Source organism: Amycolatopsis sp. NPDC114484 (assembly GCF_055633755.1).
This window is the reverse complement of the sequence record NZ_JBVKDQ010000015.1, coordinates 114,564-225,223: the sequence shown is the minus strand read 5'-3', so window position 1 is coordinate 225,223 and position 110,660 is coordinate 114,564. Positions and strand designations below refer to the sequence as shown.

Below are 110,660 nucleotides of genomic sequence, written 5' to 3'. Positions count from 1 at the left end.
GTGCGGCCGCTGCGGCAGATCACCGGCGAGGCGGAGTTCAACGAGGTTTTCCTGACTGAGGTGCGGATCCCGGACTCGCAGCGGATCGGCGCGGTCGGCGAGGGCTGGAAGGTCGCGCAGACCACGCTGATGAACGAACGCGTCGCGATCGGCGGCACCGCGATGCCGCGCGAGGGCGGCATGATCGGGCTCGTCGCGAAGACCTGGCGGGACCGTCCCGAACTGCGGACGCCGGAACTGCGCGACCGGCTCGCGCAGCACTGGGTCGAAGCCGAATCGCTGCGGCTGGCCGGGGAACGGCAGCGCCAGCAGCTCGCGGCGGGCGCGCCCGGCCCGGAGGGTTCGGCGATGAAGGTGGCGTTCGCCGAGCTGAACCAGCAGCTGTCCGGCCTGGAGCTGGAACTGCTCGGCGAAGAGGGCCTGCGCTACGAGGACTGGACGATGCGCCGTCCGGAACAGGTCGACTTCTTCGGCCGCGACGCCGGGTACCGGTACTTGCGCGCCAAGGGAAACTCGATCGAAGGCGGTACCTCGGAGGTGCTGCGGAACATCATCTCCGAACGCGTGCTGGGGCTGCCGTCCGAGCCGCGGGTGGACAAGGACGTCGCTTGGAAGGACCTGCCGCGATGAGCACGCCGGACCTGCTGTACTCGGAGGTGGAAGAGGACCTGCGGTCCTCGGTGCGGGCGCTGCTGACCGACCGCGCCGGGCCGTCCGCCCTGCTGGCGCGGGTCGAGACGGACACTCCCTACGACCTCGCCCTGTGGAAGACCTTGGCCGCAGATCTCGGCGCTGCCGGGCTGATGGTGCCGGAATCCCTTGGCGGACACGGGGCTTCGCCGCGCGAGGTCGCGGTCGTGATGGAGGAACTGGGCCGGAGCGTCGCGCCGGTACCTTACCTGGGCAGCGCGGTGCTCGCGACTGCCGCGTTGCTGGCCGCGGGCTCGGAGCTGCTCCCCCAGCTCGCTTCCGGCTCGGTGATCGGTGCTCTGGCGGTGCCTTTGTCGACCGCGCCGGGTTCGCCTTTCCCCTCTGCCGTCGAGTTCGCTGACGGTGTTTTGACCGGTCGAGTGTCCACAGTGGTCGATGCCTCGGTCGCTGATCTGCTGATCGTTCCGGCTGTCGGTCCGGATGGGCCTGGACTGTATGCCGTGGACGCTTCCGCGGCGACTGTGACCGAGGCCGTGTCGCTGGACCTGACACGCCGCGTCGCCGACGTGACGCTGGATTCTGTTGCCGCGCAGGTGATTTGCACTGGTTCCGCGGCCGCGGAGGCTTTGGACAGCGCGCTGACCACTGCGGCCGGATTGCTGGCTTCGGAGCAAACGGGCATCGCCGAGTGGGCGTTGACTGAAACCGTGACGTACCTGAAGGGCCGGTACCAGTTCGGCCGCCCGGTCGGCGGTTTCCAGTCGCTGAAGCACCGGTTGGCGAATCTGTACACGGAACTGGTGAACGCACGGGCGACGGCTCGGTATGCGGCAGATGCGCTGGCAACCGGGAACGACGTGCCGATCGCCGTGGCGGTCGCACAGGCGCGGGTGTCGCCGATCGCGGTGCACGCGGCGGAGGAAGCCGTTCAGCTGCACGGCGGGATCGGGATGACGTGGGAACATCCGGCGCATCTCTATCTGAAGCGGGCCAAGAGCGACCAGATCGCTTTCGGCACGCCGGGGCGGCATCGGGCTCGGTTGGCTGACCTCGTGGATCTGCCTGCCTGAGGTTTTTTGTCGGTGGCCGGGGTTACCGTGGCTGATGTGTCCGATACCCCGGCCTGGGCCTTTGAGCGGCCCGAAATCCGTCCCCCGGATCCGACGTGGGCGCCGCGGGGCTCCGCACTGTGCGCGGAGCTTGCGCGGCTTCTCGCGCCGTGGCTTGCCCGTGAGCAGGTGGAACACATCGGCTCAACGGCGGTGCCCGGCTTGGCGGCCAAACCGGTGCTCGACGTGATGGCGGCGGTGCGGGATCTGTCGGCGGAGACGGTCTCGGCGGTGGTACCGGTGCTTTCGGAGCACGGGTGGTGTTTCGTGCCGCCGGAACTGGATGTCGCCGCACCGTGGCGACGGTTTTTCGTGCTGCCGGACGCGGAGGGGCGGCGTCGGGTAGCGCATCTGCATCTCCTGCCGGAGGGACATCCGAGGTGGCACGCACAGCTGAAGTTCCGGGACGCGCTGCGAGCGGATCCGAGGTTGGCGGCGGAGTATGCCGAGCTGAAGCGGCGGCTGGCCGGGGAGGTGACTGATCGGGAGGAGTACACGGCGGGGAAGACGGAGTTCGTGCGGCGGGTCCTGGGGGCTTCGGGAGCACGGCTGGCTTGACTGCGGGTACCCGATTGAGGCGCGAGCGGCGGCTCCGACTCGGCGAGGAGGCTGCCTGGGGAACGTCCGCGTCTGGCCCGGGAGTGCTCGCTTCGTGACATGCTGGACCGGTGGAGAAGCGTCGCCGGATCGGCCGTGCGCCCAGTGGCTCCGAGGTACGGCGGGTACTGCGCGCGATCGGCTCTCGCGGTGCCGGCGACGAGGTGATCCGAGAGCAGATCACCTGGCTGCGGTGGGAGAATGACCACGCCGAGGCAGTCTTCCTGCCGCCGGGACTGCCGCTCGGCTCCGTGTGGAACGTCAAAAAGGCCTTGCTGCGGGACCTGTGCACCGCACCGTCCCTCGCCCCGTTCGAGGACGAGCTGGCCGATCTGGTCATCGGCGTGGTCTACCGCCGCCAGGAAGCCTGCGACCGCGGCTACTCGCGACTCGCGCTTCGCCTGGACTGTCCGCGTCTGCGGTCGGCCTTGGCCGCCGCGATGACGAGCCGGAGCGAAGGCGCCCGGACGCGGGCGGCGTGGCTGCTCAATGTCCTCGACCATCCCGAGGTCCCGCCGACGCCTGCCAGCTGGCGGGCCTGGACCGCCGCCCAGGGGCTGCCGCACTCGACCGGCCGTGCCGCGCCCGAAGACCACCGCGATCAAGTCCACGCCCGCCGTCACGCGGCGATGGCCGCTCCGCGGGAGCCGGCACCACGTCGTTGACGGCCGATGCCAGGAATTCACGCTGCGTCGACCGCACCCGGTCCAGCTGATCCATCGCCGCATCGACCACCGCCACGATGATCTGCCGCATGACCGGCCGTCGCGGCGTTAGGCCGTCGCCGCCGGGTTCTCCGGGCCTCGCAGACGTGGCCGGGCCTGCCCCAGATAGGCGTCGATCGCCTCCCGGTCCTTGGCGAGCGCCTCGATGCGCCGCTGAATCCGTTCCCGTTCGTGCTCGAGTTTGGCCAGCGTTTCGGGAGCGACCACGCGCATGTGGATCGCGCCGGGACTGTTCAGGCACGGCAGGATGGCGCGGATGATCCGGGTGGGGATGCCGTGCTCGAGCAGGCCGCGGATCTTGTGCACCCGGTCCAGGGAGGCTTCGGTGTACTCGCGGTAACCGTTGTCGTCCCTGGTGGACCGGAGCAGCCCCTTCTCTTCGTAATACCGCAGCAAGCGGACGGAAACACCGGTCTGTCGCGCCAGCTCCCCGATTCGCATGTGCCCCACCTCACCACTCGTCGGCTTGACCCTGACACCAGTGTGAGACGCTGAGGATAGCCGCATGACTGTGGATGCCGCCCCTCCCTGTGACGTCCGCCCGAAGCTGCCGCTCGGTGCGCTGCTGGCTTTCGCGACGGTGGTCTTCATCGGTTGCGTGACCGAGACGCTGCCCGCCGGGGTGTTGCTCGGCATCAGCGCCGACCTGCGCATTTCCGAGGCACAGGCAGGACAACTGGTCACGGTGTATGCCATCAGCACGGCGGCGACGGCGGTGCCGCTGACCGCGTTGAGCGCTCGCCTGCCGCGTCGTGCGCTGTTGCTGTGCCTGATCCTCGCCTTCGCCGTGGTCAACGCGATCACCGCGGTCTCGTCGGTGTATGCGGTGACACTGGCGGCCAGGGTTCTCGCGGGCGCGGTGTCCGGGGTGCTGTGGGCGATGATCCCCGGCTATGCCATGCGAATGGTCCCGGCGGCCCACGCGGGGAAGGCGCTGGCGATCGCGATGGCGGGTACCCCGATCGGGTTCGCGGCCGGGGTGCCGGCCGGGACGATACTGGGCGACGTGGTCGGCTGGCGCTACGCGTTCGCCATGCTGGTCGCCATCGCGGTGCCGCTGGCATGCTGGGTCCGATGGCAGGCCCCGCCGCTGGCCGGAGAACCGGCGGGGCAGCGCACGGCCCCCTGGAAAGTCCTTGCCGTCAAGGGTTTTCCCGCCGTGCTGGTCACCACGTTCATCTTCGTCCTCGGACACAACGTCCTCTACACCTACCTCGGGCCGGTACTCGCCGCGACCGGTGAAGCGCGGCTGCTCGGCTCCGTGCTGCTGGTCTTCGGCGGCACCTCCGTGCTGGGTATCTGGCTGGTGGGCGCGGTGATCGACAAGCGGCCGCGCTCGCTGGTGCTCGCTTCGACCGCGGCGTTCGCCGTCGCGGGCGTGCTGATCGGGTCCGCCGCGGACCGGCCGGTCCTGCTTTACGCCGCCGTTGCTGTGTGGGGCTTGGCTTTCGGTGGAGCGCCCACCCTGTTCCCCGCCGCGGCGGCCAGAGTCGCCGGACGCACCGCGGACGTCGCGCAGTCACTCGCGATCACGGTCTGGAACCTCGCGATCGCGGGTGGAGCGCTCCTGGGCGGATCGGTGCTCGACCGGGCCGGAACCGCGACCCCGCTGCCCTGGATCGCGGTGACGCTGACCGCACTGGCCTTGGCCGTGGCGATCGCCGCCCGGCGCGGTTTCCCGGCCGTCCGACGGTGACCCGGTGCGACGGACGGATCCGTCCCCTGCTCGGATCCGTCCGGCCGGCGCGGGGCGACGACGAGGCCGCACCCCTCGAAACGGCGGCCTCGTCGCCAAACTTCGCCCTGCCCGGCCGGGGTTGATCAAGCTCGGCGGGATCGATCAGCCCCAGCCGACCCGGCAGCGCCCGACCCGAGCCGATCAACCTCGGCGGGACCGATCAGCCCCAGCCGACCGGCAGCGCCCGACCCGAGCCGATCAACCTCGGCAGGACCGATCAGCCCCAGCCGACCCGGGCCGGTCACCCTCAGCCAGGCTCGGCCGACCGTTGCCGCGTCCAGCCTCCATCGCGCCCGTCCGGACCAGACGTCCTCGGCCGAAGCCAGCCCGGCTCAGTCACGCCAACTGCGCCCGGCCCTGCCAGGTCAGCCGTGATACCCGGCCACAACCTTCGTGAACGCGTACTTCGGCTGCGAAATCCCGCTGCACTCGCCGCCGCCCGAGCAGTCCCGGTTGGTCGCCCAGAAGGTGAAGCGGCCCAGGTGGTGGCTGGCCGCGTAGTCGCGGATCGCGGTGAAGTCGGCCACCGAGACGACCTCGCCGGGGTTGTCCGTCTTGCCGTTCATCGACGACAGGCCCGCGTGCCGGTACGCCGTGGCGCTGTCCCAGCCGAACGTCGACTTCAGCTGTCCGGCGAGACCGTCCACCGCGGACTTCGTCTTGCCCGCCATGTCGCCGCCGCTGGAGAAGTCGAACGGCATCACCGACCACACGTCCACCGGCGCGCCGATCGCCTTCGCCTGCTTGATCAGCCGCTTGCCCCAGTCGTTCGGGCCGGACGTTTCGGTCCCGATCGTGATCACGACGCGCACCCCGGGGTTCTTCTGCTTGGTGATCTTGACCGCGTTCAGGATCCGGTCCTGCACCGTGGCGTTCTCGAACTCGTCGGTGTTCTCGATGTCGAGGTCGATCGCCTTCAGGCCGTACGCGTCGATCACCTTCTGGTACGCCCCCGCCAGCGCCGCGGCCGACGTGCACTTCGCGCCGAGTTTCGTGCCGGACCAGCCGCCGAAGGACGGGATGACGTCGCCGCCCGCGTCGCGGATGCTCTTGATCAGGGTTTTGTCCGAGCCGGTCAGCGAACGGTCGCCGTCCCACTTCGGGTTGCACGAACCGTCCGACAGCATGAACGCGAGCGTGAACGTCTTGATCCCGGTCGCGGACATCGCCGCCGACGCGCTGGTCTGCCCCGCCCACTGGTACAGGTACGGCGAAGCGAGAACCGGGTCCGGAGCGGCCGCGAGCTGCGGGCCGGGCGCGGGCGCGGCCGTGGCCACCCCGGCCGCGGTCGCGAGAGCCGCCCCTGCCGCCGCCGCGAGCGCGGCCAGCCGACGCACTGATTTCATTGTGTTCCTCCCACGAGCACCACGGAACACCTCCGGTTTGAGGCGGCGGGATCAACCCGGGAGGAGTGCACCCGGAGGGTGCCGTCACACACTGGACTAGACCAAATCAGCGTGTCAAGAGCCGCAGCCCGAACGGCGCACCGGGCCGGAAACAGTGCGCCTGTCCGGGTTTCCGGGCATCCCCCGGCCGGGTGGGGCCGGAAGTCAGGAGCGACCGGCGGGGGTCTCCTCGCCGAGCCCGTCGGAGAAGTCGTCGTCCCGGGTTTCCGGCAAGCCCAGCACGCACAGGAAGCTGAGCACCCCGAGCGCGACCAGCACCAGCGCGACCGGCACCGTCGACCCGGTCGACGCCCACAGATTCGTCGAAATCAACGGCACGACCCCGCCGCCGATCACCCCGGCGACGCTGTACGCGATCGACGCGCCGGAGTACCGGTACCGCACCCGGAACAGCTCCGGCAGATACGCGCCCATCGGCCCGTACAGCATCGCGAAACAGGCCAGGCCGCCGACGAAGCCGAGCGTCAGCAGCACCGGGTTTCCCGTCTGCAGCAAGGCGAACAGCGGAAACGCCCACACCACAACGGACACCGCGGCCGCCGCGCTCAGCCGTCGGCGGCCCCATTGGTCGGACTTCATCGCGAACACCAGCGTCGCCACGCCCATCACCGTGGCCGCGATGAGCAGGCCGATCAGGACAGTCGTGCGCGGGATGCCGAGGGTGGTCGTCGCCATCGAAAGGCAGAATGTCGTGACGGTATAGAAAAGCGCGTGCGCGAGCACGAACGACAACGTCGACAGCACCAGCACTCGCGGCTGCTTCCGGAGAAGTTCGAACAACGGAACTTTCGCCTGTTCGGCCTTGTCCAAGGCGGCCTGGAACACCGGCGTCTCGGCGATCTTGATCCGGATGTAGAACCCGACGGCCAGCAGCACCGCGGAGAACAGGAACGGCAGCCGCCACCCCCAGGACAGGAATTCCGCGGGCGGGAGCACCGCGTCCAGCACCAGGAACAGCAGGTTGCCCAGCACGAATCCGATGGCCGGGCCGAGCTGCGGGAACGCCGAGTACAGCCCCCGTTTCCCCGGCGGCGCGTATTCAGTCGCCAGCAGAACCGCGCCGCCCCATTCGCCGCCGAGGCCGATGCCCTGCACGAAACGCAGCACTACCAGCAGGATCGGCGCCCAGAGGCCGAGCGTGCCGTACCCCGGGACCAGCCCGACGGCCACTGTGGACAGTCCCATCACCAGCAGAGACGTGACCAGCATGGACTTTCGGCCGATCCGGTCGCCCCAGTGTCCGAAAAGGACCGCACCGACCGGGCGCGCGACGAATCCCACCGCGAAGGTGCCGAGCGAGGCCAGCACCCCGGCGGTCGAGGAGAACGTCGGGAAGAAAACCTTCCCGAACACCAGCGCCGCCGCGGTCCCGTAAATGTAGAAATCGTAGAACTCGATGGCGGTGCCGATGAAACTGGCGGTGGCGATGCGCGACATGTCGGCCCGCGCGGGTGCGGTCATTCCGGCTCCCTGTTCTCCCCTGCGGCCCCGTGCCGCCCGGGGAGAATATCGGGTCACGCGTCGCCGGGCAGTTCCTCCATCTTCCGCTGCAGCTTGTTCATCCCGCCGAGCCAGCGGTCGGTTTCGGTGGCGCGCAAGGCATAGAAGTCGGCGACTTCGGCGTGCGGCAGCACCAGGAACCGGTTCTCGGCCATGGCGGCGAACAGCGCGTCGGCGACTTGCGGCGGATCGATCGCGGTCGCGCCCATCAGCAGTTTGCCGCGTTCGCCGGTCTCCTCCAGCATCGCGGTGCGCACGCCCTGCGGGCAGATCGCCTGCACCTTGATCCCGCGGTGCCGGTAGGTGGCCGACAGCCATTCCGCGAACGCCAGCGCGCCGTGTTTGGTCACCGAATACGGTGCCGAGCCAAGGCTGGTGAGCACGCCCGCCGCGGACACCGTCGCGACGAACCGGCCCTCGCCGCGCTCCAGCCACGCCGGCAGCAGCAACCGGGCCGCCCGGACGTGCGCCATCACGTTCACGTCCCACGCCAACGACCACGCGTCCTCGTCCGCCTGGGCGTCGCCGAACGGCGCGACTCCCGCGTTGGCACAGAAAACGTCGATCTCACCAAGCGTTTCGCGAGCGGCCGTGATCAGCTCAGCCACACCGGATTCGCTCGCCACATCGCCGGCGAACGCCGTACCGCCGACCTCCGCCGCGACTTCCGCCGCGCGGTCACCGTCGAGGTCCGCGACGACAATGCGCGCCCCGTCCGCCGCGAACCGCCGCGCCAGGGCCGCACCGATCCCGCCACCACCTCCGGTGATGACGACCCCGGCGCTCACAGACCGCCGCCGAGCGTCACGCCGCCGTCGAGAACGACCGTCTGCCCGGTCATCCAGCCCGCCTCATTGGACAGCAGGAACGCCACCGCACCCGCGATGTCCTCCGGCACGCCGAGCCGCTTCAGCGGATACGCCGCCGCGACCTCTTCCTCGCGCCCCTCGTAAAGCGCGGTCGCGAACTGCGTCTTGACCACCGCCGGCGCCACCGCGTTCACCCGGATCTTCGGACCGAGCTCGCCGCCGAGTTCCTGGGTGAGCCGGATCAGCGCGGCCTTGCTGACGCCGTACATGCCGATGCCCGGCGAGGTGCGGATGCCCGCGATCGAGGCGACGTTGACCACCGCCCCGCCGTGCTCGCCCATCCACGCGTCCCGCGCGACGCGGATCCACGACAGCGGCGCGACCACGTTGACCGCGAAGATCTTGCTCGCCGCGGCCGGGTCGATGTCCACCATCGGACCGTAAACCGGGTTGATGCCGGTGTTGTTGACCAGCATGTCGAGACTGCCGAACTTCTCGACCGCGGCGGCGACCGCCTCCTGCTGGTGCGCGGCGTCGTCGGCCTTGCCGGGAACCGCGATCGCGACGTCCGGCCCGCCGAGCTGCTCAACGGCCTCGGCGAGCGGTTCCGGCTTGCGCGCCGTGATGCACACCTTCGCCCCGCGCTCGACCAGCCCCTTCGCGATGGCCAGCCCGATCCCCCGGCTGGCCCCGGTGACCAGGGCAACGCGATCCTTGAACGACTCCACCACACCGTCTCCTTGTCCGCCGCTGGACAGCCACCGCTAAGCGGTTGCTTAGTCGCAGAATAACGGCGATACATCCCCACGCAACCTCAGGCCGTTACCTCGACCGTCACAACACGGTGGGTCACTGGCTTCAAAACCCTGCGTGTTCGCCAAAGCTCGTCAGGAGCAGCTTGACGGGCTCGGCCGTGAATCCCGCTCGGCGCCGCAGGTGGCCGGATGCCTGAGCCACAGCTCACTCCCCTGATCCCACCCACGACCACGCACCCGAACAGGGCGAGCAGCGCCGGTTGCCCACGCTTCACCCCCGTCTCCCCGAAGTCACCTGGGGTTACCCGATCGCTCGAATCGACCGATCTGGGCGGGTTGGCGAACGGAGACTGCTGCACACACTCGGCTGGGCCGCTGGCACCAGGCGGTCCGTCACGACGTGCGACGACACAGCGGTAGCCGTCCGCCGAAATCCCGAAGGGGCGTTCGCGGACCTTGAGTGCAGGTGCCAGCCGGTTTGCGGTCGCCGGTGCGAAATACGCACCGGCGACGCTCTGCTGCTGGCCACTACGCGGACCTGCTCCTGATCTGTCCGATGCCGCTTGTCGAGCAGATTCTCGCCGACACACACCAGCACTTCTCTCCTAGAGGACCTCGCCGATGAAGGCATCCACCCGGAGGCGATGCCAACTTTCGCCCAATACGTGCCGAAGACTCTCAAAGCCGCGTCAGCCAGTTCCCGGAAGATGTGGGCTGTCTACCTGACAATGTTGACAGAGGAATGGGCAACCCGAGGCGACGACGGGACCGACCATAGGGTTCTTCGGAATGGGCTCGCCCCGCCTGGGATCGGAAGCCTCGACAAGAAAGTCTGCGCTCAGCGGAACCGTGGCCCTCGATCCTTCGTCATCTACAAGGGCTAACTGCAACGGCGCACACAACGCCTGTCCCCAAGAACGTGATGGAACCTCAGTTCTTGGGGCGGCGGCAACTGTCATGCCTCGATGCGGTGCGCCTCACACAGTTTGGGAGAGCCGCGGGCCCACGACCACAGCCGGCCGTGGAAGTGCCGTGTCAGGCGTGAAGCCGTGCGCTAGCGCGGTCCGAACCTTACAAGAAAAGAGGAAATAGCCGTGAAGAAGCTTGTTTCGCGCCTGGCTACGACGGTCACGCTCTCTGCCATGGCAGTTGCGGCGGCCGCGAGCATCGCTGTCCCTGCGCAGGCAGCTACGCGCCCTGCGCTCGTGAACACCGTCTACGCTGGCGACTCCCAATGGGGCTGCCAGGCCGTTGTCGCAGCCGAAGCGGCGCGACTGGCCGCCGCGCACAAGCAGGTGATCAGCACTTCGTGCAAGCACACGAAGTTCGCCACCCAATGGGTCGGCACCGTCACCTACTACGCAGTGTGACCTGAACCCGGTTCCAACCTCGCATCACGAAACCCGCGATGCGACCCCCCTAGTGGGCGGGGTCGCATCGCGGGTGCCCACCGTCGCGGATTCAGCACGAAGCGTGATGCAGCACCAATTCCGTCTAGGATCCTGCACACCACAAAGGACAGGCAGCAGGCATAAATGGGCGAGGACCACCGTATTCAACGTTTACTCGCCTTCGCCTCGTCCGAGACGTTCCGCGGCGCGAGTCGCGTCAGCCGGGCTCGCACCGTAGGTCTTGCGATACTGCTTGATCGCGGCGATCTCCCTGCCCGATGCCGAGGCGAGCGTAGAGGCAAGCGAGCTGCCGTTCGAGCGCTTCTGCCGAGTCCACGCCAGAGGTCATGGAGACCGCCTTGGAGCACAACACGAAACCAGCTTTTTTGATCGAACAAACATCCTCGTGCTCTTCTGCGACAAGCGGAGGAGCGGCATATTGCGCATTGCAAGATCGGCAAGGTGGGGCGATGCTGTCGCGTTGGCCGAATACGAAGCCCGGCGGGGCAGTCGCACAGGACAGGCTCCTCCGGGAGCGAAGGACCAGGATGGACTGCGTTACCGTAGCGATGGCGCGTTGCTGGCGACTCTCTGACCACCCAGATTTCCGAACACGTTGCGAATACTATGAAGCTATGAACGTCGCAGCAGACCTCCCCGTGCGGACGCACGGGCCGGGCCGTGCCGGCCTGCTCCTCAAGATCCGCGAAACCCGGGACGTGGCATGACTCCTCGCCCGCGGGGCCCGTGGGAACGCAGAGCACAGGCCGACGCCGCCGCTCGGGGGCTGACCCGCGAGGAATACGGCGTCTACAAAGGCGATTACGGTGCTGTGGTCAAGCCAGTCACTTCGGTCGGCGGGCTGCTGTTCCTCGCCATTCTGCTCACCCTCTGCGCCGGGACTCTCGTGGCGGCCACCCTGGCGGTGATCATCGCCCCAGGCAACACGTCCCAGTCCCAATTCCACCCGGCCATGCTCGGTTACGACGCCCTGACCCTCCTGCTCGCAACAGTGGGCTGGAGGTACTTCCTCAAAGAACTCAAGGCGTCCCGGCTGCGGAAAGCCCGGGGAAAGACACTGGACCTCCTCCCAGGGGGCATAGGAACTCAGCCGGCACCGCCGAGCACCGGAGCAGACCTCCCATCAGTCGAAGCGGCCCGCCGCGCAGCGCCGGGCCAGCGGAACGCTCGGCGGATCATCGGCACCATCCTGGTCATCCTCGGCACTGTCGCAGAAGTCGCCGTCATTGTCAGGGCAGTCTGGTTGCTGGTCTCCTGGGACTCGCTGGAGCTCTTGTGGACCGGCCTCTGGCTGGCTTTGCTGGCAGCGGGACTCATGTTCTGGGGGTTGCGGCTGCGGGCCTCTTCGAAGTTCCCTTCGAAACGCGACGAACACCTCCGTGCCCGGCACAAGCAACTGGCCGGTTCCCCCGTCGTCGCCCGCGGCAAGGACGGCGAGCTCCACAGTTACACGCTCGAGGAGTACGGCAACTCGACCCACGGCCTGGAAAGCCAGATCCGCAGCGTGTGGGGCATGACGGTGCTGTCACTGGCCATGCTGGCAGGCACGCTCACCTGCCTGATCGCCTTCATCTGCTCCTGCACCACCGGAAACGATCCTGCCTGGAGCGGCCTGCTGGGTGCGGTGATGTGCGGAGCCTTCACCTGGATCGGCGGACAAGCCACCCTGCGTGAAGCGAAAGCCAAAGCCCTCCGCCGCCGCCGAGGGCTCCCAGACCCGATCAAGTGACCACCACAACTCCCGGAGTAACGCCGTGAGCCGACCCATCGGCACTGCCCGCACCGTGGTCAGCACGACGTCATGACCCGACAGCGAGCAGGCGTACCTCCCTATCGCCAGGAAATCATCACCGCTCTGACCTCCTAGGCGGCCTGGACCAGCGGTCTCCACCCAGTGAGCCACTACCGCCGAAAGATCAGATGTAATAGTCGCTTCCACCCACCAAGCACCCCCGCTCGAGAACTTCGCCGAACATGGCCAGATCCACCCGAGCATCCCGATTCACAGCCACTTCCCCACCTCATGACACCACCCGGAGGACTCCTTGACGGCCGATGCACCCTCCTGCATAGTCTCCTAGACATCGGATGTCCTGGCGCTCAGGACCTGCGATGCCTGGTCAAGGAGGACCTGAATGGCCAACCGCCGCCTTCTGTGCACCGTCCTGTCCGCCGTCGCCGGGTTGGGCGGGACGCTCGCCCTCGGCCCGCCTGCTGCCGCGAGCGGGCCGCCGCCGATGGTGGTGTACGCGGCGCCCGGTGCTGATGCGCCGCCCGGAAATCTGTGCAGTCAGCCGCGGCCGTGCTCGCTTTCGCAGGCGCAGCAACGGGTTCGGCACCTTCTCGACACCGGCGTCGGCAGCCACCGGGACATCGCGGTGAAGCTCGCTGGCGGCACCTACTATCTCTCCGCTCCGCTGGCGTTGGGCCCGCAGGACTCCGGGCGCAACGGCCACACCGTGACCTGGCAACCGGCGACCGAAGCGGCCGTGACGATCAGCGGCGGCCGACAGTTGCGTCCGGCCTGGAAGCCCGCGGCGCCCGGCAGCAAGATCATGGCCGCGACCATCCCGGCCGGGCTGGGCTTCGACGGTCTGTTCGTCAACGGGCAGCGCCAGATCCTGGCCCGCTATCCGAACTACGACCCGAACGCGGCCCGGCTCCAGGGCTCGACCTCGCTCGCCGACCTCGAGCGGGAGTCGGCGAAATGGTCGAACCCGTCGACCGCGCTGGTGCGCGCGATGCACTGCGGCGATTGGGGTTCCGTCTCGTTCGCCGTCAGCGGGCGCACCGGCAACGGGCTCGATCTGCATTATGTCGGCGACAACAACCGGCCGCGGGATTGCGGGCTGACGAAGGGCAACGGGCCCGGCCGGGTCGGGCCCGCGATGGCCGAGAACGTCAAGGAGGAACTGGACGCCCCCGGCGAGTGGTACTACGACCGGGCGAGCGGCCAGCTGCTCTACTACCCGCCGGAGGGGACCGATCTTTCCGCCGCGACGGTCGAAAGCGCGGAGCAGGACCAGCTGATCACGCTGGCCGGGGCGTCGGCGGCCAACCCGGTCCACGGCATCACGCTGCGCGGGCTGCGTTTCACCGCGACTCACCGCACGCTCTTCACCAGCCCCTTCGAAGCCGACGCCAAGGGCGACTGGGCAGTTGTCCGCAAGGGCGCGGTATCTCTGAAGAACGCCGCTGACATCTCAGTCACCGGTTCCTTCTTCGATCAGCTCGGCGGCAACGGCGTCTTCCTCGACGGCTACAACCGGCACAACACGATCAGCGACAACAAGTTCGAGGCCGACGGCGCCACGGACGTCCAGATCGTCGGCTCCCCCAGCGCGGTACGCGACTACTCCGCCAACTACTACGACAACGTCGCCGTCACCGACACCGCGCCCGGGCCGAAGAGCGACGACTACCCCCGCGACATCCTCGTGCGGAACAACCTCATGCAGGACATGGGCCGGTTCGAGAAGCAGTCCTCCGGCGTCAACATCTCCATGAGCGCGGACGTGACGGTCGACGGCAACACGATCTCCGACAGCCCCCGCGCGTGCCTCAACATCGAGGACGGCACCTGGGGCGGGCACGACATCAAGAACAACGACCTCTTCAACTGCGTCGAGGAAACCGGCGACAACGGGTCGGTCAACGTGTGGGGCCGCGGCCGGTTCTGGGCCAGTTCCGGCAACAACACCCTCGCGCCGGGCACGAGCTACGAAGGCTCCACCGGCACCGCGCTGACCGACGCCCAGGCCCGGCACCTGATGAAGCTCGACGTCGTCCGGCCGATCACCATCCGGCACAACCGGTTCTGGCACGCCGGCGACTGGGCCATCGACCTCGACGACGGATCGTCCAACTTCCGTCTGCTGGACAACCTCATCCTCAAGGGCGGCATCAAACTGCGCGACGGCTACGAGCGCACCGTGGCGAACAATCTGCTCGTCGACGGTTCGATCTACGAGCAGGTCAGCCATTCCGACTGCGGCGACGTCATCGAGCACAACATCACCCTCGGCCCGCAGGCGTACAACAACGTGCTGAACAACCCGGTCACCGCCAAGTACGGCGCCGACCGCAACCTCTTCTGGAACGACCACTACCCGGTCTACGTCAATCCCGACGGCAGCGGCAACGAGGCGCTTTCCGCGGACGGCAGCACGATCAACACCCAGTCGGCCTGGGTCCGCGCCGGCATGGACCCGCATTCGCTCGTCGCCGACCCGAAGTTCCCCGCGGCCGACCCTCTCGGCAGCTATGACTTCACCGTCGCCGCAGACTCGCCCGCGACCGGCCTCGGATACGCCAACTTCCCGATGACCGGCTTCGGCTCCGCCGGCGGACCGCTTCCGCCCAAGGCTGTCTTCGCCTACGGCCCCGGCTCCGGAGGGCCCGCCAACGGGATGATCGTCCAGCCCGAAATGCTGATGGGAGCCACCGCGACCAACATCCCTTCCCTCGCCGTCCAGTCGTCCCTCGGCCTGACCAAGCCGTACGGCCTCTACCTCCCCTCGGTGCCGCAGGGCAGCTACGCCGCGCAGAACGGATTGAAGACCGGTGACGACATCACGGCCGTCAACGGCACCTCAGTCACCGACGACCGCAACACTTTTTGGCTCAGCTACAACAAACTCGCCCCGGGCGCGCCGATCACGCTGACCGTCCGGCGCGGGCAGGCCGACGTCACCGTCCGCCTCGCCAAAACGCAGGAATCCGAAGTCCTCAACAACACCTCCGGCGTCGTCTACACCAATACCGGAGCGCCGTCGTCGGGATGGATCTGGCGCGGCAGTTCGGCCGGAGGCGCGAACTCGTACCTCGACGACATCTGGGCCACCCAGAATGTCGGCGATTCGTGGAGTTTGACGTTCTACGGAACGGGAATCGACATCATCTCCGAAACCAACACCGACGAGGGCGACGTCGACCTCACCCTCGACGGAGCGCCTTACAAAACGGTCAGCTTCGTCACGCCGACGAGGCAATACCAGTCGACGGTGGCGGCTGTTTCCGGTCTGCAGCCGGGAGTGCATACCATCAGTGGCACGATGAAGAACGGCAGTTACCTGATTGTGGATGCTTTCCGGACGCATCCGTAGGCATTCCCGAAGCGGGTGCCGTGCGTGCACGGCACCCGCTTTTATGGTCCTATGCGGCGCTAGGACCGGCCTTCGTCAGAAGGTAGTCGCGAGGATCCTCGGGCACCGGCGTCGCGGTGACGTGCAACCGGGTGTAATGGCCGTCGGCCAATCCGCTGACGGTCACCGACGTCGGAACCGAAACCAGTTTTCCGGACGCGCAGTCAGGTACGCAGTCGTACTGCCAGAACCTGCCGGTGGCGTGAGCGGTCGCCGAGCCCCAGCCCGACCAGCGCATCCGATCGAGCCCCATTTTCTGGTCCGCACAAGCCAAGTTCAGCCACGAAGGCCGGGTAACAGCATTGCCCTCGCACAGATAGACAGTCGGCGACGGCTTGGCGGCAACGTCCGGACGCTTCGCGGGCGGTGCCGCGGCGGGCACGGCCGCATGGTTCGCGGCGGCAGCCGCGGCGGGCACCGCCGACGGCGCCGTCGAGGTCGCCGGTGCCGCAGTTTCGCTGGTGGCAGGCACCAGCGCGGAACTCGGAGCCCCAGCGGCCACCGGATCCGAGGCGCAGGCCGTCACCCCCGCGGCGATCAGCACCAGAGCCCCCGCGCCCAGCACAGCTCTTCGGATTCTCAACTCAGTCATGACAAACCCCTCCCCGTCCGGACCCCCGCGGTCCGGCTATGGAGAGAATGACGCGCAACCTTCCAGAAGGTTGCGCGCCACTCGATTCGCCACAAAGTCCACAAAGGACGGTTCAGCGCACCCGCAGCCGCCGCCGGGCGAACATCAGCGCGCCGAGGCTCAGCACCGCCAGCACCATCACGTAATAGCTCGGGGCCAGATTGCTCCCGGTGAGCTGAATCAGCCAAATCACCACCAACGGCGTGAAACCGCCGAAAAGCGAAGCCGTGATGTTGTAGCTGACCGACAGCCCGGTCGCGCGGGTCCGGGCCGGGAAGACGTCGGCCATCATCGTGCCCAGCGGGCCGACATACCAGACCTTGACCAGCCCGATCGCGGCCATCACCGCGGTCATCACCGCGAACGTCGGCTGGCTGTTCAGCGCGAGGAACAGCGGGAAGATCGCCAGCAGCATCACCGAGCAGGCCGTGGCCATCAGCGGGATCCGGCCGGTCCGGTCGGACAGGCGCCCGGCCACCGGCGCGAGGACGGTCAGCACGATCTGGGTGACGATCGTGGTGGTGAAGGCCAGCGATTTGGGAAGTCCGAGGTTCCGGATGGCGAAGGTCGGCATGTAGATGATCAGGTAGCTGATCGCGGTGGACACCGCCATCGCGCCCATCGCGACCAGGACGCGGGTCTTCTGCGAGCGCAGGACCTCCCGCAGCGGGGCCTCCGCGGCCTCCTCCTCGAACGCAGGCGATTCCTCCACATGCCGCCGGATGTAGTAGCCGATCGGGGCGATCAGCAGGCCGAACGCGAACGGGATCCGCCAGCCCCACGACCCGAGCTGCTGGTCGGTGAGCACCGCGCTCAGCACCGCGGCGAACACGATGCCCAGCAACGTGCTCAGCCCCTGGCTCGCCGCGCCCCAGCTGCCCATGAACCCGCGGCGTTTCCGGTTGCTCTCCACCAGATACGCCGTCGCGCTGCCGAATTCGCCGCCCGCCGAGAAACCCTGCAGCAGATTGGCGAACACCAGCCCGATCGGGGCCGCGATCCCGATCGTCGCGTAGTTCGGCATGATCGCGATCAGCAGCGAGGCCACCGCCATGATCCGGATCGACACCACCAGCGCGGCTTTGCGGCCCACCCGGTCGGCGTAGGATCCGAGGATCATCCCGCCGAACGGGCGGATCAGATACGCGACCGCGACGCTGGCGAAAGCCAGCATGAGCGAGACCGCCGGATCACTCGCGGGGAAGAACTGTTTCGCCAGTACGTCGGCGAACAACGTGTAGGCCCCGAGGCTGAACCATTCGAGGGTGTTGCCGATCGTGGCCGCCAGCACGATCCGGGACGAGCGCGGCGAGGGAGCTTGTTCGGGAGGATCGTCTTTGGTGGCAGGGGAATCCGGGGCGGGAATCGACATGGTCGCCTCCGAGGCGGTGCGTCAGCGGTTCGGCGTCATTGGTGAATCGCGGCTCCGGGCACACCGGCCCGGAGCAACCATGTGCGGGAATTCAGCGGAGCTTGCCCAGTTCGAGCAAAACGTTGGCGGCGGCCGTGATCCCGGCGTGGAAACGAGCGAGTTCGAAATTCTCGTTGGGACCGTGGTTGTGCTCGTCGACGTTCGCCAGCGGGATTCCGTAGCACGGCAGCCCGAGGCCGTCGGACAACGCGGCGATCGGCAGGCTGCCGCCCATCGCGGGCACCAGCACCGCCGGACGGCCGGCAGCCGCGCTGACCGCGTCGGTGATCACCTTGGTGTAAGGCGATTCCGGCAACGTCCGGGACGCTTCCATCAGCCCGCCCGGGACGTGCAGTTCGGCGTGCGGCAGGTGTTCGGCGAGGTGCGCGCGCAACGCCTCGATGACTGTCGAGGCGCGCTGGCCGCCGACGGTCCGGATGTCGCAGCGGGCGACCGCGACGGACGGAATGACCGTGCGGTGGTCGCCTTCGTCCAAACAGGACAGCGAGTTGATGCTGAAGGTCGGCAAGGCGAGCCGGTCGTTGAAACCGACGCCTTCGGGCACGTCCATCCGGTCCAGCCCGACTTCGGCGAGCGCGGCGGGCACGTCGACCGGCAGCGCGTCCAGCGCCTCCCGTTCCGAGCGGCTCAGCGGGACCATGCCGTCGGCGATTCCCTTGACCAGGATCTCGCCTTCCGGCGAACGCATCGTCGACAGCAGCCACACCAGTTCCCACGCCGGATTCGGGCCGACACCGCCCCAGTTTCCCGAATGCAGGGCCGCGGGCGCGCCGTGCACCCAGATCTCGAACCGGACGGCGCCGCGCACGCCGAGGCTGACCGTCGGCTCGCCGCTGTCGTGCACCGGACCGTCGCTCCACAACACGAGGTCCGCGTTCCACTCGTCGCGCAGGCTCGCGAGCGCAGGCTCCAGGTTCGGGCTGCCGATTTCTTCCTCGCCGTCGAGCAGCACGGTCACGCTGCACGGCAGCTCGCCGGTTTCGGCGAGCGCCCGCAACGCGAGCAGTTGCGCGAGATGCTGCCCCTTGTTGTCCCCCGTGCCGCGCCCGTACATCCGGCCGTCGCGGATGGTGGCCTCGAACGGCGGACTGTCCCAGGCCACCAGCGGCCCGGCCGGTTGTACGTCGTAATGGCCGTAGATGACCACGTGCGGAGCGCCCGCCGGGCCTTCCGCGCGCCCCACCACCAACGGCCAGCCGCCGGTCTCGACCTGGCGCGCTTCGAGCCCGCTGCGCCGCAGCAGCGCACAGGCGAAAGCGGCCGCGTCGGCCATGCCCTCGCCGGTGGCGCTCACGCTGGGAACGCCGATCCATTCGGCGAGCTCCGCCTCGTGCCGCTCCCGGTACTGCTCGACGTACGACTCGATGCGGCGCACCCGACCTCCAGTGATTTCACTTTCTGATATCGATACCATCGAAGCAAATCGGCTAAGCTGCTGTCAATGGACGACCGTCTCCCGCGCCAGGCGACCGCCGACGACCTGCGCGCGCTCGCCCACCCGCTGAGCTGGCGGATTCTCCGGCTCTGCCTGGACACCGCGCGGACGAACCAGCAGCTGGCGAAACGGCTCGAAGAGTCGCCGGCCACCGTGCTGCGCCGGGTGCACGCGCTCGCGGAAGCCGGATTCCTCGTCGCCGAACCGGCCCGCCGGAGCGACCTCGGCGCCTGGGAGCGGCCGTATCGGACGACGCGGCGGACCTGGCACCTCGACCTCGACCAGGCGGGCGATCCCGTCCTGACCGCACGCGTCGAACTCGCGACCCTGGACGCGCACCGCGCCGAAATGGTCGAAAGCGACCCGGCCTCGATCCAGCAGACCCGGCGCGGCGTGGTCCGGCTCAGCGATGAGGCGGCGGCCGAACTGCGCTCCCGGCTGGACGCGCTTCTGGACGAATTCGTCGCGCGCGAGGAGCCGACCGGGCGGAGGCATTCGTTCCTGTGGAGCGTGGTCGAACGGCCCGAGGAGCCCGACGTCGCGGAGGACTGACCGCACCTCGCTCGGAAATGTGACGCGCTTCACGTCTGTTTTGTCTGATTACCGGGACCTCCCGCGAAGCCATGCTTCAGCTCCGAACCCCCGAACGTGAGGAGCTCACATGACCGACGGCGAAACGTTCCCGATGGCGCGGGCGGCGGGGTGCCCCTTCGCCCCCGCGCCCGGATTGACGAGCCGCGCGCCGGTGTCGCGGGTGCGGCTGTGGGACGGCAGCGAGCCCTGGCTGATCACCCGGTACGCCGATGTCCGCGCGGTGCTGGCGGATCCGCGCGTCAGCGTCGACGTCGCGCAGCCCGGTTTTCCGCACACCAACGCGGTCAGCAAGGCGCGCGACGCGCGGATGAAAACGTTGATGCAAATGGATCCGCCGGAGCACACCGCGCAGCGGCGGATCCTGGCGCCGGAATTCACCGTGCGGAAAATGGCGGCGCTGCGGCCGCGGATCCAGCAGCTGGTCGACGATCTCCTCGACCGCATGCTCGCCGGACCGAACCCGGCCGATCTGGTCGAGGCGTTCGCGATGCCGCTCCCCTCGCTGGTGATCTGCGAACTGCTCGGCGTCCCTTACTCCGACCGCGACTTCTTCCAGGGCGTGGCGCGCACGCTCGTCATGGACGACCCCGACCCGGCGCGCGCGGTGGCCGCCAGCGAAGAGCTGAACGCCTATCTGGAAGAACTCGTCGCCGCGAAAGCCGCCGAGCCGGGCGATGATCTGCTGAGCAAGCTGGCCGTCGAACAACGCGAGGCGATGACCCCGCACGAGATCGCGGTGCTGGGTCAACTGCTGCTGGTGGCGGGCCACGACACCACCGCTGCCATGATCGCGCTGGGCACGGCTGTGCTGGTGACGCATCCGGAGCAGTTCCACGACTTGTCAGCCGATCCGGTGGAAGAACTGTTGCGCTATCTGTCGATCACGCACACCGAAGCGCGGCGCGTGGCTTTGGCGGATCTGGAGATCGGCGGGCAGCTGATCCGCGCGGGCGAGGGCATTGTCGCGGTGAAGAGCACTGCCAACCGGGATCCGCTGGCCTTCCCGGATCCCGACCGGGTCGACGTCCGCCGGTCCGCGCGCCACCACGTCGCGTTCGGCTACGGACGGCACCTCTGCCTCGGCGCGCCGCTGGCCAGGATGGAGCTGGAGATCGCGTACGCCACGTTGCGCCGCCGGGTGCCGACGCTGGCGCTGGCCGTGCCGCTGGATCGCTTGGAGTTCAAGGAGAACGCGATCTTCTACTCGGTGCGCGAACTGCCTGTCAGGTGGGCGAGCACGTTGACCACCGTGCCGCCCGGATCCTCGACGAAAAACCGTCGCACGCCCCAGGATTCGTCAGTGAGCGGATAGACGACGCGCAGCCCGCGCCGGACCGCCTCGGCGTGGGCTCGCTCGACCGCCGCCGGTTCGCCGAGGTCGATCCCCAAGCGCGGCAAGGGATCGGTGCTGCCCGGCGGAAGGACGAGCACCTGCGCGGCCGGGTCGCCGCCGCCGCGGAGGCCGAGAACGGGATCGTCCATGGCGACGTCGAGGCCGAGGACGTTGACGTAGAAATCGCGGGTCTCGGCGTCGTCGGAGCCTTCGACGTAGGCGATGATGCGTTTGATCACCCGGTCAGCGTCGCAGACCGGTGCGCTGGGGGCTTGGAGAAATGGGAGCTAGCCGCCGGCGGAGTAGGCGACGCGACGGTGCCGTCCGGGACGCTGGACCCGCCAATGGCGTCCGCGCGACGACGACCGGCCTGAGCCGCGAGCCGCCAGCGCCAGGTTCCGCGCGGCGAACTGCTCCGCGGTGATGCTCATCAGGACCGGGTACTTGATCTCCCCGCGCAGCAACTCGGCGTCACGGAGCCGGGCCGCTTCGCGGAAGCCCAGCTCGCCGTGCAGCGACAACGACGCGAAATTGCTCCCGTTGACGCTCACCTCGCACGCCCGGTACCGGCACCGCTCGAACATGAACGCCAGCAGCAGCGCGACGGCGTCGGCGGCGTAACCGCAGCGGCGGTGCTGCGGACCGACCCCGACGCCGTAGCTGAACCGGCCGGAGAACGGGTCCGTTTCGACCCAGACCGAGCCGACCAGCGTCCGGTTGTGCAGCGTCTCGATCGCGAAGTGGAACCCGTCCGGGGAGGCGTGCCCGCGATGCGTCGCCCAGTGCCGGTAGCCGCCCACCTGGGGATCCCGGACGCGCACGGAGTCCCGGTCGAATCCGGCGAGGGTGCGCTGGTCGCCGGGACGGACCTCGCGCAGCCGCACTTTGCGCCCGACCTCGTCGACCCGCCACGGGGCGACGGCGCCGGAACCGGATCGCCGAGACACATTCGTGATCATCGGGAGTGATGGTACCGGGCGGCGTCCCGGCGGCTGTCAGGAGAATCCCCGATCGGTTCCGGGCGTCGTCACTCCTCGCAGTTTCCCTTGGCCGGAACGGGTTTGTTCGGATCGAACTGGCCCGGGTCCGGAGTCAGCGAGGGCCCGGTGAAGTACGGATCGGCGAACGCGGGGGCGAGCAGGCGCTTCTTGGCGGCGACGCACGAGACGCTGGTGAAGAACCCCTTGAACTTGTCCAGCCACAGGCCGCGGCTGCCCGACCCCCAGGACGAACCGGTGCGCACGACGTAGTCGGTGTCGACCCGCACGAACGGTTCCAGGTCGCCGGGGCCCTCGACCACGTGGCTGCCGGGGTCGAAGGCGTAGGCCGCCACGTACGAGACGTGCAGGAACAGCTCTCCGGACTCGCCTGGCCGCACCGTCATCTTCCCGGACATCCTCGGCTGCACGGGCAGGAGGTGAGTGCCGTCCTCCAGGTAGATCACATAATCCTGAGGGTTGGCTTGGAGGTCCGCCCTGGCGTCCGGCGCGAAAAGCCCGACGTAGCCGTCCGGATGGTGCCCTTCCAGGACGTCCTTGTCGAACTGCGCGACCGCGACCGCGTGCTTGACCTGTTCCTGCGCGTCGCCGACCTGCTTCGCGGAGAACGAGCCGACCTTCGCCGGGGCCGGGACGGTCAGCCCGGCGATGCCCTCGGGCCAGTTCTGCGCCGGGGTGTTGTCGAACGGCCGTTTCAGGTCGACGTGCCCGGAGTAGGGAAGGTCGGCGGGCGCGGGCGCGGTGGTGGCCGGCGCGAGCGCGGCCGGACTGCTCCCGGCGATCTCCTCCGGGCTCGTCCCCCGCTTCCACAGGTAGAACCCCGCCGCCGCCACGACGAGCACCACCGCCGCCGAGATGGTCGCCAGCCTGCGCCGCCGCGCCGTCGCGCGCTGGCGGCGCAGGCCGGTCCAGGCTTCTTTCTCGGCGTGCCTCCGCCACTCCGGATCCATCAGGTCCGGGTGGCTCTCGATGTCGCGCTCGTCCACGTCCTCCGCCTCGCCTCGTCGATCTCGCATCGAAAGATCGACAACCGCGGGCAGGCGTTACGACCGGCTGACCTTCGCAATCATTTCGGAATCAGACGGGGATCAAATCAATTTGCACGGAATGTCGGCATTTTCGTCCAGATGATACGAAGCGCACACGCGGTGGTAACCGTCCGCGATGACCAGGTCGTCGGCCGTCGCGAAACCGGGGTGGCCGTGCCCGCGGACGAGCAGGACCGGCGAGAGCGCCTTGCCGTCCTTGACCTTCTCGAGGTCCTTCGCGACGTGGGCGTTGTCCTCGGGGAGAAGCTTCAGTCTGCTCGCCCGCAGGATGTCCTTCGCCTTGCGGTGCGTCAGTTTCGCCCGCTTCAGCTGATCGACCAGGCCGGTCACCGCCTCCTCGGACGCGACGAGGGTGAGATAGTCGAATGCTGCCGGATAGTCGTGGTCGTCCGGTTCGTCTTTCCAGTGTTCTTTCATGACGCCTCCCTCGATTCGAACTCTTTGACCGCACGGGATGCGGCCCAAGCGGTCACCGCGACGCTGATCAGCGCCGCGGCGAGGATCGCCCCGCCCTCGCCCGGAGCGAGCAATTGTTCGCGCGTGCCGATCGTGACTGCCGCGACCGGCACTCCCAACTGCGCGCCCGCGAGCACAGCCAGCGGCAACGGCTGGCCCAGCAGCCGCGTCGCACCGTGCACCACGACCGAACCGGCCGCGATCAACGCCGCCAGCACGAGCATCACCGGATGCTGGCCGAGCGCGCGCAAATCGAGCGAAGCGCCCAGCCACACGAAAAACACCGGCCCGAGGAAGCCGTCGGTCACCGCGAACAACTGCCGGGCAAGCCGCCGCGGCTCGCCCACTGCGGCCAGCGCGAGCCCCGCGACGAACCCGGCCAGCATCACCGACACCCCGACGAGCTGAGCCAGCCCGGCGAGTCCGAAAAGGACAATCAACGCGATCCGGAGTTCCAGGCCGAAGTGCCGGGACTTGCTGAGGTCGTGCGCTTTGTCGACGAGACCGCGGGAATGCAGCCACCGCAGTACCACGAACCACACCGCCCCGGCCGCGATGACCGCGAGCGCCCCGAGCGCCGCCCGCCCGGCCTTGTGCGGCGCGGCGGCCAGCGGAAGCGCCACGATGCACGCCGTGTCCGCGATCGCGACCTGCACGATCAAGGCCAGCGCGGGCGGAGTGTCGAGCTTCGTCTCGTCCAGCACCGGCATCACCAACGCCGCGGAACTGGACGCGAGGAGAACGGCGTAAAGCAGCCCGTGCCCGGTGCCGACGAGCGCCGCCACCCCGAACCCGGCCGGCACGGACAACACGCCCACCAACGCGGAGAGCAACGCCCCACGCCCAGCGGCGACGCGCAACGCGGAGTCCCGCAACGGCACGTGACTGCCCGCGACCAGCATCACCAGCGCGAACCCGGCGGAAGCGACGTACGAGAGGATCGGGTCGTCGGCCTTCACCCAGCCGAGCCCGGTGCGGCCGACCGCCACGCCGAGCAGGATTTCTCCCACGACGATCGGGATGCGGGCGCGTTTCGGGGTGGCCAGGAGTGGTCCGGCCAGACCCGCGAGGAGGACTACGGCCATCGCGAACAGAGTCATCGGCGCGCCTCCTCCCCGGTGGGCCCTGGGTATTGTCGCCCGGTCCGGGCGGAGCAGGCCACTCTCGTCACCCGCCTGCGGCGCGCGGGGCGGGGACGAGCGGGCGGAGTCGGTGGGGTGTCCGGCCTGGGAGACGTGGCGGGCTCGGCTTTGCCGCATGATGCGGGCGGTTCCCGGGGGGGCGGGCTGCAGGACAGGGTCGGTGCGGGGTGCCGATGAAGACCGGCCGACGACTGCGATCCGGATGCTCGTCCGCCCGGCAGCGGCGGTTCATTCGCATGGTTGCCCGCTCAGCCGTCCTTGCCTCATGCACCCGGCAAGCGGCAGGACAGGCTTGGTGTGAGAAGCCGAGGAGCCCAGTCGGCGGCTGCAGGCCAGGCGTTCGCTCACCGGGCAGCGGCGGATTGTCCGCATACTCGCCGAGCCCGTGAGTTCCGCACGCGGGTGCCGAGAACCGGGCGGTAGATCAAGCTCGAAGCCAGGAGCCGACGAAAACCAGTCGACGACCACAATCCGGGCGCTCGCCCCACAGCAACGACTCACCCGCACGCCAGCCGAACTCCGCGCACAGAGAACCGGCAACAGACCAAGCTCGACGCGAGACGCCGACCCAAACCAGTCGACGACCACAATCCGGGCGCTCGCCCCACAGCAACGACTCACCCGCCCACCAGCCGAACTCCGCGCACAGAGAACCGACAGCAGATCAAGCTCAGCGCGAGACGCCGACGGAAACCAATCGGCAAACCGCACTCCGGACGCCATCCCGCGACGACTCATCCGCATGCCACCCGTTCGGCCAGCCGAGCCAGCGCAACCCCCGCGCGCACCGCCGAAACCCCAGCCACCAACCGTCAGCGGCGGATCAGCCCCTGCTCCTTCCCCGCCGCCACCGCCGCCGTCCGGGAATCCACCCCCAGTTTCGTGTAAATGTGCACCAGATGCGATTTCACCGTCGCCTGGCTCAAAAACAGCCGCTTGCTGATCTCCAGATTCGACAACCCGTCCGCGACCAGGCCCAGCACCTCGATCTCCCGCGGCGACAGCGCCGCCGCCGGGGTGCGCATGCGGTTCATCAGCCGATGGGCGACCGCGGGGGCCAGGACGGTCTGCCCGGCGGCGGCGTTCCGCACCGCGGCGGCGAGGTCCTCCGGCGGGGCGTCCTTCAGCAGATACCCGGTCGCGCCCGCTTCGATGGCGGCCAGGATGTCGCCGTCGGTGTCGTAGGTCGTCAGGACCAGGACTTTCGGCGCGTTCGCCGCCGCGGTGATCTCCGCGGTCGCTTCGGAGCCGTGCATTCCGGAGCCGAATTGGAGGTCCATCAGGACAACATCCGCCTCGGCGGCCAACCGCACGGCTTCCTCCGCCGAGGAGGCTTCGGCGACAACCTCCAGGTCCGGCTCGGTTTCCAGGACTGCGCGCAATCCGGCGCGGACCACCGGGTGGTCGTCGGCCAGCAGGAGGCGGATCATCGCGGGTCCACGGGGAAGCTCACGGCCAGCGCGGTGCCATTCCCGGGCGAGGATTCCACCGTCCACGAGCCGCCAAGGGAGCGGGCGCGGGCGCGCATCGCGGGCAGGCCGAAGCCGCTGCCGCTGCGTACTTCCTGCGGGTCGAAGCCGATGCCGTCGTCCACGGCGTCCAGGGTGACGCTCGTGTCCATATAGCTCAAGGTCAGCTCTGCCCGGCCGGCCGCGGCGTGCCGGACGGTGTTGGCCAGCGCCGACTGGGCGATGCGCAGCAAGGCGACCTCGTACGCGGTCGGCACGTCGAACGGGGCACCGCTGAGGTGAAAGTGGACAGTCAGGCCGGAACGTTGTTGCGTCGTCGCGCAGAGGCGTTCCAGAGCCGCGGGCAAGGACGCGCCTTCAAGCTCGACCGGGGCCAGGGCGTAGACGAGGCGGCGGGCTTCGGTGAGGTTGTCCTGCGCGGCTTGCCGGGCCTGCGTGACGTGCGGGACCGCGGCCTCGGGACGGTCCGGCAGGGCGCGTTCGGCGGCGCGGAGCAGCAGATGGATGCTCGAAAGGCCCTGCGCCAGCGTGTCGTGGATCTCCCGGGCGAGGCGTTCGCGTTCGGCCAGGACTCCGGCGGAGTGTTCCATCGCGGCGAGGTCGTTGCGGGTCTCGCGCAACTCCTCGATGAGGTGCCGTCGTTGTTCGCTTTCGCGGTAGAGCACCTGGTATCCGAGCACGGTCGCGATCGCGACCGCGGCCCCCAGCGCCGGGCCGATGATCACGCCGACGCTGAATCCGCCTTGATGACGCGTGAAACCGGCGATCGCCAGGACCGTGGTCAGCGCGACGACGGCCGGGCCCCAGCGCGTCGGCAGCAGGTGCATTTGCAGGAAGTACAGCGGGAAAGCCAGCCACACCCCGTCCGGCGTGAGCCACAGCAGCACGAGCCACGCGACGCCCAGCACGGCCAGCCATCCGGCCGTCGCGCCCGGCAACCGGCCGACGCGGGGCAGCAGCGGGCCCGCGGTGTAGACGCCGCCCATCACCAGCGCGCCCGCCAGCACCGCGGGCGCGTGCGGCAGACCGTCGGCGAACGCGCGCGCGACGGCGAGCACCAGCAGCCCGGCCAGCAGGAGGTGCAGGCAGACGCGCAGCACGCGCAACGGCCGGTCGAGGGTGTGCGGGTTCACAAAAGCCTCCTCCGGTCAATTGTCCGTGCTCCGCCGGGAATCCGCATCAATCGAAAGGTTGAGCGGCGAGTGCGTCCATCGATTCCCGGGAGGCCAACCGCGGCGCGATGCCCGCGCCCGCGCCTCGGACGAGGCTGGGCAGCGAAACCGAAAAGGAAGGTACGCACATGTTCGTCGCGTGGCGGGATCTGCGCTTCGCCAAAGGGCGGTTCGCGTTGATGGGGACCGTCGTCGTGCTGATGACGTTGCTGGTCGGACTGCTGTCCGGGCTGACCGCGGGACTGGCCGCGCAGAGCACGTCCGCGATCACCGGGTTGAAGGCCGACCACCTGGTCTTCGCCGAACCCGGCAGCGGCTCCCTCTCGTTTGGACAGTCCACAGTGACCCAAGAGCAGGCCGAGCAGTACGCCCGCGTTCCGGGAGTGACCAGCGCGGAACCGATCGCGATCAGCACGGCCAGCGCGGCGGTCGGCGAGCGCACCGCGACGCTGGCGGCGTTCGGGGTCCGAAACTCGAGCCCGGGCACGGCCGTGCTGTCCACGGGTGCGGCGGACGCGTTGAAGGCCAGCGAAGGCGACCAGCTCACCCTGCAAGGCCACAAAGTCACCGTGGCCGCCGTCACCGGAGACGCGTCGTACAGCCATCTCCCGGTCGTGTGGACGCACTTCGACGGTCCAAACGCGACAGTGCTCGCGGTGACCACCGACAACTCCACCGACATCGCCGCGGCCGACGCGCGCCTCGGCACCCGCACCGTCACGAAGGACGACGCGTTGTCCGCGATCGGCTCCTACTCGGCCGAAAACGGCTCGCTCCAGCTGATGCGCGGCTTCCTGTTCGTGATCTCCGCGCTGGTGATCGGCGCGTTCTTCACCGTGTGGACGATCCAGCGCAGCCGCGACATCGCGGTGCTGAAAGCGCTCGGCGCGACCACGAAGTACCTGCTCCGGGACGCGCTCGGCCAAGCCGTCGTGCTGCTGGCCGGCGGGACGGCGCTCGGCACCGGACTCGCCGCCGCGCTCGGAGCGGCCGCGTCGGGAACGGTGCCGTTCGTGCTCAGCGCGGGCACCTTGCTCGGCCCGGCCGCGGTGCTGGTGGTCCTCGGCGTGCTCGGCGCCGCGCTGGCGGTCCGCCGCATCACCTCCGTCGACCCGCTGACCGCCCTCACCTCCGGAGCGCACTGATGAGCCTGCACCTGTCCGGCATCACCCTCACCTATCCCGACGGAGATTCCCGCCTGACCGCGCTCGACCAGGTGGACCTCCACGTGCCCGCCGGGAGTGTCGCCGCGGTGGTCGGACCGTCCGGGTCGGGCAAGTCGAGCCTGCTGGCCGTCGCCGCGACGCTCATCCGGCCCGATCGCGGACGCGTGGTCGTCGGCGGCGTCGACACCACCGACCTGGATCGGGCCGCGCTCGCGGAACTGCGCCGCACCAAGATCGGGATCGTTTTCCAGCAACCGAATCTGCTCGCGTCGCTCACCGCGATGGAACAGCTGGAAGTCATGGCGCACCTGAGCGGAACGCCGCGCGGCGAGGCGGCGAAACGAGCGCGGGAGCTGCTCGACGCGGTCGGGCTCGCCGATCGTGCGACGCACCGGCCGGGACGGCTTTCGGGCGGACAGCAGCAGCGGGTGAACATCGCGCGCGCCTTGATGAACGAGCCCGCCGTGCTGCTGGTCGACGAGCCGACGAGCGCGCTCGACTCCGACCGCGGCGCGGCGGTCCTCGATCTGCTCACTACGATCACGCACCAACAGGCGACGGCAACCGTACTGGTCACCCACGACCGCTCCCACCTCGACGGGGTCGACTCGGTGCACGAGGTCGTCGACGGACGGATCCACCAGCCGGCCACGGCCGGCGCCGAGGAGAACCGATGACGAAGAAGATCTACTGGGCCGCCGCGATCTACACGATCCTCGGCCTGCTCGCCGGGTTGTACTACCGCGAACTGACCAAGGCGAAGAACTTCACCGGCGACACCCCAGCTGTCCATTGTGCACACCCACCTGCTCGCGCTCGGGACGCTGGTGTTCCTGATCGTGCTGGTGCTGGACAAGGTGTTCACGCTGTCGGCGACGAGGTCGTTCGCGCCGTTCTTCTGGAGCTACCACGCCGGAATGCTCGTCACGGTCGGCGGGATGGTCGTGCACGGCACGCTCACCGTGCTGGGCAAGGAATCCGGCGCGGCGATCGCCGGGATCGCCGGACTGGGGCACATCCTGCTGACTGTCGCGTTCGTCCTGTTGTTCGTCGGCCTGCACGCCCGCATCTGGAAGCCCGCCGAGACCAAGGCGTGACGTGAGGGGAACCCTGAGGGAATCAGATTCCCTCAGGGTTCCCTTCACGGACTTACCGGCGGCGGAAGGTGAGAGCCGCGAGGATGGCGCCGGCGAGCGCGATCACGGCCGAGCCGACGAAAGCGACCGAGTAGCCGTTCGTCAACGCCTCCGTGTCATCGAGCGCACCCGCGCCCGAAGCGGCCGCCAGCGCGGTCATCACGGCCAGTCCCAGCGCAGAACCCACCTGATACCCGGTGTTCACGATCCCCGACGCGAGCCCGCCTTCTTCCGGCCGGGCCGCGGAAATCGCCGTGCTGAGCGACGGGATGAACGCCAGCGACATCCCCAGCGCCGCGACGAGCGACGCGGGCAGGACGTCCACCCAGAAGCTGCCGTCCGCGCGCACCAGCGCGAGCCAGCCCAGCCCGGCCGCCAGCAACAGCAGTCCGGCGACGATCGGCGGCTTCGGGCCGAACCGGCCGATCACCCTCGGGGCCAAGGCGATCATGCCCAGCATGATCAGCGCGGTCATCGGCAGCAGCGCGGCACCGGCCGGGAAAGCGCGGAAGCCGAGCACCTGCTGCAGGTAGAGGTTCAGGAAGAACCACATCGGAATCCACGCCGCGCCCAGGAAAACCTGCGCCAGGTTCGCCGCGCCGAGCCGCGGGGCTCGGAAGATCGACAGCCGCATCAGCGGAGTGCGGGCTTTCGCTTGCCGGACCACGAAACCGGCCAGCAGCACAAGACCGGCGCCGAGCGCGACCCAGGTTTCCGCGGCCGCCCAGCCCGCTTCCGGCGCACGGACGATGCCGTACACCAGCGTTCCGAGGCCGAGCGTGACAGTCAACGCGCCGAAAGCATCAACGGTGCCACGGGTTCCGGTCGCTCCCCCGGGCAGTACAGCGCGGGTGGCGAACAGTGCGAGCAAGGCGATGGGCACGTTGAGATAGAACACCCACGGCCACGACACGTACTCGGTGATCACTCCGCCCAGGAACACTCCAGCGGTACCGCCTGCCGGAGCCGCCGCGCCATACAGCGCAAGGGCTTTCGTGAGCTCCTTCGGGCTGCTGCCGAAGAGCATCATCAGCAGCGTCAGCGCGGACGGGGCGATGAGCGCGGCTCCCGCGCCCTGCACGATCCGGCCAGCGAGTTCGATCGGCACGTTCCCGGCAGCACCGGCGAGCACCGAACCGGCCAGGAGGATCGCCCACCCGGCGGCGAAAAGCTTTCTGGCGCCGAATAAATCCGATAGTCGTCCGCCTAGCAGCAGCAGGCCGCCGAAGGCGATCACGTAGGCGTTGAAGACCCAGGACAGCGTGCTGGGCGTGAATCCGAGTGCGTCGCGCATGCGCGGCAGCGCGACGCCGATGATCGAGGTATCCATGATCACCATGAACTGGGCCAGGGCGATCAGTCCGAGCGCCCACCAGCGGAGGGTGTTCGGCCGGGTTTCTTGTGCGGTGGTCATCGTTTTTCGCTTTCTCTTCAAGGGGAACGGCAGCACGGCATGCGGCGGCCGCTCAGACGGCGTCGAGAACGAACGCCGCGGTGTGCACGACGCCCTCGGCCTGGAAGTCCAGGTACAGCAGGTACCGGCCGGTCGTCGGAGCCTCGGCGTGGAAGCGGATCTCCGGTCCGGGCTTCCCGTCGTCGAGCGCGTGGATGTGCAGGTAGGCGAGGTCGCCCTGGCGCAGTGCGACCAGGTGGCCGAACGAGCCCAGATACGGCTCCAGGTCGGTGACCGGCTGTCCGTCGCGGGTTACCCGGGCGGTCAGCATCGTTCCGGCACCAGCGTTGAGCGTGCCGTCGAGGGTTACCTCATAGCCGTCGACCGCGCTCGTGGCGACCGGTTCCGCGGCCTGCGGCTGATAGTCACCGGCGACCTCGACCGTCCGCGACAGCGTGGCGCTCTCGCCGCCCGCCGGCGTCAGGTCGGTGAAGACGCGGTACGTGCCTGCCGCCGCCCAAGTCCACGGGATCGCCCAGACGCCGGTTTCCGGGTCGAGCACCGGATGGCGGTGCCGGAAATGCGCGCCGTCGTTGCGAACCACGATCAGGTGCAACTGCTTGCCGTGCGCCTCCTCGTATTCGGTTACCGGCTGTCCGCCGGCGGTGGCGACGGTGAACGAAAGCTCGCCGTCCTCCCCCGCCCGAGCGGGGGCGCGCACCACGCCGAGCTGGACCTGGCCGGTCGAAAGTGCGGTGCCGTTGACGTTCATCGGTTTCTCCTTCGTTCGCTGGCGACGCGACGAACTTTATACCCCCTGGGGGTATTTGGAAGTGTGTCCTGGGTCTCCTTTCGGGCGACGGCGGCCCTTGTCTGCGCCCGCGCCCGGCGTTACGCTTCGTCAACGGCGGTGTGCCCGCACCGCCCGTTCCGTTCGCTCTCGAGGAGGTGCGCGATGCTTCTGACTTCCGGACAGCTCGCCGACCTCCGGCAGCGCACGCGCCAGTCCGCCTGGAACAAGGGGCGCGTCGCGCACGGCTGGCCAACGCGCCCCTGAGCGGTCTTCCCGCTCGGTACGCGCTCGCGCACGGGCCGGAGTCCCGTTGCCGCGAACTTCCCCACGGTCCCCTGACCCGCGCCGATGCGACGCGTCGGCGGCCGTGGACCCAGCCGAGAAAAGACGAGAGGAATTCCGATGGTCGACCCCGAGGTGACCGTCAACGGGAAACGCACCGCGATCGGCGACGTTCCCGTGCACACCACGGCACTGGACTGGCTCCGCGGACAGGGCCTGACCGGTTGCAAGGAGGGCTGCGCCGAAGGCGAATGCGGCGCGTGCGCGATCCTGGTCGCGCGCCCCGGCGTCGAATCCCCGACAGATCTGGTCGCGATCAACGCGTGCCTCGCCCCGGTCGGTTCGCTGGACGGGCAGGAGGTGTGGACGGCCGAGGGTCTCGGGTCCACTGAGGACTTGCACCCGGTGCAGCACGAAATGGCCGTGCGCGGCGGATCCCAGTGCGGTTACTGCACTCCCGGGTTCGTCTGCAGCATGGCCGCCGAGTACTACCGCAGCGACCGCGACGCGACCGGCGACGACCACGCGCCGAACGGCTTCGACATCCACGCGCTGAGCGGAAACCTCTGCCGCTGCACCGGATACCGGCCGATCCGCGACGCCGCGCACGCGCTCGGCGCTCCCCCGGCCGAGGATCCGCTGGCGCAGCGGCGAAGCCTCGGTGCACCGGAACCCGTTGCGACGCAACTGCATGACGAGGGACGGGATTATCTCCGGCCGGCCAGCTGGACCGAAGCGCTGCGGCTGCGCCGCGACCGTCCAAACGCGACTTTCGTGGCCGGGTCGACGGACTGGGGCGTCGAGGTGAACATCCGCGGCGTCCGGGCGGACTGTGTCGTCGCCATCGACCGCGTGCCGGAACTGCAGACGCTGGACCTCGGCGCGGACGTGATCGAGATCGGGGCCGGGCTGAGCCTGACCGAAATGGACCGCCGCCTCGACGGCCGGGTGCCGCTGCTGAGCCAGCTGATCCCGCAGTTCGCGTCCCGGCTGATCCGGAACGCCGCGACACTCGGCGGAAATCTCGGCACCGGCTCGCCGATCGGCGACTCCGCCCCGGTCCTGCTCGCTCTCGGCGCGAGCGTTGTCCTGTCCTCTGTGGACGGAGACCGCGAGGTGCCGCTCGACGAGTACTTCACCGGTTACCGGCAGAGCGTCCGACGGGCCGACGAGCTGATCCGATCCGTGCGGATTCCCTTGCCGCTGGCCGGAACCACCGCGTTCCACAAGGTCGCCAAGCGGCGATTCGACGACATTTCCAGCGTCGCCGTCGCGTTCGCGCTGGACATCGAAGACGGTCTCGTGCGCACCGCGCAGATCGGTCTCGGCGGGGTCGCCGCGACGCCGATCCGCGCCAAAGACACCGAAGCCGCGCTCGTCGGACAGTCCTGGAACGAGGAAACCGTCCGCGCCGCCGCGGAAATCCTTCGCGGCGAAGGAACGCCGATGGACGACCACCGCGCGAGTGCGGCCTACCGCGCCGCGACCTTGGGCCGCAGCCTGCTGAAACTGCACGCCGACTCCTTGGAGGGGGCACGAGCATGAGCGCAGCTTGCAAGCGAATCAATGTTATTCATGCCGTCGCCTCCCCAGCGACCTGCGTGAAACTCGTTAAGGAGGCGATGGCATGAGCGCACTGTCCGACCGCCCGGAAAGCCCGTCCATCGGGATCGCCCGGCCGCACGAAGCCGCCGCGGCGCACGTCCGGGGCACCGCGCTGTACACCGACGACCTCGTCGCTCGCACGAAAGACGTCCTGCACGCATACCCCGTACAGGTAAACGAGGCGCACGCCAAGGTGCTCGCGATCCGCACCGAAGCCGCCGAAGCCGTGCCGGGCGTGGTCCGCGTCCTCACCGCCGCGGATGTCCCGGGGGTCAACGATTCCGGGGTGCACCACGACGAACCGCTGTTCCCGTCCGAGGTGATGTTCTTCGGCCACGCGGTGTGCTGGGTGCTCGGCGAGACGCTGGAAGCGGCGCGGCTGGGCGCGGCGGCCGTCGAGGTGGACACCGAAGCGCTGCCGTCGCTCGTGACGGTCGGCGAGGCGATCGCCGCGGGCAGTTTCCAGGGCGAGCCGCGAGTCGTGGCGCGCGGGGACGTCGACCCGGCGATGGCCGGTTCGGCGCACGTCTTCCGCGGCGAGTTCGACTTCGCCGGCCAGGAGCACTTCTACCTCGAAACCCAGTGCGCGCTGGCGCACGTGGACGAGTCCGACCAGGTTTTCGTGCAGAGCAGCACGCAGCATCCGTCGGAAACGCAGGACATCGTGGCGCACGTGCTGGGCAAGCACAGCCACGAGGTCACCGTGCAAAGCCTGCGGATGGGCGGCGGATTCGGCGGCAAGGAATGGCAGCCGCACGGATACGCCGCGGTCGCCGCGCTCGGCGCGACGCTCACCGGACGTCCGGTGCGGCTGCGGCTGACCCGCACCCAGGACATGACGATGACCGGCAAACGGCACGGTTTCCACGCCGAATGGAGCGTCGGATTCGACGCCGACGGCAAGCTTCAGGCGCTGGACGTCGTGCTGACCGCCGACGGCGGCTGGAGCCTCGACCTGTCCGAACCGGTGCTCGCCCGCGCGCTGTGCCACGTCGACAACGCGTACTGGATCCCGCATGTCCGCGCGATGGGACGGATCGCGAAGACGAACAAGACCTCGCAGACCGCGTTCCGCGGCTTCGGCGGCCCGCAGGGCATGCTGGTGATCGAGGACATCCTCGGCCGCTGCGCGCCGCTGCTCGGCATCGACCCGACCGAACTGCGGCGGCGCAACTTCTACTCCGAAGGCCAGGACACGCCGTACGGGATGCCGGTCCGGCACCCCGAACGCATCCACCGGATCTGGCAGCAGCTGCTGGACTCGGGGGACGCCGCAAAACGGCAGGCCGAGATCGCCGCGTACAACGCGAAACACGCGCATTCCAAGCGCGGCCTCGCGATCACGCCGGTGAAGTTCGGGATTTCGTTCAACCTCACCGCGTTCAACCAGGCCGGCGCACTGGTGCACGTGTACAAGGACGGCTCGGTCCTGATCAACCACGGCGGCACCGAAATGGGCCAGGGCCTGCACACGAAGATGCTGCAGGTGGCCGCGACCGCGCTGGGCGTGCCGCCGGAGAAGGTGCGGCTGGCCCCGACCCGGACGGACAAGGTGCCGAACACGTCGGCCACCGCGGCGAGTTCGGGCGCGGACCTCAACGGCGGCGCGGTCAAGAACGCCTGCGAGCAGATCCGCGACCGGCTTCTCACCGTCGCGGCGGGCAAGCTCGGCGTGCCGGAAAGCGAAGTCCGGATCGTCCGCGGTGCCGCGCGCACGCCGTCCGGCGAGGAGCTCGGCTGGGACGAACTCGTGCACGCGGCCTATTTCGACCGGGTGCACCTCTCCGCCGCCGGGTACTACCGGACCGAGGGCCTGAGCTGGGATTCCGCGACGATGAGCGGGACGCCGTTCAAGTATTTCGCCTACGGAGCGGCGCTGGCCGAGGTCGAGGCGGACGACTTCACCGGCGCGTACCGGACGCGGCGGGTCGACATCGTGCACGACGTCGGCGACAGCCTGTCCCCGCTGATCGACATCGGCCAGATCGAGGGCGGGTTCGTGCAGGGCATGGGCTGGCTGACCCTGGAAGACCTGCGCTGGGACGAGTCCGACCGGCCGTCTCGCGGGCGGCTCGCGACCCAGGCGGCGAGCACGTACAAGCTGCCGAGCTTTTCGGAGATGCCCGAGGTCTTCAACGTCACGCTGCTGACCGACGCCGCGGAAGAAGGCGCGGTCTACGGGTCGAAGGCGGTCGGCGAACCGCCGTTGATGCTGGCCTTCGCGGTGCGGGAAGCGCTGCGGCAGGCGGTCGCCGCGTTCGGCGAGCCCGGCCACAGCGTCGACCTGGCTTCCCCTGCGACGCCGGAGGCCGTGTTCTGGGCGATCGACCGCGCGGTCACCGCCGAGCCGGTGGTCGAGGCGCAGGTACCGGATCTGGTGGGCCAGCCGTGAATTGGATCAGCGCGGTGCAGCACCTGCGGGACGCGGGGCTGCCGGGTGTACTCGTCACCGTGACGTCCTCGCGCGGGCACACCCCGCGCGAGGGCGGCGCGAAAATGGTGGTCGGCCCGGCGGAATGCCACGGCACGATCGGCGGCGGCAACGCCGAGGCCGTCGCGATCGAGCGGGCCCGGGAACTGTTGCGGGACAACGCGACCGCGCCCGAGCTGCAGACGCTTTCGTTGTCCGACAAGGCTCCTTACCAGCACGGCGTGCAATGCTGCGGAGGGACGATGACGCTGTTGTTCGAGCCGCTGCCGGTGCGCCCGGCGGTGGCGGTCTTCGGGGTCGGCCACGTCGGCCTGGAGCTGGCGCGGGTGCTCGCCCGGCACGAGGTTTCGCTGCACCTGATCGACAGCCGTCCCGAACAGCTGGCCCCAGCACGGCTGGCGGTACTCGACGACGCGGTGGCCAGCGTGCACGTCCACCACGTTCCGCTGCTGCCGGAGACTGTGCTGTCGGAGCTGCCCGCGGGCACGCACGTGCTGATCATGACGCACGACCACGCCGAGGACATCGCACTGTGCGACGCGGCTCTGCGCAGCGGTACCTGCGGATCGATCGGGCTGATCGGGTCCGCCGGGAAGTGGTCGCGGTTCCGGAAGCGCCTCACCGGCCTCGGCCACGACGAGGCGGCACTGTCCCGGATCACGACGCCGATCGGGCTCCCCGAGCTGACCGGGAAGGAACCGGCGGTGATCGCGGTGAGCGTCGCCGCGGCGCTGCTGCAGAAGTTCCAGGTGCGCGCCCGGCCGGGAGCGCTTCAGGCGTAAATCGCTTGCCTGCCCCCGGGAGTGCGGCTGGGATACGGTGAGACACCGTCAGCTCCTGGGGGCCTCCTGCAATGGAAATCCGGCACAACAACGACTACGACCTCTTCTTCCGCACCGTCCAGGCCGCCTTCGGCCGGTATTGGCCGGACATGGCGGGCAGCGGCGTCCTGGGCGCTTTCGAGAGCGAACGGAGCCTGGTCGCCTTCGCCCCGGACGGGAAGCCAGTCGGCACCACCGGCGCGTACTCCTTCGACCTCACGCTGCCGGGCGACGTAGTCGTCCCCGCCGCTGGCGTGACCGCCGTCGGCGTGCTGCCGACGCACCGGCGGCAAGGCGTGCTCCGCGCGATGATGCAGGAACAGCTCGCCGACGTCCGCGCCCGCGGGGAGTTCCTGTCCGTCCTGCTCTGCAGCGAAGCGGTGATCTACCGGCGGTTCGGCTACGGACCGGCGACCTACACCGAACAGCTGACCGTCGAACGGCACCGCACCGATTTCGCCGCACCGCGCGGGCCTGGCGTCGCGACCGGCTCGCTCGAGCTGCTCCGGCGCGCCGACTGCGGGGAGCTTCTGGAGGAGATCTACGACCGGTACCGCCGCACGCAGCCCGGTGCGTTGTCGCGACCGCACCGCTGGTGGTCACTCGGCGCGGGACACCCGCCGACCGGCCCGGAGCCGCGGTACCTGGTCGTGCACCGGGACGCGGACGGCGTCGCGAACGGGTACGCGAGCTACCTGGTCGACGGCGACACCCTGACGGTCGACGAGGTCATCGCGGTCGACGACTCGGCCTTCACCGCGCTCACGCGCTTCCTGCTCGGGCACGACCTGGTCAAGAAGATCAAGTTCAGGCACCTCCCGCCGGGGAACCCGCTGCGCTGGCAGCTGGCGGATCTGCGCGCGGCCGAGCCGACCGGCGACGACTGGCTCTGGGTGCGGATCCTCGACGTCCCGCGCGCACTGACCGCGCGCGGCTGGTTCACCGACGGTTCGCTGGTCCTCGACGTGACCGACCCGTTCCTGGAAGAGCACGACCGGTACCAGCTGACGGTGCGGGACGGGAAGGCCGAATGCGTGCGGACGGACCTCGCGCCCGACCTGTCGCTGAACGTGAGCGATCTGGGATCCATCTATCTCGGCGGGACTTCGCCGAGCGTGCTGGTCCGGGCGGGTCACGTCCGGGCGCATCACGAGGACGCGGCCGGGCGGGCCGATCTGCTGTTCCGGTCGGATCGCGCGCCGCATTGCGTGCACTGGTTCTGAGCCGGTGGTCGCGCTGGCGGGCCGGCCGGGTTAAGCCAGAGCCTCGGCGGCCAACCGGCGGGCGTAAGCGGCGTCTAGACCGTCCGGCCGGAACAGGATCCGGTACATGATCGGCGCCACCACCCGGTCCATCACCGTTTCCGCCGACGGTGCCGCCTCGCCTCGGGCCACCGCCCTGGCCAGGACGACTTCCACCTGGTCAGCGGCATAAGCCGAGCACTGCCCGGCGTTGCTTCCGTCCGGATCGCCGAGCAGCGCGTCGCGGATGTAGGCCCGGCCCGCAGGCGAGGCCATCTCGTCCAGGAACAGCTCGGTCCACGCCGCCAAGTCCTCCGCCAGCGAACCGTGGTCCTCCGGCGGTGCCTCGGGGCGCAGTCGCTCGACCGCGACGTCGGACAGGAGTTCCTGCAGGTCTCCCCAACGCCGGTAGATCGTTGACGGCGTGACGCCCGCGCGCGCCGCGACCTGGGGCACGGTCAGCGCGTCCCGGCCCGATTCGGCGATCAGGTCGCGGACGGCGGCGTGCACCGATTCCTGGACTCGCGCACTGCGCCCGCCCGGGCGCACCATCCGCTTCTGGCTCACCGTGCCACTTTAAGCCGCGTCCGTTCCAAGGCTTGGCCGGTCCGCAGCAGCACCGGCTCGCCGTGCGGCCGGGCGATCAATTGCAGGCCGATCGGCATCCCGTCGAGGTCGTCGCCGATCGGGAGGGTCAACGCTGGTGCACCGGTGATGTTCGCTGGGGCCGACAGTCGCACGTACGCGTCCGAGACCGCTTCGACGGTGCCGTCGGACCAGGTGACCGTCTCTTGTCCGGCCGGGACTGCGGTCATCGGGACTGTCGGCGCGGCCAGGACGTCGATCTTTTCGAACAGCCGCGTCCACTCCTCGCGCATCAGGGCGCGGGCGCGTTGGGCGCGCAGGTAGTCCCCCGCGCTCATCAACTCGCCGGCTTCGAGCAGGACGCGGACGTCGGCGGCGTACTGGTCGGGCACGGTGCGCAGGCTTCGTTCGTGGTACGCCGTGGCTTCGGGGACCATCAAGCCCCAGTGTGTTGCCTGGAGGTAGCGCGTCATCGGGATTTCGACGTCGACCAGCTCGGCGCCAAGCCCGGCGAGGTGGTCGATGGCTTCGCGGACCGCGGCTTCCACCGCCGGGTCGAGGTGGTCGAAGTAGTAGTTGCCGGGTACTCCGATGCGCAGCCCGCACAGGTCGTCGCCGGTCGGGAACGATTGTCCAATGAGGACGGACAGCACCAGCGCGGCGTCCTCGACGGTGCGGGTGATCGGGCCGACGTGGTCCAGCGACCAGGACAGCGACGTCACGCCGTTCCGCGAAATGACGCCGTAGGTCGGCTTGAGGCCGACGACTCCGTTCAGCGCGGCGGGGACCCGGATCGAGCCGCCGGTGTCGGTGCCGAGGGCGAACATCGCGGCACCGGCGGCGACGGCTACTGCTGAACCGCCGCTGGATCCTCCGGCCACGCGGGACGGGTCGCGGGCGTTGTGCGTCTGCGGAGTCGTGAGCCCGTAAGCGAATTCGTGCGTGTGGGTTTTGCCGAGAAGGACCGCTCCGGCCGCTTTGAGCTGGGCGGCGACAGTGCTGTCTTTCTCGGCGCGATGTCCGGCGCGGACCCGGGAACTGGCGGTGGTCGCGATTCCGGCTACGTCGATCAGGTCCTTCAAGCCCATCGGGATGCCGTGCAATCGGCCGCGGATCTGGCCGAGTTCCGCGGCTTCGGCGCGGGCGCGCTCCGCGTCCACCGTGACGTAGGCGTGCAGGCGGGGTTCTACCTCGTCGACGCGGGTCAGGACGTCCTCGACCAGCTCGACTGGCGAGACGCTCCGGTCCCGGATCGCGGCGGAGGCTTCGGCGAGGGTGAGGTCAGCGAGCGACATGACCGTCCTCCGCGCGGTAGGTGGAAGCCGGTTCGGTGTCGCCGAACTCCAGGTCGCGCAAGACGGATACCACGGAGTGGATGTGGTTGGCCACGGCGGCGACGGTGGCATGTCTGGCGGCGTCCAGCGGCAATCCGGCTCGGGCGGCGAGCTGAGCTGCCTCGCCGGGGGTCAGGTCGGACACGATGTCTCCTAAAAGCTAAGCATTTGCTTTAAGCGACGGTAGCGGCTACTGTCGCTTAAAGCAAACATATTGCGTTAAGGAGGAGCTGCTCATGTCTTGGACCGTCGGCGAGGTCACCGTCCATCGGGTCGACGAGATCGAATTCGGTGCCGCGACCGGGCCGTGGCTGCTCCCCGGCGCGACCGCCGAAGTCGTCTCCGGCGAGGACTGGCTGCATCCGGACTTCGCCGACGGCGGTGTGATCCGCTTGCACAGCCACAGTTTCGCGTTCGAGAAGGACGGGATGAAGATCCTCGTCGACACCGGCGTCGGCAACGGGAAAACCCGCGCCAACCCGGCGTGGCACGACCTCGACACCGGATACCTGGACGCGCTGACCGCCGCCGGGTTCGCGCCGGAGGAGGTCGACCTGGTGCTGCTCACCCACCTGCACACCGACCACGTCGGCTGGAACACCCGCGAGCAGGACGGCGAATGGGTGCCGACGTTCGCCTCCGCCCGGCACGTCACGGCTCGTGCCGAACGGGAGTTCTGGGCGGGCTACGAGATGGACGGACCGCGGCGGCAGATGTTCGGGGATTCCGTGCTGCCGGTGGAGCGCGCGGGACTGCTGGACCTGGTCGACGTCCCCGCCGAGGGCACGGAAATCGTGTCCGGCGTGCGGTTGCTGCCGACGCCCGGCCACACCCCGGGGCACGTCTCGATCGAACTGACCAGCTCCGGCGAAACCGCGCTGATCACCGGGGACGCGGTGCACCATCCGGTGCAGTTCGCGCACCCGGAGATCGGCGCGTCGGTGGACATCGATCCGGCGGAATCCGAGAAGACCCGCCGCCGCCTCTTGGCCGGGCTAGCCGATTCGGGAACTCTTGTGCTGGGCACCCATTTCGCCTCTCCCACTGGCGGCCGCCTAGTCGCCCACGGTTCCGGGTATCGGCTGGAAAGGCTGTGAAGGGCCGATCAGCGTTCAGTCAACGGGTGCCCGGACCTCCTCCTTCGCTTTCCCGGCCACCAACCCAAGATCGACCGACTTCGTTTCCTTGGCCAGCAACGAAGCCACCAAGGAAATCAAGCCCATCACCGCCAGATACACCCCGATCGCATACCCGGTGCCGAACTTCGCGTACAACCCGATCGCGATGATCGGCGCGAGCGAGCCCGCCAGCACCGACGCCAGGTTGTAAGCCAGCGAAACCCCGGAGTACCGCACCTCGGTCGGGAAAAGCTCCGCGAAGAACGCGCCGATTACCGAGCTGTACGCGGCGAAGATCAGCAACCCGCCTGCCACCGCGACCATGATCAACCCCGGGCTTCGCGTGTCGACCAGGGCGAAGAACACGAAGGCCCACACGATCGTCGCCACCGAAGCCACGACGTAGATCGGTCGCCGTCCGATCCGGTCGGCCAGCAAGGCGAACAGCGGGATTGTCACCACCGCACACGCCTGCCCGATCAACACCGCGGTCAACCCGACCGAACTGTCCATTTTGAGCACAGTCGTGGCATAAGTGATCACGAACAACGAGAACAGATAGAACCCGGCATTCTCCCCGAAACGCGTCGCCGCGGCGAGAAGAACACTGCGCCAATGTTTGCGGATCACCACTCCGGCAGGCAATCCCGTGGGCTTCGGCGCGTCCTTGAACAACGGTGTTTCCGCGACATAAAGCCGCAGCCACAACCCGATCAGCACCAGCACCGCGGACAACCCGAACGCGATCCGCCAGCCCCACGACAAGAACTGCGCCGGCGGCAGCACCCCGCCGAGCACCGCCAGCACCCCAGCGGCAAGCAGATTTCCCAGCGGCGGACCGACATTCGGCCACGAAGACCAGAACGCCCGCCGAGCGCTGCCGCCGTGCTCGGACACCAGCAGCACCGCTCCGCCCCACTCGCCGCCGAGCGCGAACCCTTGCACCAAGCGGCAAACGACGAGCAGCAACGGCGCAAGAACGCCGACCGCTTCATAAGTGGGCAGCAGAGCGATCAAGAAGGTCGACGCGCCCATCAACAGCAGGCTGGCGATGAGTGTCGACCGCCGTCCCTTACGGTCGCCGAGGTGGCCGAGCACCACCGCGCCCAGCGGCCGGGCGAGGAAGCCGACCGCGTAAGTGGCAAAGGCTAGAACCGTGCCGACCAACGGGTCGTGCGACGGGAAATACAGTTTGTTGAAGACCAAGGTGGACGCGGTGCCGTACAGAAAGAAGTCGTACCATTCGACGGCGGTGCCGGCGAGGCTCGAAGCCGCCACCACCCCCAGCCGCGTGTGCGGGCGTTTTCTGTTACGTTCGCGAGAGGTATCGGCCATTTCGGCTCCTGTGGTCGGAGGGTCCGTGACGCGGATGAAGTGCTGGTACCGGAAGCCTCGGTGGCTGTTGGCGCAGCCACCGAGGCGTGTTCCCCTCTGGGAACTGCTTCAGAAGAACCAGTGCACGGGCTCGTCGGCCCGGTCGGCGAGGTCCGCGAACCGGCCCCCGTGGAACGCCAGCGGTTCGCCGTCGCGCTCGCACACGCTGCGCACGTGCCCGAACACGACCACGTGGTCGCCGGCGACCAGATGCCGCTCGACGTCGCATTCGAGGTGCGCGAAGGCGTCCGGGATCACCGGCACGCGGTGCCTGCCCTCGGTCACCTCCAGCCCGGCGAAGTGGTCCTCGCCGCGGCGGGCGAAGCGGAGCGCGAGCTGTTCTTGGCGCGCGGAAAGGATGTTGACCGCGAACCGGCCCGCCTCGATGACCGCTTCGGTGCTGCGCGCGCCGATCGTCAGGCACACCAGCAGCAGCGGCGGGTCGAGCGAAACCGACGTCAGCGAGTTGACGGTCATCCCGTGCGGCACCCCCGCCGCCCGGGTGGTGACCACCGCGACGCCGGTGGCGAAACGCCCCATCGTGCGGCGCATCGTCATCGGGTCGACCGTCGACGAGGTGGTGATCATGGCGTTCTCCTTGCGAAGGGTCTCGTGGGCGCTCGCCGCGGCGAGCGCCCACGAGCGGGTTCAGGCGGGGTAGCGGACCTCGAACGTGACGACCCCCTCGTCGGTCCGCCACGGGCCGTGCGGCATGCCCGGCGGACGGCAGGCGTACATCCCCGCGGTGAACGTCCGGCCGAGTGTGAGATCGGTGAACGAGCCCTCGAGAATGTAGACCTCCTCCCAGAAATCGTGCTTCTGCACGCCCATCGGCGTCGAATCGGCCCCCGGTTCGTAGCGCAGGATCCGCGTCGCCACCCCGGTTTCCGGGTCCTTGGCGAGAATCCGCTCGGTGATCTTCGGGTCGCCGCCCGGGCACACCGTGAAAGCGACGTCGGCCACCGGGAAGAATTCGTGCTCCGGCTTGGTCATCGGGTGATCGCTCCGTCGAGGTCGTAGCTGGACAGGAAGGTGTCGATGTCGCCGAGCGCGTCGTCGAAGCCGTAGTTGCGGAAGGCGTAGCCCTTCACCACGAACGGCGCGCCGGCGTAGAACATCTCGTATTGGTGGTGGCGTCCGGCGAATTCGCTGCCGACGACGTCCCAGGCGAGCTTGAACAGCTTCACCCGCTCCTCCGCGGGCGCGGACGGGCTGTGGATGTATTTGTCGATATCGGCGCGGGTCTCCGGATTCGTCAGGTCCGCGACGCTGGAGGGCACCTGCAGCACCCCGCCGCCGACCAGGTCGCGCAGGATCGCCAGCAGCCGCGGGTACAACTCGGCCTGCAGCCCCATCGCGCCGTACACCGCGCGGGAGCCCGGCCGCCACATGCCGTTGCCGTCCGGTTCCGCGGTGTATTCCGCGGCCAGCACCGAAGATTCCACAATGGACGCGAGGCTCGCCAGCTCGCCGAGCTTCTCGACCACGCCAGGGAACTTGTCGACTCCGTTGACCGCCGCGACCTTGCGCGCGAGCCCGGCGATGAACTGCGTCTTCACCATGAACCGGATCTGCGCCTGCCAGTTGCCGAACACGTGCGCGCCGGTGTCGAAGAACTGTCGCCGCAATCCGGCGACATCCCGGTAGACGAACACTCGCTCCCACGGAATGAAGACGTCGTCGAAGACCACCAGCGCATCGGTTTCGTCATAGCGCGAGGTGAGCGGATAGTCGTATTCACTCGTGGCGGCCGGCGCATATGGACGGCGGCAGTAAAGCTTAAGCCCTTCTGCGTCAACGGGAACCGCGAAGCCGAGTGCGAAGTCCGCGTCCTCCGGGCCGAGCGGTTTGATGCAGGACACAAAGATCTCGTCGGCCACCGCGCCGCCGGTCGCGAGCATCTGCGCGCCGCGGATCACGATGCCGTCCTCGCGCTCCTCCGCGACGCCAGCCTGGATCAGGTCGCCTTCCCAGGCGTGTGCGGTGGTCGCCCGCGAAACCTGCGGCGGAATGATCGCGTAGGAGACGTACAGATTCTCCTCCAGCACTCGCTTGTGGTACGCGGCGATGTTGGCCGAAAAGTCCCGCTCCCCTTGCGAAAACGCCTCCGGGTGCGCGGAAAACGCCGCGACGAACGCGCCGACGTGGTCCGGGCTGCGGCCGACCCAGCCGTGCGTGTGCCGCGCCCAGGTGGTCGCCGCTTCGCGGTACGCCTTCAGGTCTTCCCGGCTGCGCGGCGGCGTGAACAGCCGGTTCACTGTGGACCCGGTCGCCGGGTCGGTGACAGAGATGCCGGACTCCGGATCGGCCGCGAGGTCGAACAGTTCCGCGATGGTCTTCGCGATCGGCGCGAACGCCGGGTGGTGGGCGACGTCCTCGACCGGCGCGCCGTCGAGGTAGATCCGCCGGGGGCCTTTCAGTGCGGCCAGGTAGTCGGCTCCGCTGCGCATCACTCGCTCCTCTGTTTCGTTTCGTACGCGTGGGTCAGGGTCGGGCCGCCGGGCAGTTCCAGGTGGACGCGCCAGTACGCGCCGTAGGTGAATTCCCCGCCGAGCAACGGCAAAGTGCCGCAGTACAGCGCGAAATCGCCCTCGACCGGACCGAGCTGGTCGAGCAGCTCCGCCGGGTGCCGCAGCGCGGCCAGCTCCCCCTTCTGGTACGGGCATCCGTCCACACTGGAGTCCGCGACCACGTGGTCCCAGTCCGGAACGGACACTTCTGGACCGAGCTCGGCGACGACCTCCCCGAGCGGCTTCGGACAGGCCGCTTTGGACAGTGCGACCCCGTCCCGCTCCAGGTCGCGGTCGGTGTGATCGGACCCGACCCCGAGGAAATACCTTCCCTGATGCCGGATCAGCACCGGCTCGACCTCGCCGGACGTCCCCGGCGCGCTGACCCCGACCACCGGTTCCGTCGTCAGCAACTCCGGGTCCAGCCGATAGAACGCGGGCACCGATTCCGGCCGCGGCACGCCGATCGCCGCCAGTTCGGCGATGTGCTCCTCGACCGCGGCCGCGTCGCTCCCGGTGTACCCGGCCACCACCAGCCGCTCCGGAGCGAACGCCAGTTCTTCCCCGGTTCCCGCGACGTGCAGGGCAATCGTGTTCATACTCCCGCTCCCGTGAAGTCTGCTGTGGACACCGGCCACCGCCGATCGGCCAGCACCGGGAACTCTGCCCGCACTGTGTCCACAATGGATTGATCGATTTCGCAGCGCAGCACTTCCTCGCCAGTGCCCGCCTCCGCCAGCACGGCGCCCCAAGGATCGACGATCCGGCTGGTACCGGCCAATTCGACGCCGCCGTGCTGCGTGCCCGCCGCGTTCACCGCGATCACCACGACCTGCTCTTCCACCGCGCGGCACGAGGTGAACATCCGCCAATGCTCGCGCCGCGCCGCCGGCCACGCGGCCGGGACCACGACCGTCTTCGCGCCGCGGTCCACCAGTCCGCGCCACAACTCGGGAAACCTCAGGTCGTAACAGGTCGTCGCCCCGATCGGCCCGAGTTCCGTTTCCGCGACGCTGAGCGTGTCCCCCGGCGTGAGCAGTTCCGCCTCGCGCGAGGCGTATCCGAAGACGTGCACCTTGCGATAGGTATGCGCGATCGTGCCGTCCGGCGCGAGCAACACCGCGGTATTGAACAACCGCCCGGCCGCGTCCCTCTCCACCAAGCTGCCGAGATGCACATACGCACCCAGGGCGCGCGCCCACTCGCGCCCCGCCGCCACCGTCGGCCCGTCGAGGGTTTCCGCCTCGTCCGGATACGCGTCGAACGAGAAATACCCGGCAGCCCACAACTCCGGCAACACGACAAGCTCGGCCCCGCGCGCCGACTCCACCAGCCGCCCGGCCCGCACCCGGCGGTCCGCGGCCGTCTCGTCCGGCGGGCTGGCCAGCTGCACCAGCGCGACCTTCACAGCCGCTCCCCCACCCGCAACGCCGTCATCGTGCTGGACAAGTGTTTCGCCAGAGCTTCCCCAGCCGCCTCCGGCTCGCCGCCCCGCAACGCTTCGACGATCGCCGCGTGCTCGGCCAGCACCGTTTCCGCCCGGGTTTCGCTGCCCGCCACCGCGCGCAGCCCCATCCGGACCTGCCGGTCCCGCAACGATTCGTAGAACTCGGCCAGCACTGGATTCCCCGCCCGCCGCACGATCGCCCGATGGAACGCCCGGTCGAACTCGATGAACCGCACCGGTTCGCCGACCACTTCGCGCTGCTTCGCGAGAATGCCGTCCAGCTCGGAGAGGAAGACCTCGTCGACGCGCTCGGCGAGCTTGCGGACGCACCAGTCCTCGACCAGCTCGCGCGCCTCCATCACCGCCCGCACCTCCGCGTCGGAGATCGGCGGCACGAACGCGCCCTTCTTCGGCACGATCTCGAGAAACCCTTCGGCCTCGAGCCGCAACAGAGCCTCCCGCACCGGCGTACGGGACGTCCCGGCCGCCTCGGCGACCTCCGATTCGGTGAGGAAGGTGCCGCCGTCGCGCGGGAGCTCGGCGATGCGCTGCTTGAGGAACCGATAGGTGACGTCCTGCGCGGATCCGGCCCGCCCAGCCTGTCGTACACTGCTCATGGACAAGATGTATACATCACGCATGGCAGGCGGGCAAGGGGTGTTTGCCGAGGTTGAGCGGTTGTGGTGGGGGGTGGGGGCGGGCTGGTTGGTCGGGTGGGCGGGCTCGCGGGACGAGCGAGGCAGGCGGGGCGGCGTGTCGGCAGGGGCGGCTGGGGACTCCCGGGCCGAGCGAGGGAGGTGCAGGGGCGGCTGGCCGCCGAGGGGCGGACGAGGGCACCCGAGCCGAGCGAGGCAGGCGGGGGCAACTGGTCGGCAGGGGTGGCCGGTCCACGAACTCCCGGACCCCGCCGGAGTTCCGCCGCCCTAACGCGAAGAACCCGCCGCCGAGTGTCCGAAGTCCGGAATCGTCACGCGCGCCGCCTCGCCCACGCGACCGAAATCCGGTGCGGCCGTCCAAGCGAAAATCCCCGCACACAGCGCCCAAGTTTCCCGCGCGCACCCCCGGAATGCCCGCCCGCACCGCGTCCGGTGCCCCGGCGAGACAGAAAACCGGTCAAGCGGCCTCGGTCCGGTTGACGAATCACTCACCGTCTTTACGCTGGCAACCACGCCGGGCAGCGGAATCGCCTTCGAGAGCGCACTTCCTCCGCGGTCATCCGGCATTCCACAGTGGACTTTCCGAGCAGTGGATTTTCCGAAGAAAGGCGGAACCCTGTGAGAAAGAGAACCCGTGCGGCGGCGATCGCGGCCGCTCTGCTGGCCGGGGCGTTGTCGCTTTCCGCGCCGGCGTCCGCGTCCCCCGCGCCCCATTCCACGCCGTGCGACGGGGACGGTCAGGGCGGGAAACGCGTCCAGGCGGTCTATGTGCACGCGACCAACCAGCCGGACCGGCATGACCAATTGGCGGAGCAGTTCCGCACTTTCGCCGACCAGATCGACGACGATTTCGTCGAGGCCGGGCTGAGGCTCGGCGGCGAGATCCGGCACGTGCGGTTCGTGACCGACGCGAGCTGCCGCGCCACGATCGACGACGTCGCGATCGATCCGGCCAGGATGACCGATCCGCAGGCGATCGCGGGGGCCATCGCGGAGCAAGGTTATCAGCGCGCCGACCGGAAGTACCTGGTCTGGTACGACAAGGACGGCTGCGGGCTGGCGTTCGGCAGCGGCGGGGACGACCGGCCCGGCGCGGACAACCAGTACAACAACGGCCCGCATTACGCGACGGTCGGCACCGGGTGCTGGTCCTGGCAGGCCAGCGGGCACGAACTGCTGCACACCCTCGGCGCGGTGAACTCGAGCGCACCGCACGCGTCGCGGAACGGCCATTGCTGGGACGACGAAGACATCATGTGCTACGACGACGGCGGATTGCCGAATCCGCCCGGCCATCTCGTGAAATCATGCCCCGGCGCGCCGGAAAACCAAATCGACTGCAACGGCGACGACTACTTCAACACCCGGCCGCCGGGCGGAACCTATCTTGCCGCGCATTGGAATGTCGCCGACAGCGAATTCCTCATCCGCGGCGACCGCCCCTACGCGGTCGGCACCGTCACCGGCGTGGAAAACCGATGCGTGGACGTCGCGTTTTCCGGGCGGGACAACGGGACCGCGGTGCAATTGTGGGGATGCGACTACACGAGCGCCCAGCAATGGACGGTCCGCGACGGGACGCTCCGCTCGCTGGACAAGTGCCTGCGCACCTCCGGCGACCTCGCCGAACTGTGGGATTGCGACGGTTCCCCCGCGCAGAACTGGCAGATCCGCGGCGACGGCAGCGTCCTGAACCCCGCTTCGGGCCGCTGCCTCGGCACCAAGGACGGCGCGACGGCCGAAGGCACCCGCCTCGCGCTGCGCGACTGCACGGGATCCGCTGACCAGAAATGGAACACTCCCTCCTGACCGGCCGTTGACTGGCCCCTGACCGGCCCGGGCGTTCCGGCGGGACGTCCGGGTCTTCCATGCGCCCGGGCAGCACCGGGCTTCCCAAAGCGGAGAATCCGCCTTGGGAAGCCGGGCCGAACCCACCGGACCGGAAGCAGCCCGGTTACCCCGACCTCACCAGCTACCGGAAAAGTGCCTTCTTGGCACCGAAATCAGCACAACTTACGGTTCCAGAACCACCGCCGCCCGACCCTCCGGGAGCTTTCCGTGAACCACTACGTCATCACTGGCGCACGCGTCTTCGACGGCGAGGACTCGCTCGGGATCGTGGACGTCGAGGTCGCTGACGGAAAGATCGCCAGCGTCGGAGGCGATCGTCCCGACGAAGTCGAGACGATCGACGGCACCGGGGCCACCCTGCTGCCCGGCCTCATCGACGCGCACACCCACACCGACGCGCAGTCGCTCCGGCAGGCGCTGACGTTCGGGGTCACCACCGAATTCGACATGCTCTCCATGCCGGAGCAGATGATTCCGTTACGCCACCGGACGAAAACCTCGAACGATCTCGCCGACGTGCGTTCTCCTTCCATCGGGCTCACCCCGGCGGGCGGCCACCCGCATCAGCTGCGGAAGGGCGAAGGCGACCCGACGTGGCCGACTGCGACCCGGCCAGCGGAAGTCGCGGCGTTTGTCGAGGCCAGGATCGCCGAGGGGGCCGACTATCTCAAAGTTCTGGTGGAGGACGGCCGCCTGTTCGGGAGCGACACCCTGCCCCGCCTCGCTCCCGAACTGGTCGAGGCGACGGTCCGCGAAAGCCACCAGCGCGGGAAAATGGTGTTAGCGCACGCGATGACCGTCGAGACAGTGGAGCAAGTCGTCGGCGCGGGAGTCGACGGGCTCACTCATCTCTTCGCCGATCGGCCGCACACCGCGCAATTGATCGAGAAGATCGCTGCTGCCAATACCTTCGTGATACCGACCTTGACAGTGCTCGCGTCGATCACGGGCGAGCCGGTCGGCCGCCAGCTCGCGGAGGACCGGCGCGTCTATCCCAAGCTGACGCCGGAGTGGCGAGAAAACCTGTCCGGCACGATGGCCACCAGCCACCGCAAGCACTTCGATTACGCGCTGGAAACCCTCGCCGCACTCAAGGAAGCCGGGGTCGACATCCTCGCGGGCACGGACGCAGCGCATCTCGGCGCGCCGGGAATGGCCCACGGTGCCAGCCTGCACGCCGAACTGAGTCTCCTGACACAAGCTGGCTTCACTCCCACGGAAGCCTTGCGCGCAGCGACCTCCGTCCCAGCTCAGCGCTTCGGACTGACCGACCGCGGGCGGATCAAACCTGGTCTCCGCGCAGACCTCACCATGGTGACCGGCGACCCGACGGTCACCATCGGCGACACCCTCTCGATCCAGCGCGTATGGCGCAACGGAAGCTACTGCGCGGCGGCGATCAACGCCTCCAGCCCAGAAGCCTGAGTCCGCCAATCCACCACGTTCGACGCGCCGCCAGCCCACCGCTCGCCGATCCGGTTCAGCGGGTCACGATCGCGCAGCCACACCGAATCCGCTTGCTGCCGCACGAAATCCCGATACTTCTGGTCGCCGGCAGCAGCGGCGAGATCGCCGAAGTACCGCATGAAGATGCCCTTGAACTGCTTCTGATTGTCATCGCACGTGCCGGTGTCGCACGATTCTGCCAGCACACCGTCCGACGTGAGACCGGTCATCGCCGCGTCCGCCAGCCGGCGGGCGGCATCCACATAGGACTGATCGCCGGTCGCCCGCCAGAGTTCGGTGAAGCCGCCGATCGCCAGGCCCTGGTTGTAGGTCCAGACGGTCTGGCCGTTGTTCGCACACCCCGAGGTGAGACCGTCGTTGACCAGGCCGGACGAGTTGATCAGACCGCTCCGCAGGTACCAGTCCCCCGCCTCGCGGGCGCGGGCCAGCCATTCGGTGTCCCCGTCGAGACGACGATGCAAGGCGGCAGCGAGGCGAAGGTAGAGGCCGCTGGTGACGGCGTTCTTGTACGTCCGTTCGCGATCCCACCACACTCCCCCGCCGCAGGTGCCGGGGTCCCAGAAGCCGTGCACGTAATCGGCGATTTTCGTGGCTTCGGCGAGATAGCGCGCATCGTGCGTACGGTCGTACGCCGCGAGCCACGCCAGTCCCCACCACGCGGTGTCGTCGATCGCCCGGCTGATGAAGTCGCCGTCGATCGGGTCGGAACTGCGCGCCCCGGCGGGGAATGCCGACCGGTTCACGTCGAATACCCGGGCCAGGACCGGATCCAGGCCGGAAACCCCGGAATTCGCCAGTGCGGTCACCGCGACCGCCGAGTTCCACCAGCTCGACGGCCACCAGGCGCGGTAAACGTCCTGCGACCACAGCAAAGCGTCGACCCCCGCGGCGACCCGCGACTGAGCGGGACGCGCCCACGCGGTGCAAGCGCCTTCCTGATGAGCGGCCTCGCGACCGCACGCCCGAACGGCGCCGCCGTTCATCCGTCCGCGTGGATCCCTGGCAGCGAAGGTCGCGGTCTGTGTCGCGGTCGCACCGGAGGGGACGCTCGTGCGGCCGAGCGACGAACCGTCCGGCCAGGTCGCGCCCGCGTCCCAAGACCGGTCCAGCCAGATCTCGTCGCCTGGGCCGCCGGAATCGAGGCCGGCCCAGGCCATTCCGCGGTCGTCGAAGTGCAGCCGGACAGAACGGCCGAAGATCGTCGCGGGTGCGACCGGCTGGTTGTCGCCGGCGCCGGGAGCGGAACCGTCGCACGCGGCATCGCAGACGGCCGGGTAGACCCAGTCCGTGCACGCGACCGCTTGCGCGTCTCCGCAGGCGCGGAGCAGGCCGCGGCGGTGGCCGACCGGGTCGGTGAGGTTGTACATGAGCGTGCGGGTGCCGGTCCAGGTGTCCGGAATGCTCGCTTTGCCCAGCAGGCCGTCCCAGGTGGCCCCGCCGTCCCAGGACCGGTCGAGCCACACCGCGTCGCCGGGGCGGCCGTTGTCGATGCTGGCCCACGCCATCCCGTCGGGGTCGGAGACGTGCAGCCGCAGCACCCGGCCGTTGATGTCCTTGTCCGGCAAGGGAAAGCTCTCCTGCGCGGCCCGCGACGGATCGAGAGTGTCACACGAGAGCGCGCAAACCGCGGCAGCCGCGCGCGGGACGGTCAACGAGGCGAACACCAGCAGCACTACGAGCACGGTCCGCATGGACTCGTCCCCTCGCCTGGGCGATTTTCCGCCCAGGATAAGAACTCGCGCGGGCGCCGGTGAAGGGCCGCGCGCGGTTCTGTCCCGTTCCGGACAGCCGGGTTAGCCCGATCAGCCGCCGCTGCCCTGGCGCCGTCCGACCGAACGGCCGATGAAGTACCCCAGGACCAGCCCGACGATCAGGCCGATCGCGATGAAGAAGATGATGGTGGCGGCGGCGATCTTGCCGACCGTGCCGAGAAACCCCTTGGCCTCGAGATCGGTCGCGATCGCCACGGACTGGGTCAGTGCGTAGTGGGTCATGCCTCCCAGGATGGCACCGGGCCGCGAACCCTGCCCAGATGACGCGCGGACGCACCGGGTTGACGAAGCACACACGCCCGGCGGCCAGGGAGGGTTACCCCGGCGGCGGATTCGCGCCGCGGACGAGCAATTCCGCCACCGCGCGGGCAGCCGCCTCGACGTCGTCGCCGACGTCCGCGGGCAGCGCCCGCTGCAGCCACAGCGTCGCGAACCCGTGCACGAGCGACCAGGCCGCCGCGCCGGCGACCACCGGATCGACGCTTCCGTCCCGGAAACCGGCGATCGCCCAGTCCAGCGCCTGGCTGCTGCGCTCCTGCGCGGCCCGCAGGTCCGGATCGTCGCCGCGGAGCAGTTCCGGGCGGAACATCACCTCGAAGTGCGCCCGGTGCTCGACCGCGAACGAAACGTACGCGACGCCGGCCTCGAGCAGGTCCGACGACGGCGGCAGCTCCTCGAGAGTGTCCGCGAGCAGGTCGAACCCCTGCGCGGCCACCGCGGTGAGCAGCCCGGACCGGTCGCCGAAGTGATGCGCCGGGGCGGCGTGCGAGACCCCGACCCGGCGGGCGAGGTCGCGCAGGTTGACCGCGGCCGGACCGGAGTCGCCGAGCACCTCGACGGCCGCGGTCAGCACCGCCTGCCGCAGATCGCCGTGATGGTAACGACGGGCCATGGCATCGAGTATGCCACCGACTTGTCAGTGACTAGTTTCGCCGGCGGACCGCTCGGCGGCGGGCCCTGATCTCGTGGCGGCGGTTCTGCCGGGCAGAGGAATTCGGCGTGCTGCGGGCGCGCCGGAGCGGACGGTGCCGAATCCGCTGCGGGTTCGCCCGTGCCGTCGAGGAGAAAGCACTCGCCGCGAGCGACTCCTGGGCGAGACAGAACTCCTCGAAGAGGCACGCACATCCTTCGACACAGCCTCCGAGGCTAAGAACGGGACGACTTCTCGTGCCCGGGCGCACAACCGCTAGGTCACCACGATTTCTGTGCTGGCGGACAGGAACTCCTCGCCTTGCGAACGGTAAGAGGCGGTGATCGTCACTGAGCCGGGCGCGAAACCGCCAGCCCGGCGCTCCCGGCCGTAGAACGTGAACGGCTGCAGGACGAGGGCTTCCTCTTCGTGACCGTAAGTCGCCTCCACCGCCGGGACGGCCAGACCGCCGGGCCCGGTTTCCGCGGTCGGGCCCACCAGCTGGTTCCGCCAGACCCGCACCGGTTCGTAGGAGTCGTTGAAGAGCGTCGCGCGCAGCACGACCTCCTCGTCGGCGGCGGCGCTGCTCGGCGCGGCGAGTTCGATGCGCATGGTCAGACCGGCATCGGTTCGGCGGGCAGCTTGACCCGGTGCGCGAAGTTCGCCCCGCCGACCGTGCCTGGCCCGAAGTCCATGATCCAGCCGGTCGCGACATCGGCGGTGTCCGTCGAGCCGCCAGGCTTGTTGGCCGCGATGTCGTGGGCGCCGAAGGCGGCGACGGCCTTCGTCCAGCTCGCCGGCGTGCCGAGGGTGGACTGCATCGCCGAAACGGCTCCGCTTCGCGTGTGAGCGGTGGCCCGCCCGCCGCCGGTCTTGGTGTTGGCCAGGATCTTGTCGAGCAGTGGCTTCAGGTTCGCGTCGTGGAACGCCTTGCTGCTGTTCACGTGGACGACCTCGTGGGCGTTGATCCGGGCGGCCGCGCCCGGCGTGACGAACCACCCGTTGCCTTGGTTGCCCCCGTTCACCCCGTGGTAGGAGCGCACGACAGACATTGTCCCGGTGCCGTCCTTCACCCAGGCCTCGCTGTTGCTGGCGATGCCGTTGGACTTGGACTCGTAAACGATCGGGACCTGGGCTTGGATGCTTCCCGCGGCCTGATCGCCGGCCGCGCCCGCGTTGCCCGCACTGCCCCAGGGAATGACCGCGGTCATTCCGCCCGCGGTGAACGCGAGCGCGCGACCCCCTCCGGCGGGCACTTCACCCCACGCCACGGTGCCGGCCCGCCCAGCGTCCAGGAAACCCGGAAACCCGGCAGCGGGCCCGGAAGCGCGGTCGTCCTCGGAGACGGTTTCAGCGGCGAGAAGCGAGCCGTCATCCGCCGAGACGCCACCCGTCGGCACCTCGGGCGCCTCCTCCACGACGCCGCCGTCGTCGCTTCGAGTGCGATCGTGTTGCTCGTCGTCAGGCCGGTGCCGAGCCACCTGCTGAGCCGCCCCCGGCGCCTGGGCGGCCTGCGGTCCGGAATGCACCCGGATCTGGCTGAAATCATGGGCGAACTCGCTGTTCCCGGCCGCGAGGGGAACGTTGTCCAGCAGCTCGCCGGGATCCCGCGGCGCCTGGTGCGCGCCGGATGATTCGCTGGTCTGCTGGGCCGACTTCGAGGACGCCTGCGGTTTGTGCCGGTGGGTGAACATAGCTTCCCCCTTGTCGGCCGCGAATTGTCGGCAGCTCGCGTCACCGCGGCGTCACCGGCCTCGAGCCAGGCGGAGTCGTTGCCGCGCGGGGGCGTTTCCGGCAGCGGGGCGAGCACCCGGTCCGCCCTAGCGGGACGCGCCCGCGCACCCGGCACGATGGGCACGCGGAGGGGGACGCCGAGTGCGGCGGAGGCGGTCCGGGGCGGGTGCGCCGTGAGCGGAAGCGGCGGGACCGGCCGCGGGTGTCCATCCGGGTCCGGCAGATCTGGGAGATCGTCACGACCTCGGTGGCGCTGCTCGCCGGGGTGTACCTGATCCTCGTCACGATCGAACCGACCCGGCTGGTGCTCGAGCGCTACGTCGGGCGTCTCGAGCTGTCCGGGCTCGTCGCGTTGATCGGCGTGATGCTGGAAGTCACCACCATCGCTGTCTACCAGCTGGGCCGCGAGGTCCGGGGGTTGCGGACCCGGCTGGCCGGCGTCGAGCGCGACGCCGTCACGCACTCGCTCACCGACGTGCTCTCGTCGCTGGAGAACGCCGCGGCCGGACGGCGGCAGCGTCGTCTCGAGGTGCTCGGCTTGACGTTGAACACCACCTGGCCGGTGCTCGCCACCTGGCTCACCTCGCACGACCGGCCCACCGGGTGGCGCGTCACGCTGCTGTGCCTCGACCCGGACTTCATCGACCGGGCGGGCGAGCTTCCCGGGGAGTGGGCCGCGGAGGCCCGGCGCAGCACCGCGAGGATCCGGTCGTTCCTCGAGCAGGAGGCCGAGGACCTGCGCCGGCGAGGGATCGTCGTCGAACTGAAGTCCTACGGTTGCGTGCCTGTCGTGCACGGCTTCCGCTTCGGCGACGGCACCGTGTTCGCCTCCTACCTGCAATGGACCGAAAGCGACCGGATCCGGCCCTTCGAGTTCTACGACCGGTTGTCCCCGGACGACCGGTCGCCGCGCACCGGGCATTACCGCGACCTCTTCGACAGCTGGTTCACCCGCGCCGCCACGGTTCGCAGCGCGTCCGCCGCGGGCGCGCTAGGCGAAGGCACCGCGGAAACCCCGGTGACCTGACCGCCGAGCGACCGCCCGCGGAATAGGGCGCTCAGCGGACGAACTCGAAAACCTGCTTCTGAATCCCGTTCGAGTAGCTTTCGCTTTCGATCAGCTTCAGCGGCTGCTTGGCCTTGTCGGTTTCGCTGAACAGCCGCTTCCCCGCGCCGAGCAGGACCGGGAAGACCAGCAGGTTCAGCCGGTCGACCAGTCCGGCGTCGGTGAGGTCGCGGACCAGCGTCGCGCTGCCGTTGACGATGATCGGGCCGCCCTCGGTCTCCTTCAGCGCGGCGACGTCCTCGATCGAACGGAGGATGGTCGTCTCGCCCCAGTTCGTCACCAGGTCTTCGTCGCGCAGCGTGGTCGACACGACGTATTTCGGCATCACCTTGTAGTGCGGGAATTCCTCGGTCATGTCCGGCCACACCGGGGAGAACGCCTCGTAGCTGACGCGGCCGAGCAGCAGCGCGGTCGCCTCCTCCTGCTCGGCGCCCTTGAGCGCGTAGGCGGCGGGGTCGAATTCGATGTCCTTGAACGTCCAGCCCGCGTTCCGGTAGCCGGCCTCGCCGCCGGGGGCTTCGACGACGCCGTCGAGGGAAACGAACGCGGTGGCGATGAGGGTGCGCATGAGATCAGCTCCTGGTTCGGGGTAGTGCCTGTTTCACCTACGCGTCGAACGGAACCGGCCCGATCAGACACGCCACCCGAACCCGGAACTATGACCTGGGTCACACAGCGGTGTGCCAGGCGTCGTACCCGTAGATCGCGTCCGCCGCGGCCGAGCTGGTTCCGCTCTGCTTGAGCCAGCTGTTGCCCCGCGAGGCCAGCTGCACCTCGCGGGTCCGGTCCAGCCGGGCCGCCTGGTACGCCTTCAGCGCGACCTCCGGGTTCGGATACGCCGCCAGCGCCCGCGACAGCACCACACTGTCCTCAATGGCCATTCCCGCCCCTTGCGCCATGAACGGCATCATCGGGTGACACGCGTCGCCCAGCAGCGTCACCGGGCCGGACGACCAGGTCGGCAGCGGATCGCGGACGTACAGTGCCGATCGCAGCACCGAATCGCACGCCTCCAGCAGCGCGCGGGCCTCGGGGTGGAAGCCGCGGTACGCCTCGCGCAGTTCGGCGACGTCCCCCGGAGTGGTCCAGGATTCGTGCCGCCATTGGCTCCGCCGGGTCGTGGCGAAGACGAAGACGTCCGCGCCGCGGTTGAGCGGGAACGTCACCAGCTGCGTGTCCGGGTCCGGGCCCCACCACTTGGTGAAGGAGTCCAGGTTCGGCACGTCGACCGCGCCCGCGGGCAGCACCGCCCGGTACGCGACGACACCGGTGAACTCCGGGTGCTCCTCGCCGAACAACGCGGTGCGGACGGCGGAGTGAATGCCGTCGGCGCCGAGCACCACGTCCGCGGAAGCACTGGTACCGCTGAAGTCAAGCTCGACTCGGTCCGTTGTGGACAGTCCGGTCAGCTTGCGTCCCAAGTGGACTGCCCCGGCGGGCAGCGCGCGTTCCAGCGCGGCGAGCAGATCCGCACGGTGCATCGTGAGCTGCGGCGAGCCGTAACGGCGTTCGGCCTCGTCGCCCATCGGCAGCCGCGAGGTCTCCTCGCCGGTGTCCCAGGTACGGCTGATCCGGTACTTCGGCCGAGCCGCGGTTTCGCGCAGTTCGTCTCCGACACCGAGGCCGTCGAGGGCGCGGACGGCGTTGGGCGTCAGGTTGATGTCCGCGCCGACGCGGCCGAATCCGCCCGCCTGTTCGTGCACGACCGGCGAGAACCCGGCCTTCCGCAGGGCGACAGCGGCGGCCAGGCCGCCGATCCCGCCGCCGACGATCGCGATTTCCGGCACAGCGAAAGCTCCTTCAGACAGTGAGGTCAAGCAGGTCGTGGCCCACGACGACCGGGCCGGAATAGTGCGGACGGACTCGCCGGAGCCAGCCCTCGTCGTCAAGGCGGGCCGGATCGGCGGGGCCGAGGTGCGACAGCGCGACCCGGCGCGCCCCGGCCGCCGCGGCGACCCGGCCGACGTCCGCCGGCGAGGTGTGCGAGGCGGCGAGGAAGTCGAGCAGTTTCGGCGAATAGCCGATGCTGCGGTAGAAATCGGGCTCCATCGCCTCGTGGACCAGCAAATCGGCCCCCGCGGCCAGTTCGCCGACCGCGTCGCTGCGCGCGGTGTCGCCGGAGAAGGCGACCACGCCGTGCTCGGTCTCGAACCGGTAGCCCAGCGCCAGCCGCAGCGGCGGATGCGGGACGGCCCGAGCCGTCACGCGCACCCGATCGTCTTCGTGCACCACGATTTCCGCACCGGCCGCCGCTGAGATGTCAGTGGCGTTGATCAGTCCGGCCAGCCGCGGCCGGTCGCTGGTCCGCTGCCGCACCGCGACGTCCTGCCCGAACGCCGTGAGGTTGCCCGCCACCAGCCCTTCGGTGCCCGCGGCGGGCGGCCCGGGATCGGCCGGGTCCGGGCCGGGGCCGTAGACCCGCACCGGATCGACGACGCCCTGGTTGGCCGGGCCCCAGCCGAGCAGGAAGAGCGTGAACAGCTCGGCGACGTGGTCGGAATGCAGGTGCGTCACGAACACCGCGGCCAGATCGCGCAGGGACAGCCCGGCGGAGACGTACTTGCCGAGCGTCCCGTAGCCCGCGTCGACCAGGTAGACGCGTCCGCCGACCACCACCGCGTTCGCGCAGCCCTGCCGGCCCGGAGCCGGGTACGGCCCGGCCGCCGTGCCGAGCAGGACCACGCGCAGCGCGTCCGTCACGGCGAAACCTCTTCCAGCGTGCGGCCCTTGGTCTCCTCGGCGAAGAACCCCGCGACGAGCGCGCCGACGAAGCAGATCCCGCCGAGCACCAGGAACACCGAGGCGAGCCCGCTGCCCCCGGCGTACAGCGCGCCGACCAGGATCGGGCCGAGGATCAGGCCGAACCGGTTCATCACGCCGCCGAGGCTGACGCCCAGCGCGCGGCTGCGGGTCGGGTACAGCTCCGGCGTGTACAGGTACAGGCAGACGTTCACCGCGAAGTTGAACATCGCCGCGAGCGACGACCACACCAGCAGCTGCAATGGAGTCCCTGCGCCGAGCGCACCCAGCACGACCAGCATCGCGGTCGTCCCGCCCAGGCCCGCGGCGAGCACGACTCGGCGGCCGAGCTTGTCCACGACCAGCGCGGCGATCAGGCAGCCGACGAGACCGGCGACCGACGTGGCCGTGCTGTACCAGAGCGCCTGGCCGATGGTGAGGTGGAACGAGCCCTTGTACAGCGTCGGCAGCCACGAGGTGATGCCGTAGTTGGCGAGGTAGCCGACGAACCAGATCGTCCACACCATCAGCGTGCGCCGCCGGTAGCGTCCGGCGAACAGGTCGCGGAAGGAACCGCGCTTGGCGGGCACCGGTGCCGACGGCGCCTTGGTAACTGCGGGAGGAGGCAACGGACGGCCGATGGACTCCTCGACCCGGCGTTCGATCAACGCCATCGTCTGCTCGGCCTTTTCGGGGTGCCCATGCGCGGCGAGCCAGCGCGGCGACTCCGGGATCCGCAGCTGCAGCAGCACCGCGGCGAGACCGGGAACGGCGGCCAGCGCGAACAGCGGGCGCCAGCCCCAGTGCGGGATGACCCACGCCGCGACCAGCGCGCCGACCGCGAGACCGGCCGGGAAGACGATCTCGTACATCAGCACGAAGCGGCCGCGACGGCGAGCCCGGCTGATCTCCGCGATGTACGCGGCCGCGGTCGGCACTTCGCCGCCGATCGCGAGACCCTGCACGAACCGCAGGATCAGGAACGGCAGCAACGCGGTGCACAACGTCATCGCCAGGCTGCACAACGCGGTGATGGCGACGCACAGCGTGATCACCTTGACGCGGCCGATCCGGTCGGCGGCCCAGCCGGACGCCAGCGCGCCGAGCAGCATGCCGATCGAACCGATGGTCAGCGTCGCGGTGCTGGACGCGGTCGTCAGGTGCCATTCGCGGCCGATGACCGGCAGGGTGTAGGCGATCAGCAGCTGGTCGAACGCCTCGAAGAACGTGACGATGCCGATGATCAGGCGGATCGAGACCTGCCATCGCGACATCGGGAGCCGTTCCAGCCGGGCGGCGATGTCCCGCTGGGTCACCTCGGGGGTGGCGGCGATACTCATGGGCCCTCCTCGGAGCCGGAGCGTGCAATCGATCGTAAGAGGTTTCAGGCGCGATGCCAGGAACTCGGGGCGGCGCTGTGCCTGCTGTCCGTGAGGGGAACCCTGAGGGAATCAGAGTCCCTCAGGGTTCCCCTCACGGACTTGGAGCGGGGCGTCCAGGAACCGGACCAGGTCGTCCGCGGCGGACGGTCCGGCGGGCAGCACGAGCCGATCGGGCGCATGCGGGTCGAATCCGGGCGTACCGGGCCACGGTGGCGGCTCGGGTCCGAGAGCGGCGGCGAGGTCCACGCCGGCCAGTTCGGCAAGGTGGGCGGCGGAGCCGAAACCGGCGACGGCCACGCGGTGGCGCGGCATTCCCAGGCGGGTGCCGAGGTAGTCGAGCGCACCTGCCAGGTCGGCTTCGAGGTCGGACAGGGCGAGCGCGGCGAACGCGGCATCCGCTTTGTCCGGACCGAAGGTGTGGCCGCCGGTCTCGTAGTAGAACAGCGGCGCGACAGTGACGTAACCGCATCTCGCGAGCGTGCGGCAGCAGTTTTCGACGGGTTCGTCGAGCCCGGCGGCACCGTGCAGCACGAGCACCGCGCCGCGCACGCGCCCGGGCGGATGCCGCACCAGCAGCGGCGCGGACGTCCGCACCACCCGGCGGCGGCGGTTCGCGGGTCCGTGCCCGTGATGGTGGACTTCGGCAGCTTCGATGGTGCCTCCCACGTCTTGTCTCCCTCAGCTCTCCGGAACCGGCACCGGCGGCACGAACGGCCGCGGCGTCGCGGGCAGGGCGGTCACGTCCACCTCGATCACGAACGGACCCTGCTGGGCCACCGCCTTCGCCAGCGCGTCGGCGAACTGGCCCGGCTTCGACACCAGCGCGTGCGGCAGGTCCAGCGATTGCGCCATGCGCGCGAAGTCCGGCGTGTACAGGTCGACGCCGGCGCGCTGGCCGCGGTGGTGGTCCTGCATGTTGCGCAGCACGCCGTATCCGCCGTCGTTGAACACGACCAGCGCGAGCCACGGCCGTTCCTGCGCCAGCGTGCACAGTTCGCCGAGGTGCACCGCGAGGCCGCCGTCGCCGACCATCACCACGGTCGGCGCGTCCGGCGTCGCGAGCGCGGCCCCGATGCCGGTGGCGAGGCCCTGTCCGATGCCGCCGCCGACCGGGAACACGTTGGTGCGCGGGTCGTGGATGTCCAGCAGCCGGTTGCCCCACTGACTGGACGGGATGGTCACGTCGCGGGCGATCACGGACTCGGCCGGCAGGCCGTCGCGCAGCGCGGCGCAGATCTCCGCGTACGGGCCGATCGCCTCGTTCAGGTTGTCCCGCACGGCTTTCCGGGTCTCGACGACGCGCTCGCGCCAGCCCGCTTCCGGCTTGGATTCCACAGTGGACAGCGCCGCGAGCACCACCGCGGCGTCGCCTCGCACCCCGACGGTGGCCGGGTAGACGCGGCCCAGCGCTTCGGCGTCGACGTCGATCTGCAGGTGCCGTTCGGGCAGTGCGAGGTGGTAGTGCTTGGTTTCGTTCGAGCGGAAGTGCGTGCCGACGGAGACGAGCAGGTCGGCGTCGGCGAGGAGTTGCGCGGCCGACTCGTGCGCGGCGAAGTTCCCGACGACCAGTTCGTGGTTCTCCGGCACCGTGCCGCGGCCGGAGTTGCTGGTGAACACCGCCGCGCCGAGCCGTTCCGCGAGCGCGCGCACCTCTTCGCGCGCCCCGGTGGCTCCCCCACCGAGCCAGAAGACCGGACGGCGGGCAGTAGCGAGCAATTCGGCGGCTTCGGCTAGTACAGCAGCATCCGGCGCTGGGATCTCACTCGGCTGCTCTGCGGTACCAGGACGGAACTCGTGCCGCGAGTACTGCAGGTCGATCGGCCACTCGACGCTGGCCGGGCCGCTCGGCACCGACAGCGCGTGCCGGATCGCCGTGCGCAGGGTGTCCTCGGCCGTCTCGACCGACGTGACGGTGGCCGCGTGCTTGGAAATCGCGGTCAGCATGCCGATCTGGTCGCGCGTCTCGTGGATGACGCCGCGGCCGCTGCCGAGGAATTCGGAGTCGATCTGGCCGGTCACGTGCAGCACGCGGCTGCCCGCCGTGAGCGCCTCCACCAGCGCGCCGGCCGCGTTGCCCGCGCCGGTTCCGGTGCTGGTGATCGCGACGCCGAGGCCGCCGCTGGCCCGGGAGTACCCGTCGGCGGCGTTCACCGCGGCTGCTTCGTGCCGCACCGGCACGAACCGCAGCCGCCGCGAAACCGCTTCCACCAGCGGCAGGTTGTGCACACTCACCACGCCGAAGGCGGTGTCCACTCCGGCTTCGGACAGCAGGCGAACGAGGAGTTCGCCTCCGTGACCGTGATTCATGGGTCCGTCCCTTCTAGACATAACGAGCGATGCCGCCGCCGACGTCGATCGTCGCGCCGGTCACGTAGGAGGCACGCGGCGAAAGCAGCGTGACGATGGGGAAAGCGACCTCTTCCGCGGTGCCGAGCCGTCCCAGCGGGATTCCGCGGTCGGCGGCCAGCTCGGCCGACCAGTCCACAAAGGACAGCTTGCTGCCGGAAGCCTCGTACCGGCGCCGCCACTGCCCGGTGTCGACCAGGCCGAGGCAGACCGAGTTGACCCGTACGCCGTCCTCGGCCAGTTCGGTCGCCAAAGTCGTGGAGAGATTGAGCAGCGCCGCCCTCGCCGCCGACGTCGCCGCCAACCGGGGTTCGGGCTGGCGGGCGAGGATCGCGTTCACGTTGACCACGGCCGGATTCGAAGCCGCGCGCAGCCACGGCAACGCGGCCCGGACGACGTGCAGCACCGAGAAGATCTTGAGCTGCAACTCTTCCCGCCACTGCTCGTCGGTCGTCTCGGCGAGCCGCGCCATCAGCGACCGGCCCGCGTTGTTCACGACCCCGGCCAGTCCGCCCAGCTCGCGGGCAGCGTCGGCGACGAACGTTTCCACCTGCGCTTCGTCCAGCACGTCGCAGGGCGCGGTGTGCAGCCGGGCACCCTCGGCGCGAGGCAGATCGGCAAGGGCCTTCTCCAGCCGGACGCCGTCTCGGGCGCAGGCGGCGACGTGCGCGCCCTCGGCCAGCAGCGCAGCCGCGGTCGCGAGCCCGACGCCGGAGCTGGCCCCGGTGACGAGCACCGCGCGGCCCTTCAATCCCAAATCCACGGGTTTTCCCTTCAGCTGCAGACGAATCCGCCGTCGACCACGAGGGTCTGGCCGGTGATGTAGGAGGCCGCGTCGGACAGCAGGAACGCCACCGAACCGACCACGTCCTCCGGCTGTTGCGGCCGGGTCAGCGCGCGGTTCATCGCGTACAGCTCGCGCCGCTCCTGCGGAATGCCTGCGGTGGCTTCGACCTCGGTCAGCCCCGGCGCGACCGCATTGACGGTCACGCCGTCCGGGCCGCCGTCCCGAGCCATCGCGCGGGTCATCGCGATCACCGCGCCTTTGGAGGCCACGTACTGGACCAATCGCGGCGAGCCGTACAGCGCGGCGTCGGACGCGAGGTTCACGATGCGTCCGCCGGTCTTCGCGAGCTGCGGATACAGCGCGCGTGAGACGAGCCAGGGGCCGCGAGCGTTGACGGTCATCAACGTGTCCCACGCTTCGACGTCCAGCTCCGCGAAGTGCTTGCCACCCACGCCGTCCGCCATCGCCGCGTTGTTCACCAAGCCGTGCAACGGTCCGAGTTTCGCGACCGCGTCCGCCAAAGCCGCGACGGATTCCGGGTCCGCTACATCGGTGTCGATCCGGTGTGCCTCAACGCCTTCCGCCCGCAACCGGGCAACACCGTCGGCCGCGCGATCCGGAGATCGTTCGGCGACCACGACCCGGCCGCCTTGCCGGCCGATCTCGCGGGCGATCGCCCAGCCCAGACCGCGGCCTGCGCCGGTGACCACATACAGCCGGTCCTTCATCGCGTCACCACCGAGTCCACTTCGGACAGAAACGCCAGGACCTCGGTGGAGAACCGGCGCGGGGACTCCTGATTGGCCGCGTGCCCGCCGGGAAGTATTTCCAGTCGCGCGCCCGGAATCGACGCGGCCAGCCGTCGCGCCTCGGTGACGCCGGTGACCTGGTCGTGCTCGCCGACGAGCACCAGCGTCGGCACCGAGATCCGGGACAGCCGCGGGCCGTGATCCGTCTCGGCCATCGATTCCGCGGCGGAGGTGTAACCGGGCAACCGGATGCCCGCCATGATGTCCTCGACCCGTTGCGCCACCGCGGGATCCGCGCCAGGCGCGAGCAGTCGCGGCGACCGGCGGCGAGCGAACTCCACCGCACCGACCCGGTTCAGCTCGCTCGGCCGGGCCCGCATCAGCGCGGCGCGCTCGGAGTCGATGCCGGAGCCGCGCGTCGAATCGGCCAGCACCAGCGACCGCACCACCTCCGGGTACTCCAGCGCGACCCGGGTCGCGATCACCCCGCCCCACGACACACCTACGAGATGTGCGGGCACCGCGTCCAGCGAGGTCAGCAAACGGCCGACCAGCGCCGCGTAGCCAGCCATTCCCAGCGGCTGCGCCGGGTCGGCGGAACCGCCGTAACCGGGTGCGTCCCAAGCCAGTACGCGATGTTTCGGCGCCAGTCCGGCGAGCTGCGCGTCGAACGACGCGCTCGAACCGCCGATGCCGTGCAGCAACAGCACCGGACTGCCGTCCCCGGCCGTCCACACCTGCACACCGTCCACAATGGAGGTCACCGGAACACCGCCCGCGGCGTCGCCAAGGCTTCCAGTGCGGAGAGCACCGCGAAAGGCACGACCTGGCTGGACGTGGGCGTCTGCGGCGACGGCCGGTTCCGGATCTCGAACCGGTACTCCCCCGCCGGGCCCACCGCGGTGATCACGTGGGAGGTCAATGGCGCGGCCGGATCAGCGATCACCGCCGCCTCCACGACGTCCCAATCCCGCACCGCCAACGCCACGGACGCAGCCACATTCGCCGACTTCGGGAACGCCGCAGTGATCTCCCGCGCGGGCCCACGCCGCAGCTCGACCGGCGCGGTCGCCTGCCGCAGCTCTTCCGCCTCTTCGGTGGACATCCACGGCTGGACCAGCGAAGACGCCTTCTTCGTCGTCTCGATGACCACCCGCTCGAACGACCCGAGCAGCGCCGCCGAACGCAGCAGGTCGAGCCCGCCGATCGCGCCAGTCGACAAATGGACCGCACCCGGCCCGGCCGCGAGCAGCTTCTCCAGCAACCCGTCCGCCGCGAGCGCGCCGACCGAAACCACCAGCAGATCGCAGCCCGCCGACAGCACCTGCGGTCCAGCGTCCGTCAACGCCCGCTGCCCGGCGGCCTCGACCACCAGGTCCGAAGTGGACAGAAGCTCCGGCAACGCGCGCATCGGCAGTCCCGCCGGAGCGAGCGCCGGGTCGACGACCCCGGCCAGCTCCGCGCCCGGCACCTGCCCGTCGCGCAGCGCCTCGGCGACGACCGAGCCGATCGACCCCGCGCCCAGCACTCCTACCTTCACGACTGCCACCACGCCGAGTAGCCGGGGTCCGGCACGCCGCGCATGTGCGAGCGGACGTCCTTCGACGGCGGCCCCGCAGTTCCCCACAGGTCGGACAGCTCCGGCGTGCGCCGCCAGACCCGGCACAGCCAGGCGTCTTCCTCGACCTGCGCGACCTCGGAGGTGTACTCGCAGACGAGCCCGGCCGGGTCGGCGAAGTAGCCGAAAGTATTGCTGCCCGGGCCGTGCCGGCCAGGGCCCCACAGCGGCGTGACGCCGTTGTGCTTGAGCCGCCCGATGCCGCGCATGAAGTGGTCGATCGAGTTCATCTCGTACGCGATGTGGTTCACCGACGCGAATTCGGCCTGGTTGAACGCGATCACGTGGTGGTCGGCGTTGCAGCGCAGGAACGCCATCTGGTGTTCGGACCAGTCGGAGATCCGCATGCCCAGCACCCGCGTGTAGAACTCGCAGGCCGCGTCGATGTCGACCGTGTTGAGCACGACGTGCGCCAGTTTCCGCGGCACCGCGGCGCGTCCGCAGGGATCGCCTGGGACGACCGCGTCGACCTCGGCGGACAACTCCACCAGACGGCCTTCCGGGTCGGCGAAGCGCAGGCCGTACCCGCCGCCGACCTGGTCGAGCTTGCCGGGTTCGGTGACCAGGCCGACACCGTGCGCGGCCAGCCGGGCGGCGGCCGCGTCGACCTCGCGCGGGGTGGCGACGGCGAACGCGATCTTGCCCAGCGCGTTCTGCTCGGCCTGTTCGAGCTGGAGCACGTGGTGCTCGTCGCCGGAACCGCGCAGCCAGACTGCGCCGCGGTCGGCTTCGACCTGCTGCAGCCCCCAGACTTCGCGATAGAACTCGCCGGAATCGGCGCACTGCGTCGAGCGCAGCGTCACCGCGCGCAGGGCGCGGAGCCGCGCGATGGGTTCGGCGGACATTGGGGCCTCCTGGAACTTCAGCGGGTGGGGGCGGGCACGGGCGCGGCCGGAGCCGGCGCGGCGGCGGGAGCGGCGAGCGCGGCGGCCTGGCGGCGGGCTTCCGAACGCAGCAACCGGCGCGTCCGGACGAGCGCGATGTCGTGCTGGTACAGGTTTTCCCGGTCCCACGCGTCGAGCGGCATCGCCTCGGCCATCTCGCGGTCCTGCTCCAGCACCGCCCAGTGCCGGGCTTCGAGCCGGTTGCGGTAGAGGACGCGCCAGCTGTCGCGTTCCCAGCCGGAAACCTTGCGGCAGCGCCAAAAGAAGGCCGCGTGCTGGGTCTCGTTGATCGCGCACAGCGCGGCGACGATGGTGAACGCGCCGCCCGGCCCGGCGGTGTCCGGGTACGGGATGTCGAGCGTGACCCACTGCGCGCCCGCGTCGGTGAGCTGGACCCAGTCGAAGTTCACGCCGCGCTGGTCGGTCTTCTCGAAGACGAACCCGTCGTCGATCGCGCGGATCTGGAAGACGGCCTCGCGCTTGCCGCCGAACATGGTGTGGCTGTTGCGGTGCAGGAACGCGCCGTGCATCGGGTCGAGCAGGTTGTCCAGGGAGTAGCCGTAGGGCGCGTCCCATTCGACGTAGCAGAGGAAGTTGTCCCACTCGCCGCCCGCGATCGGGTCTGGCACCTGCAACGGCGTCGGTTCGGCGTTCTCGTCCAGGCCGAACCAGGCGAACACCGCACCGGCGTGTTCCTGCGCGGGGAACGTCCGCAGCGCGCGACGGCCCTCCAGCGCGCACCCCGGGCTGCCGGGCACCGACACGACGAAACCTTCGCCGTCGACCTGCACGCCGTGGTAGTTGCAGGCGACCCGGTCGCCCATGTGCACGCCGAGCGAAAGCCGTGCGCCGCGGTGCGGGCAGCGGTCTTCCTGAACGTGCACGACGCCAGCGGAGTCACGCCAGAGCAGCAGCTGCTCCCCGGCCCGCTCGATGCGGGTCAGCTCGCCGCGCTTGACGGTCGTGGACGGGCACAGCGGGTACCAGCGGTCGCGCAGGCCCAGTGCCAGCAGCTCTTCGGCGGTCTTGGTCGCCATCACGCCTCTCCCGCCAGCCGCGCCAGTTCGGCGGTGAACGTCGCTTCGGTCCAGTCGGCGCCATCCGCCGGGCGCAGACCGCCCGCGTTGAGCGCGGAGACCACGCCGGGCAGGTCGTGCACGCCCCGGCCGTAGACGGCTTCCAGCTCGTCGGCCAGCGCGTTCTCGTAGCTCGTTGGCGGGGCGGTGCGGCTCTGCACAGGCCGCAGCTGCAGCGGCATCGGGCGTTCCCTTCGATTCGTGGTGGTCAGGCCTCGTGCGCGGTGATCGCGGTGCTGACCGGGATTGCCGCGCACGGGCCTCAGGCGGCGGCAGGGGCGAGCGCGGCTTGCCCGGCGGCGGTGAGCACCGCGGGCACCCGGAGCCCCGGTCCGCGCGGCGCGGCCGGTTCGGGGGCGAGCAGCCCTGCCAGCTGGTGGCCGAGCGTCGGGTCGCAGCAGGCGAGCCCGTCGACGTAGAGGTGCGGTTCGCGGCTGCACGTCATCTCCACGTGCCCCGCGGCGGCGGCGCGCAGCACGGCGAGCTGCCGGTGGGTGTGTCCGGCCATGGCCGGCTCCTAGAGGTCAAGAACGAGTTCGGCCGACCGGCACCGCGACACGCACAGCATCATGGTCCCGGTACTCGCCTTCTCGTCGTCGTCGAGCACGAAATCGCGGTGGTCCGGCTCGCCGGAGAGCACCTTCGTTTCACAAGTCCCGCACACGCCCTCGCGGCACGAGGTGGGCACGGAAATCCCGGTGCGGCCGAGAGCGTCCACAATGGACTCGTCGGCGGCCACCGAAATCCGGGTGCCGGAACCGGCGCACACGACGTCGAATCCCGTTCCCGGCGCGGCGGCCGGAGCCTCGGGGGCCCGGAAGCGTTCGACCCGCAAGGTCGCCGTTTCCGGCAACGCCGCCTCGACCGCGCGGATGAGCGGTTCGGGACCGCAGCAGTGCACGACCGTGCCCGGCGCGAGCCCGGCCAGCCTCGCGGCCAGCTCGGGCGGACCGCCGTGCTCGTCGTCGGCGTGCACTTCCAGCCGATCCCCGGCGAGCCCGGAAAGCTCGTCCAGGAAAGCCATTCCGCCACGCGACCGTCCACAGTAGAGCATGGACCACGGTGTGGAGCCGGCGGCGAGTTTCCGGGCCATCGCGAGGATCGGGGTGACGCCGATGCCGCCGGCGATGAGCAGGTGCTCCGGGGCGTCGTGCAGTTCGAAGGTGTTGCGCGGACCCTCGACGGGGAGGACGCTCCCCGCGGTGAGCCGCTCGTGCACCCACGCACTGCCGCCGCGCGAGGATTCCTCCCGCAGCACCGCGACCGTCCACGCGCGGGTGTCGGCCGGGTCGCCGCAGAGCGAGTACTCGCGCACCAGCCCGTTCGGCAGGTGCAGGGAAAGGTGCGCTCCCGGCTCCCAGCCGGGCAGCGGCTGCCCTTCCGGATCGCGCAGTTCCACCTGCGTGACCCGGTCGGCCAGCCACGTCGTCCGGTGCACCCGCAGCATCGTCGGCATCGCGGTCTCTTCTCAGCGAGTGACGCCGTGCATCGGCGAGGTGGGCGGGTAGGTCGGCAGCTGCGGCTTCTGCGCGCCGATGATGACGCAGAACAGCGCGTCGGTGTCGCCGGCGTTGCGCAGGCTGCGCGGCACCCCGGCGGGCACGCGGATCAGGTCGCGGTAGCCGAGCACGCGGGTGGCGGTCTTGGTGCCGTCCTCGACGTCGTGCACGGTCACCTCCAGCGTGCCTTCGAGGACGAAGAACGCCTCTTCCACGTCGTGGTGGGTGTGCTCCGGGCCGATCGCGCCGACCGGCAGCCGCATGTTGGAGAAGGTGAAGTGCTCCGAGGGCAGCTGGCGCGCGTCGCCGTCGTGGTTGCCGGTCGCGCCGGAGCCGATGTAGCGGATCTGCGCGCGGCGGAACTCGTCGCCCTTCGCGGCGGCCTGGAAACCGAGGGTGTCCCAGTCCTCGTACCGCGTCTCGCGAGCGGCGACGCACGAGTCGATGAGCTCCTCGAGTTCCTGGTGCTTGTTTTCGGTGGTGGTCATCGCGGGGCAACTCCTCCGGTGGTCCTCGGCGGACTCGCCGCCGAATGCCTTAGGTCTAAGAGACTTACTGATAAGGGTTGTACCCCGCGCGCTGTGATCCGCACAACCCCTTAGGCCTAAAATTCTTTCCAGCGACTCCCCGGCGGCTCGCGCGCCGGGGCGGGTCTTGACGAAATCTTAGGTCTAAGGTTTCCTCGGTCGCACCCCCTCACCCGCGCCGAAAGGACGTCCGCCATGCAGCCCTTCCCTGTCCCGCCCGACGAAATCCCGGTCGGCGGCGACTGGCAGCGCGGCGGCGGTCCCGCGTCCGCGTGCGTGGATCCCGCCGACGGTTCGACAGTCGCCTCGATCCACGCCGCCGACTCCGCCCAGGTCGACGCCGCCGCCCGCGCGGGGGCCGAAGCCGCCGCGGATCCGGCGTGGCGAGACCTGCTGCCGCACCAGCGCGCCCGCCTGCTCACCCGGGTCGCCGACGCGATCGAGGCCCACGCCGAGCAACTCGCCCTGCTGCAAACCCGCAACACCGGCAAGGCGCTCGGCGAAACCCGCGCGCTGGTCGCGAGCGCGGCCGGCACGTTCCGCTATTACGCGGCCGCGCTCGAAACCCTCGAAGGCGAACTCCCGCCGAGCCGCGGCGCGCACCTGACGATGAGCGTGCACGAACCGATCGGCGTCGTCGGCGCGATCACGCCGTGGAACTCGCCGATCGCCAGCGACGCCCAGAAAATCGCCCCCGCGCTGGCCGCCGGAAACGCCGTCCTGCTCAAACCGGCCGAAGCCACTCCCCTGGTTTCGCTGGCGCTGGCCCGCCTCGTCCACGACGCCGGCGTCCCGCCCGCGCTGCTGTCCGTCCTGCCCGGCCCCGGCTCGGTCGTCGGCGACGCCCTCTCCCGCCATCCGCTGGTCGGCAAGCTCGCCTTCACCGGCGGCACCACCACCGGACGGGTGCTGGGCCGCATCGCCGCGGAGCGGATCATCCCGGTCACCATGGAACTGGGCGGCAAATCCCCGACGATCGTCTGCGAGGACGCCGACGTCGAGGAGACTGTCGCCGGAATCCTGTATGGAATCTTCTCGTCGACCGGACAGAGCTGCATCGCCGGATCGCGGATCTTCCTGCCGCGCGAGCAGTACGACGAATGGGCGTCCCGCCTGATCGCCGCGACCACTGCCCTGCGGCTGGGCCCGGGCACCGATCCCGCCACCCAGGTCGGGCCGCTGGCGACCTTCGCGCACCGCGACAAGGTGGCCGCGATGGTCGACCGCGCCCGCGAAGAAGGCGCGGCGGTCCGCTGCGGCGGCCAGATCCCCGACGACGAACGCTTGTCGCGCGGCGCTTACTACCTGCCCACCCTGCTGGACGGACTCGCCCCGGACGCGAAGACGTGCCAGGAGGAAATCTTCGGCCCGGTCGGCGTCCTGCTGCCCTACGACGACGAGGAAGACCTGGTCGCCCAAGCGAACTCGACGGTCTACGGCCTGGCGTGCGGCATCTGGACCGCCGACTACCGCCGCGCGCTCCGCCTGGCGCGCCGCGTGGACGCGGGGACGGTGTGGATCAACACGTACAAGCAGTTCAGCATCTCGACGCCGTTCAGCGGCACCAAGGAAAGCGGCCTCGGCACGGACAAGGGGCGCACCGCGATCCGCAGCTACCAGCGGCAGAAGAGCCTGTGCCTGAGCCTGGCGGACGAGCCGATCCCGTGGGCTCGCGGCTGATCCGTCAGCACGTTCGGACTTTGCGGTCCGGCGCTACGTACGGCTCGGCGACATAGCCGGTGATTCCGGTGGCGTTGTCGGTCAAGGAGAAGTACGCGTAGCGGCCGGTTTTCGGCGCGAGGCAGTGCACGGTCGCGGGGTGATTGCGGTAGGCGAGGCCCTTTGTCGCGCTGGTCGAACTGGGTGCTGCGTGGATGCGGATTCCGTCCTCGGCGAATCCGCCGCCGATGTCGGACGCGCCGTCTGATTGGGGCCGTGCGGTGGGGATCGGCGGGGCGGCTGCCGGGAGTTGTTGCGTACCGCCTGCGGCCAGCGCGACGGCGACCGCCGCGATGACGGCGGCACTGGACACGGCGACTCCGGTGAACTGACGAGGGAGCGAAGCTGCTCCTTTGCTTGCGGCGGTGCCGGCGGCGGTCGCCCCCCACCGCACTCGCAGCGCTCGCGGCCGCCGTGGCTTTTGCCGCGCCAACGGTCGCCAGGTAGCCGACGGCTGCCCCGCCCAGGACGATCGGAGCGATGACCGCGCGCAGTCCGCCATTGACGTCCGCGAGTTCCGCGGCGAGCATGCGACACCCGTCGCACTTGTCCAGGTGGCTCTCGACCAGAGCGCCTTCCCGTTTGGCCAGTCCCTTACGCGTCCACGCGCCGAGCCGTTCGGCGGTCTCCCGGCAGGCGTCAGTCTGGTTCTCCGACAGATGAACCTGCAGGAACGCTTGCCGGAGCCCCTCGCGAGCGCGGTAAGCGAGCGCTGAGACGCCGTTGGGGGTCAGCCCGAGCAGCGGCGCGACCTCCGCCGGGCTTTGTTGTTCGATCTCGGTGTGCCAGAGCACCGCCTGCCAGCGTTCGGGCAACCGCGCGAACGCCTTCGCGGCCAGCGTCCGTTCAAGCCCGGCGACTGCGGTGTCCGTGAACGGCACGGCCAGTGCCTCCGCGTCCTTGCCGAGCGGTTCGGACAGGTCCGCGGAGAGGTGGATGCCGCGATGCTGGCGGGTCACGTCGTAGGCGACGTGCCGCAGCGCGGTCAGCAAATACGAGCGGAACGCCGAATCGGGTCCTTTGCCCGCGCGCAGGGCGTCGAGGACTCTCGCGAACGCCTCGGACGTCAGATCGTCGGCTTCGGCCTTGGACTTGGCGAGCTGGCGGGCCAGGTTCCCGGCCGCCTCGCGATGCCGTTCGTAAAGGGTTCCGTACGCGCTGGCCTCCCCCGCACGCACGGCGGCGATCAATTCGGCGTCACTCTGGTCGGCGGGCACGCGAGCCTCCTGGGGTCGTGATGCCCGGAGGACCAGCCGATGCGGGGATCATGACGCGGTTTCGGGGAATTAATTCCCCGAAACCGCGTCACGTTCGGATCCGGCCGCGGTCCAGTAAGCCCATGACAGCTTTTCCGGCCGACCCCGCTCGGCTCGCCGACGAGTTCGGGGAATCGTGATGCCCGCTTACTGCTGGCCCCTGCTCGCGGCGCTCGTGCTCCTCAACCTCCTGCGGCTAGCCGTCTTTCGCCTCGCGCTGCACGCCCGCCGCGAGTGGAATATTCCCACCGCCGACCTGGAACGGCTCATTCTCGCGTGCTATCCACGCCGTCCGAAGAATGCTCCGCCCCGGACCGAGGAGAATTGACAGCAGGTCAACGCCCGGCCCGGCGTCGCGGCTCAGAGCCCGTTGATCCGTTCGACGAGTTCGTCGCGGTACTCCCGCGCCGCCGGAAGCTCCGGCTCGTCGCCGGTCGCCCGCTTCAACGCGCCTTCCAGAATCTTCAGCCCTTGGCGTTCGTCGCCGTGCGAGTCCGCCTGTCTCGCGGCGTTCTCCATGGCCTTCGCGAGTTTGGTCCGTGCCTCGGGTTCCTTGGCGGCCTGGTTGATCCGGATCCAGTTGCCGCCCGGATCGACGACGGTGAACCCGGTGTAGCGGTCGTTGCGCAGCCGCGGCCGGGTCATCCGCGGGATGCCGGAGACGAGCAGTTTTCCGTGCACGGACCGCATCCCCGCCGCGAAGGCCTCGAACAGCTCGCCGGTGTCCTCCACGATGACGAGGCACGTGCTGTACGACTGCGCCGGGTCGTAGCCGTCCATCCCGAAAAAGTGCAGATTGAGGTCTTCCCGTCGCACCGCGAGGTGCTGGTACGGCCGCGCCTGCCGGGAGGTGATCTCGAAGCCGAGCATCTCGTAGAACGGCGCGATCTCGTCGATCGACGGACAGGGCAGGAGCGGAATGGTCAGTTCGTTAGCCATTGCCCGAACCTAAGCCCGGATCCGCCGAAACGACACGGAGCTATTTGCTCGTGCGAACACCCGCGGCGGCCCCGGCGCCCGGCACGGTCGCGGCGAACGAGGTCAGCGCGCCCCGTTCAGTCGCCGAACTCGGCCTGGTCCAGAGACCGCTCCAACCGCCCCAGCAGCTTCGCCAGCTGCGCGCGTTCCGTCGCGGTCAGCCCGGCCAGCATGCGGTTTTCGTTGGGGAAATGCTCGTGCACGACCTTGTCCGTGGCCGCGAGCCCTTGTTCGGTGAGGCCGATGAACACGACCCGCCGGTCGTCCTCGTCGCGTTCGCGGCGGACGAGCCCGGCCTGCACCAGCTTGTCGACCCGCTGCGTGATGCCGCCGGTGGTAAGAAGATTCGTGTCGGCGAGGTCGCCCGCCGTGCGCCGGTAAGGCGCGCCGCCCCGCCGGAGCGCGGCGAGGATCCCGAAGTCCGCGACCGTGATCCCGTGCCGGGCGAACACGCGCGTCAACTGCCGCTGATACCGGTCGAACGAACGATGCAACCGCCCGAACACCGCGAGCGGCGAAGTGTCGACGTCCGGCGTCTCCGCGCGCCACTGCGCGAGCATCTCGTCGACCTCGTCCGGCTCGGTCCGCTTCGGCATCCGGCACCCCCGTGAATAGCTTTGCCCTAAGAATAGCACCACTAAGGTTTTCCGGAGGGCTACGGTGACCGCATGGCAGTCAAGCGGATGGACAACGTCCTCATCGTCGTCGAGGACCTCGACGCGGTCATCGCGTTCTTCGTCGAACTGGGGTTGGAACTGGAAGGCAAGGGCCCGCTGGACTGGCGGGGAGCGGAACGGGTGATCGGCATGAAAGACGTCCGCCAGGACGTCGCCATGCTGCGCGTCCCCGACGGCCCCGGCCGGGTCGAACTGGCGAAATTCCACCAGCCCGAGGCGGTCGCCCCGGAACCGTGGAACGCCCCGGCGAACACGCTCGGCCTCCGCCGGATGATGTTCGCGGTCGACGACCTCGAGGACACCCTCGCCCGCCTGCGCGCCCACGGAGCGGAACTGGTCGACGAAGTGGTGCAGTACGAGAACATCTACCTGCTTTGCTACGTGCGGGGGCCGGAGAACGTCGTCGTCGGGCTCGCCCAGGAACTCGGCTGAAACGAGCCGGAAGCGGTGCCGCTCTCCGCGAACGGCACCGCTTCCGCTCAGCAGCCCAGGGCTTTCCAGGCCACGTCGGCGATCAAGGCCTGCCCCTTCGCGCTCGGGTGGAAATAATCCACAGTGGACACCTAAGCAGGATCGAACCGGGCCGCGAAACCCGCACCTCCGTCGTACTGGCAGTGGGTGAACTCGGCGCACACCGCGGCGAGCTGGGCGTTGTAATCGACGATCCGCTGCCGGAAAGCTTCCCGCCGTTGCTGATCGGCCGGGGCGGTCGAGGTCGGATTCGCCAGCAGCGCATCGCATTCCCGAGCGCCGGGCAGGCCAGGGTTTCCGCCTGCGCGGCTGACCGTCACCGGCGGGCAGCCCGCGGCGATGTCGCTGGCCAACCCGGGCAACCAGAAAAGCTGGACCGGCAAAGCGGTGAACCTGCCGGGTCACGGTGACCGACGCTTCCGCGAAGACTGCTGCGGCGGCGTTCTTCTGGTTCGTTTTCGGCTGAGTTCCGACGAGGTGCCGTCCCTGTCCGGAGCGGCACTTCGCGGACGCCTGCCCTGTCCGGTTAAGCACCGGACGGGGCAATTCACCGCGGCCGCCCCGGGCTGTGCGCATTCGGACACCAGATGCTGATCACCGCGCTACCGGGACGCAGAGTCCGCGGGATCGAATGCCGGGGACACCCGCCCCTCGCCCGGAAGGCCCGCCCGATGCCGATTCCCGTACCCGAAGCCCTCGACCTGCAGGCGGACGTCGCCGACGGGAAAATCGAGGAGCTGCGCCGTCCCGGCCGCTACCTGGTGAGCGCGATGCTCGCCGGGGCGTTCATCGGCGTGGCGGTCGTGCTGCTGCTCGCCGCGACCGGTCCCCTCAACGCGGCGGGTTCGCCGTGGACGAAAACGGTGCAGGGCCTGGTGTTCGGGATCGCGCTGACCACCGTGGTGTTCGCCGGCGCGGAGCTGTCCACCGGAAACATGATGACCATGGTGCAGGGCGTCCTCGTCCGGCGGCGCGGAATCGGCGCGGCGGCGGCGGTGATCGTGGTGTCGTTCGTCGGCAACCTGCTCGGTTCGGCCGTCTTCGCCTGGCTCGTGCACGAAAGCGGAGTGCTGTCCGCCGGCGGTGCCGCCGGGCATCCCGGGCCCGGCGCGGCTCTGCTCGCGAGCCTGGTCAAGGCGAAGGCCGCGGAATCCGCGAGCGCGCTGTTCTTCCGCGGAGTGCTGTGCAACTTCCTGGTCTGCCTCGCGGTGTGGATGGCCGCGCGCACGAAGTCGGACGGCGCGAAACTGGCGCTGATCTTCTGGTGCCTGCTCGCGTTCGTCAGCTCCGGATTCGAGCACGTGGTCGCCAACATGACGACCTTCTCGCTCGGCCTGCTGGACGGCGTGCCCGGTGCGACGATCGGCGAGTTCGGCCGCAACCTGCTGTTCGTCGGACTGGGCAACCTCGTCGGCGGCGGGCTCCTCGTCGGAGGTGCCTACTCCCTGCTGGGCGGCCGCTCCCGCTCGAACCGCCCCGCCGCCCCGACGCCCGCGGCGGAAGAACTCGCCACGACCGGCAGCTGACCCGGCGGTCTTCGGCCGGGGCGGGCCTCCGCGCCCGCCCCGGCCGCTGACGCCGCCGGACGACTGCCGCGTCGACGGTCCGTTTCGGCCGAGTTCCGGGGTCTTCCGCTTTCAGGACAAGCGTTTTCCGCCCGGCAGGCCCTTCCCGGCTTCACGGTCAGCGTCCGCGGCACAGCTGTGTGACGTCCGGCCAGACCATCCGCACTTCTACCGGAGCGCCGTTGAGCCGGGCTGGATTTCCGCCGGGCGGTGGCACCGGCGCCGTCTCCCCACAGTCCGCCCCACAAGCACGGTAAAACTGTTGCGCGGCGGTATTTTGCCGCAGCACCCACAGGTACCTGCCGTTCCCGTTCGCTCGACAACGGCCCGGGCGGCACGGACGAGAAGCCGGGCGCCGATGCCTGTCCGACGCTGATCGTGGACAACGTGCAGGTTGTCGAGCAAGCTGCCCCACTCCGGTTCGTCGTCGAACAGCACGTGGACGAAACCCACCAGCCGTCCGTCGCGGTCGGCGAGGACGGTCTCGCTGTTCGCCGGTGCGGCGAGCCGCGCCAACCACACCGAGCGGCGGTCAGCCTCGACGTCGCCGTCGAGGAACCAGTCCGCGAAAGCGCCCCGGCAGTGCCGACGCCAGCTTTCGGCGTGCGGCACCGCGATCCGCTCGGCGTCGTCCGGCTCCGTGCGCGAACTCCGAAGTTAGCGACAGCGCACGGGACCGGCCCCCGGGCGCCCGGCGGAAGCTCGCCGATCACCGTCCCGATGATGATCAGCACTCGGACGTGCTCAGCGCTCTTCCTGCTTCCGCCGGGCATCGACGCGAGAGAAACAGCGGTCAGTAAACAGTTTTCGCCGCCGCGATATACCGGCTCGACTCGGGCAGGAACGACAGGACGACCCCGGCGACGCCGCACACCGCGCTGAGGTAACCGATGAGGGTGCCCTGCCCGAACAGCAGCGAGACGACCTGCAGCGCCGTCAGCACCGTCAGCACGATCCGGGCCCAGTTGCGGCCCGCACGCAGTTTGAACGCGAACAGCAGATGCAGCAACGCAACCACGAGCGCGATCACCGCACCGATCACTACGCCGAACGTCACCGCCTGGTCGATCTGTGCGTCGGTGAGCTGGGTGCCGTTCTGCCCGTTCGCTCTGTGCATGGCGTCGGCGATCGAATCTCTCGAGAAGAACAGCAACACCCCGCCGACGACCCCGACCAGCGTAGCGGCGACAAATGCCCAGAAAGCACCGGTAATCGTTCCGGGCCGATCCGGGGACCCAGCGGACTCGGCTGGCCGGCCGGAGGACGAGGAGGGGTAAGCAGGCATATCAGTCATGCGACGAAGCTGGCACAGCGCGAGCGGCAGCGCACAACGAAACGCGAGTTTTTGTCCAGAACTTACGGGGTCGGACCTATTCTTCACCGTCACGCACAATTCTGGTTTAGCGTCAGGATTAGCGGGTACTGCTATTTGTTCGCAACAGGGGATACCCCCGGAGGGACTGTCTCCGCGGACCTCACAGACCAGCTCGACGACGGCCACCGCATCGTAAGCGCCCGCGCTCCGGGAACCCGACGTCCTTCGCCGAACAGAGGGGCTTGACCTGACGGCTGTTATCGCTAACATTGCATGCTCACGCCCGCGAACCCAAGGAGGTCCGGGATGCCCGCCGACGGGTCTTCAGCCAAACGCCAGCCAGGGCTTGCCGAGGTGGCGGCGATGGCAGGCGTTTCGCACATGACGGTCTCCCGGGTCGTCAACGACACCGGACCCGTCCGCGCGGAGACGCGGGCGCGGGTGCTCGCCGCGGTGGACCAGCTCGGATACCGGCCCAACTCGGCGGCGAGGACGCTGGCGACCGGACGGTCGAGCATCCTCGGCGTCGTGGCGCTGGAGTCCAATTTGTACGGTCCGGCGAGCACGTTGTACGGGATCGAGCACGCCGCCCGTGAGGAGGGCTACGGGGTCACGATCTCCAGTGTCAGCCGTCCGCGGCGGTCGTCGTTCGCGGAGGCGGTGGACAATCTGCGGCGGCAGGCGGTCGGCGGGATCGTGGTGATCGCGCCGCACGTCGCGGCCGGGGAGGCGTTGCGGCAGGTGCCCGCCGACGTGCCGCTGGTCGCGGTCGGCGGCGGCGAATCGGTTCCGGTGCCGGTGATTTCGGTCGACCAGTACGACGGGGCCCGCCGGGTGACCGAGCATCTGCTGTCGCTCGGGCACGAGACGGTGTGGCACGTCGCCGGACCGGAGGACTGGCTGGAATCGCTGGAGCGGGAACGCGGCTGGCGGGAAGCGCTCGAACGGCGCGGCGCGCGGGTGCCGCCGCCGTTGTGCGGGGACTGGAGTCCTCGTTCCGGCTACGACGCGGGACGTCGCCTGGTCGCTGAAGCACAGGCGGACGCGGTATTCGTCGCGAACGACCAGATGGCGCTGGGCGTGTTGCGCGCGTTCGCCGAGGCGGGCATCGCGGTGCCGGGCCAGGTGCGCGTGGCCGGTTTCGACGACGTGCCCGAGGCGGCGTACTTCAGCCCGCCGCTCACCACCGTCCGGCAGGATTTCATCGAGGTCGGGCGGCGGACGTTCCGGCTGCTCGTCGAACGCATGGAGGGCGGCGATCCCGGCATCCGCCACCTCGTCGCCCCCGATCTGATCGTCCGGGACAGCACGGGACCCCGGTAGCAGCACCGTACGGCCACACCCCGAACGCGCGGCACCTTCAAAATGTTAGCGCTAACAGTCGAGCGACCGCCCTGTCGCGCGGCGCGGAACCCGGAAGGACATTCCTCCAGTGCCAGCAGATTCCCTCGTCGTCGGCATCGACTTCGGCACTCTCTCCGGGCGCGCGGTCGTGGTCCGGGTGCGCGACGGCGCCGAACTGGGAACCGCCGTGACCGAATACCGGCATCGGGTGGTCGACGACCGGCTGCCCGCCACCGCCGAGGAACTGCCGCCGGGCTGGGCGCTGCAGGTTCCGTCGGACTACGTCGACGTCCTGCGCACCGCCGTGCCCGCCGCTCTCGCCGAAGCGGGAGCCGATCCGCGGGACGTGATCGGGATCGGCACGGATTTCACCGCCTGCACGATGATCCCGACCACCGAGGACGGCACTCCGCTGTCCGAACTGCCCGAGTTCACGGGAAACCCGCACGCGTATGTGAAGCTGTGGCGGCACCACGCCGCCCAACCGCAAGCCGATCGCATCAACGCCGCGGCCCGCGAGCGCGGCGAGCCGTGGCTGCCGCGCTACGGCGGGCTGATCTCGTCCGAATGGGAGTTCGCCAAAGCACTGCAGGTGTTCGAGGAAGCACCCGAGGTCTACCGCGCCACGCGGCATTGGGTCGAGGCGGCGGACTGGATCGTCTGGCAGCTGACCGGAACCTACGTCCGCAATGCCTGCACGGCCGGATACAAGGGGATCTACCAGGACGGCCGTTACCCGGAGCGCGATTTCCTCAATAGCCTCGCACCCGGGTTCGAGTCCTTTGTGGACGAGAAGCTCGACTGTCCGATCGGGCAGCTGGGCTCGCTCGCCGGAAAGCTCAGCGCGCGGGCCGCGGCCTGGACCGGGCTGCCCGCCGGGATCGCGGTCGCGGTCGGCAACGTCGACGCGCACGTCACCGCGCCGGCCGCGCAGGCGGTCGAGCCGGGCCAGATGGTCGCGATCATGGGCACGTCGACCTGTCACGTGATGAACGGCGCGGACCTGCGCGAGGTCCCGGGCATGTGCGGAGTCGTCGACGGCGGCATCGTCCCCGATCTGTGGGGCTACGAAGCGGGCCAGAGCGGAGTAGGCGACATCTTCGGCTGGTTCGTCGACCACTGCGTCCCGGAGTCCTATTCGGACACTGCGCGGGCGGAAGGCCTTTCGGTGCACGAGGTGCTGACCCGGCTCGCGGCGCGGCAGGAGATCGGCGAGCACGGCCTGGTCGCGCTCGACTGGCACAGCGGAAACCGGTCGGTCCTGGTCGACCACGAGCTGTCCGGGGTGCTCGCCGGGCAAACCTTGGGCACCCGGCCCGAGCACGTCTACCGGGCGCTGCTGGAGGCCACCGCGTTCGGCACCCGCAAGATCATCGAGACCTTCGAGGGCGCCGGGGTTCCGGTCACCGAGCTGATCATCGCGGGCGGGCTGACCAAAAACACGCTGCTGATGCAGATCTACGCCGACGTCACCGGCCTCCCGCTCTCGCTGATCGGCTCGGCACAAGGACCCGCGCTCGGTTCGGCGATTCACGCCGCCGTCGCCGCCGGTGCCTATCCCGACGTACGCGCGGCCGCGGCGGCGATGGGCTCGGTCCAGCGGATGGCGTACCAGCCGGTGCTGGCGAACGTGTCGGCCTACGACGAGCTCTACGCGGAATACACCGCGCTGCACGACTACTTCGGCCGCGGCGGCAACGACGTGTTGCACCGTCTCGCCGCGCGCCGCCGCGAACTGGCCACTGTCGCGAAAGGACAGAACTGATGACGCTGACCGCACAGGCGCGCGGGACTATCGCGGAGCTGAGGGAATCCGTCGCGCGGTTGCACAGCGAGCTGACGCGCAACGAGCTGGTCGTCTGGACCGCGGGCAACGTCTCGGCGCGGGTGCCCGGCGAGGACCTGATGGTGATCAAGCCGTCCGGCGTGTCCTACGACGACCTGACCGCCGACACAATGGTCGTCACCGACCTGCACGGCACGCTCGTGCACGGCGAACTCGCGCCGTCGTCCGACACCGCCGCGCACGCCTACGTCTACCGGCACCTGCCCGACGTCGGCGGCGTCGTGCACACGCATTCGACCTACGCCACCGCGTGGGCCGCGCGCGGCGAGCCGATTCCGTGCGTGCTCACGATGATCGCCGACGAGTTCGGCGGCGAGATCCCGGTCGGCCCGTTCGCCTTGATCGGCGACGACTCGATCGGCCGCGGCCTCGTGGAAACCCTGCGCGCCACCCGCTCCCCCGCCGTCTTGATGCGCAACCACGGCCCGTTCACCGTCGGCGCGACCGCGCGGGACGCGGTGAAGGCAGCCGTGATGGTCGAGGACGTGGCCCGCACTGTCCACATCGCACACCAGCTCGGCACGCCCGCCCCGTTGTCCGGAAGCGACGTCGACCGGCTGCACGCGCGCTACCAGAACGTCTACGGGCAGCGCTGAAACCCCTGATCCAGCAAGGAGAAAAGATGACCTCCGCGACCAAGCCGCAGGTGTGGTTCCTCACCGGCAGCCAGGCGCTCTACGGCGAGGAGACCCTCGAGCAGGTCGCCGGGCAGTCGCTGCGGATCCGGCAGCTGCTGTCCGATTCCGGCGGCCTGGCGTGCGAGCTGGCCGGAAAGCCGGTGCTGACCGAGTCCGCCGGGATCCGGCAAGTGCTGCAAGAGGCCAACGCCGACCCCGCCTGTGTCGGCGTGATGGCGTGGATGCACACGTTCAGCCCGGCGAAGATGTGGATCAGCGGCCTGGACGCGCTGCGCAAACCGTTGCTGCACTTGCACACCCAGCTCGATTCGACGCTGCCGTGGGCCAGTCTCGACATGGACTACATGAACCTCAACCAGGCCGCGCACGGCGACCGGGAGTTCGGGTTCGTCCAGACCCGGCTCGGGATTCCGCGCAAAACCGTCGCCGGGCACGCGGCCGATCCGACGGTGGTCGCTCGCATCGACGCCTGGATGCGGGCGGCGGTCGGCGCGGCGCATCTGCGGACTCTGAAACTGGCCCGGTTCGGCGACAACATGCGCGACGTCGCGGTCACCGAAGGCGACAAGGTCGAGGCCGAGCTGCGGTTCGGCGTCTCGGTCAACACTTACGGCGTCACCGAACTCGCCGAGCGGGTCGACGCCGCGTCCACTGTGGACATCGAGACTCTGGTCGCCCAGTATGCCGACGAGTACCGCCTAGCGCCCGAACTGGACCGCGGCGGGGAACGGCACGAACCTCTGAGGTACGCAGCGCAGATCGAGATCGGCCTGCGCTCGTTCCTCACCGACGGCGGATTCGGCGCGTTCACCACGAACTTCGAGGATCTCGGCGGACTTCGCCAGTTGCCGGGGCTGGCGGTGCAACGGCTGATGGCCGACGGCTACGGCTTCGGCGGCGAGGGCGACTGGAAGACGTCCGCACTGCTGGCCACGGTGAAAGCGATGGGCCGCGGCTCGGACCGCGGAACGTCCTTTATGGAGGATTACACCTACCACTTCGGACCCGGCGAACCCAAGATCCTCGGCGCGCACATGCTCGAGGTGTGTCCCAGTATCGCCGCGGGCACGCCGTCGTGCGAGATCCACCCGCTCGGCATCGGCGGCCGCGAGGACCCCGTCCGACTGGTGTTCGACGCCGCGCCCGGCCGGGGCGCGGTGCTGGGCCTGACCGATCTCGGCGACCGGTTCCGCTTGGTGGCCAACGAGATCGAGGTCGTCCCGCCCGACGAACCGCTGCCCAACCTGCCGGTGGCGCACGCGGTGTGGAAGCCCGCGCCGTCGCTCACCACGTCCGCGGAATCGTGGATCACCGCGGGCGGCCCGCACCACACCGTGCTCACCCAGGCGGTCGGCACCGAGACCATCCGGGATTTCGCCCGCATGCTCGACGTCGAACTCCTGGTCATCGACGAGAACACCACCGCCGTGGAATTCGCCGACCGCATCCGCTGGAACCAGGCCTACCACCGGCTCGCCCAGGGTTTCTGAGAAAAAGGAGAACGAACAATGAAGTTCATTCGAGGAATCCGCACCGTCGCCGCGGCGGCCGGGGCCGCGGTGCTCGCGTTCGGCACCGCCGCCTGCGGGTCCAGCGCGAAAACCGTCGACCAGCAGGCCGGCGGGGCTGCCGGGGCGCTGGTCGGCGTGACGATGCCGACCAAATCGTCCGAACGCTGGATCCACGACGGCGACAACATCAAGGCCGCGCTGGAAAAGCTCGGCTACCAGGTCGACCTGCAATACGCCGAGAACGACATCCCCACCCAGGTCAACCAGATCGAGAACCAGCTGACCAAGGGCGCGAAGCTGCTGGTCGTCGCCTCGATCGACGGCACCGCGCTGACGACCCAGCTGCAGGAGGCCGCCGACCGCAAGGTCCCGGTGATCGCCTACGACCGGCTGATCCGCAATTCGCCCGCCGTCGACTACTACGCCACCTTCGACAACTTCAAGGTCGGGGTCGAACAGGCCAACTCGCTGGTCAAGGGCCTCGGCGACGGACCCGGCCCGTTCAACGTCGAACTGTTCGGCGGTTCGCCGGACGACAACAACGCGACCTTCTTCTTCAACGGTGCCATGTCCGTGCTCAAACCGTTGATCGACAGCAAGAAACTGATCGTGAAGAGCGGCCAGACCGCCTTCGCCACCACCGCGATCCTGCGCTGGGACCCGGCCACCGCGCAGCGGCGCATGGAAGACCTCCTCACCAAGACCTACAACGGCGGCGCGAAGGTCCAAGGCGTGCTCTCCCCGTACGACGGCCTGTCGATCGGCATCCTGTCCGCGCTCAAGAGCAACGGCTACGGCTCGGCCGGACAGCCCTACCCGGTGGTCACCGGACAGGACGCCGAGGTCGCCTCGGTCAAGTCGATCATCGCGGGCGAGCAGTACTCCACCGTGTTCAAGGACACCCGCAAACTCGCCGACGTCACGGTGAAGATGGCCGACTCCGTCCTCAAAGGACAGAAGCCCGCGGTCAACAACACCACGGACTACGACAACGGCAAGAAGATCGTCCCGGCCCAGCTGCTGCAGCCGGTCGTGGTGGACAAGTCCAACTACCAGAAGGAACTGCTCGACTCCGGCTACTACACCGCGGGCCAGCTGAAATGACCGAACTGCTCGGCATGCGCGGGATCACCAAGACCTTCCCCGGCGTCACCGCGCTGTCCGACGTCACGCTCTCTGTGCGGCGCGGGGAAATCCACGCCGTCTGCGGCGAGAACGGCGCCGGGAAGTCCACCCTGATGAAGATCCTGTCCGGCGTTTACCCGCACGGCAGCTACGACGGCGAGATCGTCTTCGACGGCGAGGACTGCGCGTTCGGGTCCATCCGCGACAGCGAACGCCGCGGCATCGTGATCATCCACCAGGAACTCGCGCTGTGCCCGCAGCTTTCGGTCGCCGAGAACATCTTCCTCGGCAACGAGCGGGCCAAGCGCGGCTGGGTCGACTGGAACCGCACCAACCACGAGGCCGCCGAACTGCTGCGCCGGGTCGGGCTGCGCGAGAACGCCGTCACGCCGGTCAGCGAACTCGGCGTGGGCAAACAGCAACTGGTCGAGATCGCCAAAGCCCTGTCCAAGCGCGTCAAACTGCTCATCCTCGACGAGCCGACCGCCGCGCTCAACGACGACGATTCGGCGCATCTGCTCGCGTTGCTGCGCGAACTGCGCGACGACGGCGTCACCTGCGTGATCATCTCGCACAAGCTCGGCGAGGTCACCGCGATCGCCGACACCGTCACGATCCTGCGCGACGGCGAGACGATCGAAACGCTCGACGCGGCCGGGCTGAGCGAGGAACGCATCATCACCGGCATGGTGGGCCGCGACCTCGAACACCGTTTCCCGCCAAGGGAACCGGACATCGGCGACGAGGTGCTCCGGATCGAGGACTGGACCGTGCACAGCCCGAGCCAGCCCGGCCGGATCGTGGTGGACGGGGCGAATCTGACGTTGCGCCGCGGCGAGATCGTCGGGCTCGCCGGGCTGATGGGCGCGGGCCGCACCGAACTCGCCATGAGCGTCTTCGGCCGCTCGTACGGCACGAACATCTCGGGCAGGCTGGTCAAGGACGGCGAGGAGATCACCCTCCGGTCCGTCCGCGACGCCATCCGCAACGGCCTCGCCTACGCAACCGAGGACCGGAAACTGTACGGGCTCAACCTGATCGACGACATCCAGCGCAACACCACCGCGGCCGGGCTCCCCGCGGTGGCCCGCCGCGGCTGGGTCGACGAGCACGCCGAACACGACGTCGCCGTCCGCTTCCACCGCGACCTGCGGATCAAAGCGCCGTCGGTGCGCAGCGTCACCGGCAAGCTGTCCGGCGGGAACCAGCAGAAAGTCGTGCTGGCCAAATGGATCTTCACCGATCCGGACGTGCTCATCCTCGACGAGCCCACCCGCGGCATCGACGTCGGCGCGAAATACGAGATCTACACGATCGTCAACGAGATGGCCGCACAGGGGAAAGCGGTCCTCGTCATCTCTTCCGAACTCCCCGAACTGCTCGGCCTCTGCGACCGCGTCTACACCCTCGCCGCGGGCCGGATCACCGGCGAGGTCGCGCGCGCCGAGGCCACCCAGGAACTGCTCATGCGACACATGACGAAGGAACGGCCATGACCACCACGAACCCGGTGCGGCCCGCCGATCCGGCCGCCCCGCCCTCCGGGCGCAGCCCCCGGCGGATCTCGATCAACCTCCGGCAAAGCGGCATCTACGTCGCCTTCGCGCTGATCGTGGTCCTGTTCGAGGCGATCACCGGCGGCGCGCTGCTCGAACCGCAGAACATCTCCAACATCATCGTGCAGAACTCCTACGTGCTGATCCTCGCCGTCGGGATGATCCTGGTGATCATCTCCGGGCACATCGACCTGTCCGCGGGCTCGGTCGTGGCGATGACCGGCGCGGTCGCCGCGGTCCTCACGGTCAACCTCGGGCTGCCCTGGCCGCTGGCGGTCGTGCTCACCCTCGTCGTCGGCGCGGTGATCGGCGCCTGGCAGGGATACTGGGTCGCCTACTTCGGCATCCCCGCGTTCATCGTGACCCTCGCCGGGATGCTCGCCTTCCGCGCGCTCACCCTCACCGTGCTCGGCAACCAGGGCATCGGCCCCTTCCCCGACGCCATCCGCACCCTGTCCAACGGCTTCACCGGCGGCTACCTCGGCAACATCGGCCTCGGCCCGCTCGGCGGCGCCGACCTCGTCAGCCTCCTCGCCGGCGTCGTCGTGGTCGCCGGAATCGTGCTGACCCAGTGGCGCAAACGCACCGCCCGGCTCGGCTACGGCCAGGAAGTCGACCCGTTCCCGTTGTTCGTGCTCAAAATCGCCGTCGCCGCCGCGCTCGTGCTCGCCGTGGTCGTGCAACTGGCCCGGTTCCGCAACCTGCCCTGGGTGCTGGTCCTGCTCGCCGTGCTCGTGCTCGGCTACTCCCTCGTCGCCGGGAAATCCGTGTTCGGCAGGCACGTCTACGCGATCGGCGGGAACCTGCAGGCCGCGACCCTGTCCGGGGTCAAGGTCAAATCCGTGACGTTCTGGGTCTTCGTCAACATGGGCGTCCTCGCCGCCCTGGCCGGCGTCATCTTCGCCGGCCGCCTCAACCAGGCCGGGCCCACCGCGGGCGTCAACTTCGAACTCGACGCCATCGCCGCCGCGTTCATCGGCGGCGCCGCGGTCCAGGGCGGCGTCGGCAAGGTCGTCGGAGCCATCACCGGCGGCCTGATCATGGCGGTCATCAACAACGGCATGTCCCTCGTCGGAGCGCCCAGCGAACGCGTCATGCTGGTGAAAGGCGCGGTTCTGCTCGCCGCGGTCGCCTACGACATCTGGACCAAACGCCGCGCCGGGGCCGCCGCCCGCTGACCTCCGGTGGGCGGCGCTTCGGTGCCGCCCACCGGGGCTGACCCGAGGATCGCCGCGAGCCTCAGTGCGAGGAGTTCCGCTTCCGCTGCGTCGGCTCGGCGCTGGCCCACGACTCCCTCACGTGCGCGATGTGGGTACGCATGAGTTTTTCGACCAGTCCGGGATTTCCGCCGGAGATCGCGTCGAGGATCGCGTGGTGCTCGCGCGCGGACTCCTCGAGTTCGCCGCGTTCGGACAAGGCAGCGAGCCCGTAAAGCCGCGTATGCGCGCGCAGATCGGCGATCAGGGAAGTCGCTCGGGTGTTCCCGGCGTAATCCAGCAACTTGAGATGGAACGCTCTGTCCGCCTCGGTGTACGCGACCAGGTCGCCCGCGGCCGCTTCGTCCACAATGGCCTGGGCCATCGCCCGAAGTTCGGGCAGGTCGCCGTCCGGAATGTGCGCGCTGGCGCGGGCGACCAGAGAAGGCTCGATCAACATGCGAAGCTCGGTGATCTGATCCAGCTCGCTCTCGGCCATCTCCGTGACCCGGTAACCCTTGTTCGGGACAGTGGCGACCAGGCCTTCGCGGACCAGGTCGAGCATCGCCTCGCGCACCGGGGTGGCGGACACTCCGAACCGTTTGGCCAGCTCCGGCGCGGAGTAGACGCTGCCGGGTTCGAGCTCCCCGGCCACGACCGCGGCGCGGAGGGCGTGCGAGACCTTCTCCCGGAGTGTCGTCTTCTCGAACTCCTGGATGTTCGCGCTCATCCGTCGCTCCTCTGCTTCCCGGACGCCCATCCTAGTGAGGTTCCTCCGTCGCGAGCCGTTCCAAGGACACCGGCATCGCGATCGACCGTTTGGCCATCGGCGCGAGATCGTTGACGGCCAAGCGTTTTCCCCCGCTTTGGGCGAGCTTGGCCGAGGCGAATCCGCATACGCGGCCCTGGCACCACCCCATCCCGGGCCGTGCCAAGAGCTTCGCCGTCCGCGCGTCGACGGCACCCAGGTCCTGGCACGCGTCGCGCACGTCTTGCACGGTGACCTCTTCACACCGGCACACCGTCGTGTCCGGCTCGAGCCAGTCCTGCCAGCCAGCGGGCAGGGGGTGCGCGCGATGCATGGCAGTCGCGAAAGCTCTCCCCCGCCGCACCTGGCGCTGGAGGCGTCCGGCGCGTCGGCGGTCCACGGAGCGGCCCTGGTCCATGGCCGCCGCCAGGCCCGCGACCTCGCCTTCGGCATGCGCGAGGAGGGCCCCGCCGACTCCGGTTGCCTCGCCCGCGACGTAGACACCGGCGGCATCGGTGCGTTGCCAGGCGTCGACCACGGCGACCAGCGATTCGTCCACGTCGACGCGGGTAGCGGCGCCCGCGGCGAGGATCAGCTCAAGCGACGGGGTGAATCCCCATCCCAGGGCGACCAGGTCGATCCCGTCAAGCGTTTCGCCGCTGCCGGTCAGGTTTCCGGCGCGGTCGACCTTGCGAAGCCGCACGGAGCCGACCTTGTCGCCGCCTTCGATGGCAGCCACGATTGTGCGTGCCCGAAAGGGAATGCGGTGCCGCGCGAACGCGGCGGCGTACGACACGGCTTCGCCCATTTTGGACGGAACAGCCAGCGCGCCGAGCGGCGTCCGCATCCAGCCTGTCATGCTGTTCGCGTCGCAGACAGCGACGACTTCCGCACCTGCTTCCGCGAGCTGCCGGGCCACCGGAAGCAGAAAGGGCCCGGTGCCCGCGATGACGGCTCGCCGGCCGGGAAGGACACCGTGGGCCTTCACCAGTGCTTGGACCCCGCCGGCCGCCATCACCCCGGGGAGGTCCCATCCCGGGATCGGCAGCTGGCGGTCGTAGGCACCCGGGCACAGGATCAGGGAACGTGCGCGAAGGACGGGTGGGGCCGCGGTTCGCACGCTTTCGTGGGCAGGTGCCAGGTGCAGGCAGTGGTCTCCGCCCGGAGCGGCTGGTTCGAGAAGCCAGACCTGGTGTTCCGGGTGATGGTCGACGTCGCTCAGGCTCCGGCGCAGCGACTCGAGTGTCGTGCCGTGCTGTTCGGGCGCCTTGGCTCCGGCCGCTTGATCGCTCGGCCTGCGCCAGTACTGGCCGCCGATCTGGGGCGAGGCGTCCACGAGTGCCACGCGCAGGCCGTTCCCGGACGCTGCCGCCGCGGCCGCGAGACCGCTGGGACCGCCGCCGACCACGACCACGTCGTACTTACTCATCGGAGTCGCTCCGAACGACCATGCCGTCCCGGACGGGAACCAAGCAGGCCCGCTGGTCGGGCACGTCGTCCACGGTGATCAGGCAGTCGAAGCAGACGCCGATCCCGCAGAACAGGCCCCGTGGCCGGCCGGAGCGGCGAGTCGTGCGCCAGGAACGCACCCCGGCATCGGTGAGCGCCGCGCCGACGCTTTGCCCGGGCGATGCGGTGAGCGGCCGGCCGTCGAAGGTCAGCGTCACGATGGTGGTCACGAGGCCTCCTGCACGGCGAACCGTTCGGGTGCGAAGGGTGAGAGGTCGAGGTCGGGCTCCTCGCCGAGGAGCGATTGGACGAGAATCTTCGCTGTTCCGGCGGAAAGGCCGATGCCCGCGCCCTCGTGGCCCGCCGCGTGCCAAAGGCCTGGCGCCCGCGGGTCCGGCCCGATGACCGGCAGGTGATCGGGACAGTACGGCCGGAACCCCAGGTAGCTGCGCATCACCTTGGTCCGGCTCAGCGACGGATAGAGCACGAGTGCCTTCGCGGCTATCTCCCGGAGCGCCCGCGGCGACACGGACCGGTCGAAGCCCACCCGCTCGCGGGAGGAGCCGATGAGGACCGTTCCGGACTGGGTTCCCTCGATGACCGTCGAGGTCTGGAGCCCTTCGTCGGAACTTTGGGTACTGGCGACGTATTCCCCGGCGTACACCTTGTGGAACACGGTCGGCGGCAGAGGTTGCGTCACGAGAATGAAGCCCCGGCGCGGCAGAATGGGGACCTCCACGCCGGCGAGCGCGGCGACCTCGCCCGCCCAGGTTCCCGCGGCGTTGACTACGCATCCGCCGTACAGGTCCCCGCGATCGGTTCGGACGCCGAGAATCCGGTCGCCGTCCCGGAGAAAGCCGATGACTCGCGTGCCGGTGCGGACCTCGGCGCCGCGTTCGCGCGCCATCCGGAGCAGATGAGCCGCCACCAGCATCGGCTGGACCTGACAGTCCTGGGGATAGAACGCGGCTCCGGAAAGATCGCGGGTCAACTGCGGCTCGTAGTCGGGAATCGCTTCCGGGGCGAGGTCAAGCACTTCGACGCCCGCGAGACGTTGCCGCTCGGCGAGCCGGGCCAGCCCAGCGGCGGAGTCCACTGTGGACGAAACCACCAGGCCGCCCTTCTGCTCGAACTCCCAGAGCGAGCCGTGTTCGCCAAGCTCTTCACGCCAGGCGGCCAGCGACAAGAGCGCGAGATCGAGTTCGGGTCCGGCTTCTTTGTCCGAGACCAGCAGATTCCCTTCGCACCTGCTGGTCGTGCCGCTCGCTACCTGCCCTTGTTCGACCACCTTGACGGAAAGGCCCGCACGGATCGCGAACCAAGCCGTGGCGGCGCCGAGCGCGCCGGCGCCGATGATCAGGACGTCAGGCGTGGTCACAGCTCGAACCCGGCGGGGAACGGGTCCGTCGGGTCGAGCATGTACTGCGCGGTGCCGGTGATCCAGGCGCGTCCGGTGATTGTCGGTACCACCGCCGGTATTCCGCCGACTTCGGTTTCCTCGACCAACCTTCCGGTGAAAGCGGTGCCGATGTAGGACTCGTTGAGGAAATCGGCGCCGAGGGCCAGTTCCCCGCGCGCGTGAAGCTGAGCCATCCGGGCGCTCGTCCCGGTGCCGCAAGGCGAACGGTCGAACCATCCGGGGTGGATTGCCATGGCGTGCCGCGAATGTTTCGCGTCGGAGCCGGGCGCTTTGAGGTAAACGTGGTGGCATCCGGAGATGTCGGGGCGCTCGGGATGCCGGGGAACGGCGTGCTCGTTGATCGCGTTCATGATCTTCAGACCGGCGTCGAGCAGTTCGTTCTTGGCCTTCCGGTCGTAAGGCAGGCCCAGGTCGTCGAGGTCGACGATCGCGTAGAAGTTCCCGCCGAACGCGAGGTCGTACCGCACGTCCCCGAAGCCGGGGACCTCGACGCTCGCGTCCAGGGCCAGGGAGAAAGACGGCACGTTGCGGATCGTGACCGACGTGGCCTTTCCGTCCGTGACCGCCACCTCGGCGACGACCAGACCGGCAGGCGTTTCCAGCCGGACGGTCGTCACGGGCTCGACGACGGGGACCATCCCGGTTTCCACCAGGACCGTCGCGGTCCCGATCGTGCCGTGCCCGCACATCGGGAGCAGGCCCGAGACTTCGATGAAGAGCACGCCGTAGTCGGCGTCCGGTCGCGTCGGCGGCTGCAGGATGCTCCCGCTCATCGCGGAATGCCCGCGCGGCTCGCACATGAGGAAGGTTCGCAGGTCGTCGGCGTTCTCCTGGAACCACACCCGGCGTTCGGCCATGCTCGCGCCGGGGAACACGCCGGTCCCGCCGGTCACGACGCGGGTCGGCATTCCTTCGGTGTGGGAATCGACCGCGTGGATGATCCGGGTCGTCCTCATCGGTTCTCGCTTCCTGTGCGAAGTTCTTGCGGCAGCGGATGTTCCGGGAATCCGGGCGAGACCGTAGTCAGCAATAGCCTTTTTCGAGAGCCGCCTTGGTATCGGCGTTCACCCGGTCCGCGGCGGCGCCGGTCAGGGCGTGGCGGGGCGGACGGCACACGCCGCCCTTGCGGCCGGCGACGTCCATCGAAGCCTTGATCGCCTGCACGAACTCGGTCTTGGAATCCCAGCGCAGCAGCGAGTGCAGGTCCCGGTACAACGGGACCGCCGAGGCGAGGTCCTGGGCTTGCCCCGACGTAGCCAGGTCGTAGAGCTTCTTCGACGCGACCGGCAGCGCGTTCGGATACCCGGCGATCCAGCCGACCGCCCCCGCGATGCCGAGTTCGAGCACCACGTCGTCGCTGCCGATCAGGACGTCGAGCCCAGGAGCGAGTTCGGCGATCTCGTAGGCGCGCCGGACGTCGCCGGTGAACTCCTTGACCGCCACGATGAGGCCTTCCGAGAAGAGCCGCGCGAGCAGATCGGGGGTCAAGTCGACCTTGGTGTCGTACGGGTTGTTGTACGCCACGATCGGAAGACCCACCGCGGCGGCGGCCCGGTAGTGCTCGACCACAGCGTCGGCGTCGGCCCGGTACGCGTTGGGCGGGAGCAGCAACACCGAGTGCGCGCCGGCCTGGGCCGCCTGCTCGATCCACCGGCAGGTCTCGCCCGAGCCATACGCGGCGGCACCGGGCATGACCCCGAAACCGTCAGGTGCGGCCGCGACCGCGACTTCGACGACGCGCGCCCGCTCCTCGTCCGTGAGGGTCTGGTACTCCCCCAGCGAACCGTTGGGAGTCACGCCGTCCATGCCGTTCTCGGCAAGCCACCGGACGTGCTCGGCGAACCCGTCGTAGTCCACCGAAAGGTCGTCGTTGAACGGCAGGGCGGTCGCGACATGGACGCCGCGCCAAGGTCGGTCCACCGGGCTCATCGGGTCTCCCTGGTTCCGGCAGTGTGTCATGTGACATTGCACTGAGACTTTGGCATGGGCCTTCCTCCTTTCGCAACCGTCCTGACGCGTCGGCCTGGGTCAGTCCAGTGTGGACACAGAGGCAGCGCCAGCCTCTCAGGTGCCGTGAGGCTGTGTACGCCGTATGGAGCAAGACGCGGGCTGGCTACCGCCGAAGGTGCTGTTTTCCCGCCCGCTGCCGCCGGAGCCGGATAAGCTCGCAGGCATGCCCTCCCCGAGCCGGGGACGCATCACCGGACTCTCCACTGAGCGAGCGCTAAGTCGAGTTTTCCGGGGATACATCCCCAAGCGCCAAGCCTGACCGAAACCACTCTTCGACGGGCAGCAAGCCGGCCCCCATGGCGGCAGACCGCCCGTCTCGCAAGCCTGCCCACGCCACCGTGTCAGCCGGGCGGTGATCGGATGTCTGAGACGCTGGCCACCGCGCTCATCCCGCCCGAATCGCCCGCATCGTCTCCGGGCACGCAGCCCCACCTCCGATGGTCCCGCTGCCAACGTACGGTGCGGCGACCTGACGTACTGCCTGGTCAGGATCGACGCCTCCGGCCTGCTCGCCACGACACCTGAAACGCGCGCCCTCCACCAGCCGACTCGCCCCTCCTCGCCCAATAGGCAGCGGAGCCGAATGTTCCGGCTGCAGGGCCTTCGGCGCGGGCTGCTCGTGGTTGCGAGCAACTTACTCCGTCAGAGTGAACATTCGCCCTGTTCTGTTGCATCGTGCTCCTGTCCGCTGACTCTGCCCGTACATCGTTCAGATTTTCGATTCCCGCGGGACCGGACCCCACGGTCCCGCGGAATGATGGCGGGGTTTATGGAATGACGACGGTTGCCGACGATCTGCCCGGACTGTCCTGGGACGCGCTCTTCCCGTATCTGTCCGTCGCTGTACTCAAATGTCGATCCCAAATCGACCCTGCGCACTGCTACGACGCCGTCTGGCGCCAGCTCCACACCGACGCCTCGTCGAGAACGAGGAAGATCGTCCGGGTCGTCGCCGCGTCCGAATCCCCTGCGCACCGCGAAGAACTGCCACAGCAAGATTCGATTTTGGCGGCAACGGGCATGGACCAGGTCGGCGCGTTCGTCCGCCAGTCGACTTCACCACCGGCCTGGGCAGGCGACGGACTCGAGTACCTCAACACAACCTATGACCTGAACCTGGTCATCCGCCGGGGAAACCTCATCGCGGTCAAGCCGGATACTGGCTGCGCGGACCGGTTCCAGAAATGGATCGACCGCACCGGCGCGCCGACGGTGGAAAGGATCAAACCACTCATTCTCGAGTACACATTCCTTCAAGGAGAGGCGAAGGGGCTGTGGCTGCAAGGCGCGAGCGGACGAACGACTCGCCGACCCGACGCCAAAACCAGCGTCGGCATGCGTCTGCAAGACACGCTTGACGACTTCGACGACGGTGCCTATTCGCTTTCATCCGCTCGTTGCGAACTGCCGCGGATGCCAGAACTGGTCGCATTGACCGGCCGCATCGGCTCTACCTTGAGCACCTCTCAGCTCTGGCTCAAACCCATGGAGAGCTTCGAACACTTTCTCCACGCCGTCGGTGAAATCTTCGACCTCATCGAGGCAGCGGAAGCCGACCCGGACTCCGTCGGAGAAGCCTTTCCTCAGCTGGCCCGGGAAATCTCGGACCTCTCGGAGGTCCACGGCGCGTACGACGTCTCCGTCACTGACCTCGACCAGCTCCCGTCAGACCTGGCGGAGGGCGAGGAGGTCCAAGCCGCGGCCGACGTGCTGCAGAACGCCGTGCTCCGGGTCGTGGACGGAAGCGCCGGGGCAAAGTTCAAACTGAACATCGGCTTAAACGGAAGTGTCGACGGCACCCTCGGCATCACGCCAGAGCCCACCGCGCATGGTTTTCGCCTCAACGCCGGATTCAGCGGCGAGCCCACTATACCGGCCACAGCCCGTCGCATCCTCGACGCCGTCGAATCCAGCGACCTGCTTTCCGTCTACTACGAATCCGGACATGTCTACTCCGGCGGACGCATCTGCAAACGGAAGTCCCGGGTCGTGCCGTTCCGGAACTGGCGCTTCATGGACTTCCACGACGCCAAAGTGGACCGGGAAAAACCCTTCGGTCTCCTATCCAGCACGAAGATACACCGCTGCATCGACGTCGAAGGGGACGACTCGCTCTTCCGCTGGGTCGCCCGGCACTACAACGACGGGTGGTTGATCTGCGACGATGGCGCTGGCGAGATCGCGGACTTCCTCCACATCGGACCGGACGGAACCCTCCGGCTCATCCACGTCAAGGGTGCCGAAAGCAACGCGCCAGGACGACGCGTCTCGACGTCCGCCTACGAAGTGGTCGCCGCGCAAGCATCGAAGAACCTGATCTTCCTCGACAGGGACTTGCTCATCAGCCGGCTGACGGCCAGTGCGGCGGGCAAAGCGAGCTGGGTCGACGGAAAGGCGGTGACCGGACGCGACGAGTTCATCGACAGCCTCCGAGTCCTCAGCGAATCCGACAAACGCGAGGTTGTCATCGTGCAACCTCATCTCACCGAATCGGTGTACCGGCAACTGCGGTCCGCCGAAGAGCAGAAGGCGATGAGTGCGGAGCTTCTGCGCTTCCGGCGGCTCGAATTGCTCCTCAATCTGTCGTACTCCTCCGTCGTCAAGGCCGGAGCCGAACTGCTGGTTTTCGCCAGTGCCAACACGATTGCGCCGAGCGCAAGCCCGTGAACCCGCCCTAAGCGGCCCGGAACGCTGAATGAGTCGTGAAGTCAGCGTTGCGACCGCCGGCGCCGCGGCCCAGGTGTCACGCCCGACATCCACGTCCTGGTCGAACAAACCGCCCAGACGCTGGATCTTACTCGTCGGAATCCCTTGAATTCCGGGGGTTCCCGGAATCGTTGACTCAAACAAGGAGAAGCCATGACCATCATCTCCGTCCCCGCTCCGACAGGAGACTGTTTCTGCGGCTGCGGCGACGCCGCTTCAGCGGGTTCATACTTCCGCGCGGGCCATGACAAGAAGGCAACCGGAGACCTCGATGCGGTGCTTCACGGCGGAAGCGTCGCCCAACGGCTCGCGTTCTTCGGCTTCGGTCCCGGCGCTCGCAATCTCCACGAATTCGCGATCACTGTCGGCGTGCGGGAGCGGTGCGGCATCGACGGATGCAACGTCTCGGGCATTCCGGAAGGCATCGGAATGCGGAGGCATCGAACTACACACGCATCGGGCAGCCCGTCCCGCCACGGCGCCGAGTAAGACGAGTCGAGTATGCCTCCGTCGGCAGACTGCAGCATGACCGCAGCAAAATGACGGTGCTTCACCTGGGGTCGCCCTCACCATCGGCGGTGAACGGCATGCCGCATTCGGCGATGCTCGGGGAGCTGGCTTCGTTTGCTGCGAACGCAATCCAGCTGTGGCCCAACGGGATGGCGAAGATCAAGAGAGCGGCAGGACCGGTTCTGAGGCCGCGGTCGTCACCGCATCATCCTCGTAAAACACGAGGCTCAAGTCGAGCGAGTGAGCAGGTACTCATCGCTTCCCCAGGAGTCGCCATGTCCACAGGTCGCGTACTCGCTGTCGCCGGGCTGGTTGCCGGTGCACTCGTTGTCGGCGGGACTGTCACGTACTTCGTAACTCGGCTGGACGCAGCACCCGCTGTGCCGCCGCCCGCATCCGCTGGACAACCGAGCTATCAGCCGATCTTCACGAGCACTGCACCGACCAAGCCAGTATTCACCGTGCGCGGTGCAGTCACGCTGCTGTCGGCGAAGGGATCGACCGACATACAAGACGGTGCACCCTGTATCGGAGCCGGCATTTACGAGGATCTGAAGAAGAACACCCCCGTGCAGGTTTTCGATGCGTCCGGGAAGCTGCTCGCGACCGGCTACCTTGCCCAGGGAAGGGGTGTGAGCGACCTCGTGACCGCATGCGTTTTCGAATTCTCGGTATCGGGCGTGCCGGATGGCGCAGCCACATACGGTGTCGAGTTCGGCAACCACGGTGTCCTGCAGTACTCCTCAGTCGAGGCGCACGCGTGGATCAACTTCCACGACGGCTAAGCAGTGGCAGGCAGACCAGTGCGGGCCCTGCCGCCTGAGCTGACGAACGCGGGATTACCGCTCTCGGACACCTCAGGCATAACGGGCGAGCGGCCGCGCCGCCGCGGTCCGGCGAAAGGAGATGGCTGGCGAGCCGGATCGTGAACGATGAATGCGCCCACAGTCGACGGCTCCGTCAGGTCAACTGGCGAAGCACCTCGTCAACGCCGTCCTGGGTGCACCCCGGACAATCGCGTCCTCGTCGTCGCTCTCAATGCCCTCCGGGCACAGGTCAGCAGCGGACGCACTGATGCGGACCGACGGCTGCCCAGCAGCGCATCGGAACACATCCGATCACTGGCACCCTCCTCCCCTCGAAGGCCGATTCCGGCACCTGCCAGCATCAGAAGATGCTACTTTTCGCAGCCTAGGCCGTGGAGCCGGATAAGCTCGCAGGCATGCCCTCCCCGAGCCGGGGACGCATCACCGGACTCTCCACTGAGCGAGCGCTTACACTCAAGCGACGACGGGCGGACTCACCGGCCGGCGCGGGACTAGAGGAGGATCGCCGGATGACCACGCTCTCGGCCGACCTGTGGCCCGACGTGCAGCCCGAGACCGCGCGCCGGCTGATGCTCGCCGGGGTGGAGTCGTTCGCCGAGCGCGGCTACCACGCCACCACCACGCGGGACATCGCCGGCGCGGCCGGGATGAGCCCGGCCGCGCTGTACGTGCATTTTCCCTCGAAAGCCGCCCTGCTTTTCGCGATCAGCCGCAACGGGCACGAGCAGACGCTCGCCCTCGTCGAGGACGTGCTCGGGCGCGTCACCGGTCCGGTGGAGCGGATGCGGCTGCTCGTCGAGGATTTCGTCGCCTGGCACGCGCGGCGGCACACTGTCGCGCGCGTCGTGCAGTACGAGCTGAACGCGTTGCCGGAGAAGGAATATCAGGTCGTCGCGCAGCTGCGGCGGAAAATCGAGCAGCGCGTGCGTGAGGTGATCGCCGACGGTGTCGAGTCCGGCGCGTTCACCGTCGGCGACGTCGGGATCGCGGCGCGGGCCGTGCTGTCGCTGGGCGTCGACGTCGCGCGCTGGTACAGCGAACGGACCCGGCAGACGCCCACCGAACTGGGCAAGGAATACGGCGAACTGGTCCTTCGCATGCTCGGCGCGGGCTAGATCGCCAGCACCAGCTTGCCCCGCGCTTGCCGGGACTGGCTCAGTTCAAGCGCGGCGCGCCAGTCGTCCAGCGGGAAAATCCGGGACACCGGAATCGAAAACCGCCCCTCCGCCGCGAGCGACGCGAACTCGCCGAGGACGTCGTAGCGCGGCTGGGCGCCCGAGCTGACAATGGTCTGCACCCCGGGTACGTCCGAGCTGAGATCGAGCGTCAGCACGTGTCCGGGTTCCTTGACGGTGCGCACGAGTTCGGCCACCGCGCCGCTGAACGGAGCAGCGTCCAGCACGAGGTCGACCGGTCCCCCGGCCAGCGCCGTCACGCGCTCGGCGATCCCGTCCTGGTAGCTGGTGACTTCCGCACCAACTGAGCGGAGCGCCTCGGCGTGCGTCTCACCTGCTGTTGCTAAGACACGCGCTCCCCGCCGGAGCCCGATCTGCGCGGCGGCGAACCCAGTGGTGGTGCCCGCTCCGTGCACGAGCAGGGTGCTGCCGGAGCCGACGCCGAGTGCGTCGAGTGCCGCATAAGCCGTCCCGGTGGCCATAGGCAACGCCGCGGCGTGGACCGCGTCGAGCCCGTCCGGGCGCCGGAACCACGCATCGAGCAACACCAGCTCGGACGCCCCCGCAGTCGGACCGGTGAACGGCGCGCACCCCAACACCGGGTCGCCGACCTCCACCCCGGTCACCCCCTCGCCGAGCGCGTCGACCGTGCCGGACACCTCCAGCCCGATCCCGCGCGGCAGGTCGCCGGCGAACAGGCCCTCGCACAACGCCCAGTCCGCCGGGTTCAGCCCGCACGCCTGGACCGCGACCCGAATCTGGCCCGGCCCGGGGCTCGGGACCTCCGCGTCCTCGACCCGCAGTACCTCAGCCGCCGGACCGTGCTGGTGAAAACGAAGGGTGCGCATCCGAAGTCTCCTCGTGAGTGATGACAGAAGCTGTCGTCATTCACGCTACCAGAGTGATGACAGCATCTGCTGTCGCTACACTGGACGCATGGCACGATGGGAGGGCAACACCCGGAACCGGCTCGAACAGGCCGCGCTGGCGTTGTTCGAGGAGCAGGGCTACGACCGCACGACGGTCGCGCAGATCGCCCAGCGCGCGAACCTCACCGAGCGGTCGTTCTACCGGTGGTTCGCCGACAAACGGGAAGTGCTGTTCGGCGGCAGCCAGGAGCTGGAAACCGAGTTCGTCACCGCCATCGACGCCGTCCCGCCGGGGACTCCCGCGCTGCCCACCCTGCTGGCCGCCTTCGCCACCGCACCGCGCGTATTCCGCCCGCGCGAATTCCTGCTCCGCCGGGCTGCGGTGATCGCGGCCAACCCCCCGCTGCGGGAACGAGAACTGATCAAACTCGTCACAATTTCGGAAACACTCACCACCGCACTGCTCAACCGAGGCATCGCCACTGAAACCGCACGCATGGCCACCGACCTCGGCTTGTCCGTGCTACGGCTGGCCACCGAACGCTGGATGACCGAGGAACACCGCGACAGCAACGGCTTCCCCGAAGCACTCTCAACCGCCGCCGCGGATCTGCTCGCCGTCGCCACCGACGGAATCCCGGGCTGAAGACGCTCGCGCGAACCGTTCCGCGATCTGTGCCAGCCGGTTCAGCAATTCCGGCGGTGCGTCCTCCACCACGAAGTCGAATTCCCACTGCGCGAGGTAAAACGGAATGTAGTCGAAGGTTTTCGCACCGGTCCGCATCCGGCAGGTTTCGTCGTCAATCGGCTCGATCACCGCGGTAGTCGGCGAAACCCGCGCGGCCAGCACTTCCGCCGGGGCCGACACGCGCAGCGTCACGATGTGCGGATACGGCGCCGTCGCGATCCGGCTCGACACGTACGCGGCGAGGTCTTCGGCCGGCGGTTCCCTTGGCGTGAAACGGAAACTGGGCACCGGGAGTCCGTCGATGCGATCGAGCCGGAAGGTGCGCCAGTCGCTGCGGCCGAGGTCCCACGCGACGAGGTACCAACGCCAGCCGGTGTGCACGAGCCGCAACGGTTCCACGTCGCGCTCGGCCACGTCGCCCGCGTGCGTGCCGTAGGTGAACCGCAGCCGCTCGTGGTCCCGGCACGCCGCCGCGACCATGGTGAGCAGCTCCGCGTCGATGGTCGGCGCGCCGCCGGGGATCCGGACCATCGCCGAATCCATCGCCCGGACCCGGTGCCGCAGCCGCGCGGGCAGCACCTGCTCGAGCTTCGCCAACGCCCGCACGGACGTCTCCTCGATCCCCGACACGGTGCCGTTCGCCGCGGTACGCAGGCCGACCGCCACCGCGACCGCCTCGTCGTCGTCCAGCAGCAGCGGCGGCAACGCGGCGCCGGAGCCCAGCCGGTACCCGCCCGCGACCCCCGGCGTCGCGTGCACCGGATAGCCGAGCTGCCGCAGCCGTTCGACATCGCGCCGGATGGTCCGGACATCGACCCCTAACCGGCCCGCGAGGTCCGGACCAGGCCATTCGCGGCGCGCCTGCAGCAGCGAGAGCAGGCGCAACAGGCGTTCGGAGGTTCCGTACATGCTGAGCACTCTGCCACGCTTCGCGGACAGCTTCGGTCCTCGATTGCCGGGGAATTGCCGCGCCGTGCGAAAGTGACGCATGCTCGACGACCTGCTCGCTGTCGCCCGCGAAGAGGCGGAAACCGGAAAGGCCGAAGGCGGCGTGCCGATCGGCGCGGCTCTGTTCGACCGCGACGGGAAGCTGCTCGGCCGCGGCCACAACCGCCGCGTCCAGGACGGCGACCCGTCCCTGCACGCCGAAACCGCCGCGTTCCGAGCCGCCGGCCGCCGTCCGCACTACCGCGACACGATCATGGTCACGACTCTGTCGCCGTGCTGGTATTGCAGCGGCCTGGTCCGGCAATTCGGCATCCCGCACGTGGTGATCGGCGAATCGCGGACGTTCACCGGCGGCCACGGCTGGCTGGCCGAGCACGGCGTCCGCATCGACCTTCTCGACGATCCGGCCTGCGTCGCGCTGATGACGGAATTCATCGAGCGGGAACCGGCGCTGTGGTTCGAGGACATCGGCGAACCGACATGACTCACGCCAGCGGCGAAAACTCCGTCGGCAGCGCGATGATCGAATCCGCGTCGAGGATCTCCTCCGGCGCGCCCGGCGGCGGCCACATCCCCTTCGCGTAAAGATCGCGGCGGATCGCGAGCCGTTCGTCCAGGCTCGCGAACGGCCAGATCTGGATGATCCGGTCCGGCCCGTCGAGCGCGTACATCACCACGGTCAGCGGGTCGATCAGATGCCGCGCGGGCAAGGCTTCGCGCCAGCCGTCGATCGTCGCGGTCAAACCGCCCGCCGGAGGTGGTAATCGCGGATCTCGTACACCGAACCGTACTTCCCCGGCCGCACCGGCGGCACGAACGGGAACGGCGCGAAACTCTGCAGCGACAGATCCGTCAGATACTCGCCGCCGAACGGCTCGCGGCTGTGCCGGGCCCGCATCCGCTCCTCGTCCAGCGCTTGCTGGTCCTCGAACCCGCGCAGCACGACCAGCCTGCCGAGCGGACCGTTCTCCGTCTGCCAGCAGCCGAGCAGTTCGCCGTGCCCCTCGACCCACGGCAGCACCCCCTCGACGGCTTTCGGCCCGTCGAGCAGCCGAAAGGACAGGATAGCCAGCTCATAGCGGACGGCCTGCTGTTCCGGGGCGACGTCGGCTCCGGTGATCTGGACCGGTTCGGTCATCACGCTCCCGTTCGTTCGAAGATCGACCGCTCCGAGGGCACCGATGGCCGGGGAGCCGCCTCCAGCGTGACACACCGTTCCGGCAGTGCCCGCCGAGCGGTTCCGCTCGCGCGTTCTCTGCCCGCGCGTCCGCGCCCGGCTTCCCGATAGTCCCGCTCACCGGCGCCCCGGAACCTCCCGGCGACCTCGGCACCTTCGGTGAGGTTTTTTCCCACTCCCGCCCATGTCTTGACACTTCTCAATGGTCTAGTCCATTGTGACTGCGCACACACTCCCCCGAGTGCCTGCGGGGCGCCGCCGCCACGTCCGGCTTCGCCAGGTGCTCCGATGCCGCGTGCCGCCGGGTGCGCGTTCCCCCGTTGGAGGACCCATGAAATCCTTGCGCCGCACCACTTCCCGCCGGAAACTCGCCGGACGGCTCGGCGTGCTGGCACTCGCCGCGGGCGCCGCGCTGACCACCGCGACCGGCACCGCCTCAGCCGCCGGGGACCCCGTCCTCGCGGCACCGTATCTGTACCAATGGGGCGGGCAGAGCGATCCGTCCGCCGCGATGGACGCGACCGGCGTCAGCGCGTTCACCCTCGCTTTCATGCTTTCCGGCGGCGGCTGCGCCCCGGCGTGGGACGGCAACCGCCCGCTCGACGGCACCGACGCCGCGATGATCCAGAAGATCCGCGCGGCGGGCGGCGACGTGATCCCGTCGTTCGGCGGCTGGCAGGGCAACAAACTGGGCCCGAACTGCGGGTCGCCGGAGGAATTGGCCGGCGCGTACCAGCAGGTGATCGACGCCTACGACCTCAAGGCGATCGACCTCGACATCGAGAACACCGACGAGTTCGAGAACGCGGCCGTGCAGGACCGGATCCTCGGTGCGGTCAAGATCGTCAAGGACAAGAACCCGAACCTGCGCGTCGTGATCACCATGGGCACCACGCCGCAGGGCCCGAACGACTGGGGCAAGCGGCTGGTCTCGCAGGCCAAGGCGCTGGGCGCGGACGTCGACGTGTGGTCTCTGATGCCGTTCGACTTCTCCGACGGCGGCGACATGGTCGCGATGACGAAATCCGCGGTGGACGGCCTGGTCGGGGAACTGAAGTCGACGTTCGGCTGGGACGACGCCACCGCCTACCACCGCGCCGGGCTGTCGTCGATGAACGGCAAGACCGACCGGGCCGGGGAGGTCGTGTCGGTCGCGGACTTCACCGCGATCCGCGACTGGGCCGCCGAGCACCACCTGGGCCGCGTCACGTTCTGGGCGACGAACCGGGACTGCGGCGGCTGCAGCGGGATCGACCAGGAGAACTACGCGTTCACGAAGGTCGTGGCCGGGTACAACGGCTGATCTTGCGGCGGGCTGGCCATGGCTCGGCCCGCCAGGGCCAGCGCCGGGCCAGGTCGGGAGCGGTTCGGCTGACCTGCGCCTAGCGGGCCGCGGTTCAGCCGATCAGGCCAGACCGGCAGCGGTTCGGCTAAGCGGAACCGAGTCGAGCTTCGCGAGCCAGCCGAGCAGGCGTCCAGGTGGACTGAACCACCGTCCTCGCACCCGCCCGGAATCGCGGCCGTCCCGCATGGAGAGCGGAGCGACGGGGACCTTCCCGCCCGGGAGGTCCCCGTTCCGCCGTCCGTCACACACTGTGCGCGGATACGGCCGAACGAGTGAAGATCAGGCAGCGGCGGTGACCGACAGCGCGGCCACTCCGGCCTCGGTCAGCTCTGCGGGAACCCGCCCGGCAGCAGCGGGGCCGGTGCCCGGACGGACGTAGCCGCCCTTGGCGAGCGCGTGCGCGGTCATCTGGTCGCAGCAAGCGAAACCGTCGACGAACAGGTCGGGTTCGCAGCTGGTGGACATCTCCGCGCGCTGCTGCGCGACCGCTTTGAGCATGGCCATCGCGCGATGGGTCAGCTCGACGGTCACCCCTTCTGCACCGGACACCGGGATCGCCTTCTTCCTCGTGGGCTACTTACTCAACGTTATCGTCGATTGGGCCGAATGTGTTAACAGCCACACTGTAGCGGTTCGGGAATGTGACGAGGCCTAGACCTGTTCGGTTCCCGCCAGGCGAGACTCGAGCGTCCGGGCCCACTCGCGCACGATCTGCTCGCGGCGGCGGGTGTCGTCGGTGAGGAGGTTGGCGAGGCCGAGGCCGCGCCCGAGGTCGAGAGTGGCCTGGACCAGTTCGCGAACGCCCGGCTGAGCCTCGTCGACGCCGAGCAGCTCGACCGCGACCCGGTGCGCCTCCCGGCCGACGCGCGCCTCCAGCGGCACGAGCACGTCGCGCAGCTGGTCGTCAGTCGACGCGACGGCCCACAGTTGCAGCGCCGCGCGGAACATCGGCCCGGTGTAGAGGGTCAGCAGCATCTCGACGACCCACTCGATCCGCGACGAGCCGCCCGGCGACCCGGCCGCGCGCGTGCGCAGTTCGTCCAGCTGAGCCTCGCCGAGCAACTCGACCGCCGCCGCGACCAGCGATTCCCGGGTCGGGAAGTGGTGCTGCGCGGCACCGCGGGAGACCCCGGCCCGCTCAGCGATGACCGCGACGGTGACCCCGTGCCACCCCCGCTCCCCGATGCAGTCCATCGCGGCTTCGATCAACCGCCGCCGAGTGGTGCGGCTGCGTTCTTGCTGCGGTTCGCGGAGCATCAGGCACCACCTGCCCGGTAGGCGGCGTTCGTCGGTGCGGTGTGCGGTGGGGCCGCTCCGTCCGCGACGGTGCTGCGCGGTGACACCAGCTCATCCGCGGTCGGTGCCTGGACTGATCCGCGCACAGTTGGAGCGTGCTCGCCACGCGGCCGAATCGCATTGATCCGGCCGCGCTCGCCGCGAGCGGGCCCAGCGCTGACCGGCACGATCCTCGCCCGCACCTCGCGGCCGGGCACCCGACCGCCGACCCACCTCATGACTTCACCACTGCTCAGTACGACTTCGGCAGCCCAAGGCTGTGCTGCCCCACGAAATTCAGCACCATCTCCCGGCTCACCGGCGCGATCCGGCCCAACCGCACGGCCGTCACCAAACTCCCCAGGCCGTACTCGGTCGCCAGGCCGTTGCCACCATGCGTCTGCACCGCCTGGTCGACCGCGCGGATCGCCACCTCCGCCGCCGCGTACTTCGCCATATTCGCCGACTCGCCGGAGGCGAAATCATCACCCGCGTCGTACAGCGAAGCGGCCTTCTGCGTCATCAGTTTCGCCAGCTCAAGCTCGATTTTCACCTGCGCGAGCGGATGCGCGAGCCCCTGGTGCGACCCGATCGGCGCGCCCCACACCTGCCGCTCGTTCGCGTACCCGACCGCCTTGTCCAGGGCGTACCTCGCGGTTCCCAGCGAGAACGACGCGCCCATGATGCGTTCCGGGTTCAGGCCGGCGAACAGCTGCGCGATCGCCGCGTCCTCCTCGCCCACCAGGGCTTCCGCGGGCAGGCGCACGTCGTCCAGGAACAGGGAGAACTGGTTTTCCGGCGCGACGATGTCCATGTCGATCTTCGTGAACTCGAACCCGGGCGTGTCCGTCGGCACCACGAACAGCGCCGGCTTCAGGCGGCCGGTCTTCGCGTCCTCGGTGCGGCCGACGACGAGCACCGCGTCCGCCTCGTCGACTCCCGAGATGAACACCTTGCGACCGGACAGCACCCAGTCGCCGCCGTCGCGGCGGGCGGTCGTCGTGATCTTGTGCGAGTTGGATCCGGCGTCCGGTTCGGTGATCGCGAAGACGATTTTCTTGCTGCCGTCCGCGATTCCGGGCAGCCACTGCTTCTTCTGGTCCGGCGTGCCGAAGCGCGAAAGCACCGTCCCGACGATCGCCGGCGACACCACCATCAGCAGCAGCGGCGAGCCCGCGGCGGCGAATTCTTCCAGCACCGCGGCGAGATCCGCGATCCCCGCTCCCCCGCCGCCGTATTCCTCCGGCAGGTTCACGCCGAGGTAGCCGAGCCGTCCGGCCTCGTCCCACAGCTCGTCGGTCTTCTCGCCCGCGCGGGCCTTCTTCGCGTAGTAGTCGTGCCCGTATTTGCCCGCCAGATCGGCCGCGGCCTTCCGCAGCGCCAGCCGCTCTTCGGGCTCAATGAAATTCATCGCGTTCATTCGGTCTCTCCCACCACAGCCAGCACCGCGCCTACCTCGACCTGTTGCCCGACCTCGACCGGCAGTTCGGCGACCACGCCGTCCGCCGGGGCCGAGATCCGGTGTTCCATCTTCATCGCTTCCAGCCACAGCAACGGATCGCCCGCCCGCACGCTGTCCCCGGCGGACACCGCGAGCCGCACGACGGTGCCCGGCATCGGCGCGAGCAGCGACCCCGCGGCCAGTGCCGAATCGGGATCGGCGAACCGCGGCTCGGCGGTCAGCGCCACCGCGCCCAGCGGTGAATCCACATAGGACACTGAACCGCGCCGGGCCACCTCGAAGGTCCGGCGGACCCCGGCGATGTCGAGGACCACCTGGCCCGGCGTAGCGGCGACCAGGGCGGCATCGTCGTAGCCCTCGGCGCGCAGGCCGTCGCGGGTCAGCGAGTAGACGACCTCGTAACGGCTGTCTCCCTTGGCAAACACCTTGCGCTGACCGGCGGAGCGGACGTTGCGCCAGCCACTCGGCAGCCGTCCCAGAGTGGTGGCGGACGCCCGGTTCTCGGCGGCATCGGCGAGCGCGGCGGCCAACGCGGACCAGCGTTCGGTGTCCACAGTGGCCAGCGACGCGGCCAAGGTGTCCAGTCCATGCCGGTCGAAGAAAGCGGTATCCGTTTCCCCGGCGAGGAAAGCCTCGTGGCGAAGAATCCGGACCAGCAGGTCGCGGTTGGTCACCACGCCGTGGATCTTCGCTCCGGCCAAGGCACCGGCGAGGCGGCGCGCGGCTTCCGCCCGAGTCGGTGCCCACGTGATGACTTTCGCCAGCATCGGGTCGTAGTGGACGCCGATGACCGACCCGGATTCCACCCCGGAATCCAGGCGCAGCCCGGCTCCGTGGGTGAATTCTCGGTCCACACCGGACACTTCGAAGGTGTGCAGCGTCCCGCTCTGCGGTTGCCATCCCGCCGAAGGATCTTCCGCGTAGAGGCGGACTTCGATCGAATGCCCGTTGGCGGCAGGAGGTTCGGCTGGCAACCGAGCGCCCTCGGCCACCGAAAGCTGCAGCGCGACCAGATCCAGTCCGGTGACGTTCTCCGTCACCGGATGCTCGACCTGAAGCCGCGTGTTCATCTCCAGGAAGTAGAACCGGCCGTCCGGACCGGCCAGGAACTCGACGGTTCCCGCACCGACGTAGTCGATCGCCTGCGCGGCTTTGCGCGCCGCGTCGAACAGTTCGGCCCGCATGGCATCGTCCACAAAGGGCGACGGCGCTTCTTCGACCACCTTCTGGTGCCGACGCTGGATGGAGCACTCCCGCTCCCCCACCGCCCAGACCGTGCCGTGTGTATCGGCGAGCACCTGGACCTCGATGTGCCGTCCGGTCTCGAGGTAGCGCTCGCAGAACACCGTCGGATCACCAAAAGCCGACCCGGCTTCGGCGCGGGCGCTCTCCACGGCTTCAGCCAACTCGTCCAACGCACGCACGACACGCATGCCGCGACCGCCGCCCCCGGCGGAAGCCTTCACCAGCAACGGAAGATCGGCCTCAGTCACCGACGACGGGTCCAATTCGGACAGCACCGGCACCCCGGCGGCGGCCATCAGCCGTTTGGACTCCACCTTGGAGCCCATGGTCTCGATCGCCGCCGGTGGCGGGCCGATCCAGGTCAGGCCAGCGTCGAGCACCGCGCGGGCGAAACCGGCGTTCTCGGAGAGGAAGCCGTACCCGGGATGGACCGCGTCGGCCCCGGCGTCCGCCGCGGCTTTGACGATCAGTTCGCCGCGCAGATACGTCTCGCCCGGCGCGTTGCCCGGCAGCCGGACCGCGACGTCGGCTTCCCGTGCGTGCGGGGAACCGGCGTCCGCGTCGGAGAACACCGCGACCGTGCCGATTCCGGCGTCCCGGCAGCTGCGGAACACCCGGCGGGCGATTTCGCCCCGGTTGGCGACCAGCAGATTCTGGATCATGGCCCTCACATCCGGAAGACGCCGAAGCCGCCTTCGACGCCCTTCACTGGTCCGTTGTGGATCGCCGACAGGCTCAGCCCGAGCACCGTGCGGGTGTCGCGCGGGTCGATGATGCCGTCGTCGTAAAGCATGCCGGAGAGGAACATCGGCATCGATTCCGCCTCGATCTGGTTCTCCACCATGGCGCGCATCGCGGCGTCGTTTTCCTCGCTGTACTCCTGGCCCCGGCTCGCCGCCGCGGCACGGGCCACAATGGACAGCACCCCGGCCAGCTGCGCCGGGCCCATCACCGCGGACTTCGCGCTCGGCCAGGCGAACAGGAACCGCGGATCGTAGGCCCGGCCGCACATTCCGTAGTGCCCGGCCCCGTAGGACGCTCCCATGAGGACGGACAGATGCGGCACCTTCGAGTTCGACACCGCGTTGATCATCAATGCGCCGTGCTTGATGATGCCGCTCTGCTCGTATTCCTTGCCGACCATGTAGCCGGTCGTGTTGTGCAGGAACACCAGCGGCGTGTCGATCTGGTTGGCCAGCTGGATGAACTGCGCGGCCTTCTGCGATTCCTCGCCGAACAGCACGCCCTGGGCGTTCGCCAGGATTCCCACCGGATAGCCGTGGATGCTCGCCCATCCGGTGACCAGGCTCGGCCCGTACAGCGGCTTGAACTCGTCGAAGTCCGAACCGTCCACGACGCGCGCGATCACCTCGCGCGGGTCGAAGGGGACCTTCAGGTCGGTGGGCACGATGCCCAGCAGGTCTTCGGCGTCGAACACCGGTTCGGCGTAGTCCGGTTTGGCCACCGGGCCCTGCTTGGTCCAGTTGAGCCGCTTGATGATGCTGCGGCCGAGGCGGATCGCGTCCTCCTCGTCCACGGCGAGGTAATCGGCGAGCCCGGACGTCCGCGCGTGCATTTCCGCGCCGCCGAGGGACTCGTCGTCGGATTCCTCGCCGGTCGCCATCTTGACCAGCGGCGGGCCGCCGAGGAACACCTTCGCGCGTTCCTTCACCATCACGACGTAATCGGACATGCCGGGCAGGTACGCACCGCCCGCGGTCGAGTTGCCGAACACCAGCGCGACAGTCGGCACCTTCGCCGCCGAGGACCTCGTCAGATCACGGAAGACCCGGCCGCCGGGGATGAAGATTTCCTTCTGCGTAGGAAGATCAGCGCCGCCGGACTCGACCAGGTTGATCACCGGAAGCCGGTTCTGCGCCGCGATGTCCGCCGCCCGGAACGATTTCTTCGTCGTCCACGGGTTGCTCGCGCCGCCCTTGACCGTCGGGTCGCTGGCCGAAATCAGGCATTCGACGCCCTCCACGACGCCGATCCCGGTGATCACGCTCGCGCCGACCTTGTAGTCCGAGCCCCACGCGGCCAGCGGCGACAGCTCCAGGAACGGCGAATCCTCGTCCAGCAACAGTTCGATCCGCTCGCGCGCCAGCAGTTTCCCGCGCTTGCGATGCCGTTCGACGTACTTTTCCCCGCCGCCGGCGACCGCCTTGGCCTGCTCGGCGTCGATCTCCGCGAGCTTCTCCAGCATCGCCTCGCGGTTCGCGGCGAACTCTTCGGCCCGGGTGTCCACTGTGGACCTGATAGTGGTCATGCGGTGTATCCCAATCGCTTCGCGGCCAGTCCGGTCAGGATTTCGGTGGTGCCGCCGCCGATACCGAGAATGCGGACGTCGCGGTAGTGCCGCTCCACTTCGGACTCGCGCATGTAGCCGAGCCCGCCGTGCAGCTGCACCGCCTCGTTCACGACCCATTCAGCGGTCTGCACCGCGGTGTTTTTCGCGAAACACGCCTCGGCGATCACTTCTTCGCCGGACACGTGCCGGATCGCGACCTGCCGGGCATACGTCCGCGCGACGTCGACCTTGCAGGCCATCTCGGTGAGCTTGTGCTGCACCAGCTGCCGCGAGATCAGCGGACGCCCGAACGTCTCGCGCATCCGGCACCAGTCCACCGTCAGCTCCAATGCCCGCTGCGCGTGCGCATACGCCTGCACCGCCAGCGAGAGCCGTTCGGTCACGAACTGCGTGGCCACCTGCGCGAATCCGCTGTTCTCCGCGCCGATCAAGTTCTCCGCCGGAACACGAACGTCCACATAAGACAGTTCTGCGGTGTCCGAAGCCGCCCAGCCCATCTTCTCCAGCTTGCGCGACACCGTGAACCCTGGCGTCCCGCGCTCGACCACGATCAGCGAAAGGCCGTGCGCGCCAGCTTCGCCGGTTCGGACCACAGTGGTCACGAAGTCCGCACGACAGCCAGAGGTGATAAAAGTCTTGGCCCCGTTGATCACATACTCGTCGCCCTCGCGCACCGCCGTGGTGCGGATCCCGGCGACGTCGGAACCGCCGTCCGGCTCGGTGACCGCCAGCGAGCCGATCTTCTCGCCTTCGAGAGTCGGCCGCACCCAGCGTTCGATCTGCACCGGGTCGCCGGCCTCGGCGATGTGCGGCACCGCGATCCCACAGGTGAACAGCGACGCGAACAGCCCGCCGGACCCGCCCGCGTAGTGCATTTCCTCAGCGACCACGAGCGCGTCGAGATAGTTGCCGTCGCCGCCGCCCGCGGACTCGGGGAACGCGACTCCGAGCAGGCCCAGCTGTCCCGCCTTGCGATGCAGTTCGCGCGGCAGTTCCCCGGCCCGCTCCCAGTCGTCCAGGTGCGGCAGCACGTCCTTCTCCACGAACCTGCGCACCGTCGCGCGCAGTTCGGTGCGTTCCGGCGTCCGGAACGGATCCACGGTCACAGCAGCGCCTCCGGGACGTCGAGTTCGCGCGCCCGAAGCCATTCGCCGAGCGCCTTCGCCTGGGGGTCGAACCTGGCCTGCGAAGCGACGCCGTCGCCGAGAATGCCCTCGACCACGAAGTTCATCGCCCACAGATTCGGCAGCAGATGCCGGGTGACCGGCAGTCCTTCGGTTTCCGGCAGCAACCGGCGGAATTCCCCGACAGTCAGCCGATGCACGAGCCAGCGCCACGCTTCCTCGGACCGCACCCACACCCCGAGGTTCGCGTTGCCGCCCTTGTCCCCGCTGCGCGCTCCGGCGACGAGCCCCAGCGGAACCCGCCGTGCCTTCTCCACC

110 protein-coding genes and 2 pseudogenes (2 of these 112 cut by a window edge) are annotated in these 110,660 nt (G+C 69.2%); 40 read left to right on the top strand and 72 right to left on the bottom strand.

Annotation, left to right across the window (positions count from 1 at the left end):
- The 4 genes from ACZ7SW_RS31790 to ACZ7SW_RS31775 form a co-directional block, all read left to right on the top strand.
- Window positions 1–630, top strand: partial view of an acyl-CoA dehydrogenase family protein gene (locus ACZ7SW_RS31790; protein ID WP_470234043.1) — the 3' portion only. It extends 549 nt beyond the left edge of the window; the window shows 630 of its 1,179 coding nt (coding positions 550–1,179); its start codon lies beyond the left edge, outside the window; the stop codon is at window positions 628–630.
- On the top strand, window positions 627–1,721 hold the full coding sequence (locus tag ACZ7SW_RS31785; protein ID WP_470234042.1) for an acyl-CoA dehydrogenase family protein: 1,095 nt from the start codon (window positions 627–629) through the stop codon (window positions 1,719–1,721). The genes ACZ7SW_RS31790 and ACZ7SW_RS31785 overlap by 4 nt, the downstream gene beginning before the upstream one ends.
- 36 nt (window positions 1,722–1,757) lie before the next feature.
- Window positions 1,758–2,318 (top strand): GrpB family protein, encoded by a 561-nt coding sequence (locus tag ACZ7SW_RS31780; protein ID WP_470234041.1) that lies wholly within the window; start codon window positions 1,758–1,760, stop codon window positions 2,316–2,318.
- A 110-nt stretch (window positions 2,319–2,428) separates the two neighbouring features.
- Window positions 2,429–3,022: a hypothetical protein gene (locus ACZ7SW_RS31775; protein ID WP_470234040.1), complete on the top strand. Its 594-nt coding sequence runs from the start codon at window positions 2,429–2,431 to the stop codon at window positions 3,020–3,022.
- Between the two features lie 108 nt (window positions 3,023–3,130).
- On the opposite strand, the gene ACZ7SW_RS31770 is transcribed toward ACZ7SW_RS31775, so the two are convergent.
- Window positions 3,131–3,523: a MerR family transcriptional regulator gene (locus ACZ7SW_RS31770; RefSeq protein WP_470234039.1), complete on the bottom strand. Its 393-nt coding sequence runs from the start codon at window positions 3,521–3,523 to the stop codon at window positions 3,131–3,133.
- Between the two features lie 64 nt (window positions 3,524–3,587).
- Between ACZ7SW_RS31770 and ACZ7SW_RS31765 the strand changes: the two genes are divergently transcribed.
- Window positions 3,588–4,778, top strand: a complete 1,191-nt coding sequence (locus ACZ7SW_RS31765) for an MFS transporter (RefSeq protein WP_470234038.1) — start codon at window positions 3,588–3,590, stop codon at window positions 4,776–4,778.
- A gap of 407 nt (window positions 4,779–5,185) precedes the next feature.
- Here ACZ7SW_RS31765 and ACZ7SW_RS31760 read toward each other — a convergent pair whose 3' ends face one another.
- The 4 genes from ACZ7SW_RS31760 to ACZ7SW_RS31745 form a co-directional block, all read right to left on the bottom strand.
- Window positions 5,186–6,166, bottom strand: a complete 981-nt coding sequence (locus ACZ7SW_RS31760) for a chitinase (RefSeq protein ID WP_470234037.1) — start codon at window positions 6,164–6,166, stop codon at window positions 5,186–5,188.
- Between the two features lie 204 nt (window positions 6,167–6,370).
- A complete protein-coding gene (locus ACZ7SW_RS31755; protein ID WP_470234036.1) occupies window positions 6,371–7,687 on the bottom strand; it encodes an MFS transporter in 1,317 nt (438 codons plus the stop codon).
- A gap of 53 nt (window positions 7,688–7,740) precedes the next feature.
- Window positions 7,741–8,514, bottom strand: a complete 774-nt coding sequence (locus ACZ7SW_RS31750) for an SDR family oxidoreductase (protein WP_470234035.1) — start codon at window positions 8,512–8,514, stop codon at window positions 7,741–7,743.
- Window positions 8,511–9,263 carry an SDR family oxidoreductase gene (locus ACZ7SW_RS31745; RefSeq protein WP_470234099.1) on the bottom strand — a complete coding sequence of 251 codons (753 nt, stop codon included), beginning with the start codon at window positions 9,261–9,263 and terminating at the stop codon, window positions 8,511–8,513. The genes ACZ7SW_RS31750 and ACZ7SW_RS31745 overlap by 4 nt, the downstream gene beginning before the upstream one ends.
- A gap of 1,232 nt (window positions 9,264–10,495) precedes the next feature.
- Between ACZ7SW_RS31745 and ACZ7SW_RS31740 the strand changes: the two genes are divergently transcribed.
- The 3 genes from ACZ7SW_RS31740 (at window position 10,496) to ACZ7SW_RS31730 (ending at window position 15,807) form a co-directional block, all read left to right on the top strand.
- Complete coding sequence (locus ACZ7SW_RS31740) at window positions 10,496–10,660, top strand: hypothetical protein (protein ID WP_470234034.1); 165 nt, start codon at window positions 10,496–10,498, stop codon at window positions 10,658–10,660.
- Between the two features lie 745 nt (window positions 10,661–11,405).
- On the top strand, window positions 11,406–12,431 hold the full coding sequence (locus ACZ7SW_RS31735) for a hypothetical protein (RefSeq protein ID WP_470234033.1): 1,026 nt from the start codon (window positions 11,406–11,408) through the stop codon (window positions 12,429–12,431).
- A gap of 406 nt (window positions 12,432–12,837) precedes the next feature.
- Window positions 12,838–15,807 carry a right-handed parallel beta-helix repeat-containing protein gene (locus tag ACZ7SW_RS31730; RefSeq protein ID WP_470234032.1) on the top strand — a complete coding sequence of 990 codons (2,970 nt, stop codon included), beginning with the start codon at window positions 12,838–12,840 and terminating at the stop codon, window positions 15,805–15,807.
- 49 nt (window positions 15,808–15,856) lie between these two features.
- On the opposite strand, the gene ACZ7SW_RS31725 is transcribed toward ACZ7SW_RS31730, so the two are convergent.
- The 3 genes from ACZ7SW_RS31725 to ACZ7SW_RS31715 form a co-directional block, all read right to left on the bottom strand.
- Window positions 15,857–16,438, bottom strand: a complete 582-nt coding sequence (locus ACZ7SW_RS31725) for a hypothetical protein (RefSeq protein ID WP_470234031.1) — start codon at window positions 16,436–16,438, stop codon at window positions 15,857–15,859.
- 112 nt (window positions 16,439–16,550) lie between these two features.
- Entirely contained in the window at window positions 16,551–17,849 is a 1,299-nt protein-coding gene (locus tag ACZ7SW_RS31720) for an MFS transporter (RefSeq protein ID WP_470234030.1), read from the bottom strand.
- Window positions 17,850–17,940: 91 nt separating this feature from the next.
- Complete coding sequence (locus ACZ7SW_RS31715) at window positions 17,941–19,284, bottom strand: M20/M25/M40 family metallo-hydrolase (protein WP_470234029.1); 1,344 nt, start codon at window positions 19,282–19,284, stop codon at window positions 17,941–17,943.
- Between the two features lie 66 nt (window positions 19,285–19,350).
- Here ACZ7SW_RS31715 and ACZ7SW_RS31710 point away from each other — a divergent pair, with 66 nt between their 5' ends.
- On the top strand, window positions 19,351–19,896 hold the full coding sequence (locus tag ACZ7SW_RS31710; protein WP_470234028.1) for an ArsR family transcriptional regulator: 546 nt from the start codon (window positions 19,351–19,353) through the stop codon (window positions 19,894–19,896).
- 109 nt (window positions 19,897–20,005) lie between these two features.
- Entirely contained in the window at window positions 20,006–21,250 is a 1,245-nt protein-coding gene (locus ACZ7SW_RS31705; RefSeq protein WP_470234027.1) for a cytochrome P450, read from the top strand.
- On the opposite strand, the gene ACZ7SW_RS31700 is transcribed toward ACZ7SW_RS31705, so the two are convergent.
- The 7 genes from ACZ7SW_RS31700 to ACZ7SW_RS31670 all read right to left on the bottom strand — a co-directional run bounded on the left by ACZ7SW_RS31700 (window position 21,139) and on the right by ACZ7SW_RS31670 (window position 27,518).
- The gene (locus ACZ7SW_RS31700) at window positions 21,139–21,510 is read right to left on the bottom strand and encodes a VOC family protein (RefSeq protein WP_470234026.1); all 372 of its coding nucleotides are present in this window, start codon (window positions 21,508–21,510) and stop codon (window positions 21,139–21,141) included. The two genes, ACZ7SW_RS31705 and ACZ7SW_RS31700, sit on opposite strands and share 112 nt — an antisense overlap.
- A gap of 48 nt (window positions 21,511–21,558) precedes the next feature.
- The gene (locus ACZ7SW_RS31695; RefSeq protein ID WP_470234098.1) at window positions 21,559–22,155 is read right to left on the bottom strand and encodes a GNAT family N-acetyltransferase; all 597 of its coding nucleotides are present in this window, start codon (window positions 22,153–22,155) and stop codon (window positions 21,559–21,561) included.
- Window positions 22,156–22,298: 143 nt separating this feature from the next.
- Window positions 22,299–23,285 (bottom strand): hypothetical protein, encoded by a 987-nt coding sequence (locus ACZ7SW_RS31690; protein ID WP_470234025.1) that lies wholly within the window; start codon window positions 23,283–23,285, stop codon window positions 22,299–22,301.
- Between the two features lie 72 nt (window positions 23,286–23,357).
- Window positions 23,358–23,735: a hypothetical protein gene (locus ACZ7SW_RS31685; RefSeq protein ID WP_470234024.1), complete on the bottom strand. Its 378-nt coding sequence runs from the start codon at window positions 23,733–23,735 to the stop codon at window positions 23,358–23,360.
- The gene (locus ACZ7SW_RS31680; protein WP_470234023.1) at window positions 23,732–24,874 is read right to left on the bottom strand and encodes a cation:proton antiporter; all 1,143 of its coding nucleotides are present in this window, start codon (window positions 24,872–24,874) and stop codon (window positions 23,732–23,734) included. The genes ACZ7SW_RS31685 and ACZ7SW_RS31680 overlap by 4 nt, the downstream gene beginning before the upstream one ends.
- Before the next feature lie 854 nt (window positions 24,875–25,728).
- Window positions 25,729–26,346 (bottom strand): response regulator, encoded by a 618-nt coding sequence (locus tag ACZ7SW_RS31675; protein WP_470234022.1) that lies wholly within the window; start codon window positions 26,344–26,346, stop codon window positions 25,729–25,731.
- Entirely contained in the window at window positions 26,343–27,518 is a 1,176-nt protein-coding gene (locus ACZ7SW_RS31670) for a sensor histidine kinase (RefSeq protein ID WP_470234021.1), read from the bottom strand. The genes ACZ7SW_RS31675 and ACZ7SW_RS31670 overlap by 4 nt, the downstream gene beginning before the upstream one ends.
- A 167-nt stretch (window positions 27,519–27,685) precedes the next feature.
- Here ACZ7SW_RS31670 and ACZ7SW_RS31665 point away from each other — a divergent pair, with 167 nt between their 5' ends.
- From ACZ7SW_RS31665 to ACZ7SW_RS31650, 4 genes and pseudogenes are all read left to right on the top strand, one after another.
- The gene (locus ACZ7SW_RS31665) at window positions 27,686–28,702 is read left to right on the top strand and encodes an ABC transporter permease (RefSeq protein ID WP_470234020.1); all 1,017 of its coding nucleotides are present in this window, start codon (window positions 27,686–27,688) and stop codon (window positions 28,700–28,702) included.
- Entirely contained in the window at window positions 28,702–29,400 is a 699-nt protein-coding gene (locus tag ACZ7SW_RS31660) for an ABC transporter ATP-binding protein (protein ID WP_470234019.1), read from the top strand. Before ACZ7SW_RS31665 ends, ACZ7SW_RS31660 begins: the two co-directional genes overlap by 1 nt.
- Window positions 29,397–29,459: pseudogene (locus ACZ7SW_RS31655) on the top strand (hypothetical protein); the annotation flags it as partial. The gene ACZ7SW_RS31660 and the pseudogene ACZ7SW_RS31655, both read left to right, overlap by 4 nt.
- 58 nt (window positions 29,460–29,517) lie before the next feature.
- Window positions 29,518–29,820: a DUF2871 family protein gene (locus ACZ7SW_RS31650; protein WP_470234018.1), complete on the top strand. Its 303-nt coding sequence runs from the start codon at window positions 29,518–29,520 to the stop codon at window positions 29,818–29,820.
- Window positions 29,821–29,872: 52 nt separating this feature from the next.
- On the opposite strand, the gene ACZ7SW_RS31645 is transcribed toward ACZ7SW_RS31650, so the two are convergent.
- Window positions 29,873–31,273 carry an MFS transporter gene (locus ACZ7SW_RS31645; protein ID WP_470234017.1) on the bottom strand — a complete coding sequence of 467 codons (1,401 nt, stop codon included), beginning with the start codon at window positions 31,271–31,273 and terminating at the stop codon, window positions 29,873–29,875.
- Window positions 31,274–31,325: 52 nt separating this feature from the next.
- A complete protein-coding gene (locus tag ACZ7SW_RS31640) occupies window positions 31,326–32,024 on the bottom strand; it encodes a hypothetical protein (protein ID WP_470234016.1) in 699 nt (232 codons plus the stop codon).
- Window positions 32,025–32,447: 423 nt separating this feature from the next.
- Between ACZ7SW_RS31640 and ACZ7SW_RS31635 the strand changes: the two genes are divergently transcribed.
- From ACZ7SW_RS31635 to ACZ7SW_RS31620, 4 genes are all read left to right on the top strand, one after another.
- Window positions 32,448–33,872, top strand: coding sequence for a xanthine dehydrogenase small subunit (locus ACZ7SW_RS31635; RefSeq protein ID WP_470234015.1), 1,425 nt, complete (start codon window positions 32,448–32,450; stop codon window positions 33,870–33,872).
- Between the two features lie 82 nt (window positions 33,873–33,954).
- Window positions 33,955–36,324, top strand: a complete 2,370-nt coding sequence (gene xdhB, locus ACZ7SW_RS31630) for a xanthine dehydrogenase molybdopterin binding subunit (protein ID WP_470234014.1) — start codon at window positions 33,955–33,957, stop codon at window positions 36,322–36,324.
- The gene (gene xdhC / locus ACZ7SW_RS31625) at window positions 36,321–37,145 is read left to right on the top strand and encodes a xanthine dehydrogenase accessory protein XdhC (RefSeq protein ID WP_470234013.1); all 825 of its coding nucleotides are present in this window, start codon (window positions 36,321–36,323) and stop codon (window positions 37,143–37,145) included. The genes xdhB and xdhC overlap by 4 nt, the downstream gene beginning before the upstream one ends.
- A gap of 71 nt (window positions 37,146–37,216) precedes the next feature.
- Complete coding sequence (locus ACZ7SW_RS31620) at window positions 37,217–38,407, top strand: GNAT family N-acetyltransferase (RefSeq protein ID WP_470234012.1); 1,191 nt, start codon at window positions 37,217–37,219, stop codon at window positions 38,405–38,407.
- Window positions 38,408–38,437: 30 nt separating this feature from the next.
- Here the strand turns inward: ACZ7SW_RS31620 and ACZ7SW_RS31615 are convergent, their stop codons facing one another.
- From ACZ7SW_RS31615 to ACZ7SW_RS31605, 3 genes are read right to left on the bottom strand one after another with little or no spacing between them, the layout of a single operon-like run.
- A complete protein-coding gene (locus ACZ7SW_RS31615) occupies window positions 38,438–38,992 on the bottom strand; it encodes a TetR/AcrR family transcriptional regulator (RefSeq protein ID WP_470234011.1) in 555 nt (184 codons plus the stop codon).
- Window positions 38,989–40,305, bottom strand: a complete 1,317-nt coding sequence (locus ACZ7SW_RS31610) for an amidase (protein WP_470234010.1) — start codon at window positions 40,303–40,305, stop codon at window positions 38,989–38,991. The genes ACZ7SW_RS31615 and ACZ7SW_RS31610 overlap by 4 nt, the downstream gene beginning before the upstream one ends.
- On the bottom strand, window positions 40,292–40,489 hold the full coding sequence (locus tag ACZ7SW_RS31605) for a hypothetical protein (RefSeq protein WP_470234009.1): 198 nt from the start codon (window positions 40,487–40,489) through the stop codon (window positions 40,292–40,294). The genes ACZ7SW_RS31610 and ACZ7SW_RS31605 overlap by 14 nt, the downstream gene beginning before the upstream one ends.
- A gap of 91 nt (window positions 40,490–40,580) precedes the next feature.
- Between ACZ7SW_RS31605 and ACZ7SW_RS31600 the strand changes: the two genes are divergently transcribed.
- A complete protein-coding gene (locus ACZ7SW_RS31600) occupies window positions 40,581–41,441 on the top strand; it encodes an MBL fold metallo-hydrolase (RefSeq protein ID WP_470234008.1) in 861 nt (286 codons plus the stop codon).
- 15 nt (window positions 41,442–41,456) lie between these two features.
- Here ACZ7SW_RS31600 and ACZ7SW_RS31595 read toward each other — a convergent pair whose 3' ends face one another.
- The 7 genes from ACZ7SW_RS31595 to ACZ7SW_RS31565 all read right to left on the bottom strand — a co-directional run bounded on the left by ACZ7SW_RS31595 (window position 41,457) and on the right by ACZ7SW_RS31565 (window position 47,410).
- Window positions 41,457–42,797, bottom strand: coding sequence for an MFS transporter (locus ACZ7SW_RS31595; protein ID WP_470234007.1), 1,341 nt, complete (start codon window positions 42,795–42,797; stop codon window positions 41,457–41,459).
- 108 nt (window positions 42,798–42,905) lie between these two features.
- The gene (locus ACZ7SW_RS31590; protein ID WP_470234006.1) at window positions 42,906–43,424 is read right to left on the bottom strand and encodes a flavin reductase family protein; all 519 of its coding nucleotides are present in this window, start codon (window positions 43,422–43,424) and stop codon (window positions 42,906–42,908) included.
- 60 nt (window positions 43,425–43,484) lie between these two features.
- Entirely contained in the window at window positions 43,485–43,829 is a 345-nt protein-coding gene (locus ACZ7SW_RS31585) for a cupin domain-containing protein (protein WP_470234005.1), read from the bottom strand.
- Window positions 43,826–45,286 (bottom strand): 4-hydroxyphenylacetate 3-hydroxylase family protein, encoded by a 1,461-nt coding sequence (locus ACZ7SW_RS31580; RefSeq protein WP_470234004.1) that lies wholly within the window; start codon window positions 45,284–45,286, stop codon window positions 43,826–43,828. The genes ACZ7SW_RS31585 and ACZ7SW_RS31580 overlap by 4 nt, the downstream gene beginning before the upstream one ends.
- Window positions 45,286–45,945: a DUF2848 family protein gene (locus tag ACZ7SW_RS31575; protein ID WP_470234003.1), complete on the bottom strand. Its 660-nt coding sequence runs from the start codon at window positions 45,943–45,945 to the stop codon at window positions 45,286–45,288. Before ACZ7SW_RS31575 ends, ACZ7SW_RS31580 begins: the two co-directional genes overlap by 1 nt.
- Entirely contained in the window at window positions 45,942–46,754 is an 813-nt protein-coding gene (locus ACZ7SW_RS31570; RefSeq protein ID WP_470234002.1) for a carbon-nitrogen family hydrolase, read from the bottom strand. The genes ACZ7SW_RS31575 and ACZ7SW_RS31570 overlap by 4 nt, the downstream gene beginning before the upstream one ends.
- Window positions 46,751–47,410, bottom strand: a complete 660-nt coding sequence (locus ACZ7SW_RS31565; RefSeq protein ID WP_470234001.1) for a GntR family transcriptional regulator — start codon at window positions 47,408–47,410, stop codon at window positions 46,751–46,753. The genes ACZ7SW_RS31570 and ACZ7SW_RS31565 overlap by 4 nt, the downstream gene beginning before the upstream one ends.
- A 657-nt stretch (window positions 47,411–48,067) precedes the next feature.
- Here ACZ7SW_RS31565 and ACZ7SW_RS31560 point away from each other — a divergent pair.
- Together ACZ7SW_RS31560 and ACZ7SW_RS31555 are read left to right on the top strand one after the other, a co-directional pair.
- On the top strand, window positions 48,068–49,258 hold the full coding sequence (locus tag ACZ7SW_RS31560) for a ricin-type beta-trefoil lectin domain protein (protein WP_470234000.1): 1,191 nt from the start codon (window positions 48,068–48,070) through the stop codon (window positions 49,256–49,258).
- Between the two features lie 249 nt (window positions 49,259–49,507).
- On the top strand, window positions 49,508–50,725 hold the full coding sequence (locus ACZ7SW_RS31555) for an amidohydrolase family protein (RefSeq protein WP_470233999.1): 1,218 nt from the start codon (window positions 49,508–49,510) through the stop codon (window positions 50,723–50,725).
- Here ACZ7SW_RS31555 and ACZ7SW_RS31550 read toward each other — a convergent pair.
- From ACZ7SW_RS31550 to ACZ7SW_RS31530, 5 genes are all read right to left on the bottom strand, one after another.
- Complete coding sequence (locus tag ACZ7SW_RS31550) at window positions 50,683–52,458, bottom strand: glycoside hydrolase family 76 protein (protein WP_470233998.1); 1,776 nt, start codon at window positions 52,456–52,458, stop codon at window positions 50,683–50,685. The genes ACZ7SW_RS31555 and ACZ7SW_RS31550 overlap by 43 nt on opposite strands.
- A gap of 111 nt (window positions 52,459–52,569) precedes the next feature.
- Window positions 52,570–52,761 carry a hypothetical protein gene (locus ACZ7SW_RS31545; RefSeq protein ID WP_470233997.1) on the bottom strand — a complete coding sequence of 64 codons (192 nt, stop codon included), beginning with the start codon at window positions 52,759–52,761 and terminating at the stop codon, window positions 52,570–52,572.
- A gap of 94 nt (window positions 52,762–52,855) precedes the next feature.
- Window positions 52,856–53,431: a TetR/AcrR family transcriptional regulator gene (locus ACZ7SW_RS31540; protein ID WP_470233996.1), complete on the bottom strand. Its 576-nt coding sequence runs from the start codon at window positions 53,429–53,431 to the stop codon at window positions 52,856–52,858.
- 294 nt (window positions 53,432–53,725) lie between these two features.
- On the bottom strand, window positions 53,726–54,061 hold the full coding sequence (locus tag ACZ7SW_RS31535) for a hypothetical protein (protein WP_470233995.1): 336 nt from the start codon (window positions 54,059–54,061) through the stop codon (window positions 53,726–53,728).
- Between the two features lie 2 nt (window positions 54,062–54,063).
- Window positions 54,064–55,143 (bottom strand): hypothetical protein, encoded by a 1,080-nt coding sequence (locus tag ACZ7SW_RS31530; RefSeq protein ID WP_470233994.1) that lies wholly within the window; start codon window positions 55,141–55,143, stop codon window positions 54,064–54,066.
- Window positions 55,144–55,385: 242 nt separating this feature from the next.
- On the opposite strand from ACZ7SW_RS31530, the gene ACZ7SW_RS31525 reads away from it, so the two are divergent.
- Window positions 55,386–56,210 (top strand): hypothetical protein, encoded by an 825-nt coding sequence (locus ACZ7SW_RS31525; RefSeq protein ID WP_470233993.1) that lies wholly within the window; start codon window positions 55,386–55,388, stop codon window positions 56,208–56,210.
- A 31-nt stretch (window positions 56,211–56,241) separates the two neighbouring features.
- Here ACZ7SW_RS31525 and ACZ7SW_RS31520 read toward each other — a convergent pair whose 3' ends face one another.
- The 16 genes from ACZ7SW_RS31520 to ACZ7SW_RS31445 all read right to left on the bottom strand — a co-directional run bounded on the left by ACZ7SW_RS31520 (window position 56,242) and on the right by ACZ7SW_RS31445 (window position 69,817).
- Window positions 56,242–56,817, bottom strand: coding sequence for a dihydrofolate reductase family protein (locus ACZ7SW_RS31520; protein ID WP_470233992.1), 576 nt, complete (start codon window positions 56,815–56,817; stop codon window positions 56,242–56,244).
- 100 nt (window positions 56,818–56,917) lie between these two features.
- Window positions 56,918–58,036, bottom strand: coding sequence for an FAD-dependent monooxygenase (locus ACZ7SW_RS31515; RefSeq protein WP_470233991.1), 1,119 nt, complete (start codon window positions 58,034–58,036; stop codon window positions 56,918–56,920).
- A gap of 13 nt (window positions 58,037–58,049) precedes the next feature.
- A complete protein-coding gene (locus ACZ7SW_RS31510) occupies window positions 58,050–58,949 on the bottom strand; it encodes an MBL fold metallo-hydrolase (protein WP_470233990.1) in 900 nt (299 codons plus the stop codon).
- Complete coding sequence (locus tag ACZ7SW_RS31505) at window positions 58,946–60,328, bottom strand: MFS transporter (protein WP_470233989.1); 1,383 nt, start codon at window positions 60,326–60,328, stop codon at window positions 58,946–58,948. Before ACZ7SW_RS31505 ends, ACZ7SW_RS31510 begins: the two co-directional genes overlap by 4 nt.
- A 111-nt stretch (window positions 60,329–60,439) precedes the next feature.
- Complete coding sequence (locus tag ACZ7SW_RS31500) at window positions 60,440–61,036, bottom strand: dienelactone hydrolase family protein (protein WP_470233988.1); 597 nt, start codon at window positions 61,034–61,036, stop codon at window positions 60,440–60,442.
- Between the two features lie 12 nt (window positions 61,037–61,048).
- On the bottom strand, window positions 61,049–62,677 hold the full coding sequence (locus ACZ7SW_RS31495; RefSeq protein ID WP_470233987.1) for a thiamine pyrophosphate-binding protein: 1,629 nt from the start codon (window positions 62,675–62,677) through the stop codon (window positions 61,049–61,051).
- 13 nt (window positions 62,678–62,690) lie between these two features.
- Window positions 62,691–63,479 (bottom strand): SDR family oxidoreductase, encoded by a 789-nt coding sequence (locus ACZ7SW_RS31490; protein WP_470233986.1) that lies wholly within the window; start codon window positions 63,477–63,479, stop codon window positions 62,691–62,693.
- A gap of 11 nt (window positions 63,480–63,490) precedes the next feature.
- Window positions 63,491–64,231, bottom strand: coding sequence for a 3-oxoacyl-ACP reductase family protein (locus tag ACZ7SW_RS31485; protein WP_470233985.1), 741 nt, complete (start codon window positions 64,229–64,231; stop codon window positions 63,491–63,493).
- Complete coding sequence (locus tag ACZ7SW_RS31480; protein WP_470233984.1) at window positions 64,228–65,016, bottom strand: alpha/beta fold hydrolase; 789 nt, start codon at window positions 65,014–65,016, stop codon at window positions 64,228–64,230. The genes ACZ7SW_RS31485 and ACZ7SW_RS31480 overlap by 4 nt, the downstream gene beginning before the upstream one ends.
- Complete coding sequence (locus ACZ7SW_RS31475) at window positions 65,013–65,792, bottom strand: aspartate dehydrogenase domain-containing protein (RefSeq protein ID WP_470233983.1); 780 nt, start codon at window positions 65,790–65,792, stop codon at window positions 65,013–65,015. The genes ACZ7SW_RS31480 and ACZ7SW_RS31475 overlap by 4 nt, the downstream gene beginning before the upstream one ends.
- Window positions 65,789–66,715, bottom strand: coding sequence for a VOC family protein (locus tag ACZ7SW_RS31470; RefSeq protein ID WP_470233982.1), 927 nt, complete (start codon window positions 66,713–66,715; stop codon window positions 65,789–65,791). The genes ACZ7SW_RS31475 and ACZ7SW_RS31470 overlap by 4 nt, the downstream gene beginning before the upstream one ends.
- A 17-nt stretch (window positions 66,716–66,732) precedes the next feature.
- A complete protein-coding gene (locus tag ACZ7SW_RS31465; protein WP_470233981.1) occupies window positions 66,733–67,791 on the bottom strand; it encodes a Rieske 2Fe-2S domain-containing protein in 1,059 nt (352 codons plus the stop codon).
- A complete protein-coding gene (locus tag ACZ7SW_RS31460; RefSeq protein WP_470233980.1) occupies window positions 67,791–68,012 on the bottom strand; it encodes a recombinase-like helix-turn-helix domain-containing protein in 222 nt (73 codons plus the stop codon). Before ACZ7SW_RS31460 ends, ACZ7SW_RS31465 begins: the two co-directional genes overlap by 1 nt.
- 80 nt (window positions 68,013–68,092) lie before the next feature.
- Window positions 68,093–68,338 carry a hypothetical protein gene (locus ACZ7SW_RS31455; RefSeq protein ID WP_470233979.1) on the bottom strand — a complete coding sequence of 82 codons (246 nt, stop codon included), beginning with the start codon at window positions 68,336–68,338 and terminating at the stop codon, window positions 68,093–68,095.
- Between the two features lie 9 nt (window positions 68,339–68,347).
- Window positions 68,348–69,286: a PDR/VanB family oxidoreductase gene (locus ACZ7SW_RS31450; protein ID WP_470233978.1), complete on the bottom strand. Its 939-nt coding sequence runs from the start codon at window positions 69,284–69,286 to the stop codon at window positions 68,348–68,350.
- Between the two features lie 12 nt (window positions 69,287–69,298).
- Entirely contained in the window at window positions 69,299–69,817 is a 519-nt protein-coding gene (locus ACZ7SW_RS31445) for a cupin domain-containing protein (RefSeq protein WP_470233977.1), read from the bottom strand.
- Window positions 69,818–70,051: 234 nt separating this feature from the next.
- On the opposite strand from ACZ7SW_RS31445, the gene ACZ7SW_RS31440 reads away from it, so the two are divergent.
- On the top strand, window positions 70,052–71,536 hold the full coding sequence (locus ACZ7SW_RS31440; protein ID WP_470233976.1) for an aldehyde dehydrogenase family protein: 1,485 nt from the start codon (window positions 70,052–70,054) through the stop codon (window positions 71,534–71,536).
- Between the two features lie 4 nt (window positions 71,537–71,540).
- Here the strand turns inward: ACZ7SW_RS31440 and ACZ7SW_RS31435 are convergent, their stop codons facing one another.
- Together ACZ7SW_RS31435 and ACZ7SW_RS31430 are read right to left on the bottom strand one after the other, a co-directional pair.
- Window positions 71,541–71,888, bottom strand: coding sequence for a hypothetical protein (locus ACZ7SW_RS31435; protein WP_470234102.1), 348 nt, complete (start codon window positions 71,886–71,888; stop codon window positions 71,541–71,543).
- A gap of 265 nt (window positions 71,889–72,153) precedes the next feature.
- Window positions 72,154–72,753 (bottom strand): annotated as a pseudogene (locus tag ACZ7SW_RS31430) (RNA polymerase sigma factor); the annotation flags it as partial.
- 217 nt (window positions 72,754–72,970) lie between these two features.
- On the opposite strand from ACZ7SW_RS31430, the gene ACZ7SW_RS31425 reads away from it, so the two are divergent.
- Complete coding sequence (locus ACZ7SW_RS31425) at window positions 72,971–73,159, top strand: hypothetical protein (RefSeq protein ID WP_470233975.1); 189 nt, start codon at window positions 72,971–72,973, stop codon at window positions 73,157–73,159.
- 32 nt (window positions 73,160–73,191) lie between these two features.
- Here ACZ7SW_RS31425 and ACZ7SW_RS31420 read toward each other — a convergent pair whose 3' ends face one another.
- Together ACZ7SW_RS31420 and ACZ7SW_RS31415 are read right to left on the bottom strand one after the other, a co-directional pair.
- Window positions 73,192–73,770 carry a VOC family protein gene (locus ACZ7SW_RS31420; RefSeq protein ID WP_470233974.1) on the bottom strand — a complete coding sequence of 193 codons (579 nt, stop codon included), beginning with the start codon at window positions 73,768–73,770 and terminating at the stop codon, window positions 73,192–73,194.
- 116 nt (window positions 73,771–73,886) lie between these two features.
- Window positions 73,887–74,405 (bottom strand): MarR family winged helix-turn-helix transcriptional regulator, encoded by a 519-nt coding sequence (locus ACZ7SW_RS31415; protein WP_470233973.1) that lies wholly within the window; start codon window positions 74,403–74,405, stop codon window positions 73,887–73,889.
- Between the two features lie 72 nt (window positions 74,406–74,477).
- Between ACZ7SW_RS31415 and ACZ7SW_RS31410 the strand changes: the two genes are divergently transcribed.
- A complete protein-coding gene (locus ACZ7SW_RS31410) occupies window positions 74,478–74,918 on the top strand; it encodes a VOC family protein (protein ID WP_470233972.1) in 441 nt (146 codons plus the stop codon).
- 131 nt (window positions 74,919–75,049) lie between these two features.
- Here the strand turns inward: ACZ7SW_RS31410 and ACZ7SW_RS31405 are convergent, their stop codons facing one another.
- The gene (locus ACZ7SW_RS31405) at window positions 75,050–75,340 is read right to left on the bottom strand and encodes a hypothetical protein (protein WP_470233971.1); all 291 of its coding nucleotides are present in this window, start codon (window positions 75,338–75,340) and stop codon (window positions 75,050–75,052) included.
- A 288-nt stretch (window positions 75,341–75,628) separates the two neighbouring features.
- Between ACZ7SW_RS31405 and ACZ7SW_RS31400 the strand changes: the two genes are divergently transcribed.
- A complete protein-coding gene (locus tag ACZ7SW_RS31400; protein WP_470233970.1) occupies window positions 75,629–76,483 on the top strand; it encodes a formate/nitrite transporter family protein in 855 nt (284 codons plus the stop codon).
- A gap of 207 nt (window positions 76,484–76,690) precedes the next feature.
- Here the strand turns inward: ACZ7SW_RS31400 and ACZ7SW_RS31395 are convergent, their stop codons facing one another.
- On the bottom strand, window positions 76,691–77,134 hold the full coding sequence (locus ACZ7SW_RS31395) for a GNAT family N-acetyltransferase (protein ID WP_470233969.1): 444 nt from the start codon (window positions 77,132–77,134) through the stop codon (window positions 76,691–76,693).
- 181 nt (window positions 77,135–77,315) lie between these two features.
- Window positions 77,316–77,909, bottom strand: coding sequence for a hypothetical protein (locus tag ACZ7SW_RS31390; RefSeq protein ID WP_470233968.1), 594 nt, complete (start codon window positions 77,907–77,909; stop codon window positions 77,316–77,318).
- Window positions 77,910–78,143: 234 nt separating this feature from the next.
- On the opposite strand from ACZ7SW_RS31390, the gene ACZ7SW_RS31385 reads away from it, so the two are divergent.
- From ACZ7SW_RS31385 to mmsB, 7 genes are all read left to right on the top strand, one after another.
- Window positions 78,144–79,160: a LacI family DNA-binding transcriptional regulator gene (locus ACZ7SW_RS31385; RefSeq protein WP_470233967.1), complete on the top strand. Its 1,017-nt coding sequence runs from the start codon at window positions 78,144–78,146 to the stop codon at window positions 79,158–79,160.
- A gap of 109 nt (window positions 79,161–79,269) precedes the next feature.
- Window positions 79,270–80,946, top strand: coding sequence for a ribulokinase (gene araB, locus ACZ7SW_RS31380; RefSeq protein ID WP_470233966.1), 1,677 nt, complete (start codon window positions 79,270–79,272; stop codon window positions 80,944–80,946).
- Entirely contained in the window at window positions 80,946–81,623 is a 678-nt protein-coding gene (locus tag ACZ7SW_RS31375) for an L-ribulose-5-phosphate 4-epimerase (protein ID WP_470233965.1), read from the top strand. Before araB ends, ACZ7SW_RS31375 begins: the two co-directional genes overlap by 1 nt.
- A gap of 26 nt (window positions 81,624–81,649) precedes the next feature.
- A complete protein-coding gene (araA, locus tag ACZ7SW_RS31370; protein WP_470233964.1) occupies window positions 81,650–83,155 on the top strand; it encodes an L-arabinose isomerase in 1,506 nt (501 codons plus the stop codon).
- A gap of 18 nt (window positions 83,156–83,173) precedes the next feature.
- The gene (gene chvE, locus ACZ7SW_RS31365) at window positions 83,174–84,280 is read left to right on the top strand and encodes a multiple monosaccharide ABC transporter substrate-binding protein (RefSeq protein ID WP_470233963.1); all 1,107 of its coding nucleotides are present in this window, start codon (window positions 83,174–83,176) and stop codon (window positions 84,278–84,280) included.
- Window positions 84,277–85,797 carry a multiple monosaccharide ABC transporter ATP-binding protein gene (gene mmsA, locus ACZ7SW_RS31360; protein ID WP_470233962.1) on the top strand — a complete coding sequence of 507 codons (1,521 nt, stop codon included), beginning with the start codon at window positions 84,277–84,279 and terminating at the stop codon, window positions 85,795–85,797. Before chvE ends, mmsA begins: the two co-directional genes overlap by 4 nt.
- On the top strand, window positions 85,794–87,035 hold the full coding sequence (gene mmsB, locus ACZ7SW_RS31355) for a multiple monosaccharide ABC transporter permease (RefSeq protein WP_470233961.1): 1,242 nt from the start codon (window positions 85,794–85,796) through the stop codon (window positions 87,033–87,035). The genes mmsA and mmsB overlap by 4 nt, the downstream gene beginning before the upstream one ends.
- A gap of 61 nt (window positions 87,036–87,096) precedes the next feature.
- Here mmsB and ACZ7SW_RS31350 read toward each other — a convergent pair whose 3' ends face one another.
- From ACZ7SW_RS31350 to ACZ7SW_RS31325, 6 genes are all read right to left on the bottom strand, one after another.
- Complete coding sequence (locus ACZ7SW_RS31350) at window positions 87,097–87,783, bottom strand: GntR family transcriptional regulator (RefSeq protein WP_470233960.1); 687 nt, start codon at window positions 87,781–87,783, stop codon at window positions 87,097–87,099.
- Between the two features lie 31 nt (window positions 87,784–87,814).
- A complete protein-coding gene (locus tag ACZ7SW_RS31345) occupies window positions 87,815–89,230 on the bottom strand; it encodes an FAD/NAD(P)-dependent oxidoreductase (RefSeq protein ID WP_470233959.1) in 1,416 nt (471 codons plus the stop codon).
- On the bottom strand, window positions 89,223–89,480 hold the full coding sequence (locus ACZ7SW_RS31340; RefSeq protein ID WP_470233958.1) for a (2Fe-2S)-binding protein: 258 nt from the start codon (window positions 89,478–89,480) through the stop codon (window positions 89,223–89,225). Before ACZ7SW_RS31340 ends, ACZ7SW_RS31345 begins: the two co-directional genes overlap by 8 nt.
- Window positions 89,477–90,628, bottom strand: a complete 1,152-nt coding sequence (locus ACZ7SW_RS31335; RefSeq protein WP_470233957.1) for an NAD(P)/FAD-dependent oxidoreductase — start codon at window positions 90,626–90,628, stop codon at window positions 89,477–89,479. The genes ACZ7SW_RS31340 and ACZ7SW_RS31335 overlap by 4 nt, the downstream gene beginning before the upstream one ends.
- On the bottom strand, window positions 90,625–91,626 hold the full coding sequence (locus ACZ7SW_RS31330) for a proline racemase family protein (RefSeq protein ID WP_470233956.1): 1,002 nt from the start codon (window positions 91,624–91,626) through the stop codon (window positions 90,625–90,627). Before ACZ7SW_RS31330 ends, ACZ7SW_RS31335 begins: the two co-directional genes overlap by 4 nt.
- Window positions 91,627–91,693: 67 nt before the next feature.
- The gene (locus ACZ7SW_RS31325) at window positions 91,694–92,599 is read right to left on the bottom strand and encodes a dihydrodipicolinate synthase family protein (RefSeq protein WP_470233955.1); all 906 of its coding nucleotides are present in this window, start codon (window positions 92,597–92,599) and stop codon (window positions 91,694–91,696) included.
- 855 nt (window positions 92,600–93,454) lie between these two features.
- Between ACZ7SW_RS31325 and ACZ7SW_RS31320 the strand changes: the two genes are divergently transcribed.
- From ACZ7SW_RS31320 to ACZ7SW_RS31305, 4 genes are all read left to right on the top strand, one after another.
- A complete protein-coding gene (locus ACZ7SW_RS31320; RefSeq protein WP_470233954.1) occupies window positions 93,455–95,347 on the top strand; it encodes a hypothetical protein in 1,893 nt (630 codons plus the stop codon).
- Window positions 95,348–95,539: 192 nt separating this feature from the next.
- A complete protein-coding gene (locus ACZ7SW_RS31315) occupies window positions 95,540–95,875 on the top strand; it encodes a hypothetical protein (RefSeq protein WP_470233953.1) in 336 nt (111 codons plus the stop codon).
- Window positions 95,876–96,171: 296 nt separating this feature from the next.
- Entirely contained in the window at window positions 96,172–96,681 is a 510-nt protein-coding gene (locus tag ACZ7SW_RS31310) for a hypothetical protein (protein ID WP_470233952.1), read from the top strand.
- A 551-nt stretch (window positions 96,682–97,232) separates the two neighbouring features.
- Complete coding sequence (locus ACZ7SW_RS31305; protein WP_470233951.1) at window positions 97,233–97,838, top strand: TetR/AcrR family transcriptional regulator; 606 nt, start codon at window positions 97,233–97,235, stop codon at window positions 97,836–97,838.
- Here ACZ7SW_RS31305 and ACZ7SW_RS31300 read toward each other — a convergent pair.
- Window positions 97,835–98,746: an NADP-dependent oxidoreductase gene (locus tag ACZ7SW_RS31300; protein WP_470233950.1), complete on the bottom strand. Its 912-nt coding sequence runs from the start codon at window positions 98,744–98,746 to the stop codon at window positions 97,835–97,837. The genes ACZ7SW_RS31305 and ACZ7SW_RS31300 overlap by 4 nt on opposite strands.
- An 88-nt stretch (window positions 98,747–98,834) precedes the next feature.
- Here ACZ7SW_RS31300 and ACZ7SW_RS31295 point away from each other — a divergent pair, with 88 nt between their 5' ends.
- Window positions 98,835–99,413 (top strand): TetR/AcrR family transcriptional regulator, encoded by a 579-nt coding sequence (locus ACZ7SW_RS31295; RefSeq protein WP_470233949.1) that lies wholly within the window; start codon window positions 98,835–98,837, stop codon window positions 99,411–99,413.
- On the opposite strand, the gene ACZ7SW_RS31290 is transcribed toward ACZ7SW_RS31295, so the two are convergent.
- Window positions 99,360–100,364, bottom strand: coding sequence for a helix-turn-helix transcriptional regulator (locus ACZ7SW_RS31290; protein WP_470233948.1), 1,005 nt, complete (start codon window positions 100,362–100,364; stop codon window positions 99,360–99,362). The genes ACZ7SW_RS31295 and ACZ7SW_RS31290 overlap by 54 nt on opposite strands.
- A 79-nt stretch (window positions 100,365–100,443) precedes the next feature.
- Between ACZ7SW_RS31290 and ACZ7SW_RS31285 the strand changes: the two genes are divergently transcribed.
- On the top strand, window positions 100,444–100,887 hold the full coding sequence (locus ACZ7SW_RS31285; protein ID WP_470233947.1) for a nucleoside deaminase: 444 nt from the start codon (window positions 100,444–100,446) through the stop codon (window positions 100,885–100,887).
- A gap of 1 nt (window position 100,888) precedes the next feature.
- On the opposite strand, the gene ACZ7SW_RS31280 is transcribed toward ACZ7SW_RS31285, so the two are convergent.
- Window positions 100,889–101,146 carry an NIPSNAP family protein gene (locus ACZ7SW_RS31280; RefSeq protein WP_470233946.1) on the bottom strand — a complete coding sequence of 86 codons (258 nt, stop codon included), beginning with the start codon at window positions 101,144–101,146 and terminating at the stop codon, window positions 100,889–100,891.
- A complete protein-coding gene (locus ACZ7SW_RS31275; protein ID WP_470233945.1) occupies window positions 101,143–101,541 on the bottom strand; it encodes an NIPSNAP family protein in 399 nt (132 codons plus the stop codon). Before ACZ7SW_RS31275 ends, ACZ7SW_RS31280 begins: the two co-directional genes overlap by 4 nt.
- 370 nt (window positions 101,542–101,911) lie before the next feature.
- Here ACZ7SW_RS31275 and ACZ7SW_RS31270 point away from each other — a divergent pair, with 370 nt between their 5' ends.
- A complete protein-coding gene (locus ACZ7SW_RS31270; protein ID WP_470233944.1) occupies window positions 101,912–102,883 on the top strand; it encodes a chitinase in 972 nt (323 codons plus the stop codon).
- A gap of 321 nt (window positions 102,884–103,204) precedes the next feature.
- On the opposite strand, the gene ACZ7SW_RS31265 is transcribed toward ACZ7SW_RS31270, so the two are convergent.
- The 7 genes from ACZ7SW_RS31265 to ACZ7SW_RS31235 all read right to left on the bottom strand — a co-directional run.
- Complete coding sequence (locus ACZ7SW_RS31265; protein WP_470233943.1) at window positions 103,205–103,474, bottom strand: hypothetical protein; 270 nt, start codon at window positions 103,472–103,474, stop codon at window positions 103,205–103,207.
- Between the two features lie 102 nt (window positions 103,475–103,576).
- Window positions 103,577–104,182, bottom strand: coding sequence for a TetR/AcrR family transcriptional regulator (locus tag ACZ7SW_RS31260; protein WP_037814758.1), 606 nt, complete (start codon window positions 104,180–104,182; stop codon window positions 103,577–103,579).
- 271 nt (window positions 104,183–104,453) lie between these two features.
- Window positions 104,454–105,620, bottom strand: coding sequence for an acyl-CoA dehydrogenase family protein (locus tag ACZ7SW_RS31255; protein WP_470233942.1), 1,167 nt, complete (start codon window positions 105,618–105,620; stop codon window positions 104,454–104,456).
- Complete coding sequence (locus tag ACZ7SW_RS31250; RefSeq protein WP_470233941.1) at window positions 105,617–107,569, bottom strand: acetyl/propionyl/methylcrotonyl-CoA carboxylase subunit alpha; 1,953 nt, start codon at window positions 107,567–107,569, stop codon at window positions 105,617–105,619. The genes ACZ7SW_RS31255 and ACZ7SW_RS31250 overlap by 4 nt, the downstream gene beginning before the upstream one ends.
- Before the next feature lie 5 nt (window positions 107,570–107,574).
- Window positions 107,575–109,176 (bottom strand): acyl-CoA carboxylase subunit beta, encoded by a 1,602-nt coding sequence (locus ACZ7SW_RS31245; RefSeq protein ID WP_470233940.1) that lies wholly within the window; start codon window positions 109,174–109,176, stop codon window positions 107,575–107,577.
- Window positions 109,173–110,366 carry an acyl-CoA dehydrogenase family protein gene (locus ACZ7SW_RS31240; RefSeq protein ID WP_470233939.1) on the bottom strand — a complete coding sequence of 398 codons (1,194 nt, stop codon included), beginning with the start codon at window positions 110,364–110,366 and terminating at the stop codon, window positions 109,173–109,175. Before ACZ7SW_RS31240 ends, ACZ7SW_RS31245 begins: the two co-directional genes overlap by 4 nt.
- A protein-coding gene (locus ACZ7SW_RS31235) for an acyclic terpene utilization AtuA family protein (protein ID WP_470233938.1) crosses the window boundary here: on the bottom strand, window positions 110,321–110,660 show its final stretch. 1,355 nt of this gene lie beyond the right edge of the window; the window shows 340 of its 1,695 coding nt (coding positions 1,356–1,695); its start codon lies beyond the right edge, outside the window — the gene reads right to left on this strand; the stop codon is at window positions 110,321–110,323. Before ACZ7SW_RS31235 ends, ACZ7SW_RS31240 begins: the two co-directional genes overlap by 46 nt.

What these genes read in the sequence shown, in the direction of transcription:
- ACZ7SW_RS31785 (WP_470234042.1), top strand. Translation starts at nt 627, where the DNA reads ATGAGCACGCCGGACCTGCTGTACTCGGAGGTGGAAGAGGACCTGCGG.
- ACZ7SW_RS31770 (WP_470234039.1), bottom strand. Translation starts at nt 3,523, where the DNA reads ATGCGAATCGGGGAGCTGGCGCGACAGACCGGTGTTTCCGTCCGCTTG.
- ACZ7SW_RS31765 (WP_470234038.1), top strand. Translation starts at nt 3,588, where the DNA reads ATGACTGTGGATGCCGCCCCTCCCTGTGACGTCCGCCCGAAGCTGCCG.
- ACZ7SW_RS31760 (WP_470234037.1), bottom strand. Translation starts at nt 6,166, where the DNA reads ATGAAATCAGTGCGTCGGCTGGCCGCGCTCGCGGCGGCGGCAGGGGCG.
- ACZ7SW_RS31755 (WP_470234036.1), bottom strand. Translation starts at nt 7,687, where the DNA reads ATGACCGCACCCGCGCGGGCCGACATGTCGCGCATCGCCACCGCCAGT.
- ACZ7SW_RS31735 (WP_470234033.1), top strand. Translation starts at nt 11,406, where the DNA reads ATGACTCCTCGCCCGCGGGGCCCGTGGGAACGCAGAGCACAGGCCGAC.
- ACZ7SW_RS31730 (WP_470234032.1), top strand. Translation starts at nt 12,838, where the DNA reads ATGGCCAACCGCCGCCTTCTGTGCACCGTCCTGTCCGCCGTCGCCGGG.
- ACZ7SW_RS31725 (WP_470234031.1), bottom strand. Translation starts at nt 16,438, where the DNA reads ATGACTGAGTTGAGAATCCGAAGAGCTGTGCTGGGCGCGGGGGCTCTG.
- ACZ7SW_RS31720 (WP_470234030.1), bottom strand. Translation starts at nt 17,849, where the DNA reads ATGTCGATTCCCGCCCCGGATTCCCCTGCCACCAAAGACGATCCTCCC.
- ACZ7SW_RS31710 (WP_470234028.1), top strand. Translation starts at nt 19,351, where the DNA reads ATGGACGACCGTCTCCCGCGCCAGGCGACCGCCGACGACCTGCGCGCG.
- ACZ7SW_RS31705 (WP_470234027.1), top strand. Translation starts at nt 20,006, where the DNA reads ATGACCGACGGCGAAACGTTCCCGATGGCGCGGGCGGCGGGGTGCCCC.
- ACZ7SW_RS31690 (WP_470234025.1), bottom strand. Translation starts at nt 23,285, where the DNA reads ATGCGAGATCGACGAGGCGAGGCGGAGGACGTGGACGAGCGCGACATC.
- ACZ7SW_RS31685 (WP_470234024.1), bottom strand. Translation starts at nt 23,735, where the DNA reads ATGAAAGAACACTGGAAAGACGAACCGGACGACCACGACTATCCGGCA.
- ACZ7SW_RS31680 (WP_470234023.1), bottom strand. Translation starts at nt 24,874, where the DNA reads ATGACTCTGTTCGCGATGGCCGTAGTCCTCCTCGCGGGTCTGGCCGGA.
- ACZ7SW_RS31675 (WP_470234022.1), bottom strand. Translation starts at nt 26,346, where the DNA reads ATGATCCGCCTCCTGCTGGCCGACGACCACCCGGTGGTCCGCGCCGGA.
- ACZ7SW_RS31665 (WP_470234020.1), top strand. Translation starts at nt 27,686, where the DNA reads ATGTTCGTCGCGTGGCGGGATCTGCGCTTCGCCAAAGGGCGGTTCGCG.
- ACZ7SW_RS31660 (WP_470234019.1), top strand. Translation starts at nt 28,702, where the DNA reads ATGAGCCTGCACCTGTCCGGCATCACCCTCACCTATCCCGACGGAGAT.
- ACZ7SW_RS31645 (WP_470234017.1), bottom strand. Translation starts at nt 31,273, where the DNA reads ATGACCACCGCACAAGAAACCCGGCCGAACACCCTCCGCTGGTGGGCG.
- ACZ7SW_RS31640 (WP_470234016.1), bottom strand. Translation starts at nt 32,024, where the DNA reads ATGAACGTCAACGGCACCGCACTTTCGACCGGCCAGGTCCAGCTCGGC.
- ACZ7SW_RS31635 (WP_470234015.1), top strand. Translation starts at nt 32,448, where the DNA reads ATGGTCGACCCCGAGGTGACCGTCAACGGGAAACGCACCGCGATCGGC.
- xdhB (WP_470234014.1), top strand. Translation starts at nt 33,955, where the DNA reads ATGAGCGCACTGTCCGACCGCCCGGAAAGCCCGTCCATCGGGATCGCC.
- ACZ7SW_RS31620 (WP_470234012.1), top strand. Translation starts at nt 37,217, where the DNA reads ATGGAAATCCGGCACAACAACGACTACGACCTCTTCTTCCGCACCGTC.
- ACZ7SW_RS31610 (WP_470234010.1), bottom strand. Translation starts at nt 40,305, where the DNA reads ATGTCGCTCGCTGACCTCACCCTCGCCGAAGCCTCCGCCGCGATCCGG.
- ACZ7SW_RS31600 (WP_470234008.1), top strand. Translation starts at nt 40,581, where the DNA reads ATGTCTTGGACCGTCGGCGAGGTCACCGTCCATCGGGTCGACGAGATC.
- ACZ7SW_RS31595 (WP_470234007.1), bottom strand. Translation starts at nt 42,797, where the DNA reads ATGGCCGATACCTCTCGCGAACGTAACAGAAAACGCCCGCACACGCGG.
- ACZ7SW_RS31590 (WP_470234006.1), bottom strand. Translation starts at nt 43,424, where the DNA reads ATGATCACCACCTCGTCGACGGTCGACCCGATGACGATGCGCCGCACG.
- ACZ7SW_RS31585 (WP_470234005.1), bottom strand. Translation starts at nt 43,829, where the DNA reads ATGACCAAGCCGGAGCACGAATTCTTCCCGGTGGCCGACGTCGCTTTC.
- ACZ7SW_RS31580 (WP_470234004.1), bottom strand. Translation starts at nt 45,286, where the DNA reads ATGCGCAGCGGAGCCGACTACCTGGCCGCACTGAAAGGCCCCCGGCGG.
- ACZ7SW_RS31575 (WP_470234003.1), bottom strand. Translation starts at nt 45,945, where the DNA reads ATGAACACGATTGCCCTGCACGTCGCGGGAACCGGGGAAGAACTGGCG.
- ACZ7SW_RS31565 (WP_470234001.1), bottom strand. Translation starts at nt 47,410, where the DNA reads ATGAGCAGTGTACGACAGGCTGGGCGGGCCGGATCCGCGCAGGACGTC.
- ACZ7SW_RS31550 (WP_470233998.1), bottom strand. Translation starts at nt 52,458, where the DNA reads ATGCGGACCGTGCTCGTAGTGCTGCTGGTGTTCGCCTCGTTGACCGTC.
- ACZ7SW_RS31545 (WP_470233997.1), bottom strand. Translation starts at nt 52,761, where the DNA reads ATGACCCACTACGCACTGACCCAGTCCGTGGCGATCGCGACCGATCTC.
- ACZ7SW_RS31540 (WP_470233996.1), bottom strand. Translation starts at nt 53,431, where the DNA reads ATGGCCCGTCGTTACCATCACGGCGATCTGCGGCAGGCGGTGCTGACC.
- ACZ7SW_RS31535 (WP_470233995.1), bottom strand. Translation starts at nt 54,061, where the DNA reads ATGCGCATCGAACTCGCCGCGCCGAGCAGCGCCGCCGCCGACGAGGAG.
- ACZ7SW_RS31530 (WP_470233994.1), bottom strand. Translation starts at nt 55,143, where the DNA reads ATGTTCACCCACCGGCACAAACCGCAGGCGTCCTCGAAGTCGGCCCAG.
- ACZ7SW_RS31520 (WP_470233992.1), bottom strand. Translation starts at nt 56,817, where the DNA reads ATGCGCACCCTCATCGCCACCGCGTTCGTTTCCCTCGACGGCGTCGTC.
- ACZ7SW_RS31505 (WP_470233989.1), bottom strand. Translation starts at nt 60,328, where the DNA reads ATGAGTATCGCCGCCACCCCCGAGGTGACCCAGCGGGACATCGCCGCC.
- ACZ7SW_RS31495 (WP_470233987.1), bottom strand. Translation starts at nt 62,677, where the DNA reads ATGAATCACGGTCACGGAGGCGAACTCCTCGTTCGCCTGCTGTCCGAA.
- ACZ7SW_RS31485 (WP_470233985.1), bottom strand. Translation starts at nt 64,231, where the DNA reads ATGAAGGACCGGCTGTATGTGGTCACCGGCGCAGGCCGCGGTCTGGGC.
- ACZ7SW_RS31470 (WP_470233982.1), bottom strand. Translation starts at nt 66,715, where the DNA reads ATGTCCGCCGAACCCATCGCGCGGCTCCGCGCCCTGCGCGCGGTGACG.
- ACZ7SW_RS31465 (WP_470233981.1), bottom strand. Translation starts at nt 67,791, where the DNA reads ATGGCGACCAAGACCGCCGAAGAGCTGCTGGCACTGGGCCTGCGCGAC.
- ACZ7SW_RS31460 (WP_470233980.1), bottom strand. Translation starts at nt 68,012, where the DNA reads ATGCCGCTGCAGCTGCGGCCTGTGCAGAGCCGCACCGCCCCGCCAACG.
- ACZ7SW_RS31455 (WP_470233979.1), bottom strand. Translation starts at nt 68,338, where the DNA reads ATGGCCGGACACACCCACCGGCAGCTCGCCGTGCTGCGCGCCGCCGCC.
- ACZ7SW_RS31450 (WP_470233978.1), bottom strand. Translation starts at nt 69,286, where the DNA reads ATGCCGACGATGCTGCGGGTGCACCGGACGACGTGGCTGGCCGACCGG.
- ACZ7SW_RS31445 (WP_470233977.1), bottom strand. Translation starts at nt 69,817, where the DNA reads ATGACCACCACCGAAAACAAGCACCAGGAACTCGAGGAGCTCATCGAC.
- ACZ7SW_RS31440 (WP_470233976.1), top strand. Translation starts at nt 70,052, where the DNA reads ATGCAGCCCTTCCCTGTCCCGCCCGACGAAATCCCGGTCGGCGGCGAC.
- ACZ7SW_RS31425 (WP_470233975.1), top strand. Translation starts at nt 72,971, where the DNA reads ATGCCCGCTTACTGCTGGCCCCTGCTCGCGGCGCTCGTGCTCCTCAAC.
- ACZ7SW_RS31420 (WP_470233974.1), bottom strand. Translation starts at nt 73,770, where the DNA reads ATGGCTAACGAACTGACCATTCCGCTCCTGCCCTGTCCGTCGATCGAC.
- ACZ7SW_RS31415 (WP_470233973.1), bottom strand. Translation starts at nt 74,405, where the DNA reads ATGCCGAAGCGGACCGAGCCGGACGAGGTCGACGAGATGCTCGCGCAG.
- ACZ7SW_RS31410 (WP_470233972.1), top strand. Translation starts at nt 74,478, where the DNA reads ATGGCAGTCAAGCGGATGGACAACGTCCTCATCGTCGTCGAGGACCTC.
- ACZ7SW_RS31400 (WP_470233970.1), top strand. Translation starts at nt 75,629, where the DNA reads ATGCCGATTCCCGTACCCGAAGCCCTCGACCTGCAGGCGGACGTCGCC.
- ACZ7SW_RS31385 (WP_470233967.1), top strand. Translation starts at nt 78,144, where the DNA reads ATGCCCGCCGACGGGTCTTCAGCCAAACGCCAGCCAGGGCTTGCCGAG.
- ACZ7SW_RS31375 (WP_470233965.1), top strand. Translation starts at nt 80,946, where the DNA reads ATGACGCTGACCGCACAGGCGCGCGGGACTATCGCGGAGCTGAGGGAA.
- araA (WP_470233964.1), top strand. Translation starts at nt 81,650, where the DNA reads ATGACCTCCGCGACCAAGCCGCAGGTGTGGTTCCTCACCGGCAGCCAG.
- chvE (WP_470233963.1), top strand. Translation starts at nt 83,174, where the DNA reads ATGAAGTTCATTCGAGGAATCCGCACCGTCGCCGCGGCGGCCGGGGCC.
- mmsA (WP_470233962.1), top strand. Translation starts at nt 84,277, where the DNA reads ATGACCGAACTGCTCGGCATGCGCGGGATCACCAAGACCTTCCCCGGC.
- mmsB (WP_470233961.1), top strand. Translation starts at nt 85,794, where the DNA reads ATGACCACCACGAACCCGGTGCGGCCCGCCGATCCGGCCGCCCCGCCC.
- ACZ7SW_RS31350 (WP_470233960.1), bottom strand. Translation starts at nt 87,783, where the DNA reads ATGAGCGCGAACATCCAGGAGTTCGAGAAGACGACACTCCGGGAGAAG.
- ACZ7SW_RS31345 (WP_470233959.1), bottom strand. Translation starts at nt 89,230, where the DNA reads ATGAGTAAGTACGACGTGGTCGTGGTCGGCGGCGGTCCCAGCGGTCTC.
- ACZ7SW_RS31330 (WP_470233956.1), bottom strand. Translation starts at nt 91,626, where the DNA reads ATGAGGACGACCCGGATCATCCACGCGGTCGATTCCCACACCGAAGGA.
- ACZ7SW_RS31325 (WP_470233955.1), bottom strand. Translation starts at nt 92,599, where the DNA reads ATGAGCCCGGTGGACCGACCTTGGCGCGGCGTCCATGTCGCGACCGCC.
- ACZ7SW_RS31320 (WP_470233954.1), top strand. Translation starts at nt 93,455, where the DNA reads ATGACGACGGTTGCCGACGATCTGCCCGGACTGTCCTGGGACGCGCTC.
- ACZ7SW_RS31315 (WP_470233953.1), top strand. Translation starts at nt 95,540, where the DNA reads ATGACCATCATCTCCGTCCCCGCTCCGACAGGAGACTGTTTCTGCGGC.
- ACZ7SW_RS31310 (WP_470233952.1), top strand. Translation starts at nt 96,172, where the DNA reads ATGTCCACAGGTCGCGTACTCGCTGTCGCCGGGCTGGTTGCCGGTGCA.
- ACZ7SW_RS31305 (WP_470233951.1), top strand. Translation starts at nt 97,233, where the DNA reads ATGACCACGCTCTCGGCCGACCTGTGGCCCGACGTGCAGCCCGAGACC.
- ACZ7SW_RS31300 (WP_470233950.1), bottom strand. Translation starts at nt 98,746, where the DNA reads ATGCGCACCCTTCGTTTTCACCAGCACGGTCCGGCGGCTGAGGTACTG.
- ACZ7SW_RS31295 (WP_470233949.1), top strand. Translation starts at nt 98,835, where the DNA reads ATGGCACGATGGGAGGGCAACACCCGGAACCGGCTCGAACAGGCCGCG.
- ACZ7SW_RS31290 (WP_470233948.1), bottom strand. Translation starts at nt 100,364, where the DNA reads ATGTACGGAACCTCCGAACGCCTGTTGCGCCTGCTCTCGCTGCTGCAG.
- ACZ7SW_RS31285 (WP_470233947.1), top strand. Translation starts at nt 100,444, where the DNA reads ATGCTCGACGACCTGCTCGCTGTCGCCCGCGAAGAGGCGGAAACCGGA.
- ACZ7SW_RS31275 (WP_470233945.1), bottom strand. Translation starts at nt 101,541, where the DNA reads ATGACCGAACCGGTCCAGATCACCGGAGCCGACGTCGCCCCGGAACAG.
- ACZ7SW_RS31270 (WP_470233944.1), top strand. Translation starts at nt 101,912, where the DNA reads ATGAAATCCTTGCGCCGCACCACTTCCCGCCGGAAACTCGCCGGACGG.
- ACZ7SW_RS31260 (WP_037814758.1), bottom strand. Translation starts at nt 104,182, where the DNA reads ATGCTCCGCGAACCGCAGCAAGAACGCAGCCGCACCACTCGGCGGCGG.
- ACZ7SW_RS31255 (WP_470233942.1), bottom strand. Translation starts at nt 105,620, where the DNA reads ATGAACGCGATGAATTTCATTGAGCCCGAAGAGCGGCTGGCGCTGCGG.
- ACZ7SW_RS31250 (WP_470233941.1), bottom strand. Translation starts at nt 107,569, where the DNA reads ATGATCCAGAATCTGCTGGTCGCCAACCGGGGCGAAATCGCCCGCCGG.
- ACZ7SW_RS31245 (WP_470233940.1), bottom strand. Translation starts at nt 109,176, where the DNA reads ATGACCACTATCAGGTCCACAGTGGACACCCGGGCCGAAGAGTTCGCC.
- ACZ7SW_RS31240 (WP_470233939.1), bottom strand. Translation starts at nt 110,366, where the DNA reads ATGGCTTCGGGCGCGCGAACTCGACGTCCCGGAGGCGCTGCTGTGACC.